We start from the raw sequence: 112,226 nt of genomic DNA, 5'->3' as shown, positions 1-112,226 counted from the left end.
CCGACGCCCTTCGGGCCGGGCGCGGGGTTGAGCCCCCGGTAGGCGGCCACGACACCGGCGACGAAGCCGAAGATCAGTGCCTTGATCTCGCTGATCCACAGGTCCGGCAACTGCGCGAGCGCCGAGAAGCTGGCGAGGTAGGCGCCCGGCGTGCCGTCCTGCATCACCACGTTGAAGAAGTAGCCGCCGAGAACGCCGACGACGCTCACCATGCCGTTGAGGAACACCGCGACCGCCATCGCCGCGAGCACCCTGGGCACGATGAGCCGCTGGACGGGGGAGACGCCGAGCACCTCCATCGCGTCGATCTCCTCGCGGATCGTGCGCGAGCCGAGATCCGCGCACATCGCCGAGCCGCCTGCGCCGGCGATCAGCAGTGCGGTGACGATCGGGCTGGCCTGCTGGATGATCGCGAGCACGCTCGCCGCACCGGTGAACGACTGCGCGCCGATCTGCGTCGTCAGCGAGCCGACGTGCAGCGCGATCACGCCGCCGAACGGGATCGACACGAGTGCGGTCGGCAGGATCGAGACGCTGGCGACGAACCAGAACTGCTGCACGAACTCACGGAACTGGAACGGCCGTTTGAACATGCAGCGCGCGACGTCCAGTCCCAGCGCGTACAGCCGGCCGGTCTGCCGGACCGCCGCGGCGCCGGGAAAGGACGTCGTTCGCAGGTTCACCACTGATTACTCCAGCTGGCGCAAGAACTGTGGATAAATTGCACGCCAAAGGCTTCCTCTGCGGTTGGCGGTGCCTTCGCAGAGGTGTATTACTCGCCGGTACGCTAACTTCATGGATGATCGATGACAAGATCTATCCGTCTATCCGTTGGTCACGGCCACGCAACCGGCCCTACGTTGTGCGATTATGATAATTTTCGTTTCCAGCGATTGTGCGAACATGAGCATGACGGTCCTGCCCGGGGGAAACCGGTGGCCCCACGGCCGCTTCCTTCGTGCGCGCAAAGCGTTGTCGTGCTTCTTGTTGCTTCCTGACAAATGCTCGGCCGAATGGGCGACCGGCGCTGGGAATGTCGACCGGAGCCGCTTGTGACGGCCCGGCCGACGCGCTAACGTACTCGCCGGTAGGTATCGCGGGATCCTGGGTACGACTACCGGTGCCATATCGGCCGATGATTCAGCGGGCGCGATTACTCGCGTGGCCGCGCAGATCGAATTCGCCTTCGGGCAGTAGTATGTGAAAATGGGAGGAAAAGAATCCTGATGCGTAAACGTGCAGCAAGCATTCTCACCGCCGGTGCGGCCATGGGTGCGGCCGTCGCGATCGCCGCGGCTCCGGCCGCCGCCGCACAGCAGTCCATCTCCGTCGACAACCCCAACGCCGACGGCTCGTTCGAGGCGAGCACCAACCTGGTCGTCCTCACCGATGTCACCACCGGCGTGAGCTTCGACTGCTCCTCGTCGACCTCGTCCGGCCAGATCCCCAGCGGGTCCTACACCACGCCCGCCGACGTCGGCGACATCAACGTGGCGTTCAGCGGGTGCAACGGGCCGGTCGGCTCGGTCACCGCCACGCCCGCCGACGAGCCGTACGACCTGGTGATCGAGAACTTCGACGCGGCGACCGGTCAGTCCACCGGCTACGTCAGGGACGTCAACGTCCACGTCTCGATGTTCGGCTGCAGCTTCGACGTCACCGGCAACGCGCCCGGCGTGTACGACAACGCGGCAGGCACGCTGACGATGACCTCGGGCGGGACGCTGACGCCGAGCAACGTCAGTGGCTGCTTCGGCCTGGTGAACAACGGCGACGAGTTGTCCTACGAGGCGGTCTACGACGTCACCGACCCGGCGACGCCGATCACCGTCAGCAGCCCGTAGCACATGGTCCCCGGTGGTCGCCGTGCTGTCGCGACGCGGCGGCCACCGGGGAACCGCCGTGACCGCAGGTGATTCTCCATGGAAGGTCGTCCATGTTGGAGCTTCGACGTCGTGGCCGCCTTGTGGTGGCCCTTCCGCTCGCTCTCGGTGCGGCTCTGCTGACCGGGATCGCGGGCAGCGGGGTGGCGGCCGAACGGGCGGAGAACGGCGCGGAACTGGTCTACACCTGCGGGTTTCCCGCCGGGGAGCAGCGGACCGGTGCCCGGATCAGCGCGAGTTTCCCGGCCGGCGTGGCGGCGGGGGAGCCGATCCGGCCGGAGGACGTCGCGGTGGCGCTGACCGTCCCGGCCGCCGCGCTGGCCGATCTCGGAGCCGCGTCCGTCGAGGGCCGGGCACGGCTCACCGTCGCGGTCGGCCAGGGGGAGACGGTGGCCGACGCGGTCTGGTCCGACCTGTCGATACCCACCACGCCGGTACCGGAGGCGGCGGAGCTGGCGCTGACCGCATCCGGCGCCGTGCCGCCGGTGACGGCGGACGAGTCCGGCGAGGTCACGTTCGCGGCAGCGGGCCTGGAACTGTCGCTCGTGCCACGCGGGGCCGACGGCGCCGCCATCGAGGCGGATCCGCTGCCGGTCGCCTGCGCCCCCGGCCCGGACGGGGACACGCGTTTCGGTGCCGTGCCGGTGTCCGGGGCCCCGGCCACGTCCGCACCCGGCGGCGCAGGGTCTTCAGTGCCTTCTGTGCCCTCGTCGTCTTCATCGTCGTCGCCGGACGACGCCGGTGGCGGCCTCGATGTCGGATCGGGCGCGGCCGGGGACTCCCGGGCGCGGCCCCTCGCGGTCGAGGACGCGCCGCCCGGCTGCTTCGACATGCCGACCGAGATCGCGAATCCCACGCTCGGCTGTGCCTACCTGACCGGCTACTCGAACGTCGAGAAGCTGAACGGTGCGGTTCGTTTCGGCGTTCCGGAGCCGGGGTTCCTGCCGCTGGTCTACAGCGAGCAGGTGCGCCTCATGCCGTGTGAGCAGCAGGGCGAGGGCTACATCTGCCAGTATGTCATCGCCAGCACCTCCCGCGCGCAGCTCGACCTGCCCGCCGCGGACTCCTCGCTGGTGGCCTTCGACTTCGTGCCCGTCGCGGCGAAGGTGAAGCTCACCCTCGCCCAGCCGGACATCGTGATCGACAGCCGGGTCGAGTTCCACCGCTACCCGAATCCGGCCGACAACAAGTTCCCGGTCAGCGTGGTCGCGCCGGTGTCGATGTGGATGCAGCTCTCCGAGGCCACGGTCAACGGTGTTGCGCTCGACGTGGGACCGGACTGCCGGACCGCCGAGCCCGTGGACGTCGAGCTGACCGGCGGCGCGGCCAACAACACGCCGCAGACCCCGGACGAGTACACGGTGGCCGACGGCGGCGTGCTCACCGGGATCGCCGAGATTCCCGGGTTCTCCGGATGCGGTGTCTCCGAGGACCTGGATCCCCTGCTCACCGGAACGATCTCCGGGCCGGGTAACTACGTGAAGATGACTCAGGGCGAGCCCTGCATGCGGTCCGGAACCGGCGGGGAGTGCCCGCCGGAGGTCCGGGAACCGCGCCGCTGACGCGGTTTCGTCGCGGAACCGCCGGAACGAGAAGAGGTAACGATGTTCGGGTCGAGAGGGCGGCGGCTTCTCGCCGTCGCCGGAGTCGGTGTCGCGCTCGCCGCGGCGGGCGCCGGGGTGGCTCCGGCGGCGGTCGCGGAGACCGCCGGAGCCACGCCGACCACGCCGACGCTCAAGGGTGCGTGGGCGCCGCTGAACCGCTGTCCGGTCGACGATCCGGCGATGCTGGCGGCGGACGGCGTCCGGACGGTGGCGCAGTGCCTGGCCTCGCGTTCGGCGAGCGGCACGATGACGATCGGTGCGACGACCGTGCCCACCGGGGCGACCGATCTCCAGTTCGGCGTGGTGCGGACCGGTTCCACCTACACGGTCGTGCCGCCCGCGGAAGGTGCCATCGTCGCGGATCCGGTGCGGGTGCCGGGCGGCCTGCTCGGCCTGATGTGCCCGAGCGACATCCCGCTGATCTCCGGAATCTGCCGGCAGGTCGAGAACAGCACGCTCAACGCCGTCACCGCCACGGTGCTGCCTGCGGGCGATCCGTCCGACTTCGACTTCTTCGCCGGGCTCGCCGCGGGCAGGCCCATCCTGAGCCTGCCGGTGAAGATCCACCTGGAGAACCCGTTCCTGGGCCGGAACTGCCATCTCGGCTCGGACGCGGAGCCGATCGTGCTGCGGCCGCAGAACCTGACCGCACCGGCCGCGGAACCGGTGCGGTTCGACCCGGAGGGAAGCATCGACCCGGACGGCGCGATGGGTTACTTCGCGCTCACCGGCGCCGACCAGGGCGACGACGGGTTCGCCATCCCGAGGGCCACCGGCTGTGGCGCCTTCGGCCTGCTCAACGGTGCGGTCAACCTCAAGATGGGGCTGCCGTCGCCTGCCGGCGCCAACAGCCTCGTGCTGGACGGCGCGCAGACCTACTTCGGCGGCTTCTACACACCCGGCGAGTTCGCTCCCGAGCAGGGGCGGGCGCTGGCGGAGCACTGGCACGCGGCGGTCGCCGGGTGACCCGCCCCGCGAGTCCCCCATTCAGACCCGCGCGTTGATCAGCACCTCGATGCCGTCGAGGATGCGCTCCAGCCCGAAGTCGAAGTCCTCGTCGATGTCGTCGGCAGGCTCGTCGAAGGTCCCGCTGTCGATGACCGCGTGCAGCGCCGGGAACCGGGCCCTGTCGGCGACCGCCGCCAGCTGCCTCCCGTAGCCGGTGAGCTCGGCGCCGGGGGGCTGCCCCGCCGACTCGAGAGCGGCCGCGATCTGTGTCTCGATCAGCATATGGCTGCGCACATAGCCGGTGACCAGCAGCAGCGTCGCCATCCGCTCACCCGCATCCAGCCCGGTCTTTTCGAGGCAGCGCAGCGCGCGTTCCATCCAGGCCACGGCGTTGGGGGTCGTCGGCGGGCCGCTGATCGGGACCTGGAGGACCCACGGCCGCGCGCGCAGGGTGTCCCGCTCGGCGCGAGCCCACCGGGCGAGCGCAGGCCGCCAGTCCTCCCCCGCAGCGGGCACGTCGGGTGGCGGGCTGTACGCCGCGTCCGCCGCGAGGGTGACCAGCTCGTCCTTGGTGCCGACGTAGCGATAGAGCGACATCGGTGCGGCGCCCAGCTCGGCCGCCACCCTGCCCATCGAGACCGCCCGTAGCCCCTCGGCGTCGGCGACGCCGATCGCCGCCTCGATGATCCGGTTCAGGCTGAGCCCGCGCTTCGGGCCCTTGTTCGGGTGCTCCCGCACGCCCCAGGCGAGCTCGAAGCTGGTGGGCAGCCCGGTATCGGTGCCGTCGTTCATGGGCTGTGCGGCCTCCGCTCTCCCGTCGGTTTGGCAGCCCATCCTACTTCTGCGTATAACTTACGCAATACGACTGCGTAAGCCTTACGCAGAGGATGTGGACAAGTCGGATGGGAGCCCGTACATGGCGGTGGACCTGGCCATCGAGGTGGCCGGACTGGAGAAGTCCTTCGGCGCGGTGAGCGTGCTCTCCGGCGTCGACCTCACGGTGCGGCGCGGCAGTGTGTTCGCGCTGCTCGGCCCGAACGGTTCGGGCAAGACGACGACCGTGCGGATCCTGGCCACGCTCAGCCGGGCCGACGCGGGCGTCGCGAGGGTGGCCGGCCTCGACGTCGTGCACGACCGGCACCGGGTGCGCAGGCGGATCAGCCTGACCGGCCAGTACGCCGCCATCGACGGCCTGCAGACCGGCGAGGAGAACCTGCGCATGATGGCGTGGCTGTGCGGGCTGCGCGGGCGGCAGGCCAGCGAACGGGCGGGCGAACTGCTCGACCGGTTCGGCCTCGCCGATGCCGGACGGCGGCGGGTGAAGACGTACTCGGGCGGTATGCGCCGCAGGCTCGACCTCGCCGCGAGCCTCGTCGGCAGGCCGTCGGTGATCTTCCTCGACGAGCCGACCACCGGGCTCGACGTGCGGAGCAGGCAGGCCATGTGGGAGGTCGTCACGGACCTGGCCGGGTCGGGGGTGACCGTCTTCCTCACCACCCAGTACCTGGAGGAGGCCGACCGGCTGGCCGATCGCGTCGCCGTGCTCGACGGCGGCCGGGTCATCGCCGAGGGCACCTCGGCCGAGCTGAAGGCCCGCGTCGCCGGGTACCTGCTCGATCTGACGGCGGTGGACGCCACCGCGTTTGGCGAGCTCGTGCGTGCCGCGGGCGGGCGGGCGGCGAGCACCGATCCGGCTGCGCTGAACCTCGGCGTGACCACCGACGGCACCGCGCCGGACGTCCGCGCGCTGCTCGGCGAGCTCGACCCGGCGGGGGAGCGGATCGGGCACTTCACGATCCGCACCGCCACTCTCGACGACGTGTTCATCACCCTGACCGGCCACGCGGCCGAGCCGGGGCACACCAGGCCCACGGAGGAGACCGTCCATGTCTGAACCCGCCCTCGCCGAGCGCGACCGGCCGAGGTCGCCGACCGGCGACACGCTGACGATGGTGCGCCGCTCGGTGCGCCTGAGCTCGCGCAACCTCGAGGCGATGCTGACGTCGGTGATGCTGCCGGCGATGATCATGCTGCTGTTCGTCTACCTGTTCGGCGGCGCGATCGAGACCGGCACCGCCTACCTCACCTACGTCCTGCCCGGCGTGCTCATCCTGTGCATGGGGTTCGTCTCGGCGCAGACCGCGGTCAGCGTCACGCAGGACATGGAGGAGGGCATCATCGACCGCTTCCGGTCGATGGACGTCAGCGGCGCGGCCGTCCTCGGCGGGCATGTCGCGGCCAGTGCCGTCCGCAACACCGTGGCCACGGTGATCCTGCTCCTCATCGCGGTGCTCATCGGCTTCCGGCCCACGGCGGGACCGGTGGAATGGCTCGGCGCGATCGGCACGCTGCTGCTGTTCGTGCTGGCGATGTCGTGGCTGGCCGCGGCGTTCGGGCTGCTGGCCCGGACACCCGAAGGCGCGAACGGCTTCGCGTTCTTCGTGATGTTCCTGCCCTACCCCAGCAGTGCGTTCGTGCCCATCGAGACCATGCCGGGCTGGCTGCACGGCTTCGCGCGGAACCAGCCCGTGACGCCGGTGATCGAGACGCTGCGTGGCCTGCTCACCGGTACCCCGATCGGTAACAGCGCGTGGCTGGCCGCCGGCTGGTGTGCGGGGCTGGTGCTGGTGTCGACGGTGCTTGCGGCCGTGCTGTTCCGCCGCCGGACGGCCTGAGCCGCCGCGGTCAGGCGGCGTGGCCGGCCGCGAAGAGCATGGTGGGGATCTCGGTCTCGGGCAGGCCCAGCAGCCCGCTCAGCGCGGTGTCGTCGAAGCCGGCCACGGCGCAGCAGGCCATCCCGAGCGCGGTGCCGACGAGGTAGAGGTTCTGCACGGCGACACCGGAGTCGACGTGCAGCGTACGGTAGTGGCGCAGCGGGTACCGGTCGAACGCCTCGTCCAGGCGCGCGGTGAGGGCCAGCGAGACGGCCGCCCGCGGTACGAACTCCGGTTGCAGGTACACGTGGCGAAGCGCGTGCACCGGGTCCACGGTGCTCAGTTCGACGAGCTCGTGCGAGACCGCCTCGTAGCGGTACACGCCGGGCACGAGCGCCTCGGCCGTGCGCACCGCCAGGTAGGCGCGCAGGCTATCCAGCCCGCCCGCCGTCGGCGCCATGCTCAGTGGATGCTCGGTGACCCCGTAGGCGGGCACGAACCGCTGCACGCCGACGGAGAACCGCAGCCAGGCGCTGAGCGTCGTCAGGTCCAGCGGCCGGTCGGCGTAGTCCTCGGCCGAACGGCGCAGGGCCAGGGTGGCGACCAGGTCGGCGCGGGGCGGGTGGATGTCGGGCAGCGGGATCCGCCTGCCGTCGGTCAGCGGCGCGGTGCCGATCCGGCTCTGCGAGTTGAGCAGCCGGTGCACCGCCAGAGCACGCTGGGTGGTGCGAGCGCCGTCCAGCGAAACCTCTCTGGATACCTCATCTCCGTCGGTCTCTCGACCGCCGCGCGCGAGCATGGCCGAATCGTAACCCGTTCGGGCGATCATTGGGACCTCCGACAGTCCTGCCGGACACGGCCGGTCAGCGGGTGAGGCCGGCCACCAGCTCGTAGGAGCGAAGCCGGTCGCCCTGCCCGTGGACCATTGTGGTGACCATGAGCTCGTCCGCGTCGGTGTCGGCCAGCAGCCGGTCCAGGCCCTTGCGGACGGTCTCCGGGGAGCCGACGACGTTGCTCGCCATGCGCTCCTCGATGAACAGCCGGTCGAGGTCGGTGTACGGATGGTCGGCGGCCTCCTGCGGCGTCGGCAGGGGGATCGGCCTGCCCTTGCGCAGGCTGAGGAAGGTGAGCGCACTGGGCCCGGCGAGCCACCTGGCCTGCTCGTCGGTGTCCGCGCAGATCACCGAGGTGCCGAGCATGACGTACGGCTCGTCGAGCACGTCCGAGGGCCGGAAGGACTCGCGGTAGAGCCGCACGGCGGGGATGGTGTTCTCCGCGCTGAAGTGGTGGGCGAAGGAGAACGGCAGGCCGAGCATTCCGGCGAGCTGGGCGCTGAAGCCGCTGGACCCGAGCAGCCAGACCGGTGGCCGGTGGCCCTGCGCCGGGTAGGCGTTGACGGCGCGGTTCTCGTCCGGCTCGAAGTAGGCCATCAGCTCGCTCAACCGCTGCGGGAAGTCCTCCGCGCCCAGCCCCGCCGCGCCGCGGAGGGCGAGTGCCGTGCGCTGGTCGGTGCCCGGCGCGCGGCCGATGCCCAGGTCGATCCGGCCGGGATGGAACGCCTCCAGGGTGCCGAACTGCTCCGCGACCACGAGTGGCGCGTGGTTGGGCAGCATCACGCCACCCGAGCCGACCCTGATCCGCTCGGTCGCGGTGGCGACGTGGCCGATCAGCACGGCCGTCGCCGAGCTGGCGATGCCCGGCATGTTGTGGTGCTCGGCCAGCCAGTAGCGGTGGTACCCGAGCCGCTCGGTGTGCCGGGCCAGCTCGACGGTGTTGCGCAGTGCGGTCGCGGAGTCCGATCCGCTCGTGATGGGCGCCAGGTCGAGCACCGAGAGCGGGATGTCAGGCAGGGAGGTCACATCCGCGGTCAACGCACCGCGCCCCGCGAACCTTCCCGCCCGCCCTCGTGAGTGCGTAACAGTGTTCTAACTCGCGTGGCCACTCACGAGGCAGGCAGCCAGCCGTCGTCCGATGCCAGCACGATCAGCTGCTGCGTGGCCCTGGTCAGCGCCACGTACAGCACCCGCCTGCCGGTCAGCGACTCGGTGACCAGCTCGGTGGGCTCCAGCAGGGCGACCGCGTCGTACTCGAGCCCCTTGGAGTCCAGGCTGCCGACCACCTTGAGCCGCTCGTCGGCCTGCGCGGACAGCCAGCGCTCGACCTCGGGCACGCGGTCCATGGCACAGATCACGCCGACCGTGCCCTCGACGGAGCCGAGCAGCTCCTTGGCGGCCGCCTGCACCGCGCCTTCCCGGGTGCCCGGCTCGACCGTGCGGATCTGCGGCGCGACGCCGGTGGCCCGCACCGCCTCCGGCAGCGCATCCCGCTCGGCGTGCCCGCCGACGACCTGCGCCGCGAGCGCGAAGATCTCCGCCGAGTTCCGGTAGTTGGTGCGCAGCGTGTAACGCCGCCGCGGGGTACGGGGTCCGAAAGCCTGGTCCCGCGCCTGAGCCGCCTCGTCCGGGTCCGGCCACGAGCTCTGTACGGGGTCGCCGACCACGGTCCAGCTCGCGTACCGGCCGCGCCTGCCGACCATCCGCCACTGCATGGGGGAGAGGTCCTGCGACTCGTCCACCACGATGTGCGAGTACTCGTCGTAGTGCTCGGGCCGCTGCGGGCCGCGCGGGGTCGTGCTGTCGCGCTCCTGCTCGGCGTCCAGCTCGAGCCGCGAACGCCGCCGCCGTTTCGGCGGCGGGCCGGTCAGCACCCGCAGCTCGTCGAGCAGTGAGATGTCGGCGACCGACCAGCCCCCGGCCGGATCGGCCAGCGCACCGGCGAGCAACGAGATCTCCTCACGGTTGAGCAGCTGCCTGCCCGCGCGGGCGAGCCTGCGCTCGTCGCCGAGCCAGCGCAGGACCTGCGCCGGGTAGAGCACCGGCCACCAGACGACCAGGAAACGGTGGAAGTCGATCCGCTCGCCGAGCGCGGTGATCAGCTCCTCCCGGTCCACGGAGCGGCCGTCGTCGCGCGCGTACTCCTCAGCCTTGTCGGCCAGGGCGGCGAGCAGGGTCTCGGCCGCGCGGATCCGCGACCGGTTCGGCGGCCCGCCCTGGCTGTGCACCTTGCGCCGGAGCCGGTCGAGCTCCTTGGCCGTCAGCTTCAGCACCTCGCCGTGGTAGACGATCCGCATCTCGGTGGGTGCGTCCGGCGGGGTGTCCCGCAACGCTCTGAGCAGCACCTTGCGCATCCGCAGCGAGCCCTTGAGCGCGGCCAGCCGGGCCGGGTCCTGCCGGGTGGCCTCGATGCCGTCGAGCACCTGGCCGAGCGAGCGCAGCTCCACGTTCGTCTCGCCCATCGAAGGCAGCACGCGCGAGATGTAGGTCGTGAACACGCCGGAAGGGCCGATCACGAGCACACCGGCGCCGCCGAGCTGCCGCCGGTGGCGGTAGAGCAGGTATGCCGCCCGGTGCAGGGCGACGGCCGTCTTCCCGGTCCCCGGCCCGCCGGTGATCTCGGTCACGCCCCGCCACGGAGCGCGGATGACCTCGTCCTGCTCCTTCTGGATGGTCGCCACGATGTCGCGCATCTTCTCGCCGCGCGAACGGCCCAGCGCGGCCATCAGCGCACCCTCGCCGACGACGTTCATGTCCTCGGGCACGGCCTCGGGAATGAGCACGTCGTCGTCGACGTCCTGCACCGTCTGGCCGGTGCAGCGGATCACCCTGCGGCGCACCACGTCCATCGGATCCTCGGCGGTGGCCTGGTAGAACGGCGCCGCGGCCGGGGCGCGCCAGTCGGTGACGAGGTTCTCGAACTCGGCGTCGCGGATCCCGAGCCTGCCGACGTAGACGGCCTCCGAGTCGGCGTGGTCCAGCCTGCCGAACACCAGGCCCTCGTACTCGGCGTCGAGCGACTGCAGGGTCTGGTTGGCGTGGTAGACCATCATGTCCCGCTCGAACAGCATCGACGCCTGCTCGAAGACCGCCTCCCGCTGGGCGCCGTGGCCGAGTTCGTAACCCTTGGTGCGCATCGCTTCCGCCTGGCTGCGCAGCTCCGCGAGACGGGCGTAGACGCGGTCGACGTGGGACTGCTCGATGGCGATCTCGGCCCGTCTGACCCGAGGTTCCGTCACTCAGCGCTCCCGTGTTCGTGGCGACCCTTCCCGCGATCGTGTCGCGGGTAAGGGGAAGAACGACAATACGCGTTCCGGCGGGTGGCTTCACCAGGTGCCGACCATCCCCGGCCGGCACCGCCCGGCACCGCGCTCCTGCGAGGATGGCGGTGTGACGAGGATCGTGGCCGGGAAGGCGGGCGGGCGAAGGCTGCGCGTGCCGCCGCGCGGAACGCGGCCGACCTCGGAAAAGGTGCGCGAGGCACTGTTCAACGCGCTCGAGGTCGCCGGGGAGCTCACCGGCGCGCGCGTGCTCGACCTGTACGCCGGATCGGGTGCGCTCGGGCTGGAGGCCCTGTCCCGGGGGGCGGCCGAGGCGCTGTTCGTGGAGGCGGACCGGCGCGCCGCCGAGATCCTGCGGAGCAACGTCGGCGCGCTGGGGCTGGGCGGATCCGTCCGGCACGGCAAGGCCGAGACGGTGCTCGCCGAGCCCGCCGCCGAACCGTTCGATCTCGTCGTCGCCGACCCGCCGTACGCGGCCGGGGACGACCGGCTGGCGGCGGTGCTGGCCGCGCTCGCCGGTGGCGGCTGGATTGCCGACGGCGGGCTGGTGGTCGTCGAGCGGGCCTGGCGGGACGGCGAACCCGCGTGGCCGCCGGGGTTCGCGCCGCTGCGCGCGAAGCGCTACGGCGACACCGGCCTCTTCCGCGCCGGATATCACGCGCACGGCGACAGTGCGTAACGAAAGCTGCGTCACATCTCGCGCGCGGCCGGGTGCCCCTTGGTAGCGTCCGCGCCATGCGGCGAGCGGTCTGTCCCGGTTCCTACGACCCTGCGACCAATGGGCATCTCGACATCATCGAGAGAGCATCGCAGCTCTTCGACGAGGTCGTCGTTGCCGTGCTTGTCAACAAGAAGAAGCAGGGCCTCTTCTCCATCGACGAGCGCCTGGAGATGCTGCGGGAGGTCACCGCGAAGCTGCCCAACGTACGGGTGGACTCCTGGCACGGCCTGCTCGTCGACTACTGCCGCCAGAACGGCATCGTCGCGATCGCCAAGGGCCTGCGCTCCGTCAGCGACTTCGACTACGAGCTGCAGATGGCACAGATGAACCGGGAGCTCTCCGGCGTGGAGACGCTGCTGATGTCGAACAACCCCGCGTACAGCTTCCTGTCCAGCTCGCTGGTCAAGGAGGTCGCCACCTACGGCGGCGACGTCGCGCAGATGGTCCCCCCGCTCGTGCACAAGCGGCTGATGGAACGCCTTCCCGGCACCGAGTAGCCGCGGGCGGGCGCACTTGACACGCCGTACGGCGTTCCTTCGCGGCAAACCGCCGCGGACCGGGCAGACTGGGTCCGAGCCGATGGGGATCGATGGCCGAGGGAGTGTGCCGTGTACCGCGTGTTCGAGGCTCTCGACGAGCTGGTCACGATCGTGGAGGAGTCGCGCAGCGTCCCGATGACCTCCAGCTGCGTGGTGCCGCGGGGCGATGTCCTGGAACTGCTCGACGACGTCCGCGACGCGCTGCCCGGCGAGGTCGACGACGCGCAGGACGTCCTCGACCGGCGGGACGAGCTGATCCAGCAGGCCCGCACCGAGGCCGAGAACACCACCAGCTCCGCGAAGGCCGAGGCCGAGCAGACCGTCGCCGACGCACACGCCGAGGCGCAGCGCCTGCTGGCCGACGCGCACGCCAGGGCGGAACAGCTCGTCGCCGACGCGAACGCGGAGGCCGACCGGGCGGTGGCCGCCGGGCAGGCCGAGTACCAGAACCTCACCGAGCGCTCCCGCATGGAGTCCGAGCGGATGATCCAGGCCGGCCGCGACGCCTACGACCGTGCCGTCGAGGAGGGCAGGCACGAGCAGGCCAGGCTGGTCGCCCAGACCGAGGTCGTGCAGGCCGCGCACGCGGAGGCGGCGCGCATCGTGGACGAGGCGCATGCCGAGGCCGACCGGCAGCGCGGCGAGTGCGACGCCTATGTGGACGGCAAGCTCGCGGAGTTCTCGGAGCTGCTCGCGACGACCCTGCGCACGGTCGATTCCGGGCGGAACCACCTGCGCGGGACCGCGGCCATGCCCGGCCGGTCCGGCGTGTACGACTACCAGGCACATTAGCCGGGCGCACTCGCGTACCCTGGGTGGAGGCCCGCGCCGGGCAGACCGGGCGGCGGCCGACCCGATCACCTGCGATCCTGTGAAAGTTCATGCCTGAGAAGAGTTCCAGCCCGATGCGCTCGGACGCGCGCAATCCGTGGCTGATCGACACCCGCGAACTCGGCCGTCGTGCCGGTTCCAGCCGGCCCGTCAACCGCGAGCTGCCCCTCGACACCGCGCTGGGCGTGCCCGACGTGATCATCGTGCCGGAAGGCGCGACGATCACGCTGGACCTCCTGCTGGAGTCGGTCGTCGAAGGAGTCCTGGTCACCGGTACGGCGTCGGCCTCGACACAGGAGCACTGCTCGCGCTGTCTCGACCCGGGCACCGGCGATGTGGAGGTCGAGTTCACCGAGCTGTTCGCCTACCCGGAGTCGACCACGGAGGAGACCACCGAGGAGGACGAGGTCTCCCGGCTGGTGGACGACAAGATCGATCTTCAGCCGATCGTCCGGGACGCTATCGTGCTCGCCCTTCCGCTGGTGCCGTTGTGCAGCGAGGACTGCGCAGGCCTGTGTGCCGGATGCGGCGTGAAGTGGGCCGATCTCGAGCCCGGACACGGGCATGAGACGATAGATCCTCGGTGGGCCGCGCTGGTCGAGCGCCTGGAGGACACTTCGGGTGAGCCGGCGGACGGCTCGGACCGGTAGACCCCGCGAGCGCCAGCTCGACCCAGACCGACAGACGTGCTCGCGCCCGTGAGCAGATCGTGATGAGGAGAACCAGCCGTGGCCGTCCCGAAGCGGAAGATGTCGCGTTCCAACACCCGCTCGCGCCGCGCCCAGTGGAAGGCGGGCCCGGTGCAGCTGGTGCCCTGCCAGAACCGTGCGTGTAAGCAGCTCAAGCCGCAGCACATCGCCTGCCCGAACTGCGGTCAGTACGACGGACGCCAGGTTGTCGAGCCCGCCTGAGGCTGACCGTTATGGGGGGTAAGTCACCAACGGGTCCGGCGGCAGATCCCACACCGCTTCTCGAAGCGCTCGGCATCGAGTTCGATGACGAGCTGCTCACGCTCGCCCTCACGCACCGTTCCTACGCCTACGAGAACGGCGGGCTGCTGCCCAACGAGCGGCTGGAGTTCCTGGGGGACGCCGTGCTGGGGCTCGTGGTGACCGACCACCTGTACCGCAGGCATCCCGAGCTGCCGGAGGGCCAGCTCGCGAAGCTGCGGGCCAGCGTGGTGAACATGCACGCGCTCGCGGGTGTCGCCCGCGGGCTCGGCGAGGGCGGGCTCGGCGCCCACCTGCTGCTCGGCAAGGGCGAGGAGCTCACCGGCGGCCGCGACAAGGCGAGCATCCTGGCCGACGGGCTCGAGGCCGTCATCGGCGCGACCTACCTGGCCCACGGCATCGACACCGCGCGTGATCTCGTGCACCGCCTCTTCGGTGACCTGCTCGCCGAGGCCCCGCTGCGCGGCGCGGGCCTGGACTGGAAGACCAGCCTGCAGGAGCTGACCGCGTCGGCCGGCCTCGGTGTGCCGGAGTACAAGGTCGAGGACACCGGGCCCGACCATCGCAAGGAGTTCAGCGCGATCGTCCTCGTCGGCGGCCGCGACCTCGGCCACGGCGACGGCACCACCAAGAAGGAAGCCGAGCAGAAGGCGGCCGAGTCCGCCTGGCGCGCGCTGACCGCGGAGCTGAGCCCCGCACAGGACCGCTGAGCACACCGCCGCCTCGTGAGTGCGTAGACGAGTTAGAACGCCGGTAGCCACTCACGAGCCACGGCGACCGGTAGGCTTTTCCGGTGCCAGAGCTTCCCGAGGTCGAGGTGGTGCGCGCCGGCCTGCAGGCGCACGTGGCGGGCCGCGTCGTCGCTACCGCCGAGATTCTGCATCCCCGCGCCATCCGCAGGCACGTCGCCGGTGCCGCGGACTTCACGGGGCGGCTCGCCGGAGTGAAGATCGACGCCGCGCGGCGCCGTGGCAAGTACCTCTGGCTCGACCTGGCCGACGGTGCGGCCGTACTGGCCCACCTGGGCATGAGCGGCCAGCTGCGGGTGCAGCCGCCGGGTGCGCCCGACGAGAAGCACCTGCGGGCGCGCTTCACCTTCGCCGACGGCGGGCCTGAGCTGCGGTTCGTGGACCAGCGCACGTTCGGCGGCCTCGCACTCGCGGAACTGGTCGAGGCGGACGGCTCGCTCGTGCCGGAGACCATCGCGCACATCGCCAGGGACCCGATGGACCCCGCTTTCGACCTCATGCTCGCCACCCGGGCGCTGCGGTCGCGGCGCACCGAGGTCAAGCGTGCGCTGCTCGACCAGACGCTCGTCTCCGGGGTCGGCAACATCTACGCCGACGAGGCGCTGTGGCGGTCCCGGCTGCACTGGGCGCGGCCGGCCGACCGGCTCACCGCCACCCAGGCGCGGACGGTGCTCGGCGCGGCGGCCGAGGTGATGGCCGAGGCACTGGCCGCGGGCGGCACGTCGTTCGACGCGCTCTACGTCAACGTCAACGGGCAGTCCGGCTACTTCGACCGGGCGCTGAGCGCCTACGGCCGGGAAGGGTGTCCGTGCCGGCGCTGCGGCACGCCGATCCGGCGGGACCCGTTCATGAACCGTTCGTCGTTCTCCTGCCCGCGCTGCCAGCCGAGGCCGCGCCGGACCCGCTGAGTCCGCCCCGCCGGAGCCACTCCTTCGCGTGGCCGCGGCGTGCTTCGCACACTACTGCGCATAGCGTGCTAGTCTCGCTGCCGCGAGACTGGAGGACACCGGTGGAGATCAGCCAACTGCTCAAGGGCGTACTCGATCTCGCGGTGCTGGCCGTGCTCCGCAACCACGACGGGTACGGCTACGACGTGCTCCGCAGGCTGCGGCAGGCGGGGCTGGACGAGGTGGGTGACGCGTCGGTGTACGGCACGCTGCGGCGGCTGTACAAGGCCGGGCTGCTGACGTCCTACGTCGTGCCCAGCGAGGAAGGGCCGCACCGCAAGTACTACAGCATGAACGAGCTGGGCCGTCAGCGTCTCGCCGAGTCGGCGAGGACCTGGCAGACCTTCGCGAAGACGATGGACGGCCTGTTGGGAGAGGCAGCATGACGACGAACAGCCCACCGGCGGTGCGGAGCTACCTGGCGCGAGTGCGGACCGCACTGGCCGACCTGCCCGCCGCGGAGGTCGACGAGATCCTCGACGACGTGCGGCCGCATCTGCTGGAGATCGCCGGGGAACTGGGTGAGGACGCCGGTGTCGAGTCGATGAGCGAGCGGATCGGTACCCCGGAGAGCTACGCTGCCGAGCTGCGCGCGGCGGGCGACTACCCGGCACCGCCGCCTCCGGGCGAGGCCGGACCGGCACGGCGGGGCGGTGCGCGGCTCGCGCTGTGGACGCTGGTCGCCGCGGTGGGGGCACTGGGGTTGACCGGCCTCGCGGTGGGACTCTCCATGTCCGAGGAAGCACTGATCGGTCTCGTGCTCGTCGTGCCCTTCGTGGCCGCGAGCGCCTGGTACGTCTGGCAACGCGGCACGGACCGGGTGGCGGAGCTGCCGGAGGTGCGGCGGTTGCGCGCGGCCCTGCGCCCGGGCGAGTCCGGCAGGGCCACCGGGGTGCTCGGCTACCTCCGGTCGCTGCGACCGGCCTGGTGGCTGGTGTGCGCGGTGTTCCTGGTGGTGCTCGGGCTGCTGTTCGTGGTCTCCAGCAGCGGCGGGTTCCTCGTCCTCCTCCTGCTGCTGGGACTGGCCGCACTGGTGATCTGGGCCGGGCCGAGGTCCGGGGCCGACCGCAGGCTGCTGTGGTTGAGCCTGCCGGTGTCCGCGTTCGTCGCGGGTGGCGCGCTGGGACTCACCGGCTACCTGGGCGAGGTGGTCGACGACCGGCACTCCTACCCCGCCGAGCAGTACCCGTACCACGCGAACACAGTGGACGGGGAGCCCGCGCTGTACTACGGGGAGGAGCACGTGGAGAACGTGTACGCGTTCGACTCCGACGGCGAGGCGCTGACCGACGTGTACCTCTACGGCCAGGACGGACGGCCGCTCGTCCTGCCGCGCTACACCTGCGAGGAGGGCACCGGCGCGAAGGCCAGGATCGGGGCGGATAACCGCTTCCCGCGCCCGCACATCTGGCAGGGCGCCTACGACGACCTGGGCCGCTACAACGGCTACAACGCCTACCGGCCGGAATGCCGGGAGTCGGCGGAGGTGCCGTTCACGGTGGCGATCCCGAAGACCAGCTCCCCGAAGCCGACCGGCTGACGGGAGCGTCCAGGAGTGGGGAGTGGTCGTCGGGGGTCACTCCCCACTCCGCCGATCAGCCGGCGAACGAGCTGCGCATGGAGAGCCTCGCGAGCAGTTCCCGGCCGTTCTCGGCGTTGCGTGGCTGGCAGAGCACGTCGTAGCGGCGCGCGACGAGCTGGCTGTGCGACACGAAGTCGCGCTTGCCCCGGGTGGCGGCGTAGCCGGCAGCGGCGAATGCCATGCCGAACCCGATACCGGAGACGAGGCCGATGACGATCGGCAGCAGTCCCGCGCCCGGGGTGAACAGGCTCAGCAGCAGGCCGACGAACAGACCGAACCAGGCGCCGGACATCGCGCCGCTGCCGAGTACCTTGCGCCACGTCAGCCGGGCCGAGACCCGCTCGACGAGCAGTGGATCGATGCCGACGATCGTGACGTCCTGGACGGGGAAGTCGCTGTCGGCCAGGTGGTCGACGGCACGCTGTGCTTCCTCGTAGGTGTCGTAGGAGCCGATGGGCCAGCCGGTGGGCATGGTCGGCAACTGTGGTGCCCGCGGCGTGGTGGTGAACGCGGTCTGCGAAAACGCTGTGGTCATGTGTGTCTCACCTCATGGGCGATGGTGTTTTCCTCTACCCATGTCAACGCGCGGCCGGTGCATTTCCGTGCCCGGCGCGCGAAGTTCACAGACAGCTCTCAGGTAGCAGCGGCCCGCCCGTTCGGTGAGTGCATCCACGACATTCCCGCGGGTGAGCCCGAGGGCAGCCACTGTCCGAAGTGACGCACCGAGAACAGCTCGTCGAGCACCATGAAGGCCGCGCCGACCAGGCCACCCTCCTCGCCGAGCCGCGCCCGCTCGATACGCAGCTCCCGTGTGGACAGTGGCAGTGAGCGGCGGTAGATGGTCTCCCGGATCGTGGCGAGGAACAGGTCGCCGGCACCGGCGACCTTGCCGCCGATCAGGATGATCGACGGGTTGTAGAAGTTCACCATCGTGGCCAGCATGGCGCCGATCCGCCGCCCCGCCTGCACGAGCAGCTGCACCGCCTGGTGGTCGCCGGCGGCCGCGGCGGCGGTGACGTCCTCGCCGGTCACCGTTCCGCGTTCGGCGAACACGGCGGCGAGTGCGGGGCTCCGTCCCGCGCGGGCCAGCTCCTCGCCGTCCCTGGCGAGCGCCGCCCCACCGGCAAGCGCTTCCAGGCAGCCGGTCTTGCCACAGCGGCAGACGACGGAGCTGTCGTCGGAGACGGCCGCGTGCCCGATGTCGCCCGCGCAACCCTGCGCGCCGCGGTGCAGCCGTCCGTTGTTGCTGATGCCCGCGCCGATCCCGGTGCCGATCTTGACGTAGAGCATGTCACCGTCGCCGATCGGGATTCCGGGGGTGCGCAGTTCGCCGAGGCACAGCAGGTTCACCTCGTTGTCCACCCAGACCGGCGCGTCGTATCGCACGGCGAGCCGGTCGCGGACCGCGTAGTTGTTCCAGCCGGGCATGATCGGCGGCTCGGACGGGCGTGCGGTCGCGAACTCGACCGGCCCCGGCAGGCCGAGTCCGACGCCCCAGACCTCGCTCGGCGCGGCGCCGACGTCGGCGATCAGTTCGTCGAGCTTCGCCTCGACCTCGGCGAGCACCGGGTCGGGGCCCAGTGCGATGTCACAGTCGCCGTACCGGGTGGCCAGCACCGTGCCCATCAGGTCGGTGATGCCTGCGATGAAGCCGGTGGCGCCCAGTTCGGCGGTCAGGATTCGGCCGCCGTCCTTGCGGAAGCGCAGTGTCCGCGCCTGCCGGCCGCCGGTGGAGGGGTTGAGCCTGCCCTCCTCCAGCAGCCCGGCCTCCAGCAGCGTGGTGGTGCGCTGAGTGATGGCGGTCCTGCCGAGGCCGGTGCGCTGGCTGAGCTCGGGTCTCGTCTCCGCTCCGCCGGTGCGCACGAGTTCGAGAAGCCGCGTATAACTTTCCAGCAGCTCGATATTCGGCGCCTCCGCGCCCGGCCGGTCTTCCACACGTGCCCCCTTATGCGTAGTGGCCGCTATCATATACCTCCAAACGCAAAACTTCTGTACGTCGACAGCAATAGATGTGAGAGCCGGAACCGAAGTAAAACCGCTGTGAAGGGGAGCGAGGGAGCTTTACCCGCGCCTCGCGGTAGTAAGGCTCCCTTGCTCAGGCGGCGCTCGGTGGTGGAGCAGACTGGGGCGCGTGGACGGAGAGCGGGAAACCGGCCCGCCGCGCCGGGGAGAGCTGCGGATCTACCTCGGCGCGGCACCGGGGGTCGGCAAGACCTACGCGATGCTCAGCGAGGCGCACCGCAGGCGTGAGCGCGGTACCGACCTCGTGGTCGGCTTCGCCGAGACCCACGGCAGGGTGAGGACCGCGGAGTTGCTCGACGGGCTGGAGATCGTTCGCCCTGCCCAGGTCCCCGGGCACACCGAGATGGACGTGGACGCGGTGCTCGCCAGGGCACCCGAGGTGGCGGTCGTCGACGACCTCGCCCACACCAACGCGCCCGGTTCCCGCAACGAGAAGCGCTGGCAGGACGTCGAGGCGCTGCTCGAGGCCGGGATCAACGTCCTGACCACGGTGAACGTGCAGCACCTGCAGAGCCTCGGCGACGTGGTCGAGGCCATCACCGGCGTCCGGCAGCGGGAGACCGTGCCGGACGAGATGGTGCGCCGGGCCGAGCAGGTGGAGCTCGTCGACATCACGCCCGAGGCACTGCGGCGCAGGCTCGCACACGGCAACGTGTACCCGGCCGACCGGATCGACGCGGCGCTGAGCAACTACTTCCGGCCGGGCAACCTCACGGCGTTGCGCGAGCTCGCCCTGCTGTGGGTGGCTGACCAGGCGGATCTGGCGCTGCAGCGCTACCGCGCCGAACAGGACATCACCGACACCTGGGAGGCGCGCGAACGTGTCGTCGTGGCGATCACCGGCGGCCCGGAGAGCGAGACGCTGATCCGCCGCGCGCGCCGGATCGCCACCCGCTCGGGCGCGGAGCTGCTTGTGCTGCACGTCCTGCGCGGTGACGGCCGGGCCGGGTTCGGCCCGGCGCCCGCGGGCGGGTACCGGGAGCTCGCCGAGGGCGTCGGCGCCACCTTCCACACGGTCGTCGGCGACGACGTGCCCACGGCACTGCTCGACTTCGCCCGCGGCGTCAACGCGACCCAGCTCGTGCTGGGGACCTCGCGCCGGTCGCGGCTGGCCCGGCTGTTCGACGAGGGGATCGGCGCGACCGTGGTGCAGCGGTCCGGGCCGATCGACGTGCACATGGTCACGCACGAGGAGGCGGGCGGGCGGCTGCGTGCCAAGCTCGGCCGTGGCCCGTTCACCTCGTTCCGGCACGCCGCGGGCTGGGCGCTGGCGCTCGCGCTGCCCGCACTGGTGACCGCCGTGGGAACCGCACTGCGGGCACAGCTCGACTTCTCGACGCACGTCGTGGCGTCGATCCTCGCGGCGGTCGTCGTGGCGCTGGTCGGCGGCGTCGGCCCGGCACTGCTCGCCGCCGTGTTCTCCGCCGTGCTGCTGGAGTTCTTCCTCGCCGAGCCCTACAACTCGCTGGCGGTGTCCTCGCCACGCCTCGTGGTGACCCTGGTGGAGATGCTCGCGGTCGCCGTCGTGATCGCGCTCGTCGTGGCCTCCGCCGCGGCCCGCGCGACGCTCGCCGCACGGGCACGTGCGGAGGCCTCCCTGCTCGCCTCCTACGCGCGCACGGTACTGACCAGCCCCGCGCCGCTGGAACGTCTGCTCGACAAGGTGCGGGAGAACTTCGGGCAGGCGTCGGTGGCCCTGCTGGAGAAGCGGGACGGGCAGTGGCGGCGCGTCGCGGCGGCGGGCAGTGAGCCGTGCGCGGAACCGGACCGGGCGGACGTCGACATTCCCGTGACGACGGACGTGCACCTCACCCTGCGCGGCCGCTCGCTGCCCGCCGCCGACCGCGGTGTGCTCGAAACCGCCGCGGGACAGGCGCTACTCGCGCTACGCCAGCAACGGATGGCGGTGGCCGCCGCGGAGGCCGAGCGCAAGGCCGAGGCGACGGAGCTGCGCACCGCGCTCCTCTCGGCCGTCGGGCACGACCTGCGTACCCCGCTGACCTCCATCAAGGCGTCGATCGGCAGCCTGCGGGCGAGCGACCTGGAACTGTCCGGAGAGGACACCGAAGAGCTGCTGGAGGCGATCGAGGTTTCCACCGACCGGCTGGCCGGTCTCGTGGACAACCTGCTGGACTCCTCCAGGCTGGCCACCGGAGCGGTGCGCCCGCACCTGCATCCGGTCGGTTACGACGAGGTCGTCGGCCGCGCTCTGTCCGCTGTGGACGCGACGGAGCCGGTCGTCGTGGACGTGGACGAGCGGTTGCCGCCGGTCCTGGCCGATCCAGGGCTGCTGGAGCGGGTGGTGGCCAACGTCGTCGACAACGCGCTGCGGCACGGTGCGGGCGGCGGCCCGGTGGCGGTGCGCGGCAGCGCGCACTCCGAGCACGTCGAGCTGCGGATCGTCGACCACGGACCCGGCCTGCCGAAGGGCACCGCCGAGTCGGCGTTCGCACCGTTCCAGCGATTGACGAGCACGGCCACCGCAAGCACGACCATGGCGGGTGGCGGCAGGAGTGGTGCGGGTGACCGTGCCGCCACCCCGGGCGTCGGGCTCGGGCTGTCCGTCGCGAAAGGGTTCACCGAGGCGATGGGCGGCTCCATCCGGGCCGAGGACACTCCCGGAGGCGGGCTCACCGTGGTGATCTCGCTGCCGACCGAACGTGGAGCGAACCGATGAGCGAATGCACGGTACTCGTGGTCGACGACGAGCCGCAAATCGTGCGCGCACTGCGCATCAACCTGACCGCCCGCGGCTACCGGGTGCTGACCGCCCACGACGGCACGGCGGCGCTGCGTGCGGTGGCCGAGGGCAAGCCGGACGTGGTGGTGCTCGATCTCGGCCTGCCCGACATGGACGGCATCGCGGTGATCGAGCACCTCCGGGGCTGGACGCGGGTGCCGGTCATCGTGCTCTCCGCCCGCGACGGATCGACGGACAAGGTGCACGCGCTGGACGCCGGTGCGGACGACTACGTGACGAAACCGTTCGGGATGGACGAGTTGCTCGCCCGGCTGCGGGCGGCGGTGCGCCGCTCGGCGGTGTCCGCTTCGGACACCGACGTGGTGGTGGAGACGCCTGCGTTCACCATCGACCTCGCCGCGAAGAAGGTGCGCCGGGACGGCACGGACGTGCACCTGACCAGGACCGAGTGGGGTGTGCTCGAACTGCTGGTGCGCAACCGGGGGCGGCTGGTGGCGCAGAAGCAGCTGCTGCACGAGGTGTGGGGGCCCGCCTACGACACCGAGTCCAACTACCTGCGCGTGTACGTCGCGCAGTTGCGCCGCAAGCTCGAACCGGAGCCCTCACGGCCCCGGTACCTGCTCACCGAACCGGGAATGGGCTACCGCTTCGAACCATGAGGCCAGGCATGCCCGCGCGCCGCATTCGAGCTGGTCCGGCCTCGTGAGTGCGGAGACGAGTTAGAACTCGCCTGCGCACTCACGAGCGGTGACCAGGCGAAATGGCTCCGGAGGTCATTCCGGGGGCGACGTCGGCGTTGTTGGCGTGGTCTCGGTGCTCGTCGGAGTGGACTCGTCGCTGCTCGACGAGGTCGTGCTGCTGGAGCTGCTGGTCGACGACGTCGTGCTGCTAGAGCTCGAGGTGGTGCCGGGCAGCTGCGTTCCCGGTGAGCCGGGGTGCCCCGGGCCGCCCGGACGGGTGCCCGGGCCGGTGCTCCGGCCGGGGTTGTTGTTCGTGGTTTCGCTCGGAGTGAGCACCGTGGTGGTCCGCTGGCCGTCCGGGCCGGTGCTCACCACGGTGGTGGGGGCGGTCGTCGTGGTCGGCAGCGTGCCGGTGACCGCGACGCCGTCGATCATGATGGTCGTCTCGCCCGGTATCGCCTGGCCCGGCACGAGCTGCGGTCCGCCGTTCGGGCCCGCGTTGCCCGCGTGCTGGGTGGGGACCCGGCCTTCGTTCTCGGGGTCGCCGGGGCCCGCGACCTGCGCGATCGCACCGAACGCCGTGGCGAGCAGCAGGCCGCTCGCCGCGAGCGCGATGTAGCCGACGCGCTGGAACCTGGCGGCGGACTCGCGGGGCGGCGCGACCTCGGCGCGCGGGCGTGACCCGGGGGAGGGGGTCATGCATTACTCCTTGGAGTTGCTGACTTCACGGTGAGTTCTCGCTCCGATCCACCCGGATGGTGTTCGCCCGGGTGGCGTACCCAGGCGGGAAACCTACCACCGCTGAGTGGCCACCCGTGAAGGCGCTTCTGTCAGCGGTTCACTGTCTGCGACGAACGGCGTGCGGCACGATGGGGACGTGGTTGACGAAACGAAAGAGACCCGCCTGACCGCGTGGGTGCACGGTTCCGTGCAGGGTGTCGGTTTCCGCTGGTGGACGCGCAGCCGGGCGCTGGAACTCGGCCTCACCGGCAGTGCGGCCAACCTCGCAGACGGCCGGGTCGAGGTGATCGCCGAGGGCCCGCAGGAACACTGTGAGCGCTTGCTCGCGGCACTGAGGTCTTCGGAACCACCCGGTCGAGTGCACCACGTCATCGAACGGTGGTCACCCGCCCGTGGCGACCTGGACGGCTTCGTCGAACGCTGACACCCGGCACGGCACCGCCGGGCACCAGGTCCCACGGTGGCGGAGGGCTCCCGGGTAGCATCTGTCGGTTGGAAACGGGAGTCGGTAGGGGAAAGGTCAGCCCGCGTGCACCTGAAAAGCTTGACGCTCAAAGGCTTCAAGTCGTTCGCGTCGGCGACCACCCTGCGGTTCGAACCCGGAATCACCTGCGTCGTCGGCCCGAACGGCTCCGGTAAGTCGAACGTGCTCGACGCCCTACGCTGGGTGATGGGCACGCAGGGGGTCAAGGACCTGCGCGGCGGCAAGATGGAGGACGTCATCTTCGCCGGGACCTCCGGCCGCGCGCCGCTCGGCCGCGCCGAGGTGACCCTGACGATCGACAACGCCGACGGCGCGCTGCCCATCGACTACAGCGAGGTGTCGATCAGCCGCCGGATGTTCCGCGACGGCGCGAGCGAGTACGAGATCAACGGCAGCTCCTGCCGGCTGCTCGACATCCAGGAGCTGCTGTCCGACTCCGGCATCGGCCGCGAGATGCACGTGATCGTCGGGCAGGGCCAGCTCTCCGAGATCCTGCAGGCCAAGCCCGAGGACCGGCGCGCCTTCATCGAGGAGGCGGCGGGCGTGCTCAAGCACCGCAAGCGCAAGGAGAAGGCGCTGCGCAAGCTCACCGCGATGCAGGGCAACCTCGACCGCCTCACCGACCTCACCACCGAGCTGCGCCGCCAGCTCAAGCCGCTGGGCAAGCAGGCGGAGATCGCGCGCAAGGCGCAGGCCGTGCAGTCCGAGCTGCGCGACGCGCGGCTGCGGCTGCTCGCCGACGAGCTGGTCACCCAGCGGCAGCAGATCGCCAGGGAAGAGGCCGACGAGAATGCCGCCCGCGCCCGCCGCGCCGAGGTGGAGCAGGCACTGGAGGTGGCGACCTCCGAGCAGACCGAACTGGAGGAGTCGCTCGCCGAGGACGCGCCACGGCTGGCCGCGGCCCAGGACACCTGGTACAAGCTCTCCGCGCTGGCGGAGCGGCTGCGCGGCACGGTGCGCCTGGCCGTCGAGCGGCAGCGGCACCTTACCGCCGAGGTGGAGACCGGCGGCACCGGCCGCGACCCGGAGGAGCTGCTTGCCGAGGCGGAACACGCCGCCGAGCGTGAGCAGGAGCTCGCCGAGGAGGTCGCCGAGGCCAGGGCACTGCTCTCCGGCACGGTCGAGCGCCGCGAGCACCTGGAGCGCGTCGTGCAGTCCGCCGAGCGGGCGCACATGGCGGCGGTGCGCGCGATCGCCGACCGGCGCGAGGGCATCGCGAAGCTCTCCGGCCAGGTCGACGCCCTGCGCAGCAAGTACAACGCCACGGCGGAGGAGATCGAACGGCTCACCGTGGGCATCGAGGAGTCCGGTGCCCGCGCAGAGGCCGCCGCCGAGGAGCTGGAGCAGGCCCGTGCCGAGGGCGGGGTCGAGGAGTCCGACGACGCGGACCTGCAGGACCGGCACGATCGCGCGGTGGAGGCCAACGACGCCGCCAAGGCCCGGGTCGAGGAGCTGGTCAAGGCCGAGCGCGCGGCCGAGCGCGACATCGCCTCCGAGAAGGCCAGGGTGGACGCGCTGTCCATGGGCCTCAAGCGCAAGGACGGTGCGGGCGCCCTGCTCGGGGCCGGCGACGAGCTGCCCGGCCTGCTCGGCTCGGTCGCGGCGCTGCTGACCGTGGACGCCGGCTACGAGGTGGCGCTCGCAGCGGCGCTGGGTCCCGTCGCCGACGCGGTCGCCTTCGCCGCGGGCGGGGACGCGCTCGCCGCGCTGCGCTATCTCAAGGAGAACGAGTCCGGCCGCGCGGGCCTGCTGCTCGGCGGCAGCGTCTCGGACACGGTCGACCCCGCGAGCTGGCCCGCACTGCCGGCGGGCGCGCGCTGGGCGCGCGAGGTGGTCAAGGCGCCGGAACCGTTGCGGCCCGCGGTCGAGCGCGCGCTCGACCGGATGGCCATTGTGGACGGTCTCGACACGGCCCGCGAGCTCGTGGCCGCGCACCCGGACGTCCGGGCGGTCACGGGGGACGGCGACGTGTTCGGGGCCCACTGGGCGGCGGGCGGCTCGGCGCGCGACGAGAGCGTGATCGAGATCCAGGCCGCCGTCGACGAGGCGCAGGACCGGCTCGCCGCGGCCGAGCGGACGTTGCAGCGCACCGCCGCGGAGCTGGAGGGCGCCCGCGCCGAGCAGCAGGACCGCCGCGACGAGGTCGGCCGGGCCAAGGAGGCGCTCAACGAGGCCAAGGTGCGCAAGGCCCGCTCGTCCGAGCGGCTCAGCAGGATGGAGCAGGCGGCCCGTTCCGCCGAGGCCGAGGTCGAGCGTCTGCGCAACCAGCGGGTGAAGGTGGAGCAGAGCCGGGAGGACGTGCTCGCGCAGCTCGGCGAGCTGGAGGAACGGCTCGCCGCGGTGGCCGAGCAGCCGGTGGACGAGGACCCCGACACCACCGAGCGCGACGAGGCCGCGGACTCGCTCTCCGTGGTGCGCCAGGAGGAGGTCGACGCCCGGCTCGCGTTGCGCACGGCCGAGGAGCGGGCCAGGGGCATCGCGGGCAAGGCCGACTCGCTGCGCCGGGCCGCGCAGGCGGAGCGCGAGGCCCGTGAGCGCGCGGAACAGGCACGGATCGCCAGGGCGCGGGGTGCCGAGATCGCGGCGGCCGTGGTCAGTGGCGGCGAGGTGGCGCTCGAACGGATCGAGCACTCGCTGCAGCGGGCGGCGTCCGAGCGCGACGCCGCCGAGCAGCGGCGGCAGCGGCGGGAGGAGGCGCTCGGCCAGATCCGCAACCGCGTCCGCGAGCTCACCGGTGAGCTGGAGAAGCTGACCGACGCCGTGCACCGGGACGAGGTGCTGCGCGCCGAGCAGCGGCTCCGGCTCGAGCAGCTGGAGACCAAGATCGTCGAGGACTTCGGTATCGGCCTCGACGACCTGGTCGCCGAGTACGGCCCGGACGTGCCGGTGCCGCCTGGCGCGGGGGAGATGGCCGAGTACGAGGCGGCCAAGGAGCGCGGCGAGACGGTCATGGCACCGCAGCCGATCCCGTACGAGCGGGACACGCAGTCCCGCAGGGCAAAGCGCGCCGAGAAGGACCTGGCCCTGCTCGGCAAGGTCAACCCGCTCGCGCTGGAGGAGTTCGCCGCGCTGGAGGAGCGCTACAAGTTCCTCTCCACGCAGCTGGAGGACCTGAAGGCGACCCGCAAGGACCTGCTCACGGTCATCAAGGAGGTCGACGACAAGATCCTCGAGGTGTTCTCCGGCGCCTACCACGATGTGGCGCGCGAGTTCGAGATCGTGTTCTCGGTGCTGTTCCCCGGCGGCGAGGGCCGCATGGTGCTCACCGAGCCCGACGACCTGCTCGCCACCGGCGTGGACGTCGAGGCCCGGCCGCCCGGCAAGAAGGTGAAGCGCCTCTCGCTGCTCTCCGGCGGGGAGAAGTCACTGGTCGCGGTCGCGATGCTGGTCGCGATCTTCCGCGCCCGGCCGTCGCCGTTCTACGTGATGGACGAGGTCGAGGCCGCGCTGGACGACACCAACATGCGCCGCCTGATCGGGCTGATGGAGCAGCTGCGCGCGGCCTCGCAGCTCATCATCATCACGCACCAGAAGGCGACGATGGAGATCGCCGACGCGCTGTACGGCGTCAGCATGCAGGGCGACGGCATCACGCAGGTGATCTCCCAGCGACTGCGCAAGGACACCGACGAGGTGGAGCAGCCTGCCACGGCCTGACCTCGAGTCCCCCGCCCAGGCCCGCGGAACGGCGAGCCCTCCGCGGGTCAGCGGGTCCAGCCCTCGGAACGGGAGGCGCGGAGATAGTCCTCGATCGGTGGTTCGACCGGGCGGCCGTCGTACTGGGTCGACAGCACCACCGACGAGCGCAGCTCGCCGTGCTTGCCGATCCGTTCCAGCAGCCCCTCGAAATGCTCCAGCGAAGCCGTGCGCACCTTCAGCATCGTGCAGAAGTCGCCGCTGAGCCGGTGCACCTCGGCGACCTCCGGGTAGTCCTCGGCCGTGCTGGTCTTGAGCAGGCAGCTGCTGAGCGCACAGCGCAGCTGGATGAACGCGAGGAAGGGATAGCCTGCCCGCCGCGGGTCCACCTGCGCCTGGTACCCGCTGATCACCCCGGTTTCCTCCAGCCGCCGGACCCGCTCCGCCACCGCGGGCGCGGACAGCCGCACCCTGCGGCCCAGCTCCTTGTACGAGAGCCTGCCGTCCAGCTGTAGCTGCTCGATCAGCTGCCAGTCCAGCTCGTCCAGCGGCTTCTCCGATCGGAAAGTCAACGCGACGACATCCTTTCCGCGTGGATGGCGGGTGGTGGCGAAGTCCTTCGCTCGTGCATTCGTTTCGCCGTAACACTTCCATAGCATCATTCCTGTGACAGCACCAGTGATCGGCACCGTCGCGGCGGTCGGGCGCGGACGGTCGATGGGCGCCCTGTTCGCCGGCGTCGCCCTGATGAACACGGCCATGGTCGGCGCGAGCACGGCGGGAACGCTCGTCGCGGCGGAGATCAACGGGCCCGCGTGGAGCGGGCTGCCGAGCGCGGCCGGGGTGCTCGGCACCGCGCTCGGCGCGCTAGGAGCGGGCACGCTGCTCGCCCGCAGGGGCAGGCGCTTCGCGTTGCTCGGCCTGTACGGCCTCGGGGCAGGCGGAGCGACAGTGGCGGTGGCCGGTGCGCTCGCGTCGTCGTTGCTGCTGCTGGTCACCGGCATGGTGCTGCTCGGACTCGGCAACGGCGCCGCGCAGCTGTCCCGGTATCTCGCCGCCGAGCTGTACCCGGCGGAGCGCAGGGCCACCGGCCTCTCCACGATCGTCTGGGCGGGCACGGTCGGCGCGGTCGCGGGTCCCGCGCTGATCGCGCCGGCGGCCGGTGTGGCCGAACGGCTGAACCTGCCCGGACCGTCCGGACTTTCCGGCCCGATCGCCGCCGCCGCGCTGGTGACGGTGGGCGCGGCGCTGGCGGTCACCGCGCTGCCGCGTCCCGCCGCCACGCAGGCCGCCCCGGCGGCCACCGGCCTGACGCCGCGAACGGCGCTCGCCGCCCTGCGCCGCCCGGTCGTGCTGACCCCGCTCTGCGCCATGGTGGCCGCCCAGGTCGCGATGGTGGCGGTGATGTCGATGACGCCGCTGCAGCTTCACCAGCACGGGCACGGGCTCGACGTGGTGAGCTGGGTGCTCGCCCTGCACATGGTCGGAATGTTCGCGCTGGCGCCGGTATCGGGCCGGATCGCCGACCGCTGGGGCGGGCTGCGGACGATCGGTGGCGGTATCGGCCTGCTGGTGGTCGCGGCCGCGACCGTCGTCCTCGCGCCGACCGCGCACACCTCCGGGTTGCCGATCGCGCTGTTCCTGCTCGGCTACGGCTGGAACCTCGTCTTCGTCGGCGGCAGTGGCCTGCTGAGCCGGGACCTGCCCGCCGAGCAGCGCTCGCAGCAGCAGGGCGCGGTCGACGCGCTCGTCTGGGGAGCGTCGGCGGTGGCCAGCCTGCTCGCCGGTCAGCTGTTCAACGGTGGCGGTTACGTGCTCGTCGCCGTGACGGCCGGGTTGCTCGCGATGGCGCCGCTGGTACTGCTCGCCCGGCACGGCGCCCGGTAGCCCGGCCGCCGATTCGTCGCGGACATCCGAGCGGCGCGGCGGGGACATCTGCCAAGATGCGCGGCATGAATGAGGACGGCTGGCCGGCAGGCGATCCGCGGCGGTTCTTCGACGCCCCGATCGACCAGGAGCATCTGCGCGAAAGCAGCCCGAACATCTACCGCCGCGCAGTCTGGATCGCGGCCGGGCTGGTGCTCGGCTGCGGCCTCGTCGCGCTCGGTGCGTGGGCGATCGTGGACGGGCGCTGGTGGTCGATGCTGACCGGGGTCGTCGGCGTACTGACCGGTGTGGGCCTGCTGATCGGCGGCGTGCTGTCGGGTAACGCCGTCAGGCCCTACCGCGGCGGCCAGCTCATTCCCGGGCTGGTCGTGGAGCAGGCCGACGCGACGGTGCAGATACTCGTGCTGGGTGACACCTCGCGCGATCCGGCCGCCGCACCGGCGTTCGCCTACCGGCTTATCACGTTCCGGGCGCGCGAGCGGACGACGTTCGTGCCGGGGCAGTGGGTTCCCTGTGTCATGCACGGGTTCATCGCGCCGGGCCGTAGCGCGCGCTGGTGGAGCTTCGAAGCATCGCCGATCACGTGGGCGACTGCGGACCCGGACGTCATCGAACGGGCCAGGGCGGCGATCCCCGCGGTCGAGTGGCAGCAGCTGCTCGCCGGCGCGGAGCGGGCTGCCGAGGTACGGCGCAGGTGGACCCGGCTGCTGCGGATTCCCTATGCGGAACTGCCCGAGTCACTGCGCAGGCCCCCGAGCAGGCTCGGGGTCCCGGTCGAGTGGCAGGCGGACGGAAGGGCGAAGTTCGTGGGCTCGGTGGCGGACAGCCCAGACAATACCGACAAAATGGAACTACCGGACATAGCGGACACACACGCGTAGCCGGCAGCGCCCCCAATGCGGCATCGGTAGCGCTCAACGCAACCGGTGCCGCATTGGGGCGCGTCTACCTGGCTCCGTCCGGTGCGGAACCGTCCCATTCGGACAGTGGCGCGCAGTGCCAGCGCCAGCCGGTAAGCCGTGGCCGTCCGGGCAGCGCGGTACGCCCGTTGGCCCACAGCAGTGTCCGCCACGGCTCGGCCTCCGCCGGTGCCCACGGGAACAGCCGCCGCAGCGTCGCCGAGGCCGGCTCGGGCGACGGCGTGAACGCCACCCCGAGTCCCCGGGCCGCGTCACCGGTGTGCACGAGCAGCTCGTCACAGCCCATGGCAGCGAATCCGGAAGCGTCGGCGATGCCCCACGGATGCCACCCCCGCGCGTCCGGTCCACCGGCGTCCACCACGGCGGCGAGCACGGTCACGCTCGCCGACACGGTGCGGGCCAGGTCCACCGGCGAGGAGTCCGGCCGCACCCTGATGTCCTTCGTGGACAGCTCGGTGGCACCGGCGGCGAGGTCGTTCGCGTACCAGCTCAGGGTGTCGCCGATGTGCGCCGCCACCTCGCGCACGCTCCACTTCAGCTCCGGCACCGGTGCCGACCAGTCACCTTCGGTGTGCGCGAGCAGGAATGCGGTGCATTCCGCGCCGGTGGCGCGCAGGGTGGCGGCGTCCACGATCAGGCGGCCTCCTGCCGGGTCGGTTCGTCCTCGGTCGGCCCATGCGCCGGGTGGCGCAGCGACAGCAGCCCGCCGACGAGCAGCGTCACCACCACGCCCAGCGGGACGTACCACGGGAACGCGAGCGTGCTCGTCTCGCCGTCCACGGTGAACTCTATGCCGAGCGCGAAGACGGCCGCGACCACGATCGTGCAGACGAAGGCCACGATGGCGTCGGCCTGCCGGGCGCGCTTGATGAAGATGCCGAGGAAGAAGGCGCCGAGCAGCGCGCCGTAGCTGTAGCTCGCGATGCTCAGACCGAGCTCGACCACCGGCTGGTCGGTGCTGGTGAACATCGAGGCGAACACCACGAACACCACCGCCCAGACCAGCGTCCACAGCTTCGCACTCCTGAGCACGGCCGCGTCGGGGAGCGGGCGCTTGGTGATCCGCTGGTACAGATCGCTCACCGTCGAGGTCGACAGCGAGTTGAGCGAGGACGAGATCGTGCTCATGGCGGCGGCGAGGATGCCCGCCACCAGCAGGCCCGACAGTCCCGCGGGCAACTGCTCGACGATGAACTTCGAGAACAGCTCGTCGTTGCTGTCCAGGCCCAGCTGCTCCGACGTGGCACCGCCGTAGAACGACCAGAGCATCGCGCCGACGAGCAGGAACAGGGCGAACTGCAGGAAGACCACGCCACCGCTGGCGATCACGGCCTTCTGGCTGTCGCGGACGGTGCGGCAGGCCAGCAGGCGCTGCACCATCAGCTGGTCGGCGCCGTGCGAGGCCATCGCGAACAGCGCACCGCCGACGACCGCGGTGATGAACGCGTACTGGCTGGTCACGATGTTCGAGGAGAAGTCGAAGAGCTGGAACTTGCCCGCGTCGACCGCCGCGGAGAACCAGCCGTCCGGGAGCTTCCCGGCGAGGATGAGTACGGCGAAGACCGCGCCGAGCACGTAGATGGCCATCTGGATGACGTCGATCCAGACCACCGCCCGGATCCCGCCGAGATAGGTGTAGGCGACGGCGAACAGCGCGATGACCGCGATGATCGTCCAGTACGGCACGTCCACGCCGAACGACCCGAGAATGACCTTCACCGGGATGGCGGTGGCGAACAGCCGGACGCCGTCGGCGAGCAGCCGGGTGACGAGGAAGGTCACCGACGCGGTGCCCTGCAGCCCGCTGCCGAAGCGCTTCCCGAGGAACCCGTAGGCACTGACCAGGTTCCCGGCGTAGTACTTGGGCAGCAGCATGAACGCGACCAGCACCCGCCCGATGAGGTAGCCGATGGCGAGCTGCAGGTAGGTGACGTTGCCGAGGTAGGCGACCGTCGGGACGCTGATGACGGTCAGCGTGGACGTCTCCGTGGCCACGACCGAGAACGTCACCGCCCACCAGGGGATCCGCCTGCTGCCGACGAAGTAGTCGTTCGACGATTTCTGCTTGCCCCCGATGGCGATGCCGAGTAGCGGCGTTCCCACCAGGAAGACCGCGATGATCGCGAGGTCCAGTGCACGCATTGGTATCTCCTACCGTGTATCGGGGGTGTTCGCTACCCGCAAGCGGGAAATCGCCGTGCGTGACGGCGGAGGCAGGCTGAGCACGCCCGCGCCCGGGGTGATGCTGCCGAGCAGCCGGTGGCCGTTGGCGCCGGTCGCGGTGGGCATGTTCGCCGGCAGCCCGTGCCAGGTCAGCCAGCCGAGGACGGCGGCGAGGTAGGCCTCCTTGGCCTCGGCGGGCAGCCCGAGCTCGTCACTCGGCCGCACGGCGACGCGCCGGGCGAGCGCCCGGATCAGGGCCGGGTTGCGCACGCCGCCGCCGGAGGCGAGCACCGTGCGCACGCCGTGCCGCTCGCATTCCCCGGCCACGGTGACCGCCGTCAGCTCGGTGAGCGTGGCGAGCAGGTCGGGACCGTCGACGGGCGGCAGGCCCGCGGTCGCGGCGTCCAGGTGAGCGGCGTGGAAATGCTCCTTGCCGGTCGACTTCGGCGGCGGCGCCGCGTAGTAGGGGTCGGCGAGCAGCCGCCGCAGCAGGTCCTCGCGCACGGTGCCGCGGGCGGCGAGCGCGCCGTCGAGGTCACTGTGCCGGGCACCCTCGGTGACCCGCGCGGCCGCCAGGTCGAGCAGCGCGTTGCCGGGGCCGGTGTCGTAGGCGAGCACGGCGCCGTCCGGCGGGACGACGGTGAGGTTCGCGATGCCGCCGATGTTCAGTGCCGCCGCGGGACCGCCCGTTTCGGCTGCGAGCCCCCGCAGCCACAGCGCGTCCAGCGTGCTCGCGAGCGGTGCGCCGTGCCCGCCCGCGGCGACGTCGCGGGCACGCAGGTCGGCCACCACGGGCAGGCCGGTGCGCTCGGCGATCCATGCAGGCTGGCCGAGCTGGAGGGTGCCCTCGGCGTGGCCGTTCTCGACCCAGTGGAACACCGTCTGGCCGAGCGAGGCGATCAGGTCGGCACGGCCGCCGGCGAGCCGGTCGATGCCGGTCCGCGCGGCCTCGGCGAACGCCTGCCCGACGCGGGTGTCGAGTTTCGTGAGCTGTTCCGCGCTGCACGGGCCGGGCGGCAGCGCGGCGAGCAGGTCGGCGCGCAGCGGTCCGGGATACGGCAGTTCGAGGTGCCCGAGCGGGATCAGGGTGAGCTCCTCGCCTGCCGAGCGCAGTTCGGTGACGGCGACGTCGATGCCGTCGATCGACGTGCCCGAGATGAGCCCGGCCACCCGCAGGACCGGATGAGATAACGCCACGGCAGTGGTCTAGTCCACGACTGTGCTGTAAGGCAAGTAATCTGGTTCAATTTTCTCGAAAAAGATGCACAACAGGTTGAAGATTGACATCACCCCGCCGGGGGCGACCCGGTCGCCCGGTGACCGGGTGGGAGGATGGCGCCGTGTCGAGCAACGTCTGGTTCTGGGTCATCGTCGTCGCGGCCGTCGTACTGGTGGTCGCACTCGTCGCCGGACTGACCATCGCGCGCAGGCGCAAGATCAGGCTGGAGCGGCGTGCGGCCGAGGCGCCCAAGGGGGGCGGATACCAGGCCGGTGGCGGGATCTCCCTGGCACCCGGTGGCACGGAGACCGAGCGGGCGGAGCCGGCCCCGCCGCATCCCGTCGAGGAGCGCACCGAGACCGACGGCGAGCCCGGGGTCGGCGACGACGCGTCGGTGCCGAGGGACGTGGCCCGGCGCCCGATCGTCGACGTCGGTCTCCCCGACGAGCAGCGGACCGAGGCGCCACCCGCAGTCGAGCCGGAGCCGGAGCCACAACCGGTCGAGGAGGTGCCGCCCGCCGCGGGCCGGATCGAGCGGCTGCGGGGCAGGCTGACGAAGTCCCGCTCCGCGCTCGGGCAGAGCCTGCTCGGCCTGCTCGGCGCCGGTGACCTCGACGAGGACTCGTGGCAGGACATCGAGGACACCCTGCTCGTCGCCGACCTCGGCGCGGCGACCACCACGGAGATCGTCGAGAAGCTGCGCGAGACGCTGTCCACTCGCGGCGTGCGTACCGAGGAGGAGGCCAGGGCCGCGCTGCGGGACGTGCTGACCGGCGCACTGTGGCCGGACGCCGACCGGTCCGTGCGCGCGCTGCCGCACACCGTCGACGGGACCAAGCAGCCCGCGGTGGTGCTGATCGCCGGGGTGAACGGCACCGGCAAGACCACCACGACGGGCAAGCTCGCCCGTGTCCTCGTCGCGCAGGGACGGCAGGTGCTGCTCGGCGCCGCCGACACGTTCCGCGCCGCCGCCGCCGACCAGTTGCAGACCTGGTCCGAGCGGGTGGGCGCCGAGGTGGTGCGCGGCAAGGAAGGCGCAGACCCCGCGTCGGTGGCGTTCGACGCGGTCAAGCGGGGGATCGACGCCGGGGTGGACGCCGTACTGGTGGACACAGCGGGCAGGCTGCACACCAAGACCGGGCTGATGGACGAGCTCGGCAAGGTCAAGCGCGTGGTGGAGAAGCAGGCCGAGGTCGACGAGGTGCTGCTCGTGCTGGACGCCACCACCGGCCAGAACGGTCTCGCGCAGGCGCGGGTGTTCTCCGAGGTGGTCGATGTCACCGGGATCGTGCTGACCAAGCTGGACGGCACCGCGAAGGGCGGCATCGTCTTCCAGGTACAGCGTGAGCTGGGCGTGCCGGTGAAGCTCGTCGGCCTCGGAGAGGGGCCGGACGACCTGGCGCCGTTCGAGCCCGCCGCGTTCGTCGACGCGCTGCTCGGCTGAGCCGGAAGTGCCTCGGTCGTGAGTGCGTAACAGTGTTCTAACTCGCGTAGGCGCTCACGAGAGGTGACCAGGCTCTCGGACCCGCCAGGTGCCTTTCAGGCCGTGAGCCCGCGGGCGGCGAGCTGCTCGGAGAGCTCACCGGCGATGCGCTGCACCACCGGCGCGATGCGGGTCACCGCCTCCTTGGTCAGCCTGCCCTCCGGGCCGGAGACGGACACCGCGGCCGGGGTCGGCGCGCCCGCCACCGGCACCGCGACGCAGCGCACTCCCAGTTCCTGCTCGCTCTCGTCGATCGCGTAGCCCTCCTTCGCGATGTCGGCGAGGTGGCGAAGGAACTCGCCGGGGTCGGTGTAGGTGTGCTCGGTGTAGGCCGGCATCCCGGTCCGCCCGAGCAGCGCGCGCACCTCGCCCTCGGGCAGGTGGGCGAGCATCGCCTTGCCGACGCCGGTGCCGTGCGGCAGCAGCCGCCTGCCCACCTCGGTGAACATGCGCATCGAGTGCCGCGAGGGCACCTGCGACACGTAGACGACCTCGTCCCGTTCCAGCACGGCGAGGTTCGCGGTCTCCTCGACCTCGTCCACCAGCTGTGTGAGCAGTGGCCGCGCCCACGTGCCGAACTGCATGCTGGCGTTCTCGCCGAGCCGGATCAGCCGCGCGCCCAGCGCGTAGCGGCGGTTCGAGTTCTGCCGGACGTAGCCGAGCGCGACGAGGGTGCGGATGAGCCGGTGGATCGTCGGCATCGGCAGGCCGGAGGTGGTCGCGAGCTCCGAAAGGCTCGCCTCGCCACCGGTGTCCGCGAGCAGTTCGAGCAGGTCGAACGCCCGCTGTAGCGACTGCACGCCGCCGCCTGCTGATCTCTCGACCGCCACACCGGCTCCTCTCACGTTGAGCTTCCGCAATGTAGAAACTATAGTCCGAGATGTAAAACAAGATGATCGTCATGCTAAGAAGGGTGAAAGTGGGTGACCGGCGCAGGCCGCGGTCGATCAGGTCACTTTCGGCCGGAATTGGCATCTACCCGCGCTTTTTGAGGTGTTCGCATGTCTGATGTTCGTGTGCTCGGCGATCCGGTCGAGCGCGGCGACGAGGTTCTGACTCCTGCTGCCCTGGAGTTCCTCGGCGGCCTGCACGACGCCTTCGCGGCGACGCGCGACAAGCTGCTGGAGGCGCGCGCACACCGCCGCGAGGAGGCCAAGCGCACCGGCAGGCTCGACTTCCTGCCGGAGACGCGCGCCATCCGGGAGTCGCAGTGGCAGGTGGCGGAGGCGCCGCCCGCGCTGCGCGACCGCCGCGTCGAGATCACCGGCCCCACCGACCGCAAGATGACGATCAACGCGCTGAACTCCGGTGCCAAGGTCTGGCTCGCCGACTTCGAGGACGCCAACACCCCGCACTGGGCCAACGTGGTCGCCGGGCAGGTCAACCTGTCCGACGCGATCCGCAAGAACATCGAGCTGGACAGCGGTGGCAAGCATTACGCCCTGCGCGACGACGTGGAGCACGCGACGATCGTCGTCCGGCCGCGTGGCTGGCACCTCGACGAGCGCGGCATCGAGATCGACGGTCGCAAGGCCGTCGGCGCGCTCGTGGACTTCGGCCTCTACTTCTTCCACAACGCGAAGGAGCTGCTGAACCGGGGCAGCGGGCCCTACTTCTACCTGCCGAAGATCGAGAGCCACCTCGAGGCGCGGCTGTGGAACGACGTGTTCACCCACGCCGAGCGGGAGCTGGGCGTCGAGCACGGCACGATCCGCGCGACCGTGCTCATCGAGACCATCCCGGCCGCGTTCGAGATGGAGGAGATCCTCTACGAGCTGCGTGAGCACGCCTCCGGGCTGAACGCGGGCCGCTGGGACTACCTGTTCAGCATCATCAAGTACTTCCGGGACGCGGGCGAGAAGTTCGTGCTGCCTGACCGCAACAGCGTCACCATGACGGCACCGTTCATGCGCGCCTACACCGAACTGCTCGTGCGCACCTGCCACAAGCGGGGCGCCTTCGCGATCGGCGGGATGGCCGCGTTCATCCCGAGCAAGGACCCCGAGGTCAACGAGAAGGCGATGGCCAAGACGCACGACGACAAGGCGCGCGAGGCCCGCGACGGCTTCGACGGCTCGTGGGTCGCGCATCCGGGCATGGTCGAGCTCTGCCGTGAGGAGTTCGACAAGGTGCTCGGCGACAAGCCGAACCAGCTCGACCGCACCCGCGAGGACGTCGACGTCACGGCCGACGAGCTGCTCGACATCGCCGCCACCGAGGGCAGGGCCACCATGGCGGGCCTGCGCGGCGCGGTGGACGTCGGCGTGCGCTACATCGCGTCGTGGCTCGGCGGCAACGGCGCGGCGGCGATCCACAACCTCATGGAGGACGCGGCGACCGCGGAGATCTCCCGTTCGCAGGTGTGGCAGTGGGTGCGCAACGGCGTCGAGCTGGACACCGGCGACAAGGTCACCGAGCAGCTCGTGCGCTCGGTGCTCGACGAGGTCCGCGGCGAGCTCGCCGACGTCATCCCGGCCGAGCAGCTCGCGGAGGCGGTCGAGCTGTTCGAGGAGGTCGCACTCGCCGAGAACTTCGCCGACTTCCTCACGCTGCCCGCCTACGAGCGGATCCGGTAGTGGCGCAGGCCGGCCGGCTCCCCGACGACGTCTACGCGAGCGTCGACGCCCGGCTCGCCGAGGCGGACGCGCGGGTCGCCGCGCGTTACCCGGGCGAGCCGGCCGGCAGGCAGCCGGTGCACACCGTCTACGTCCCGGCGAACCACTACCGGGCCGGGCTGGCCGCCGAGTGGGGGGAGCGGGCCGGCGCGGTGCTCGCCGAGCACGGCTCCGGCCTCGCCGCCTCGCCGGAGGTGCGTGAACGGGTGCGCCGCAAGCTGGCGGAACAGCCGATCGAGGACCTGCGCATCGACTTCGAGGACGGCTATGGCGCCCCCGGCGACGAGGCCGAGGACACCGAGGCGCTGCGGTGCGGCGCCGAGCTTGCGGCGAGCAGCCCGCCGCCGTTCTGCGGTATCCGGTTCAAGAGCTTCGAGGCCGCGACCCGCCGGCGCGGCATCCGCACGCTGGACCTCTTCCTCGGCGCGCTCGGGCAGCCGCCGTCCGGTTTCGTGGTCACGCTGCCGAAGGTGACCGCGATCGAGCAGGTCGAGGCCGCCGTGGTGGTGCTGGCCGAGCTGGAGAAGGCACACGGCCTGGCGGCCGGCTCACTGCGGTTCGAGGTACAGGTGGAGACGCCGCAGTCGATCCTCGCCGCCGACGGGACGGTCGCGATCACCCGCATCGTGCACGCCGCGGACGGCCGCTGCTCGGGCCTGCACTTCGGCACCTACGACTACAGCGCCGGGCTCGGCGTCAGCGGCGCCTACCAGAGCATGGAGCATCCCGCGGCCGACTTCGCCAAGCAGTTCATGCAGGTGGCCGCCGCCGGTACCGGGGTGCGGCTGTCCGACGGCTCCACCAACCGGCTGCCGGTCGGTGCCGCGGCGACGGTGCACGCCGCGTGGGAGGAGCACGCCCGCCTCGTGCGCCGCTCGCTCGAACACGGCTTCTACCAGGGCTGGGACCTGCACCCGCACCAGCTGCCGAGCCGCTTCGCCGCGACCTACACGTTCTTCCGCGAGGGGGTGCCGGACGCGGCGGCGCGGCTGCGGGACTACGTGCGCGCCACCGAGGGCGGGGTGCTGGACGAGCCCGCCACCGCGCAGGCGCTGGCCGCCTACCTCATCAGGGGCCTCGACTGCGGCGCCGTGGACGAGGCCGAGATCGGCGACCGCACCACGCTCGACCGCGCCGCCCTGCGAAACCTGGTGGACCGCGCCGCCAGCCCCGCCTCGTGAGTGGCTACGCGAGTTAGAACACTGTTACGCACTCACGAGGTGGTTAGGGTGGCGGGGTGACGGACGTGGTGATCGATCTCAACAGCGACCTCGGGGAAGGGTTCGGCGCCTGGTCCCTCGGCGACGACGACGCGCTGCTGGACATCGTCTCCAGCGCCAACGTCGCCTGCGGGTTCCACGCAGGCGATCCTTCGGTGCTGCGCCGCGTCACCGAGCGGGCCGCCGAGCGCGGCGTCGTGGTCGGTGCGCAGGTGGGCTACCGCGACCTCGCGGGCTTCGGGCGCCGGTTCATCGACATGGACCCGCACGAGTTGGTGAACGACCTCATCTACCAGATCGCGGCGCTCGACGGCTTCGCCCGCATCGCCGGGACCAGGGTCGCCTACGTCAAGCCGCACGGGGCGCTCTACAACGCCGTGGCGACGCACGTCGAGCAGGCCGCGGCCGTGGTCGACGCGGTGCACCGCTACGACAGGACGCTGCCGCTGCTCGGCCTGCCGAACTCGGAGCTGCTGCGGCAGGGGGCCGACGCCGGCCTGAGCACGGTGGCGGAGGCCTTCGCCGACCGCGCCTACACGCCGGAGGGGCGGCTGGTGTCGCGGCGCGAGCCCGGCGCGGTGGTGCACGAGCCCGACGAGGTGGTCGAGCGCAGCGTCCTGATGGCCACCGAAGGGCGGGTGACCGCCGCCGACGGCGGGGTCGTCACCGTCCGGCCCCGCTCGCTCTGCGTGCACGGCGACACGGCAGGCTCGGTCGAGATCGCCCGCCGCGTGCGGGAGGGGCTGCGGGCGGCCGGGGTCGAGGTACGCCCGTTCGCCTGACAGCGGTTCACGGGCGTGCCGCCACGGCCAGGAACATCGGGACGGCGAGGAGGAACCGGTCGCTCTCGGCACGGCGCCGCTGCTCGGTGATCCAGGTGTCGGCCTGCTCGCGGGTGATGGCCCCGGCGGCGTGCGCCGCCTCCGCGAACCCGGTCGCCACGGGCAGCATCAGCCGGTCGGTGAGGACGCCGAGACCCGCCTCGACGGTGACCCCGATGAAGCCGCCGTCGAGTAGCAGGTTGCGGTAGCGGCGGGCCGCGCGCGGGTTGGGCAGCGTGTCGGCACGGGCGCGCAGGATCGCCCGGGTGAGTTCGGCGTCGTCGGCATCGACGGCGATCGCGTCCCAGTCCTGGCCGACGAGGACGATGTGGCCGCCGGGAGCGAGCACCCGCCGGGCCTCCGCCACGGCGGCCGGGGCGTCGGACAGCTGGTGGAAGACCTTCTCCGCCCGGTAGCCGGCGAGGGTGCCCTCGGCGAACGGCAGCGCGCAGGCGTCGCCGGTCCGAAAGTCGGCCTCGGGCCAGCGGCCGCGCGCCGTGGCGATCATGTGCTCGTCGGCGTCGACGCCGACCGCGGCGGTGCCCCGCTCGGTCAGCTCGGCGACGGCCCGGCCCGGTCCGCATCCGACGTCTGCCACGAGTGCGCCGGGCGCGAGGCAGAGCAGGTCGTAGGAGCGGTTTCGCAGCGCGACGGCGGTCGGCAGGGCGTCGGCGACGTCGAGCATCGCGATGAGCGTGTCGGTCTCGGTGTGCTCTGTGGTGGACATGCCGCTCAATCTCCTGCTTAATGCCGACATGAAGTCAAGCGAGCCTGAGCGCACTCTCGGCATCGGGCAGGTCGCGGAGCGGTTCGGCCTCGCGACGCACGTGCTGCGGCACTGGGAGTCGATGGGCCTGCTCTCACCGGTTCGGGCGGAGGCGGGGCGCCGCCGCTACGGGCGGGCCGAGGTGTACCGGGTCGCGGTGGTGCTGCGGGCCAAGCAGGCGGGGTTCGCGCTCGACGACATCAGGCGGATGTTCGCCGACGCCGATCCGCGGGCGCGGCAGGCGGTGCTCAGGCGGCACCGGGCCGACCTGGCCCGCCGGATCGCGCAGGCGCAGGAGTCGCTGGAACTGGTGGACCGTGCGCTGGAGTGCGAACACGACGACATCGTGACGTGCCCGCGCTTCCAGGCGGTGATCGAGGACCTCGCCGGCCAGGGTGAACCCGGAACGCGGATCAGCCCTCGATGAGCAGCGCCAGGTAGACGTCGACCTGGTCGCGGAAGTCGGTCAGGTCGACGCCGAGGAGGTCGCTCGCCCGGGCGATCCGGTAGCGCAGCGTGTTGACGTGCACGTGCAGCGCCTTCGCCGCCTTGGCGGGAGAGGCCGAGCATTCCAGGTACACCCGCACGGTGTGCACCAGATCCGTGTGCTGGCCGTCGTCGTAGTCGAGCAGCCTGCCGAGCACGCGCTCGCGCAGGGCCGTCCGCAGTGCGTCCGGCGCGCCGCCGACCAGCAACCGGTGCACGCCGATCTCCTCACCGGACACCACGGCGACCCGCCGCTGCCGCCGCGCGGCCGCGAGCACGGCCTGGCGCGCCTCCTCGGCGGCGCCGCGCAGGCCCGACACCGTCGCCGGGCCGCCGACGCCGATGAGGACGGGCCCCGCCGGGCGCGGCGGGCCGAGTCCGGACAGCGTCTCGGTGGCGGTCGCCGCCCAGTCCTCCGGCCAGCTGCCGCTGGTCTCCACGAGCGCGTAAGCGTCGCCGTCCGCCTCCCCGACGAACACCGCGCCGGGGTGCTCCGCGAGCAGCTCACCCAGCAGTTCGGCACCGACGTGCGGGTCGGGCGTGCGGGCGAGCAGCACCCGCAGCTGCGCGTCGGTGCCGAGGCCGGTCGAGGAGAAGGCGGTGGCCGGATCCGCGCTGCCGCTGGCGAGCAGCCGGATCAGCGGCGCGGCGACCCGCATACCCGCCGCCCGCACGTCGTCCTCGCGGGAGCGCGCCAGCCCGGCCAGCCCGGCCAGCTCCTCGGCGACCTCCAGCGCACCGGGTGACGGCTCGCCGTCCACGGCCAGCACCCACGGCACCGCGTGCCTGCCGCCGATCGAGAGCACCGTGCCCGGCCGGGGCGGCCCGGGAGCGCTGCCCGCGACGACCCGGCCGGTCGCCGAGACCACCCAGCAGTCCGTGCCGAGCTCGGTGGCTCCGTGCGCGAGCAGCGCGGGCAGCGAGGCGCCCTCGGCCGCGGCCGAGAGCAAGCGTTTGCGGGCGCCCTCCGACTCGGCGGCCAGCGCGAGCACCACCCGTTCGGTGATCACCGCGAACGAGAGGTCGGGTGGCACCTCGAGCAGCGGGACGCGGTGGTGCACGCAGGCCGCCACCAGGTCGTCCGGGATGCCGCCGGAGTCCGCGCCCGATGCCGCCAGCGCTGCGCAACCCGCCCGGGCGAGCGCGGCCACGAACTGTTCGGCGTCTCCCGGCTCGCGCCACCAGAGCAGTCCGCTGAGCACCAGCTCCCCGGCCGAGAGATAGCGGCTCGGGTCCGGCAGTTCGGTGACGTAGATCCGGCTGACCTCACGGTCGAGCAGGTCCTCGCCGCTCCGGAGGCGTAGCCGGAGCTCCGGGATACCGAGCAGCGTCCGCACGAGCGTCATGGGTTTGTAGGAAAGCACAAACACCCTCGTCCGCGCTGCCCCTTGTTTCATGTCCCGCCGCCGTTGCCGGGGCAGCGCCCGGGTTGTGTACTGGAACACACCCGATCTCAGGAGATTCCGTTGGACTTCCTCCGCCCCGCCACTCTCGACGAGGCCCTCGCCGTCAAGGCCGAGCGGCCCGGCGCGGTCCCGCTCGCGGGCGGTACCGATGTCATGGTCGAGCTCAACTTCGACCACCGCCGTCCCGAGGCGCTGCTCGACCTCACCGGTATCGGCGCGCTCGCCGAATGGTCCATAACGGACGGTCAGGTCGTGCTCGGCGCCGGTGTGCCGTACACCAGGATCATCGCCGAGCTCGGGGACACGCTGCCCGGGCTCGCGATGGCCGCGCGCACCGTCGGCTCGCCGCAGATCCGCAACCGCGGCACGGTCGGTGGCAACCTCGGCGCGGCGTCGCCCGCGGGCGACACCCACCCGGTGCTGCTCGCGGCCGGTGCCCGGATCGAGGTCGCCTCCGTGCGCGGCACCCGGCTCGTTCCCGCCGAGGAGTTCTACACCGGCGTCAAGCGCAACGCCCTCGACCCGGACGAGCTGATCACCGCTGTGCGCCTGCCCGCGGCGCGTGGCCTCGAGCAGTTCGCCAAGGTGGGCACCCGCAACGCGATGGTCATCGCCGTCTGCGCGTTCGCGCTGGTGCTGCATCCCGAACGGGCCGGTGTGGGGGCCGCCATCGGCTCGGCCGCGCCGACGCCGCGCCGCGCGTCCGAGGCGGAACGGTTCCTGGCCGCGGAGCTGCCGTGGGACACGCCCGGCGCGCTGCCGGACTCGCTCAAGCGGCGCTTCGGCGAACTCGTCGCCGGGGCGACCGAACCCATCGACGACGTCCGCGGCAGCGCCGCGTACCGCAGGCACGCCCTCGCCGTGCTCGCGCGGCGCACGCTGACCTGGGCGTGGAACGACCACCAGGAGAGGGGCAAGTCGTGCGCCTGAACGTGACGGTGAACGGGGAGAGCAAGCAGGCCGACGACGTCTGGGCGGGGGAGAGCCTGCTCTACGTGCTGCGCGAGCGACTCGGCCTCCCCGGTTCCAAGAACGCCTGCGAGCAGGGCGAATGCGGCTCGTGCACGGTGTATCTCGACGACGTGCCGGTGTGCTCGTGCCTGGTCGCGGCCGGGCAGACCGAGGGCAGGCGGGTGCGCACCGTCGAGGGGCTCGCCGATGGCGACCGGCTCGACCCGGTACAACAGTCCTTTGTGGACAACGGTGCGGTGCAGTGCGGCTTCTGCACGCCGGGCCTCGTGGTCGCCGCGCACGACCTGCTCGGCCGCGTGCCGGACCCGAGCGACGAGGAGATCAGGGAGGCCCTCGCCGGCAACCTGTGCCGCTGCACCGGCTACGAGAAGATCCTGGACGCGGTGCGCTCGGCGGCGCTCGCCACGGAGGGCTCATGAGCATCGTCATCGACAACGCCGCCATCGCCACGGTGGACGCGGCGGGCATCGAGTACCGCAGCGGTCACGTGGTGGTCGACGGCGAGTGGATCACCGCTGTTGGCGAGGGCCCGGCACCCGCTGGTGCGCACACCCGCGTCGACGGCACCGGCTGCCTGGTGACGCCCGGGCTCGTCAACACCCATCACCACCTCTACCAGTGGGCGAGCAGGGGGCTCGCCGCCGACTCCACGCTGTTCGAGTGGCTGGTGGAGCTCTACCCGATCTGGGGCAGGCTGGACGCCGGGATCACGCACGCCGCGGCCACCGCGGGCCTGGCCCGGCTGGCGCTGACCGGCTGCACCACCGTGGCCGACCACCACTACGTGTTCCCGCGCGACGCGGGCGACCAGGTCGACGCGCTCGTCTCGGCGTTCGGCCGGATCGGCCTGCGCGGGCACATCGTGCGCGGATCGATGGACCGCGGGGTTTCCGAGGGCGGGCTGCCGCCGGACAACCTCGTGGAGGACGTCGAGTCCGCGCTGCTGGGCACCGAGCACGCGATCGACACCCACCACGATCCGGCGCCGAACGCGCGCATCCGGATCGCGGCCGGGCCGTGCTCGCCGTTCACGGTCACCGAGCGGCTGATGAAGGAGGCCGCCGAACTGGCCCGCCGCAAGGGTGTCCGGCTGCACACCCACCTCGCCGAGACGATCGACGAAGAGCGGCAGTGCCTTGCCGAGGTGGGCTGCACCCCCGCCGAGTACGCCGAGCGGCTCGGCTGGCTCGGCGACGACGTGTGGCTCGCGCACACCGTGCACCTCGCGCCCGGCGCGATCCGCGTGCTCGGCGCGACCGGCACCGGCTCCGCGCACTGCCCGACCTCCAACGGGCGGCTGGGCACCGGCATCGCGCCGGTGCGCGAGCTGATCGAAGCCGGTGCGCCGGTGGGCCTCGGCGTGGACGGCGCGGCGTCGAACGAGTCCGGCGGGCTCGGTGAGGAACTGCACCAGGCGCTGCTGCAGGCCCGCCAGCGCGGCGGCCCGCAGGCGCTGACGGTCCGTGAGGCGCTGTGGCTCGCCACGATGGGCGGCGCACGCTGCCTCGGCAGGCAGGACGAGATCGGCTCGCTGGAGCCGGGCAAGCTCGCGGACATCGCCGTGTGGCGGATGGACGGGCTCGCCCATGCCGGGATCGCCGATCCGGTGGCCGCGCTCGTGCTCGGTGCCACGCCGCCGTTGCGGGCACTGCTCGCCGGTGGTCGCACCGTGGTCGCCGACGGGGAGCTGCGCACCGCCGACGAGGCGGCCATCACCAGGGAACTGCGTGCGGCGAGCGGGAGGCTGTAGATGAGCACTTCGACCGAGAACCGCGTGAGCCAGGCCGGAGTCGGCACGAGCCCGCAGCGCCCGGACGGCTCGATGAAGGTGCGCGGCGAGTTCGCCTACTCCTCGGACCTGTGGCACGAGGACATGCTGTGGGGCGCCACGCTGCGCAGCCCGCACCCCTACGCCCGCATCACCGGCATCGACATCGGCGCCGCGCTGGCGCTGCCCGGGGTGTACGCGGTGCTGACCCACGCCGACGTGCCCGGCGTCAACCGCTACGGCCTCGAACACGCCGACCAGCCCGTGCTGGCCGAGGACGTCGTGCGCTACCAGGGAGAACCGGTCGCCGTCGTCGCCGCCGACCATCCCGAGACGGCGCGCCGCGCGCTGGAGCGGATCACGGTCGGCTACACCGTGCTCGAACCGGTGACCGACTCGGAGGCCGCGGTGGCGGGCGAGGGCGCGCAACTGCACCCGGGCGGCAACGTCGTGCGGCACGTGCCGATCCGCAAGGGCGACCCGGCGGCGGCCGCGGAGGGTGCCGAGGTCGTCGTGACCGGCACCTACGAGGTCGGGATGCAGGACCAGGCGTTCCTAGGCCCGGAGTCCGGGCTCGCCGTGCCCGCCGAGGACGGCGGCGTCGACCTCTACGTCGCAACGCAGTGGCTGCACGTCGACCAGCGGCAGATCGTGGCGGCGCTCGGCCTGCCGGAGGACAAGGTGCGGCTGACCCTCGGCGGGGTCGGCGGCGCCTTCGGCGGCCGGGAGGACCTGTCGATCCAGGTGCACGCGTGCCTGCTCGCGCTGCACACCGGCAAGCCGGTGAAGATGGTCTACAACCGCGAGGAGTCCTTCTACGGGCACGTGCACCGGCACCCTGCGGTGCTGCACTACGAGCACGGCGCCGACCGCGACGGCAGGCTCCGCTACGTCAGGGCGCGGATCTTCCTGGACGGCGGCGCCTACGCCTCCTCGACGGGCGCGGTGGTGGCCAACGCCGCCACGCTCGGCGTCGGGCCGTACGACGTGCCGCACGCCGCCGTGGACTGCTGGGGCGTCTACACGAACAACCCGCCGTGCGGCGCGATGCGCGGGTTCGGCGCGGTGCAGGCCGCGTTCGCATACGAGTCGCAGATGGACAAGCTCGCGGACGCGTGCGGGCTCGACCCGGTGGAGGTCCGCACGCGCAACGCGATGGCCGAGGGCACGAGCATGCCGACCGGGCAGGTGGTGGACTCGCCGGCACCGGTCGCCGAACTGCTGCGCCGCCTTCGCGCCATGCCGCTGCCGACGGAGCCCGGCGGCGAGCTGGACCTGCGGCGGCTGCCCGGCGGGGTCTCCAACACCACACACGGCGAGGGTGTCGTGCGCGGCGTCGGCTACGCCGTGGGGATCAAGAACATCTGCTTCTCCGAGGCGTTCGACGACTACTCGACCGCGCGGGTGCGGCTGCAGGTGGTCGGCGGCGAGCCCGCGGCGACCGTGCACACGGCGGCGTGCGAGGTCGGGCAGGGCCTGGTCACGGTGCTGCAGCAGATCGTGCGCACCGAGCTGGGCGTCGAGCGGGTCACCATCGAGCCGACCGACACCACCATCGGCAACGCGGGATCGACGTCCGCGTCCCGGCAGACCTATGTCACCGGGGGAGCGGTGCGCGCCGCGTGCCTCAAGGTCCGTGACGCGCTGGGTGCGCTTTCCCCGAGCGACCTCGGCGACAAGGTGCTCGACGAGACGGTCGAGTGGCGGCACCGGCCCACCGAGGAGCTCGACCCGGTGACCGGGCAGGGCAACGCCCACGTGCAGTACGGCTTCGCGGCGCACCGCGCGGTCGTCGACGTGGACACCGAACTGGGGCTGGTCAAGGTCGTCGCGCTCGACTGCGCCCAGGACGTCGGAAAGGCGATGAACCCGCAAGCCGTGCTCGGCCAGATCCAGGGCGGCTCCGCTCAGGGCCTCGGGCTGGCCGTGATGGAGGAGATCCAGATCGCGGGCGGCGTGATCCGCAACCCGTCGTTCACCGACTACCTCATCCCGACCGTGCTCGACATGCCGCCGATGAACATCGACGTGCTCGAACTGGCCGACCCGCACGCGCCCTACGGACTGCGCGGCGTCGGGGAACCCCCGACGATCTCGTCCACGCCCGCCGTCGTCGCCGCGATCCGCGCGGCCACCGGCCGGGCTCTCGACCGGGTGCCCGTGCGCCCGGAGCACATCACCGGCACCTGAGCCGCACCCCACGCTCGTGAGTGCGTAGGCGAGTTGCCGTGTCCTGCGGGACACCCGCAACCGGGTCGCGTACGCACTCACGACGGTGGCGCGCGCCCGCTGCCGCCCATGACGAGGAGTCCACTGTGTCCACTGTGTCCATGACGAGGTGGAGGCCGGCATGACCCAGTTGCGTACGGACCGTCCCCCGCAGCATCCCGAACCCGAGTCCGGCGCGTCCGCGCTGGACCGGATGTTCCGGATCTCGCCGCGGGGCAGCACGATCGGCCGCGAGGTCCGCGGTGGCGTCACCACGTTCGTCGCGATGTGCTACATCGTGCTGCTCAACCCGCTCATCCTCGGCGCGTCGACCGACATCACCGGCGTGCGGCTGACCACCGAGCAGGTCACCACGGCGACCGCGCTCGCCGCAGGCGTGACCACCGTCCTGATGGGACTGATCGGCAACGCCCCGCTCGCGCTGGCGGCCGGGCTCGGCGTGAACGGCATCGTGGCCTTCCAGATGGCGCCGACCATGACCTGGGGCCAGGCGTTCGGGCTGGTGGTCGTCGAGGGGTTCTGCATCGTGCTGATGGCGGTGTCGGGAATCCGGGAACGCATCATCAACTCGATCCCGCTGGCGCTGAAGACGGCGATCACCGTGGGAATCGGCCTCTACATCGCACTCGTCGGCCTGGTCAGCGCCGGTTTCGTCACCAGGACGCCCGACGCCGCGAACTCGACGGTGCCGGTGCGGATGGGCGTGGACGGGCACCTGACCGGCTGGCCGATCGCGATCTTCTGCGTCGGCCTGCTGCTGATGATCATCCTGGTCAGCCGGGCCGTTCCGGGCGCGGTGCTGATCAGCATCCTCGGGGCGACGGTGCTGGCGGTGGTCGTCAACTCCGCGTTCGAGGTCGGGGGCTGGGGACTGGTCGAGCCGAACGTGCCGGAGCGGGTGGTGGCGAGCCCCGACTTCGGGCTGCTTGGCCAGATCGACCTGCTCGGCGGCTTCGCCTCGGCAGGCGCGGTGACCGCGTGCGTGTTCCTGTTCACCCTCGTGCTGTCCGGGTTCTTCGACGCGATGGGCACCATCACGAGTGTCTCGCAGGAGGCCGGGCTGGTGAAGGACGGCAAGGTCGAGGGCATGGGGCGCATCCTGTTCGCCGACGGGCTCGGCGCGGTGGCCGGCGGGTTCACCGGCTCCTCGCCGAACACCGTGTTCCTGGAGTCGGCGGCCGGGGTCGGCGAGGGCGCCAGGACCGGGCTGGCGAGCGTGGTCACCGGCGGGCTGTTCACCGCGACCCTGTTCCTCACCCCGCTCGCGGCGGTGGTGCCCGCGCAGGCGGCCGCACCGGCGCTGGTGGTGATCGGCGGGATGATGATGGCCCAGTGCCGCCGCATTCCCTGGGACGACATCGACTTCACGATTCCCGCGTTCCTGACGATCGCGCTCATCCCGTTCACCTACTCGATCACCAACGGCATCGGTGCCGGGCTGATCGCGTTCGTCGTGATCAAGCTGTGCAAGGGAAAGCCGGGCGAGGTCGGCTGGCTGCTCGGCTTTCTGGCGGCGGTGTTCGGACTCTACTTCGCGATCGAAGGGATCACGGCATGGCTCTGATGTTCCTCAACGGCAGCGCCATGCGCGGCGGCCCGCTGCACGACCTGCTCCGGGACGCGCCGCTGGTGGGTGCCGCGCGCTCGGCGCCCCGGTACCGCTACTTCTCGGTGGCCGACCGCTTCCCCGCGATGTACGAGGTCGGCGCGGGCGGCGGCAGCGTGCACGGCGAGGTCTACGACCTCCCGCTGGCCGTCCTGCGCGAGCACCTGCTGCCCGCCGAACCGGCGGAGCTGGAGCTCGGCGTGATCGAGCTGGCCGACGGCGCCGCGTGCCTCGCCACGGTGCTGCGGGCGTCCGCTGTGGACGATCCCGGGCTGGTGGACATCACCGCGCACGGCGACTGGCGGGCCTACCTCGCGTCGCGCCGCTGACCCGGCCCCGCAGGCGGCGTCGCGCGACTGCTCACTCCCCGCGGGCGAGGGCCTCGCGTGCGGCGGCGACCGCGGCGGCACCGGCGACCGCCAGCGGCTCGGTGCTGCGCAGCGCGCGGCTGAGCACGAAGGCACCTTCGAGTCCGGTGACCACGGCGATCGTGAGGTCGCGGGCGGCCTGCTCGCCGAGCCCGAACCGCGCGAAGCCCTCGGTGCCGGCTTCGATCCACGCGGTGAAGACATCCGCGGTGGCCTGCCGCAGCGTCTCGTTGGTGCTCGCGACCTCCAGCGCCACGGTGGCGATGGGGCAGGCGTCGGCGTAGTCGGTCTCCTCCAGCGTGTCGGCCGCGGCGGCGAAGAACGCCTCGATTCCGCTGACCAGGTCCGGAGCGGGCTTGATGAGGAGGTCGAACAGGCCGATATAGGCCATGCCGGAGGTGCGCAGGACCTCCTCGCCGAGCTGTTCCTTGCCGCCGGGGAAGAAGTGGTAGAGCGAGCCGAAGGGAGCGTTCGCCGCCGAGACGATCTGTTTGAGGCCGGTTCCCGTGTAGCCGTTGCGGCGGAACAGCTCCGCGCTCGCCGTCATGATCCGCTCTTTCGTGCTCGCCATGTGCACGATTCTACGTTACTCTCACGCTAGAGCGATCTATCAAATCAGGAGCTGAACATGCCCCAGATCGAACTGAGCGCCGGGACCATCGACTACTCCGACACGGGCGGTCCCGGCCCGGTGCTGGTGTTCCTGCACGGCGTCACCATGGACGCGACCGTGTGGCGCAAGGTCGTGCCGGAACTACCCGGCGAGTACCGCTGTGTGCTGCCGACGTGGCCGCTGGGCAGCCACCGCACGCCGATGCGGCCGGATGCCGACCTCTCCCTGCGCGGTCTCGGGTTGCTGGTGGGCGAGTTCCTCGAGGCGCTCGACCTGCGCGACGTGACGCTGGTGCTGAACGACTGGGGTGGCGGCCAGGTCCTGGTGTCCGAGGGGCGGGCCGAGCGGGTGGGCCGCCTCGTGCTCACCTCCTGCGAGGCCTTCGACAACTACCCGCCCGGGCTCCCCGGCCGTGCATTGACGCTGGCCGCCCGGCTACCCGGCGGGCTCCGGCTCACCATGCGGATGGCGGGGTGGCAGTGGTTCCGGCGGGCACCCGGCGGCTGGGGATGGATGAGCAAGCGGCCGGTGCCGCGCGAGGTGATGGACGGCTGGTTCGAACCGGCCACCGACCGCCCGGAGATCCGGCGCGACCTCGCCAGGTACGGCGCCTCCGTGCCGCCGAGGCGGACGCTGCTGGAATGGGCCGAGCGGATGCGCTCGTTCGACCGGCCGGTGCTCGTCGCCTGGGCGGCCGAGGACAGGATCATGCCGCCCGAGCACGGCCGCCGCCTCGCCGTGTTGTTCCCCGACGCCACGCTCGTCGAGATCGACGACAGCTACACCCTCATCCCGGAGGACCAGCCCCGCGTGCTCGCCGAGACGATCGAGAAGTTCGTCGCCACCTCGTGAGTGGCTACGCGAGTTCTAACTTGGCTGCGCACTCACGACGTCGTCGTCCGGCTCCTCCACCGGGGTCTTGGTCCGGGTGCGGTCGCCGAAGATCAGGTTGAGCACCACGGCCGCGACGCAGCCCGCGCTGATGCCGGAGTCCAGCACGGTCTGCACGGCGGAGGGGAACTGCTCGTAGAAGCCCGGCGCCGCGATGGGGATCACGCCGATGCCCAGCGCCGCCGCGACGATCGTGACGTTGGCGGGCCGCTCGAACGACGCCTTCGCCAGCGTCCGCACCCCGGCGACCGCGACGCTGCCGAACAGCACCAGCCCGGCGCCACCCAGCACGGGCTGCGGCACCAGCGCGATGATGCCGCCGGTGACCGGGAACATGCCGAGCAGTACCAGGATCGCGCCGCTCGCCGCGACGACGTAGCGGCTGACCATCCTGGTGAGCGCCACCAGGCCGACGTTCTGCGCGAACGCCGTGCACGCGAAGCCACCGAACACGGTGGCGAGCGAGGTGGCCAGCCCGTCGGCGCGCAGCCCGTCGGCCAGCGTGCGCTCGGTCGTCGGCCGCTCCACGACCTCGCCGAGCGCGAGCATGTCGGCCGTGCTCTCCGCCATCACCACGAGCATCACGATCGCCATCGACACGATCGCGGCGATGTCCAGCGCGGGCGTTCCGAAATGGAAGGGCGTGGCGATGCCGAAGGCCGGCGCCTCGGTGAGTGTCGACGTGTCGACCTCGCCGAGCGGCCACGCCACCAGCGTTCCCACGACGAGCCCGAGCAGCAGCGCGATCCGGCTCCAGAAGCCGGAGAGGAACCGGTTGAACGCGAGCACCGCGAACAGCGTGATGCCGGCCAGCGCCAGCCCGGACGGCTCGACCGCTTCCTGCTGGTTCGAGATCCAGCTGACCGCCACCGGCAGCAGCGAGACACCGATCAGGGTGATCACCGTGCCGGTCACCACGGGCGGGAAGAACCGGGTCAGCCGGGAGAAGAAGGGCGCGGCGAGCACCACGAGCGCACCGCCGACGAGCGTGGCGCCGTAGACGACGCCGAGAGCGTTCTCCGACCCGTGCTGGTCGACGATCGCGAGCACGGGCGCCACGGTCGCGAACGTCACGCCGTTCACGAGCGGCAGGCGGGCGCCGAAGCGCCACACGCCGAGCGTCTGCAGCAGGGTCGCCAGGCCCGCGGTGAACAGGCTCGCGCTGATCAGCAGGCTGAGCTGGCCCGGCGCCAGGCCCACCGCCGCGCCGATGATGAGCGGGGGAGCGACGACTCCGGCGTACATCGCGGCGACGTGTTGCAGGCCGCCCGCGATCAGTTGCAGGGCAGGGGGTTTCCGGTCGACCGGGTGTGACATGGGGGCTCCAGGGAGTCAGAACTCGGGTAGCGTGTACCAGGCTTCGCCGGCTTCGTCTGCGTCCTCACCGGTGCGCAGCACCGTGCCCTCGATCAGCCCGTATGGGCGGTCGGCGGCGTAGAAGACCTCGTTGTCGTTGCTCAGCCCGAACGGGCTCAGGTCCACCAGGAAGTGGTGCTTGTTCGGCAGCGAAAGGCGGATCTCCGCGATCTCCGGTCTCGCCCGCAGCACGGCCTCGCCCATCGCGTACAGGGTCTGCTGCAGCGAGAGGCTGTGCTTCGTCGCGAAGGTCTCCAGCAGGATCCGCCGGACCTCCGCGAAGTTCTCGGCCCAGTCGTGCGTGCCCGCGGCGTAACGCCAGCGGGCCGTGACGGCGGTCGCCAGGATGCGGTCGTCCGTCTCGGCGAGGGTGGTGTAGCGGTCGCGCGGGAACCCGTGGAACTCCGAGCCGGTCGACTTGAGCACGACCAGCCCGGTCAGCCCGGACACCACCCACGCCCGGTCCTCCCGCACGGTCACGGCGGTGGTGCGCTGCTCGTCACCGGCGCGGGAGAACGCGTGCTCGTGCGGCTGCCCGCCGACCGTGATGCGGTCCCAGCCGTGCTCGGAGATCAGCACCCGCGCACCGGTGATCTGCCCGAACTCGCCGACGAAGTGCCGCCCGAGGCGCAGCGCGAAGTCCTCGATCTCGCCGACCGGACTCTCCTTGGCGAAGGCGAAGACGGTGTTCTTCTGCGTGTCGGTGGCCACGACGTCGGAGTTGTCGCCGGTGAGGTGGGTGGCGGCGAGGTTGCCGCGCAGCGCCGTTGACACGGTGAGGTCCTTGATCCGGTGCACCGGCCGCCGCCGGTCGATCGTGACGAGCCGGACCTCGGCCTTGCCGTACTGGTTGGGTCCCAGGGTGATGGCGGTGCCGGACATGGCGGGATCAGCTCCCTCGGTAGGTGGAGTAGGCGAACGGGCTGAGCAGGACCGGGACGTGGTGATGTCGCGGCGGGTCGCCGATCCGGAAGCACACGGTGATCTCCGGGAAGAACGCGTCCGGCCCGAGGTAGGACCCGGTGTCGAACACCAGGCGGTACACCCCCGAGAGCAGCTCCTCCGGGCCGAGGTTGCGCACGCGCCCGTCGTCGTCGGTGCGGCCCTCGGCGAGCGTGGTCCAGCCCGCCTCCCGCGCCTCCAGCCGCACCGGCACCCCGGCCGCGGGCCTGCCCGACGCGTTGTCCAGCACGTGCGTGGTCACCATGCTCATGCGGGCACCGCCCTTTCCAGACGTAGTTTCGCGATCCGCACCAGCTCCCGTCCGGCCACGGCCAGCTCGGTATCGGGGTCGTTGCCGAGCCGCTCGCGCAGGTTCGCCAACAGCTCCTCGCCGCTACGGCCGCTGGCGCACACCAGGTAGACGTGACCGAAGCGCCGCTCGTACTCGGCGTTGGCGGCCCGGAACCGCGCCGCCGCTTCTTCGTCCACACCGGACTGTTCGGAGCGGGCCCAGCCGCCGCCCGGCCGCTCGCCGATACGGGGATGTACCCGCATCGCCGCGCGGATCTCGCCGGGCCGCAGCTCCGTCTCCGCGGCGGCCAGCAGCGCGTCGCGCTCGGCGTAGGGACGGCCCGCGAGCACGTTCTCCACCCACCTCGGCACGTCCAGGCATTCGGTGAGCAGCCCGCGGATCCGGTCGGGATCGGCGGAATTGAACTCGGCCAGCCGGAGTTCGGTCATTCACGAGAAACTAAGGCGACGGAATCGGCTAGTCAACATTTTGTTGAAGTCGATCATTGGCGATTCAGGTAGTTGTAGACGGTGAACCGCGTGACGCCGAGCGCCTCGGCGATCGCGGCCACCGACTTGCGCAGCTGGAAGGCGCCCCGTTCCTCCAGCAGCCGGACGGCCCGTTGCTTTCCGGGCCGGTCCAGCTCCGCGAGCGGGCTGCCCACTTCGGCCTCGACCTCCCGGACCAGCCGGTCGAGCACGCTGCCCGGCGCGGTGCCGGAACGGGGGTGCTCGCCGGGTCGCTGCATCCGCAGGGTCAGCCGCGTCGCCCCGGCGTCGAGCGCTGCGCGCGCGATCGCGGGCAGCGCATCCAGCAGCGCGTCGGCCTCGCCGCGCGCCGAGGTGCCCAGCGGGCCGAACTCGGTGGTCAGCCCGGCGTCCTCCGCCGCCTTCCTGGCCCGTACGGCGTGCGCGGGCGGCTCGCCCTCGCCGCGGAAGGGCTCGCTCGTGAACTCGGCTTCCAGCTCCACGGGTGCAACGTATCGCCCGCTCGCACCCGTTGACGAGGCCCACATCACATCGCTACTGTCATAGTACGAAAATAAACTTCCGCGATACGAAAGTAATAGGGCGAGGCTTCATGGCTGAGCAATCCGGCGCACGGCACGGCCTGCGCTACGACGTCAACCTGTCCATGCTGTTCACCGAGCTGCCGCTGCTGCGGCGGCCCGAGGCCGCGCGGGCGGCGGGCTTCGACGCGATCGAGTTCTGGTGGCCGTTCGACGTGGCCGTTCCGCGCGACGCCGACGTGGACGCGTTCCTGCGTGCGGTCACCGACGCCGGGGTCGCGCTCGTCGGGCTCAACTTCTTCGCAGGCGACATGCCGGGCGGCGACCGGGGACTGGTCTCGTGGGTCGGCAGGGAGGCGGAGTTCCGCGACAGCGCCGACGTGGCGGTGGGCATCGCCGAGCGGCTCGGCTGCCGGGCGTTCAACGCCCTGTACGGCAACCGGCTGGACGGGGTGGAACCCGCCGAGCAGGACGAGCTCGCGCTGTCCACTCTGGACTCGCTCGCCGCGGCGGCCGGGGAGATCGGCGCACGGGTGCTGGTGGAGCCACTGGCGGGCGCGCCGAAGTACCCGCTGCTCACCGCGGCCGACGCGCTGGCGGTGATCGACAAGGTGGGCCGCGACAACGTGACGCTGCTGGCCGACCTCTACCACCTCGCCGCCAACGGCGACGACCTCGGCGCCGTGATCGCCGAGCACACCGGACGGATCGGGCACGTACAGGTGGCCGACGTCCCCGGTCGCGGCGAGCCCGGCAGCGGTGAGCTCGACATCGACGGGTACCTCGCCGACCTGGAGGCCGCCGGATACAGCGGCTTCGTGGGCCTGGAGTACAAGCCGACCAACGGCAGCGAACGGTCCCTGGACTGGCTGCCACGTGAACGGAGGGCATAGCGATGACAGCGCCGGACGCGAAGACGATCGGATTCATCGGCCTCGGCATCATGGGCACGCCGATGGCCGCGCACCTTGTCACCGCGGGGCACCGGGTGAGCGGCTACGACGTGAACCCCGAGGCGGTCGAGAAGCTCGTGGCCGCCGGGGGCCGTGCCGCCTCCTCGGCCGCCGACGCCGTGCAGGGCGCGGACGTCGTGATCATGATGCTGCCGGATCACCCGCACGTCGAGAGCGTGGTGTTCGGCGCGGGCGGCGTGCTGGAGGCGGCCAAGCCCGGCACGCTGCTCGTCGACATGAGCACGATCCGCCCGGAGACCTCCATCGAGATAGCGAAGGCCGCCCAGGACAGGGAGATCGGCGTGCTGGACGCGCCCGTCTCCGGCGGCGAGGCAGGTGCGAAGCAGGCGGCACTGTCCATCATGGTCGGCGGGGACGAGGCCGACTTCGCCGCGGCCAAGCCGCTGTTCGAGGTGGTCGGCAAGACGATCGTGCACGTCGGCCCGCACGGTGCCGGCCAGGTGGTCAAGGCCGCGAACCAGCTCGTGGTCGGTGGCATCTACGGCCTGGTCGGCGAGGCGATCGTGCTGATGGAGGGCTGCGGTGTGGACGCGAGGACGGGCCTCGACGTGCTGGCCGGCGGCCTCGCCGCCAACCGCATCCTCGACCTCAAGCGCGAGTCGATGGTGGCCAGGCAGTTCGAACCCGGCTTCCGCATCGACCTGCACCACAAGGACATGGGCATCGCGCTGGCCGCCGCGCGGCAGGCGGACGTGTCGCTGCCGATGACCGGGCTCGTGGCCCAGCTCGTCGCGGCCACGCGCGCGATGGGGCACGGCTCGCTCGATCACTCGGCGCTGCTCAAGGTCACCGAGCAGCTCTCCGGCCGCGCGTAGCGGCCGTTTCCCCAGCAGGTCACGGGCGGCCGGATCACGCCGGCAAGCAGAGAAACCGGCCGCCCGCTCCCCGGAAGAGGTGTCTACACCATGCCCAAGGTCCCTGTCATGCAGGCCGTCGTCGACGTGCTCGCCTCGGAGGGCGTCGACACCGCGTTCGGCTGTCCCGGCGCGGCGATCCTCCCGTTCTACCAAGCGCTTCTCCAGCACGGCGGCATCGAGCACCTCATCGTGCGGCACGAGGAGGGCGCCACCCACATGGCCGACGGGTGGGCCCGTACCACCGGCAACGTCGGCGTCGCCGTCGGCACGTCCGGCCCCGCCGGAACGAACATGATCACCGGCCTCTACACCGCGCAGGCCGACTCGATCCCGATCCTGTGCATCACCGGGCAGGCGGTGTCCAGCAAGCTGCACCAGGAGGCGTTCCAGGCGGTCGACATCGTGGAGATCGCCAAGCCCGTCACGAAGTGGGCGGTGCAGGTGAAGGAGGCCGCGCAGGCTCCTTGGATCTTCCGCGAGGCGTTCCGGATCGCCCGCTCGGGCCGCCCGGGGCCGGTGCTCATCGACCTGCCGCTGGACGTGCAGAAGCAGGAGATCGAGTGGGACTCCGCGATCGACGCGCCGTTCCCGGTGATCGCCCCGGCTCCGGCGCAGGCGCGCGTCGAGCGGGCGCTGGACATGCTGCTGGCCGCCGAGCGGCCGCTGATCCTGGCGGGCGGCGGCGTGGTGCTGGGGGAGGCGAGCGAGCGGCTGCGCACGGTCGCCGAGCGGCTCGGCGTGCCGGTGCAGGTGACGCTGATGGGCAAGGGCAGCTTCCCCGAGGACCACCCGTTGTTCGCCGGCATGGCGGGCATCCAGACGTCGCAGCGCTGGGCGAACGCGGCGTTGCTCGAATCGGATCTTGTCCTCGCGCTCGGCGCGCGCTTCGGCGACCGGCACACCGGCGCGCTCGACGTGTACCGGGGTGAGCGCAAGTTCATCCACGTCGACATCGAGCCGACGCAGCTCGGCAGGGTCTTCGGGCCCGACCTCGGCGTGGTGTCCGACACCGGCGCGTTCCTCGACGCGCTGCTGGCCGCGGCGGAGCGCCGTGCCGCGCCGCTGGATCCGGCGGTGTGGGTGAACCGGATCGCCGAGCTGAAGCGGGACCTGCCCCGCCGCGAGGACTTCGACGCGATCCCGATCAAGGCGCCGCGGGTGTTCAAGGAGATCAACGACTGCTACGGCGAGGACACCTACTTCGTCACCGCGATCGGGCTCTACCAGATCTGGTCCGGCCAGTTCCAGCGCGCGCACAAGCCGCGGCACTACCAGGTGTGCGGCCAGGCGGGGCCGCTCGGCTGGGAGATCCCGGCGGCGATCGGGGTGAAGAAGGCACGGCCGGGGGCCGAGGTCGTCGGCGTCGTCGGCGACTACTCGTTCCAGTTCCTCGTGGAGGAGCTGGCGGTGGCCGCGCAGTACGACGTGCCGTTCGTGCTGATCATGCTGAACAACGAGTACCTCGGCCTGATCCGGCAGGCCGAGACCGGCTACGACATGAACTACGAGGTCAACCTGCACTACGACGACCACGGCACGGACAACGTGAAGATCATGGAGGCCTACGGCTGCTCCGGCACGCGCGTGGCGGACCCGGGGGAGATCCGGCAGTCGCTGGACTGGGCGCGCAAGGAGGCCGAGCGCACCAGCCGCCCGGTGCTCGTGGAGATCATGATCGAGCGCGAGGCGAACGCCTCGATGGGCACCGCCCTGGACAACGTCAAGGAGTTCGAACCCGCCCCCTGAGCCCGTTCCGTCATGTCCCCAATGCGGCATTTGTTGCGTTCAACGCATCCGATGCCGCATTGGGGGCGCTTCGGTGGTGGCGGGGGTGGCTAGGGGAGGTTGACCCAGATGGCGACGGCGGGTTCGGCGCCGGGGTTGTGGATGCGGTGCGGGGTGGTGGAGGGGAAGCGGATCGAGTCGCCGGGCCCCAGTTCGAAGTGGTCGAAGCCGATCTCCAGGTGCAGCCTGCCCGACTGGACGCTGCCCAGCTCGTGCCCGCCGTGCCGGAGCAGCTCGCCGTCCTGGTGCGAGCTCGAACCGGGCGGGTACGTCGACTCGTAGATCTCGACGCCCGGAACCGGCGCCGGGCTCAGCCTCCGGTATCGCACCCCGTCGCCAAGGGACAGGGTCGGCAGCTCGTCCGCCCTGGCCAGTACGACCTCGTCGGCCCCGGCGGCGGGCTCCGGCTCGGCCGCACCCTCGCCGAACGCGGCGGCCAGCGGCACGTCGAGCAGCGAGACGATCTGGAACAGCCGCGTCACCGAGGGACGCATCTTCCCGCGTTCCATCTGCGACAGCGCGCTCGGGCTGATGCCCAGTGAGCCGGCCAGCGCGCGCAGCGACATCCCGCGCTCGGTGCGCAGCGCCCGCAGGCGTGCCCCGAGCTCCTTGTCGTCGGGCGGTGCGCCGGGAACCATGCGCGGAGTCTACGGCCCCGGCCGGGAAGCGATCACTTCACAGGTGTTCAGTTATGGCTTCACAATGGCTAGGGTGGGGGCATGGATCTGGTGCTGCGTGCCGAGCGGATCGTCACGCCCGACGGCGAGACGTCCGGGTACGTCGCGGTCCGCGGCGGCACGATCGCCGCGGTCGGCCCGGCCGGCGCGGCGCCCTCGGCGGACCGCGTGGTGGAGCTCGGCCCCGGCGAGGTGCTCCTGCCCGGCCTGGTCGACACCCACGTGCACGTCAACGACCCCGGCCGCAGCGAGTGGGAGGGCTTCGAGACCGCGACCCGCGCGGCCGCGGCCGGCGGCGTCACCACGATCGTCGACATGCCGCTGAACAGCCTGCCGCCGACCGTCGACGTGGCCTCGCTCGAGGTGAAGCGCAAGGCCGCCGAGGGACGGGTGCACGTCGACGTCGGCTTCTGGGGCGGTGCGGTGCCCGGCAACACCGGCGAGCTGCGTGCCCTGCACGAGGCCGGGGTCTTCGGCTTCAAGTGCTTCCTGCTGCACTCCGGAGTCGACGAGTTCCCTCCGCTCGATCCCGGTGAGCTGGAAACGGACCTGCGTGAGCTGCACGGCTTCGGCGGGCTGATGATCGTGCACGCCGAGGACCCGGACACCATCGAGCACGCCCCGCCCGCACGTGGCCGCGGCTACGCGGGCTTCCTCGGCTCCCGCCCGCGCGCGGCGGAGAACGTCGCGATCGCGGGCCTCGTCGACCTCGCGCGTCGCACCGGCGCCCGGCTGCACGTCCTGCACCTGGCCTCGGCCGAGGCGCTGCCGCTGCTCGCCGCCGCCCGCAGGGACGGCGTGCCGGTCACCGTCGAGACCTGCCCGCACTACCTGAGTTTCACCGCGGAGGAGATCGGTGCCGGCGCCACGCAGTTCAAGTGCTGCCCGCCGATCCGGGAGGCCGCCAACCGGGAGCTGCTCTGGCAGGGCCTCGCCGACGGCGTCATCGACTGCGTGGTCAGCGACCACTCGCCGTGCACCCCGGAGCTCAAACACCTCGACACGGGGGACTTCGGCACCGCGTGGGGCGGGATCGCCGGGCTCCAGGTCGGCCTGCCCGCCGTGTGGACGCAGGCGCGGCAGCGCGGCTTCGCGCTCACCGACGTCGTGCGGTGGATGGCGGAGCGTCCCGCCGCGCAGGCGGGCCTGCACCGCAAGGGCGGCATCGCCGTGGGCAACGACGCCGACTTCTGTGTGTTCGCCCCCGACGAGGCGTTCGTGGTGGACGCGGCCGCGCTCGCCCACCGCAACCCGGTCAGCGCGTACCACGGCAGGCCGCTCGCCGGGGTGGTGCGGTCGGCCTGGCTGCGCGGCGAGCAGATCACCGGTGAGCGGCCGCGCGGGCGGCTGCTCGGCAGGGAGGAACAGTGAACGACCGTCCGGAGTGGACGAACCAGACCGAGCTGGCCTCGCGCCGGTTCGGTGGCACCGTGATGTGGGCGAGCGACGAGCTGTTCGCCGAGAAGGAGAACCTGCTCAACCCGTGGCGGCCCCGGCACCAGCCGGAGACGTTCGGCCCCAAGGGCCAGCTCTACGACGGCTGGGAGACCCGGCGGCGCCGCGAACCGGGCGACGACCAGGCGATCCTGCGGCTCGGCCTGCCCGGCGTGCTCGGCGGCGTGGTGGTGGACACCGCCTTCTTCAAGGGCAACTACCCGCCGTTCGTCTCCGTCGAGGCCTGCGACGTGGACGGCTATCCGGGTGTGGCCGAGCTGTCCGAAACGGACTGGGAGACGATCGTGCCCCGCTCGCCGGTCGCGGGGGACGCGGAGAACTTCTTCGCGGTGCACTCGCCTCGGCGCTCCACGCACGTCCGGCTGACCATGCATCCCGACGGCGGCGTGGCCCGGCTGCGCGTGCACGGCGCGGTCGTTTCCGACCCGCGCCTGCTCGATCTCGACGCGCTGGACCTGGCCGCGCTGGAGAACGGCGCGGTGTGCACCGACTGCAGCGACATGTTCTACTCCTCGCCGAGCAACATGCTCGCGCCAGGGCTGGCGGCCCACCAGGCGGAGGGCTGGGAGACGGCCCGCAGGCGTGACGACGGCAACGACTGGGCCGTCGTCCGGCTCGCCGGAGCCGGGATCGTCCGCTTCGCCGAGCTGGACACGAGCAACCTGCGCGGCAACGCGCCCGGCTGGGCGGCGCTGAGCGGCTCCGCAGACGGCGGGGAGTGGTTCGAGCTGCTGCCGAAGACCCGGCTGCAACCCGACACCCGGCACCGCTTCGCCGTGCCGGTGCGGCAGGAGGCCACGCACGTGCGGCTGGACATCTTCCCGGACGGCGGGCTGGCGCGGCTGCGGCTGTTCGGCGGCCTCACCGGGGAAGGCCGCGAGTCACTGCGGGCGCGTTTCGCCGCGACCCGCTCGTGAGTGTGAAACCGCGTTACCAATCGGAGCGGAAGTAGCCCGACAGATACAGCCTTCAGACCTGCGAGTTCGGCTTCTTTCGCTTCGGGTTGGTAACCATCGCTCAGTAGAACGATGTTTCTCACTCACGAGGGGCCGAGCAGCTGGTGCAGGCGGTGCTCGCGTTCGGCTGGGGTCTGGCGCGGGCAGCTCGCGCACTTCTCGCCGCCGGTCGCCTCGTAGATGAGACAGCACGACGCGCGGCGCACCACCGGCTTGCGGCCCACGTGGACGAACCGGGGCCGGGGCAGCCGGGGGCCGATCGCCTCGGCGATCTCCGCCGCCAGCCGCATCGCGCGCCCGGGGTCGCCCACGGCCGATCCGGCCCACAGCAGCCGGTTCGCGACCGAGTCCCCGGCGACTGCCCACAGTGCGCGAGACGGCGCGCCGGTCACGGTCGCGATCGCCTCGACGGCGGCCTCCAGCGCGGTGCCGAGCGCCGCCCCCAGCGCCGCCACGTCGCCGTCGAGCGCCCGCCGCGAGCGGGCATCGACATAGCGCCCGTCGGGGTACATGTCGAAGGTGATCGCGCCGAGCGCCGGATCGAGCGCCACGCCGGTGTGCACGAGCGATTCGAGTGGGGGCGCGACGAGCACCGAGGACGCCGAGTACCACCGGATCGTGCCGAGCACCCGGGGCGAGGCCCGCCCGTAGAGCCGGGTGGCGCGGTCGAGGTCCTCGCGCAGCCACGCGTGGTCAGCGAGCACGGTCGCCGGTACCGCCCGCGTCACGGCAGCCGCCGGTAGGCCGACACCTGGAACGACGTGGTCACGGTGACCTGCTCGCGCAGCGCGGCGAGCCGGTCACCGAGCCCGTCCCGGTGCAGGTGGCGCGCGTTCGGCCCCATCAGCACCACCTGGCGTGCCTCGGCGGGCGACAGCGTCACCGCGCCGCCGCACTCCTCCCGCGCCTCGAGGTCGAACCGGCCGCCGAACGCGGCGTCCAGGCGCTGCTCCTTGTCCTCGTCCACGTCGAGCAGCCCCAGCGGCCCGGCGAGCTCGCGGAGATGCCCGGCGGCCGGGGAGGCGACGAGCACCGCGCCGCCGGGCCGCAGCACCCGGTGGAACTCGGCGGCGCTGCGCGGCGCGAACACGTTGAGCACCAGGTCGGCCACCCCGGAGCCCACCGGCCAGGGCCGCCACAGGTTCCACACCGCGGCACCGATCCGCGGATGCGCCCTGGCCGCGCGGCGCAGCGCGGGCGCGGAGACGTCCAGTGCCAGTCCCGCAGCCTCGGGGCAGGCGTCCAGTACGTGCGCCAGGTAGTGGCCGGTGCCCGCGCCCGCGTCGACGACCAGCCCGGGACCGGGCCGCGTGGTCTCGGCGGCGCGTCTCGCCAGCAGCCGTGCCAGCGGCGCGTAGTGGCCCGAGCCGAGGAACGCGGCCCTGGCCGCGACCATCTCGGCCGTGTCGGCGGTGCCAGCCGGAACCTTCGCGTGCAGCAGGTTCACGTAGCCCTGCCGCGCGAGGTCGAACGAGTGCCGCCGCTCGCAGCGCAGGCTGTGCCCGGTGAGCGCGAGCGGCTCCCCGCAGACGGAGCAGCGAAGGGCCGCCAGCACCGCGCGCGGTATCGGCTCCGCGGCCGTCCGGGGCGAGGTCATGACCTTATTCGACCACGAGGTTTCGGGAACGGACGAATCGGCACCATCGCCCGGAAACGCAGCCGTAACAAGTCCGGTGAATTGGTTCACAGTGCCGAAACGTCCAGCGCCATTCCGTGCAACACGGCTTTCCCATGCTGTGCCCCATGCAAATGAGCGTTATGCACGCTTGCTGGTTCGCCAGCCGTCCGCCTTGTCGCCTGCATCCAGCCGCCACGAGCCGCTCTCCGCAGGCTCCGAGCGGCCCCCGTCGACTGGATTGTGCATAACCCTCACCGTGCCCCAATCGCGAGTTCAGCGACTGGCTCCCGAAGGAGGATAAGCGTGGAAGGGAATACGGCCTGGCTGCTCACCAGCGCCGCTCTGGTGCTGCTGATGACACCGGGGTTGGCGTTCTTCTACGGTGGCATGGTCCGCTCGAAGAGCGTGCTGAACATGCTCATGATGTGTTTCGGCGCGATCGGCCTGATCGGTGTGCTGTGGGTCGTCTACGGCTACTCGATGGCCTACGGCACCGACATCGGCGGCCTTTTCGGCAACCCGTTCGACTATCTCGGCGCCAGCGGCCTGATGACCGCGGCGGGCGACCCCACGGCGGGGACCGTCGACATCGCCTTCCAGGGCATGTTCGCGATCATCACCGTAGCGCTCATCGCCGGTGCGGTCGCCGACCGGATGCGGTTCGGCTCCTGGCTCGTCTTCGGCGGCCTGTGGGGGACGCTGGTTTACTTCCCGGTCGCGCACTGGGTCTGGGGTGACGGCGGCTGGATCGGTGAGATGGGCGCGCTCGACTTCGCCGGTGGCACCGCGGTCCACATCAACGCCGGTGCCGCGGCGCTCGGCCTTGTGCTCGTGCTCGGCAGGCGCGTCGGCTGGCCGAGGGAGCCGATGAAGCCGCACAACCTGCCGTACGTGATGCTCGGCGCGGGCCTGCTGTGGTTCGGCTGGTTCGGCTTCAACGCCGGTTCGGCCTACGCCGCCGACGGCGTCGCGGGCATCGCGTTCCTGAACACCGTCACCGCCACCTGTGCCGCGATGCTCGGCTGGCTGCTGCTGGAGCGCATCCGGGACGGCAAGGCGACCAGCCTCGGTGCCGCGTCCGGTGTCGTGGCCGGCCTGGTGGCCATCACGCCCGCCTGCGCCTACGTCGACACCTGGGGCGCGCTGGCGATCGGCGCCATCGCGGGCATCCTGTGCGCGCTGGCCGTCGGGCTGAAGTACCGGCTCGGCTACGACGACTCGCTCGACGTGGTCGGCGTGCACCTCGTCGGCGGCCTCGTCGGCACCGTGCTGCTCGGCTTCGTCGCCACCACCAACGTGGGCACGGACGGCGCCGACGGCCTGTTCTACGGCGGTGGCGCCGGTCAGCTCGGCACGCAGGTGATCAGCGCGGTCGCCGTGATGCTGTACTCGATCGTCATCGCCGCGCTCCTCGGTCTCCTGCTCAAGGTGACGACGGGCGCGCGGGTCACCGCCGAGGAGGAGGTGGCCGGCATCGACGAGGCCGAGCACGCCGAGTCGGCCTACGACTTCGCCGGTGGCCGTGGCGGACGGCCCGCTTCCGTGGACACCTCGGTGGTGTCCGGTGGCTCCAAGAAGCTGGAGGAGAGCAAGCCATGAAGCTGATCACGGCTATCGTCAAGCCGTTCACGCTCGACGACATCCGCGCCGCACTCGAACAGCTGGGCGTGCTGGGCATGACGGTCAGTGAGGTGCAGGGCTACGGCAGGCAGAAGGGCCACACCGAGGTCTACCGCGGCGCCGAGTACGCCGTCGACTTCGTGGCCAAGCTGCGGGTCGAGGTCGTGACCGACGACGCGAACGTGGAGAAGGTCATCGACGCGATCGTCGGCTCCGCGCACACCGGCAAGATCGGCGACGGCAAGGTCTGGGTGACGCCGGTGGACACCGTGATCCGGGTCCGCACCGGCGAACGCGGCGCCGACGCTCTTTAGGCGCGGGCACGTGGTCGTCGGGGGGCTCGTCGAGGCGGCGAACAGACTGCTGGAAGGCCGGCACGGCAGGCTCGGTGCCTCGGCACTGCGGACCGCGCTGGTCGACCTGTACGAGTTCTGGCTGGGCAGGGCCGCCACGGCGGCCGGCGTGGGCACCGGTGCACCCGGTGTCGCGCTGGCCGCCGTCGGCGGCCTCGGCCGCCGGGAGCTCGTGCCGTTCTCCGATCTCGACCTGGTACTGGTGCACGACGGAGATCCGGGCATCGGCGCGGTGGCCGACGCGCTCTGGTACCCCCTGTGGGACGCCGGGGTCGGCCTGGATCACTCGGTCCGGACGCCCGCAGAGGCGCTCCAGGTCGCCGCGGGCGATCTGCGTACCGCGATGGGGTTGCTGGACGTGCGGCACCTCTCCGGTGAGCAGGCACTCACCGCCCGGCTTGCCTCGGCGGCGCGGGAGCAGTGGCGGCGCACCGCGCGCAAGCGGCTGCCCGAGCTGGCGGACTCGGCCCGTGCCCGCTGGCGGCGCAGCGGGGAGGTCGCGCAGTCGGCTGAGCCGGACCTGAAGTACGGCCGCGGCGGGTTGCGGGACCTCGGCCTGCTGGACGCCTTCGCGGCGGCGCAGCTGACCGACCGGCCCGGCGAGGAGCTGCGCGCGGCGCGTGAACTACTGCTCGACGTGCGCACGGAGCTGCGCCGGGAGCTGCGCCGCGACCGCGACGTGCTCGGTGCGGCGGACGCCGACGCGGTCGCCGCCGAGCTCGGCCTCGGCGACCGGTTCACGCTGGCGCGCCGGCTGTCCGGTGCAGGCCGGGCGGTCGCCTACGCGGTCGACGTCGCTTTGAGGTCCACAGTGTCCACGGTGTCCACAGTGTCCATAGCGGACGGCCCGAGGGGGATGTTCGGCAGGCGCCCCACCCGGACGCCGCTGGACGACGGGGTGGTGCTGCACGGCGACGAGGTCGCGCTGGCCCGCGACGCCGTGCCGGCCCGCGATCCCGGCCTGCTGCTGCGGGTGGCCGCCGCTTCGGCCCGATCGGGCAGGCCCATCTCGCCAGGCACGCTGCGCACGCTCACCGACTCGGCGCCCGAGCTGCGGGCTCCGTGGCCCGGCCCGGCGCGGCGCGCGCTGACGGAGCTGCTCGGCGCGGGGGAGGGACTCGTCGACGCGGTGGAGGCGCTCGACCGCGCGGGACTGTGGGCCAGGCTGTTCCCGGAATGGGGTGCCGTGCGGGACCTGCCGCCACGGGAGCCGGTGCACACCTGGACCGTCGACCGCCACCTCGTTCGGGCCTGCGTGGAGGCGGCCCGGCTCACCACCACCGTGTCGCGGCCGGACCTGCTGCTGCTCGGCGCGCTGCTGCACGACATCGGCAAGGGCCGCGAAGCCGACCACTCCGAGCTGGGCGCGAAGATCGCCGCACAGGTGGCCGCCCGGATCGGGCTTTCCGAGGTGGACTCCGGCCTGGTCGCCGGGATGGTCCGCCACCACCTGCTGCTGCCGCACACCGCGACTCGGCGCGACATCAGCGAGCGGGAGACCGTCGAGCGCGTGGTGCGGACGGTGGACGGGGATCCCGCGCTGCTCGACCTGCTGCGCGCGCTGGCGGAGGCCGACTCGCTGGCCACCGGCCCCGGAATGTGGAGCGACTGGAAGGCGGGCCTTGTCGCCGAGCTGGTGAGCCGCTGCCGCGAGGTGCTGCACGGCAACGGGCTCGCCGTCCCCGACCCGCTGAGCGAGGACCAGCGGGAGCTCGCCGCCGCCGCCGTGCGCTCCGGCAGGGGTGAGGTGCGGATCAGCGCCGAGGGCAAGCTCGCGACCGTCGTGCTCGCCGTCCCCGCCGGTGCGGAGCTGCTGGCCCCGGCGGCGGGCGTGCTCGCGCTGCACTCGCTCGAGGTGCACACGGCGGAGCTGCGCGGCCACGAAGGCGGCAGGGTGGGCGTGTTCACGGCGTCCCCGAAGTTCGGCTCGCTGCCCGATCCGGCGCTGCTGCGGGAGCAGTTCGCCAGGGCGGTCGCCGGCGGCCTCGCGCTGAGCCGGAGGCTCGCGGAGAAGGAGCGCGCCTACGCACATCCCCGGGCCGAGCGGGTGGCGCCGAGGGTGCTGTGGTTCGACGGGGAGACCAGCGGGCCCAGCACGGTCGTGCTGGAACTGCGGGCACCCGACCGGATCGGCCTGCTCTACCGGGTGGCCGGGGCGCTGCGAAGCTGCGACGCGCGGGTGCGCTGGGCCAAGGTGGCGACCCTGGGCACGGCGGTCGTCGACTCGTTCGCCGTCTCACCTGGGCACGGGAGCCTCGACGCCGAGTGGCGGGGGAGGGTCGAGCGGGAGGTGCTTGCCGCGGCGCGAGGTGAGTAGTTCTGCGTAGCACCACTGGGTGTCCTCACGCTGCCGCCGGGCTCCGCGGCCCGGCAGGCTGAGTGTCGTCGCGGTGCGGTGCCCGGTCCGGGGCGGGGATCGCCCGGTACTGGGGGTCGGGCGGGCCCGCGGGTCCACGGGGGCGCCGTGCGGGGGCAACGGTCGCCCGGCCGGTCTGTCGGAGGGAGCAGACCGGCCGGGCGGGCCGGTTCCGCCGGAGGATCAGTACCCTGGGGTGATGCCGGCCGGTGAGCCGGCCGAGTAACGACGACCCGCTGGAGCGTGCACACCCGTGTTCGACACCCTCTCCGATCGGCTCACGTCGGTCCTATCGAACCTGCGCGGCAAGGGGAAGCTCTCCGACGCCGACATCGACGCGACCGCGCGCGAGATCCGTGTCGCGCTGCTGGAGGCCGATGTCGCGCTGCCCGTGGTGCGGGCCTTCATCGCGCGGATCAAGGAACGTGCGAAGGGCGCCGAGGTCTCCCAGGCCCTCAACCCCGCGCAGCAGGTCGTCAAGATCGTCAACGAGGAGCTCGTCGGGATCCTCGGCGGTGAGACCCGCAGGCTGCGCCTGGCGAAGAACCCGCCGACCGTCATCATGCTCGCGGGCCTGCAGGGCTCCGGTAAGACCACACTCGCGGGCAAGCTCGCGATGTGGCTCAAGAAGCAGGGGCACGCGCCGATGCTGGTGGCGTGCGACCTGCAGCGGCCGAACGCCGTCACCCAGCTTCAGGTGGTCGGTGAGCGGGCCGCCGTGCCGACGTTCGCGCCTGAGCCCGGCAACGGGGTCGGCGACCCGGTGGACGTCGCCCGGCGCAGCATCGACGAGGCCAAGCGCGCGCAGCACGACATCGTCATCGTCGACACCGCGGGCAGGCTGGGTGTCGACGAGGAGCTGATGCGGCAGGCCGCCGACATCCGCGACGCCGTCAGCCCGGACGAGACGCTGTTCGTCGTCGACGCGATGATCGGCCAGGACGCGGTGACCACCGCGGAGGCGTTCCGCGACGGCGTCGGCTTCTCCGGCGTGGTGCTCACCAAGCTCGACGGTGACGCGCGCGGCGGTGCGGCGCTGTCCGTGCGGCACGTCACCGGCGAGCCGATCCTGTTCGCCTCCAACGGCGAGAAGCTCGAGGACTTCGACACCTTCCACCCGGACCGCATGGCCAGCCGGATCCTCGGCATGGGCGACGTGCTCACCCTGATCGAGCAGGCCGAGCAGGCCTTCGACCAGGACAAGGCCGAGGAGGCGGCGGCCAAGCTCGGCACCGGCGACATGACCCTCGAGGACTTCCTCGAACAGATGCTCGCCGTGCGCAAGATGGGGCCGATCGGCAACCTGCTCGGCATGCTGCCCGGCGCCGGTCAGATGAAGGACCAGCTCGCCGGGGTCGACGACAAGCACCTGGACCGGTTGCAGGCCATCATCCGCGGGATGACCCCGGCCGAGCGGGCCGACCCGAAGATCATCAACGCGTCCCGCAGGCAGCGCATCGCGCGCGGGTCCGGTGTCGCCGTGCGCGAGATCAACGACCTGGTGAACCGCTTCTACGAGGCGCGCAAGATGATGCAGCAGATGGCCGGCCGGTTCGGCTTCGGCGGCGCGCCGGGTGGTGGCGGCAAGAAGAACCGCAAGGGCAAGAAGGGGAAGAAGGGCAAGGGGCGCGGCCCCACGCAGCCCAAGGTGCGCGGCGGCTTCCCCGGCGGGATGCCCGGCCTGCCGCCGGGTGCCTTCCCCGGTGCCGGTGGCGGCACGGGCGGGAGCGCGCCGTCCGAGCCCTCGCAGCTCGGTGGCGGGCTGAACGACCTGCCACCCGGGTTCGACCCCTCGAAGATCAAGCTGCCGAAGAAGAAGTAGCGCGGTATGTCCGTGCTCCATCTGCGTGGTGTCGTGCTGCCCGGCGACGCCGAGCGCGACGTGTGGATCAGTGACGGCCGCATCTCGTTCGAGCCGGTCGAGGGCGCCCGGATGCTGGAAGGCGGCTTTCTGGTGCCGGGGCTGGTGGACGCGCACTGCCATCCCGGCATCGGCATCGGCGGGCCGACGACGCTGGCGGAGGCGACCGAGCAGGCGCTGGCCGACCGCGACGCCGGCACGCTGCTGATCCGCGACTGCGGCGTGCCGATCGACATCCGCCCCCTGCAACGCCGGGCCGACCTCCCGCGCATCATCCGCGGCGGCAGACATCTCTCGCTGCCCAAGCGCTATATCCCGGGGCTGGGCATCGACCTCGACAACCCGGACGACCTGCCCGGCGCCGTGGCCGAGCAGGCCGCCGACGGCGACGGCTGGGTCAAGCTCGTCGGCGACTGGATCGACCGCTCCGTCGGTGACCTGGCCCCGCTGTGGCCGGAGGACGTGCTCGCCGAGGCCGTCAAGGTGGCCCACGAGGCGGGGGCGCGGGTGACCGCGCACGTGTTCGGCGAGCAGGCGCTGCCCGGCCTCGTGCACGCCGGCATCGACTGCATCGAGCACGGCACCGGACTGAGCGGCGACCTGCTGCGCGAGATGGCCCGCCAGGGCACCGCGCTGGTGCCGACACTGATCAACATCGAGAACTTCCCGGCGATCGCGGACCAGGCGGCGAAGTACCCGGTCTACGCCGCGCACATGCGGGCCCTGCACGCGGGCGTCACCGACATGGTCGGTGCGGCTCTCGACGCCGGGGTCGCGGTGTACGCGGGCAGCGACGCGGGCGGGCAGGTGGAGCACGGCAGGCTCGTCGACGAGATCGAGGCGCTGCACCGCGCGGGCATGACCGCCGAGCAGGCGCTGGGCGTGGCCTCCTGGGCGGCGCGGGACTGGCTCGGTGAGCCCGGCATCACGCAGGGCGCTTCGGCGGACCTGCTGGTTCTCGACGAGGACCCGCGCACGGATCTCGGCGCCCTGCGCCGTCCCCGGCACATCATCCTGCGTGGCGCACTGGTTCCCTGACGGCCGGTCACGGGCCGGCGTGGCGCGAATGCGCTGTGCCACATAGCGTGGAGAGGCGGGCAGCGGCGACTCGGGAGGTGCGGTGGAGCAGGAGGACGGTCCACCGCCGGTTCGTGAGGGGCTGGTCCTCGGCGCGCACTGGGGGTTTCTGACCTTCTTCGCCGGTCTCGGCGGCTACTACCTGCTGTCACTGGTGCTGGCCGCGTTCGCCTCGGGAGCCTCGACCGGGGCCGAGCCGCTCGACCTGCCCGATCTGGGGCCGGTGGTGCTGCTGGCGTTCGTCCCGAACCTGCTTCTCGGGCTCGCCCCCGCGATCGGCTCCCGGCGGTGGGGGCGCGGGCTGCGTGCCGACTTCGGGCTGCTGCCGAACGGCCGGGACGTCAAGGTGGGTCTTGCCTGCGGCGGGTTCGCCCTGCTCGCCGGTTACCTGCTGAACCTGCTGCTGCTCGGGATCTACGGCCCCGAGCGGATGAGTACCCCGCTCACGGAGATCTTCGAGGGCATCTCGGCCAGCACGCTCTGGCTCGTCGTCGCGGCGCTCATGGTGGTGCTGGCCGCGCCGCTGACCGAGGAGCTGCTCGTGCGCGGCGCGCTGTGGAACGCGCTGCGACACTACCGGGTCCCCGGCTGGGGGGTGCTGCTGCTGACCTCGCTGGTTTTCGCGCAACTGCACGGCGAGCCGGAGCGGCTGATCGGCCTGCTCGGGCAGGGCATCGCGATCGGCTCGGCCCGCCTGATCACCGACCGGGTGGGGGCCAGCCTCGTCGCGCACGGCGCGAACAACCTGCCGCCCGCATTGCTGCTGTTCGCCGCGTCGTGAGGTGGGTGACCAGCCCGCTAGGCTCGGCCGCCGGCAACGAACCAACTGGAGGATCGGCGTGACGCCACCGCAACCCCGCGAGCCGGTGCCGGAGACCGACAGCACGGTCGCGGGTTCGCCCGCCGCGGACGAGGTGGCCGCGCCGGCGGGTCCGCTCCCGCACAGATGGGGCTTCGGGGCGTTCCTCTTCGTCGAGGCGGTGCTGCTGGCTTCCGCCGCGTTCGTCGGCGTGCTGCTCGGGCGGCCCGCCGACGGCGGTCCGATCCCGGTGCGCGACGTGCTCATCGGCACGATGGCGCCCACGATGATCGCCGCGTTCGTGGCGCTGGTGATCACCAAGGTGCGGGGCAACGGCCCGTTCGCCGACCTGAGGCTGTCCTGGCGCTGGGACGACGTCAAGATCGGCCTGAAGTTCGGTGTGCTCGGGCTGGTGTGCACGAGCATCGGCGCGTTCGTGTGGACCAGGTTGGTCGGCGAGCAGCGGGCCACCTCGGCGATCAGCGCGCTGATCGAGGACCAGCCGATGTCGGTGTCGGCCGCGGTCACGATGTTCCTCTACCTGTGGCTGCTCGGTCCGATCTGCGAGGAGATCATCTATCGCGGCCTGCTGTGGGGCGCGACCGAACGGCTGCAGTGGGGCAAGGAGAAGTGGGGCAGGGTCGCGGCGTTCGTGCTGTCGACGGCGGTGTTCGCGGTGAGCCACCTCGAGCCGCTGCGTACCACGCTGCTGCTCGTGATCGCCGTGCCGATCGGCCTCGCGCGACTGGTCACCGGCCGCCTCCTGGGCAGCATCGTCGCCCACCAGATGAACAACTTCCTCCCGGCGCTCGCCATCCTGCTCACCGCGCTGGGCCTGGTCACCTACTAGCTTCGTGAGTGGCTACGCGAGTTAGAACTCGCGTAGCCACTCACGAGACAGACAGCCACAGGTGCACGGCCAGGCCGAGACCGCCGAGCGCGACCGCGAGCCGCAGCGGCCGTTCCGGCAGCCGCCGCACGACGGCCGGGCCGGTCCAGCTGCCGAGCAGGCACCCGATCGCGAGCACTCCCGCGGCGGCCCAGTCGACCGGCGCGAGGAACGCGTAGGTGACCGCGGCGGTGACGTTGGCGGCGCCGGTGACGACGTTCTTCACCGCGTTCGTCACCGGCAGCGGCTCGGTCGCGGAGACCGAAAGGACGGCGAGCATCAGCACCCCGGCCGCCGCGCCGAAGTAGCCGCCGTACACACCCACGAGCACGACCGCGCAGGCCAGCGGCAGCATCGAAGGCGGCGCGCCGGCCCGGGCCCTGGCCCGGTCGTCGGCGGCGCCGCGCAGCCGCTCGCGGGCCAGCAGCAGCACCGATCCGAGCGCGATCAGCCACGGCACGATCAGCTCGAACGCCTCGGCCGGCGTGGTCAGCAGCAGGACCGCGCCCACCGAACCACCCAGCACGGCCAGCGCGACCAGCCTGATCAGTCGCCGCCGCTGGTCCCGCAGCTCCCGCCGGGAGCCGGCCGCCGCGCCCACGGTCGTGGAGAACATCGCGACGGTGTTGGTGACGTTCGCGGCGATCGGCGGCAGCCCGGCCGCGAGCAGCGCGGGATAACTGAACAGCGAGGCGAGTCCGGCGATCGATCCGGCGAGGCCCGCGGCGACACCGGCGAGGACGAGCAGCGCGACCGAGCCGGGGTCCACCTACGTTCCGGACGGGGGCTCGGCGGTCACCACGAGGTTCACCGGCGCCATCCGCTCGATGGCGAGCCGGGTCCGCTCCATCGCTTCGATGATCTCCGCGCGCCTGCCCTCGTGGAGGTTTCCGAGCGGGACGGAGCAGCTGATCGCGTCGGTGGCCGGGCTCGCGTACCGCAGCGCGAAGCCGAAGCAGGTCACGCCCGCGTAGTTCTCCTCGTCGTCGATCGCGTACCCCCGCTCCCTGGTCAGCTCCAGGTCCCGGACGAGCGCGTCGTAGTCGACGATCGTGTTCGGGGTCAACGGCGTGAACTCGCGCGGAAGGTGGGCGTCGAGGCCCTGGCCGAGCCGCTCGGCCAGCAGCGACTTGCCCATCGCCGTGCTGAACGCGGGCAGCCTCCGGCCGACCCGGCTGAACGGCCGCAGATACTGGCTCGACTCCTTGGTGGCGAGGTAGACGATGTCGCCCCGGTCGAGCCTGCCGAAGTGGATGGTCTCGTCCAGCTTGACGCTCAGGTCGTTGATGTGCGGCTGAACGATGCGCAGGTACGGATCGGTGTCCAGGTACGTCGTCCCGGCCAGCAGTGCGCGGATGCCGATGCTGTAGAGCGTCCCGGTCTCGTCGGTGCGGACCCAGCCGCGCTCGCTGAGCGTCCGGATCAGGGCATAGATGCTGCTGCGCGGTGCGTCGAGTGCCTCGCTCAGCTCGCGCAGCCGGGCCGGCCGGTTCTGCCGGGTGGCGAGGAGTTCGAGAAGTTCGACGGTGCGGGCCGCCGACTTCACGTCACGCACGCCGGGACCTGGAACTCGGTCACTGTCCACGGTCGGCAGCCTAGCAACTCGCGAGCGAGACTTCTCCACATACAACCATTAGCTTCATATGTAGACAGATCCACGGTCGTATATACCGGGACGAGGCCACGCTTCCGCCGAAGCTCCCGGGCGGCCCGGTGGCGATTCCCGCCGCTCGACGGCGTCCCGATGCTCCCCGCGACCGCCCGATCCGGGGCATCTGGCAGAATAGGCGATTGCCTGCTCCGGACCGGACCCTCTCACCGAGCCGGGGCTGCCACTTACCTGCACCTGACTGCGGGCACTCGCATCCGGCTCCCCACTCGGATCGTGCCCCGGCCCGAGCACCGAGAGAACTGAGGAGTACCCACACCCGTGGCCGTCAAGATCAAGCTGCAGCGCCTCGGCAAGATCCGTGCGCCGTACTACCGCATCATCGTCGCCGACGCGCGTAACCGCCGCGATGGCAAGGTCATCGAGACCATCGGCAAGTACCACCCCAAGGTCGAGCCGAGCCTCATCGAGGTGGACTCCGAGCGCGCCCAGCACTGGCTGAAGGTCGGCGCGCAGCCCACCGAGCCGGTGCAGCGCCTCCTGGAGATCACCGGCGACTGGCAGAAGCACAAGGGCCTGCCCGGTGCCGAGGGGCGGCTCAAGGCCCCCGAGCCGAAGCCGTCGAAGCAGGACCTGTTCAACGCCGCGCTCGCGCAGGCCGGCGACCAGCCCGCCACCGAGGCGACCACGCCGAAGAAGCGGGGCGGCGGCAAGAAGGCCGAGGGTGAGAAGGCCGAAGGCGAGAAGAAGGCCGAAGGCGGCAAGGCCGAGGGCGAGAAGGCCGAGAGCGAGAAGAAGGCCGAGGCGTGAGCTTCCTGGCCGACTCGCTCGAGCATCTGGTGCGCGGCATCGTCGACAACCCGGACGACGTCCGGGTCGAGCTGGTCACCACCCGCCGGGGCCGCACCCTCGAGGTGCACGTCCACCCGGACGACCTCGGCAAGGTGATCGGGCGCGGCGGCCGCACGGCGACCGCGCTGCGCACCGTGATGGGTGGCATCGGTGGACGGGGCGTCCGGGTCGACGTCATCGACACCGACCGCTGACACGAACACGGATGCAGGTCGCGGTCGGCCGGGTGGCCAAGGCGCACGGTATCCGCGGTGAACTCGCCGTGGACGTGCGCACGGACTCCCCGGAGGAGCGCTTCGCCGAGGGTGCCGTGCTGACCGGAAGGGCCCGGGACGGCAGCACCTGCGAACTCACCGTGGCAGCCGCCCGCGAACACAGCGGGCGGCTGCTGGTGCGTTTCGCCGAGGTTCCCGACCGCGACACCGCGGACACGCTGCGCGGTGTGCTGCTGCTCGCCGACACCGCGGACCTGCCGCCGACCGGTGATCCGGACGAGTTCTACGACCACGAGCTGGAGGGCCTGCGCGCCGAGCTGCGCGACGGGACGACGGTCGGCACCGTGCGCGAGGTCCTGCACTCGCCCGGCGGAGAACTGCTCGCGCTCGACCGTGAGGGCGGCGAGGTGCTGGTCCCGTTCGTGCGCGCGATCGTGCCGGAGGTGGACGTCGCGGGCGGCCGGGTCGTGCTCGACCCACCCGACGGGCTGCTGTAGGCGCCCATGCGCATCGACGTCGTCACGATCTTCCCCGAGTACCTCGACCCGCTGCGCGCGGCGTTGCTCGGCCGCGCGATCGACCGCGGCCTGATCGAGATCGGCGTGCACGACCTGCGCGACTGGACCCACGACGTGCACAGGGCGGTCGATGACGCGCCCTACGGCGGCGGGCCCGGCATGGTGATGAAACCGCAGGTCTGGGGCGACGCGCTGGACGATGTCTGTGGCGAGAGGACCCGGCTCGTCGTGCCCACCCCGGCCGGCAGGCCGTTCACCCAGCGGCTCGCGCACTCCTACGCCGCCGAGGAGCACCTGGTCTTCGCCTGCGGCCGGTACGAGGGCATCGACCAGCGGGTGATCACCGACGCGGCCCGGCGGATGCCGGTCGACGAGGTGTCCATCGGCGACTACGTGCTCGTCGGCGGCGAGGCGGCGGTGCTGGTGATCGCCGAGGCCGTGGTGCGGCTGCTGCCGGGCGTGCTCGGCAACCCCGTCTCGGCCGAGCAGGACTCGTTCTCCGACGGGCTGCTGGAGGGACCGAGCTACACGCGGCCGGAGGTGTGGCGGGACCTCGCGGTGCCCGAGGTGCTGCGTTCCGGCAACCACGCGCTGATCGAGCGCTGGCGCCGCGACCAGGCGCTGGAGCGAACCTATCGACGCCGCCCGGACCTGCTCGACCGCCTGCCGGAAGGTAGCCTGGACCAGCACGATGCCGAGGTGCTCCGGCGGCTGCGGGACCGCGGGGAGCAGGCCCGATAACCCGGCGCGTCGCGGCGTCTGCCATACTTGACCGGTTGGCGCGACGATCACGCGCCTGCCGAACCCCCTGGGCCCCCCGCTGTCAGGCAGGTGCGCGCCCGGATGTACGTGAAGCCATACCGAGGACGAGGACGGACCACCGATGAACACCCTGGACGCCCTGGACGCTCAGTCGCTGCGTTCCGACATCCCCAGCTTCCGGCCGGGTGACACGCTGAAGGTGCACGTCCGCGTCATCGAAGGCAACCGCGAGCGGAACCAGGTCTTCCAGGGCGTGGTCATCCGCAGGCAGGGTGGTGGCATCCGCGAGACCTTCACCGTGCGCAAGGTTTCCTTCGGTGTCGGCGTCGAGCGCACCTTCCCGGTGCACTCGCCGAACATCGCGAAGATCGAGGTGCACAAGAAGGGTGACGTCCGCAGGGCGAAGCTCTACTACCTGCGCGACCTGCGCGGCAAGGCCGCCAAGATCCGCGAGCGCCGCGAAACGCCCTCTGCCTCCTGAGTGCCCGGCCGGTTACCGTAACCTGGCGACGTGGTCGAACCCGTGCCCTCTCACGCCGCGGAAGATGAGCCGGAGCGCCCGGAGGACGGCGACCCGTCCCAGAACTCGGAGCCGGAATCCGGCCGCGCCGCGGGACGTGCTCGTCGGCAGCGCAGGCCCAAGAAGCAGCGTCCGTTCTGGAAAGAGCTGCCGATCCTCATCGTCGTGGCGCTCGTCCTGGCGTTCCTGATCCAGCAGTTCCTGGCGCGGGTCTACATGATCCCGTCCGGTTCGATGGAGGAGACGCTGCACGGCTGCCCGGGCTGCACACCCGACCGCATCCTGGTCGACAAGGTCACCTACGACTTCACCGATCCGGGACCGGGCGACGTCGTGGTGTTCCGTGGCCCGGACGCGTGGCTGGAGGGCGAGCCGCCCGCGCAGACGTCCAGCAACGGCGTCGCGCAGTTCTTCCAGAGCATCGGTTCGGCGTTCGGCCTCGCGCCGCCGGACGAGCGGGACTTCGTGAAGCGCATCATCGCGACCGGCGGCCAGACCGTCGAGTGCTGTGACGACAAGAACCGGGTGCTGGTGGACGGCCAGCCGCTCGACGAGCCCTACATCCACTGGGAGGGCGCCCCGGTGCAGCGGGACTTCGAACCGGTGACGGTGCCCGAGGGCACGGTCTGGGTGATGGGGGACAACCGCAACAACTCGTCCGACTCCCGTTACCAGGGTGGCGGCGGAGAGAACGGCGCGGTGCCGGTGGCCAACATCATCGGCAAGGCGCGGTTCATCGTACTCCCGCCGACCCGGTGGGGCACGGTGAGCGATCACAACCCGCAGGAATCCGCGGCGGCCACGGCGATGGGCGCTCCCGCGTGGCAGCAGGGCATGCCGCTTGGCGCCGGACTGATCGCGGCATGGCCTGTCGTGCTGGCCGGGCGCCGGACCGGCTCGGCGGTGCGCGGGGCGGTAGACCGGAGGCGGTAGCGGCCGTGAGTGCTGGACCCGCAGGTGCGCGAAGAGGCCGGGAGCTGGTGTCCTTGCTGCGCCCACCCCGGGCGGTGATCCGCGGCGAGACGTCCTGGGCGCTGCAGACGGCGCTGGACCGGCGCGGGCTCGGCCCGGTCGCGGGCGTCGACGAGGCGGGCCGTGGTGCGTGCGCGGGGCCGCTCGTGGTCGCGGCGTGCGTGCTGCGTCCCGGTGACGGCGCCCGGCTCACCGAGCTGACCGACTCGAAGCTGCTGGCCCCCGTGGCTCGGGAGCGCGTCTACGACCGGGTGCTGGCGCGGGCGGTGGACTACTCGGTCGTCGTGATCCCGCCCGAGGAGGTCGATGCGCTCGGCGTCCACGTGACGAACGTGGAGGGCATGCGGCGTGCGGTGGCGACTCTCGACGTGCGCCCCGGCTATGTGCTGACCGACGGCTTCCGGGTACCCGGCCTGCCTGCGCCGAGCGTTCCCGTGATCAAGGGGGACCGGGCGGTGGCCTGTGTGGCGGCGGCGTCGGTACTGGCGAAGGTCACCAGGGACCGCATCATGGCGGGGCTGCACGAGGAGCACCCGGTGTACGGCTTCGACGTGCACAAGGGCTACACCACGACCGAGCACGGCGAGGCGCTCACCGAGCACGGTCCCAGCGAGGTGCACCGCTGGTCGTTCGCCAACGTCGCGCATGCGGCGGTCGCGCACGGCAGGCTGCCCCCGCGCCGGGTCATGTTGAGTGCGGCGGCGCTACAGGCCAGCGCGCCGTCGCGTGCCGTGGGCGGCGACGTGAGTCAGAATGAACCTTCCGCCGACGACGGTGTGCGAGGCTTGCGAGGAGGGGCGCGGATTTCATGAGCGCAGAGGATCTCGAGAAGTACGAGACCGAGATGGAGTTGTCGCTGTACCGCGAGTACCGCGACATCGTCAGTCAGTTCTCGTACGTCGTGGAGACCGAACGGCGGTTCTACCTGGCCAACGCGGTGGACGTCCAGGTGCGCGACAGCGGCGGCGAGGTGTACTTCGAGGTGCGCATGTCCGACGCGTGGGTCTGGGACATGTACCGCCCGGCCCGGTTCGTGAAGAACGTCCGGGTCATCACGTTCAAGGACGTCAACGTCGAGGAACTCGACAAGCCGGACCTGCGGCTGCCCGAGGACGGGCCGTTCGGCGGCTGAGCCCGCCCGCCGTGCCTGGTCACCTCTCGTGAGTGCGCACGCGAGTTAGAACACTGCTACGCACTCACGACCGGTGACCTGCGGAAACAGTTCGCACTGGGCCGTTCCAGCAGGTTCGAAGGCAGGCTCTTAGCACGGCCCGCCGACGGTTCCGGCCGCTCCGCGGCTCCGGATGCACGGGTTGTCCACATAGGCCCGGTTGTCCACAGGTCCGGTCCACGGCCCTGGTCCGTCCCTGCCCGTCCCTGGCAACGTCGGGATCCGACGACGGTGAACAGGGAGATCCGGGGGTAGGGCATGAGCACCGCTGTGTGCGCCACGCGCGGAACGGGCCGGAGATCGCATCTGGCGCTCGCCCGCAGGGGAGAGGACGTCGCGGCCGCGTACCTGCGCGGCAAGGGCCTCACCGTGCTGTGCCGCAACTGGCGCTGCCGCGAGGGTGAACTCGATCTCGTCGCCACCGACGGCAGCGTGCTTGTCGTGTGCGAGGTGAAGACCCGCTCCGGCCCCGGGTTCGGTGCGCCGGCCGAGGCGGTCACCCCGGAGAAGATCGCGCGGATCCGGCGGCTGACGACGCGGTGGCTCACCGAGTTCCGCGTGGCGTGGTGCCCGATCCGGTTCGACGTCATCGCGATCGAGCACCGGCCGGGCGTTCGTCCCCGGATCCGGCACATCGTGGGGGCGTTCTGATGTCGCTCGCCCGTACCTGGTCGGTCGCGCTGCTGGGTCTCGACGGCCGCGTCATCGAGATCGAGGCGGACATCGGTGCAGGGATGCCGGGAACGAAGCTGGTCGGCCTGCCCGACCCGGGCCTGCGGGAGGCCAAGGACCGGGTCCGTGCCGCGGTGCGCAACAGCGGCGAGAAGTGGCCGGAGACCAACGTGACGCTGGGGCTGTCGCCGGCCAACCTGCCGAAGGTCGGCTCGGGCTACGACCTCGGTATCGCGGTCGCCGTGCTGGCCGCGTCCGGCTCGGTGCCGGCGACCGGCCTGGTCGGCACGGTGCTGCTCGGTGAGCTCGCCCTCGACGGGCGGGTCCGGCCCGTGCGCGGCGTGCTGCCCGCGCTGCTGGCGGCCCGCCGCGCCGGCTACCGGCGGGCCGTCGTACCCACCGAGTCGCTGCTCGAGGGCGCCCTCGTCGACGGGCTGGACGTGGCGGGAGCGGGCCGCCTCGTCGACGTCCTCGGCTGGCTGCGCGCCGAGCGCTCGCTCACTCCACCGGAGCCACCGCCGCCCGCCGAGCCCGCGGCCGGGCCCGATCTCGCCGATGTCGTGGGCCAGCCCGAGGCGCGCTGGGCGCTGGAGGTCGCCGCCGCCGGGGGCCACCACCTGCTGATGATCGGCCCGCCGGGCGTCGGCAAGACCATGCTCGCCAAGCGGCTGCCGGGTCTGCTTCCCGCGCTGTCGAGGGAGGAGTCCCTCGAGGTCACCGCCATCCAGTCGGTCGACGGTTCCCTCTCGCCGTCCGCGCCACTGGTGACGGTGGCTCCGTTCGTGGCGCCGCACCACTCCATCTCGGTGGCGGCGCTGATCGGCGGCGGCAGCGGCCTCGCGCTGCCGGGGGCGATCAGCCGCGCCCACCGGGGTGTGCTGCTGCTGGACGACTCCAGTAACTTGAATTCACACCATAGCCCTACAGAGGCGGGCTAGGCAACTGAGCGCGGCTATTCAGGCCGCTTCATCTCCCTGAGCTGCTGTTTCAGCCGCTCGACGTCCCAGCGGTGGTGACCGCCAGCCGTCGTCAGGTCCGGAGTCACGCGGCCCTCGCTGACCCAGCGTTGAAGCGTGCGCCGATCTACGCCGATCGCCTTCGCGGCGTCGGCGGTCGGAACAAGATCACCAGGCACGTTGCCTACGTTCGCGTACGTCCGGCGTGATCTCTACCTGGAAGCCGCGTATATCGCGAGTACGGCTGAACGAGTACGCTCGTCGCGTATGTCGCGATTAAGGCAGGTTGAGGCAGTGGACATGACGTTCGAGGACCGGCAAGGGGTCAATCACAAGCCGCGAACCGGGACTTTCAACGTGTCCCCTGAGCACGGCTGGGAGGCCATCGCGGAGTGCGGCCGGGTCGTCCGGCCGATGCTGTCGGAGGCCGAACAAGAGCCGGACAACTGTGGAGTGTGCTTCCCGGACACCGTAACGGCGGCTGGCAGTAGTACGACTGGGTACTCATGACTCCTGTGTATGAAGCCACGCCGCACGGTTGCCCTTTCGAGGGCTGTACAGAGCCCGTCACGAAGGTAACGGACGTATCGCGGTCACATGGGTCGTCTGACCCGTCACGCGTCGATGTCCGGTACATCTGCAACGTGGAGGACTACCACGTACCGGCTGGCTGGACCCCATACACCACCTAGGCCGACGGGCTGGCCGGTAACCTCCATGCCTGTCGGCCCGGAGGCTTGACGAGCCCCGCGGGCGCGGGGTCTAGGCACTCCTTGCCGTCCGGGTCGCTGAAATGCGCTCTGAGAGCCGCGACGTCCGCGAACGTCTGGTGACACCGGCGATGGTGGATTGCGCCGCGAGCGATGACACGGGCGCCCACAGGAGCCCCGTCCCAAGGGCGCCGGTACAGGCTGCACTCGGCGCAGACGCAGATACGGAAGTTAGCCACCGTTGGTCTCCCGCCACGCCTTCGCGTCGGCCCGTAGCCGCCGCTGTCTCTCTCGGTTGACGTCCCGGCGGCACTGCATACACAGCTTGAGTCCACGCCAGTGATAGATGTTCTCGCCGGTCTTCTCGTGGCCGTTCGGGCACAGCTCCACGGTAGGCACCTTCCTTACGAATTCGTTTTGGTAGGCAAAAAGAAATCCCCGGGCCCGAAGGCCCGGGGATCTCAGGGGATTAGCTAGCGCCGCCCGCGAAGTGCTTGATAGCGCCGGTCTGGTCGACCAGGAGGCCGTCCGCACGCTGGAGCGCGCGGAAGGTCACGAGGTCGTCATCAAACGCGAAGTCGTCCGACCGCTCGAAGCGGACACCGCCCGCAAGGCGGACGTAGACCTTCGACCAGTCACCGAAGAGCACCGACTTGGCACCAAGGCCAACGTTCGGGACGTTGGGGTCCACGAACACCGGACGCCCGAGCAGGGAGCCCGAAGCACCGGAACCGGCCGGAACGTTCACGTCGAACAGATACCGATCCTGGGTGTCCTTCAGCTTGCGGATCGCCGCAAGGGTCGTGTTGTTGACCATCCACGCCGCGGAGCTCGAACGCGCATACGGGGCGCTGACCGAGTGGTACAGGTCGATCAGGTCATCCGCGGCGAACGAACCCGTCACACCGGTACCGCCGGTCTTACCAGCGGTGGTGAGCCCGAGCACGCCCAGCGGCTCGGTGGTGCCCGCACCGGTCAGGAGGTCGGCACCGATCGCGGTGCCGAGCGCCCGGCCGGACTGCTCAGCCAGCCAGGCCAGCAGGTCAAACTCGGCATCAGTGGCGAGCTCGGTCGTGACCTGGACGAGATGCCCGTATTTGAAGGCGTTGAGGGCACGGGGCGTGGTGGTCGGCGCCGACTCCGGGATGGTCGTCCCCTCAGGGACGATCGCGGACGTCGAGTCCGCCGTACTGACCGGCACCTTGTACTCGCTGCCGGTCTCGGTCCGCACGACGGTTGCGCCGGCCAGAAGCACGGCACCGCCTTCGACCATGTGACGGACAAGCTGCCGAGCAAACGACGGGCTGGTGTTGCCCGTCCCGGTCGCCAGCGCGGCCCGGAGCTCCATCGCGGGCTGAGAGCCGCTACGGACGTCGAGGTCCGCGTGGATCGGGGTCCGGTCGTTCCGCAGCACAGCCGAGCGGAAAGCCTCGGCCGTAGCCCGGTCCCGGTCGCTGTAGCGCTGAGAGTTGCCGCCAATCCCGAGGGCAGTAAGCGCCTGCGAGCCAACGGCCCGACGCTCGGCGTCGGCCTCCAGCTCGCGCATACGCTCATCCAGGCCGTCCAGGTCCGCGGAGAGCGCCTGGTACTGCGACTCTTCGGTCCCGGTCAGGTCGCGCTTTTCAGCCTCGGCCCGGTCGAGAATCGAGCGCATCTGGTTCCAGGCACGCTCGCGCTTTTCTTTGATTTCTTTGGTGAGATAAGACATTTGAGTGTTCTCCAACAATCGAATTTCCCGCCGCCGGATAGCGGCAGATCGGATTGCCGGATTGATGAGCACAACGGGCTAGCTAAGCCCTCCCGGTGCCGCTACCTGCCGGGTTAAGTGCTGCCATCGTTCTAGCGGTTTTCGGGATGGGTTTCGCCCTGTCCCGGGCCCTAAAAGGGCATGAAAAAAGGCGCTCCCTCGAAAGGGAACGCCTGGAACGACTCGCCTGGAGTGGTCCGGTGGATTTCGTCCTGCCGGAACTTGGCGAGTTGGTCGTGACGGCCGTGAGGCCGTCAGTGGACCGGGGACCGACGCCCGCCTTAGACGTCGTCCCGGACTTCGAGGAGGTCGTGCTCCATGTCGAGCAGGGTTCGCTTCTCGTTGGCGTAGGTCTCGGCTACGTCCGCCAGGACGGTAGCCCAGAAATCCTGATGCGGGCCGCGTCGCTCGCGTAAGGCCGTCAGGTAGGCCAGCAGGCCGAACCGGTCGGTATCGCGTAGCGCGGCAAGCTGAACCTCGTTCATCTTCTTTTCTCCAATTCGGCTACGCGAAAGCGATCCACGGGTATTGCTGGGACTTAGTCCAGCCGCCCGCGGTGGTGAAGTCGATCGAACCGGGCGCCGTGTAGTCGCCCGTCCGGAACATCGTCGTGTACGCGTTGCTGGTGTCCGGGTTAATCAGGTTGGACGTACCCGAACCGAGGTTTCGGGACATTAGCTGCTGCCGCGTGGTCGTGCCTGTGGAGTAGATCGCGACGACGACGTGTTCCCCGGCCATGAAAGTAAGAGGAGTCGGAAGCGTGGTTTCGCCAACCGTGCTCGGGAGTGCGTTACCCATAGGGAAAGTGGACGTCTTCCACAGCGAAGACTGAGACCAGCCTCGATAAATCGAGACTGTCCTAGACCCCCCGACAGCCGCTGTCGTGGGGTAATACCGCAACTTGGAGACGGTCTGCTCCCGAAGCGGGACCATGCGGAAGCCGCGGGTCTGGCTGTTCTCCAGGGTCGTACTCGTGGACCCGTCAAGGTCCACGCGTCGAACAGTCGACAGTTTGTCGTGGAACAGCGCGTAGTCGTCCGAAACCGTGGGGGTCGGGTTGCCGCCGTTGGCGATGTTGAGCCACTTAACGTCGTCTGGAAAGAGGGTGACCACGCCAGCGCCGACGTATACGAGCCCGATCGGCACCTCGAACATGGAGGTATTCCGGGGCGGGTCGGGCGGTTGGGGCAACGATGCCGCGGTGCCCGCGACGACGTCGAGCTCCAGGCGGTTCGCCGCGTAGTCGGCCCGCACGACGACCAAGTCAACTCGGGGCAAGCTGCCGTGCGCGGTCGAGATCGGCAGGGTCGTGACGGACTCCCGCATCCCCCAGTGCCCCTCGATCCACGCTTCCAGCGGGTCGACCTTGACGTTCATGCCGGTGCTGTCGGCCCAAACGCGGCCTTCGCTGAGCGTGTTACGGACGATGCCGGGCGACCCCAGGCGCCGCATGATGCGGCGCCAGGTGTCTTCGGTGGCGTTAGCGCCGGACCCGTCATCGAACGGGGCGTAGAGGTCTAGTGCTGTGGCCATGGGGGTTCCTCCATTTTGTGTGCGTTACGCGTAACGGCCCTTGACCTGCGGTTTGTCACGGGCGTAACGGTTTGCGGTCTGTATCAAGCCTTGTATCAGGCAATATGTGGTCAGCGGCTCTGTAGGTTTTCTCAGCGGGGGGAGATCCCGGGATGGGTGGGCGCGGGTCCTCGGCTCGGCTACCTCAAAAACCCGGTAACCCGAATTACTACCGATACCGTCGATACCCAACCAACCCGGTTATCGGGGTACGGGAATGGCAGGCTCCCGTAGCCCCTCACGATGTGATCGGCACATGAGCCGCCCAGGCATCGGGGTATCGTTACACCAGAAGCACCCGAATCGAGCAGGGTCGGCGGAAGCGAAGAGCTCGTGTACCGTGTGGTCGTTAGCGACCACCGGAACCCCGTAATGTTTCCGCAGTTCCATTACGGTATCGAGCGATGTTCTCATCGGAACATAGATTCGAGTTATCTCTAGGCATTGCCAACGGTTGAACAAGTGATGGTCGCTGCCATCTCCGGGCAGCGAACGACCAGACACCCGCACCTGAGCGATAGGCTCGTACAGCGTGCTCTCGTCGTACTGCCAACGGTCTGCCCAACCATCCCCGTGTGCGACGGTCATACGTGCTGAGACGTGGTCGACTGCGTCTCTCAGCTCAGGAGCTACCCGAAAGCCGCACGTACAGTCCTCGTGCGGTGCCTCGTGGTACGCGCCAAGAGCGACGCCGTTACCCGGGCATTCGCCGGCAGACACGAGGCCGGGTGGGAATATGGCGCCTGTGTACGGGCCACACAGTCTATTCGATGCCAGGGCAAAGCATCGGTATCCGATAGTCATGAACGCTCACCACCGAGATTTACCGGGAGTGACAACCGCGCCCATCGGGCGCGGGTTAGAACATCGCTGTCCGTCCCGGTGCTTCTCGCAAGTCAGAGTGCCTTCCTCCGTCGGCTCGGCGCAGAGCACGCAACCCCACCGACCCGGATCGGTCTCCCGGAACAAATCCAGGACGGTCGAGTCGTTGACCGATACCGACCCGTAGTAGTTCCGGAGTGCAATCACGTTCTCCATCGGCGTACGTCTCGGCAGGTAGACCTTTGTAATCTCCAGGTATTCCCACCGATCGAAGACGAAGTGATCGCCAGCCTCGCCGGGAAGGCACCTCCCCGACAGCTTTACCTGTGCGATCGGCTCCCAGATCGTGTTCTCGTCAAACTCCCAGTCCTCGATACGCCCGCCCGCTTGAGTTCGGATGCACCGAGCCGCCATGTGGTCTACGGCGTCGCGCAGCTCGGGAGCTGCGCGGAAGCCACAGGTACAGTTTTCGTGCGGTGCGATGTGCCCCCCGGTCCACGCGACCGCGGCCGGGATGACCTGCTTGCCCGGACACCTCCCGGCCGGTATGCGGCCTGACGGAAAAACGGCCCCGGTATACGGGCCGCGTAGTCGGCCGTCCGACGCCCACTCAAACACCCGGTATCCGATGGAGCTGGTAGTCATGCTGTTCCCTTATGTTCGACGGTCGGGCCCCGGTTGGCGGAGACCTGGAGGAAGTACGCCAACCGGAGCCGACCGGAGCGCAGGGTGAGGACTGCCCCGCGCTCGGACCACCGCCCACCTGCGGTGGTGTCTTGGGGTCACGCGGCCTGTTGCTCGCGTTGTGCACGGACACGAGCTCGCCGCTCTCGCTGCCAGCGCCTGTGGTGGTCTCGCTTACAGGTGCGGCAACGGGCGTAGAGGCACGAATCGCGGTAAGTGTTGAGCTCGGTGCGCGGGTGTCCGCAGGGATATCGTTCGGGTTCGGTTGTCATATTTCTCCTAAAGCACTTTCCAGCGCGCCCACCGGAACAAGGTCTCGTGCCACGCCAAGCGAAAGTCCGGATGAAGCGCCAAGGCCCCAACGTCATCAAAGTGCGTCCACCGAAGCTTTCGGCTCTCGCTATTCGGCCGCGGTGTAACAGCCCTTACGGGCTGTGCCAAGACGGTCCAGTACGTCCACGCCACGTGCTCACACGTGGCCCGTGTACCGACCACGGAGACCGCGGACGGCGCGATACCGGTCTCTTCCCTGAGCTCGCGTAGCGCGGCGTCTACGGGCATCTCACCGGGGTCAAGGGCACCGCCCGGGATGGCCCAGCTACCGGCGTGGTCGCTGTGGCCTCGGTGTTGAAGCAGCACCCGGCCGTTGTCATCGGCTAGCAGCACGCCGGCCGCGCCGAACCGCCCCCAGTGACGGGCGCCGCACGCGCAGTCCAACCACATCGTCTCGGCCCCTGTTCTCTTACCCCCTCTACTCTTTATTAGGTGCGACTAGTCTGGTTCTGTCGCACCTCAGTCCCGGGGTGTGACCAGCGTCATAGCTCGTGCAGCATGGGTGTCGGTGTTGGACCGGGTTTCGCGGTACGTCTGCTGATAGCCGGATCGGGTCGCGTCCATGCGGAGTCGCTTACCTATCTGGTGTGCCTCGCGGTGACGGTCGTGCTTGTCCCTCTGCAGGGACAACCAACCGACGGTTCCGTACTCGGCTGCGATCTCGTCTAGCCGTTCTTCGGACACCTCGGTCACCTTGAACACGGCAGGTCGGCCCTCGCCTTTTGAGGCGAGGCCGACGGCGACCAGAGCATCCAGGTAACGTCGAGCCGTCCTCGCCGCTAGGCCGTACCGGTCAGCTACCTCAGCGGCCGTCAAGGGTTCATTCATGGTGAACCAGATTCGCCCGGCGAGTACGCCGAGCGACTTGCCTACGAAGGCATCATGTTGAGGAACTGAGGCTTGGTGAACGGTCAGACTGGTACAAGTAGACCGCAAAAGACTACTTGTACCGTTGTGACCGTTCGGGCGGAGACCCCAGCGGAGCACTAGCCTGTACTGGCTGTTCCATTGCTCCGTTTTACCGCGGTACCGGATCAGTCCTAGCGTGGTCAGCCGCTTCAAAGAGCGGCTGACCGTCGTATGCCCTAGCGATGTCTTCTCGGCCAGATACCGGGCGGACAGTACGGGGCTGTACGTCCCCCGCTCATGGCAGACGTCGAGGATCGCGGTAGCGACCTGCCGGTCGCTGATACCCGCCCTGCCCTTCCATCGGTAGGCCGCCACTCGGGCGGCCAGCCCTGCGATAAGGGCCCGCAGCTCGTACTTGTCGACGGGCTCGGTCCAGTTGTCCTCGGCGTGTTCCCACGCGTCCTGGCATTGCTTCTCCCGCTTGCCGACCGCGAGCAGCGAGGTTGACCCCGCGAACTCCGACTCAAGCACCAGATAGCGAAACTCGTCGTATACGAACCTCGCGGTCAGGCAGTAGGTAGCGATAGCTACGAGCGTCGCCCACGCGCCGTTCTCGTGTCGGCCGTTGCCGTCGAGGTATTCAAGCGCCTGCTTGGGCAGCTCAGCCCGCAGCCTACGTGCTTCTCTGTCAGCAATCGGGGTCATGGTCGGTGCACTCCGAAGAGGTGGCACGACGCTTGGTCGTGCGGTGGACAACGGGCATGTGCAGGCGCCGCCTGCGGTTGTACATGTCGCGGCAGGCCGTACAGATACGGCGGCCGTCCGGCCGGACCTCTGTCCGGTCCGGGTCGTGGTTATTCGCGCACATCGTTCCGTCCGTAGGTTTTGGAAGGGTGGCGGTCTTAACGAGCAGTAAGGACCCGTAGACCGCAGGTACCGACAGAAAAAGGGCCCTGAGACGCTTAGACGGCGTCTCAGGGCCCTTGCTCGGGTGTCTCTCTACCGGATTCGGCTCAGCACGGCACCGCGTCGCCGTACCACTCGTCCAGTGTTTCGACCGAGCACGTGTGCGAGTAGTCGGGGCACTGTTCGTGGATCTCGTGCAGGACCGTCCGGGCCTCACCGAACATCATGTTTTCGTCCTTGACTGAGTCGCCGGTCATGCGTGAATAGCATTTACCGGCGAGGTATTCACGGACAGGTCTGTACGAGTCGTCGGATTCCTTGACGCACGGACTCGCGTAAACGGTCAGGTAGCGACCATCCTCGGTAGCGGTCGCGCTTATCCAGGGAAGCTCAGCGCTGATGGTCGTGGACTCTGTCATTTCAGTTCCTCTCCGACAAGCCGTGCCGAGATACGCTCGGCGTGCTCTGGGTTGATTGCCTGGACCATTTCCAGGAGTTCGCCAAAGGTGAGGTGCAGCTCAAGACCGGACACGTTGCGGTAATCGAGCCTCACGCCATGATCGCGCAAGTACAGGTTCCGGCCGTGTAGGTCGAGCTCTTCCCAGTGCTGCCGGAACGTCTTACCGGTCGGCTCGTACCGGTACCCTGCTGGCCGGTACTGGCTCGCTTCTAGCGCGGTTCTCCGTGCATCTAGGGCGTCCGCGCGGGCCTCTAGCTTGGCCCGTGCTGGCCCGGAGCGGTACGGGCCGGTGCCGATGAGGCCGGCGACGTCGACTAGCTCTGCCTCGATCTCGGCCAGCTCGGCCGCGTTGTCCTCACCCGGGTCGTAGACCCGGCGGGTCATTTCAACGTCGCCAAGGTCGTGCATGAGCAGTTCGGTTACAAACTCGTCGGCGGTGTCAACCCGAATGCCTGGGTTGCCGCACGAGGTCTGGTAGCTCGCGGACGAACACCGGTAGTACATCAATGTACGGCCCCGGTTGTAATACATCGGCCGTTCGCAGACCCCGCAGTGAATCACACGGAGCAACAGGGCTTGTGACTTCTTATACGGCGTGCGTTTCCCGTTCATCTCTTCGAGCGCTTTTTGCAGCCGCTCGAAAGTGTCACGGTCGAGAATAGGAGTAGACCGAACGATCGGGGCGCCGTCGTCGCCCCGCAGTACTGCGGGCTCGCTGTACTCTTTCCTGCCGTTCTTCCTCGTCGATTCCGAGACCACGACCTGACCGAGCAAGGTAGGGGACTGGAGCGCCCGAACGAGGTTGCCTGTACGCCATTTCGCCCCGGTGCACGGCTTGCCCTGCTGCGCTCGGAAGTGGTCTTGAGGAGTCGGCACGCCACGGTTGTTCAAGTCGCGGCATATCGCCGTCGGGCGCTCGCCGTCGAGCACGCGGGCCACGATGTCGCGGGCGAGCTTGCTCGTCACCGGGTCGGGTGCGTATCGCCATTCACCACCAGTGTCGACGGGCTGGTATCCGAACGGCGGGTATCCGCCGCGATACTTCCCGGCCTTGATGTTGTGAGCGAACGTCTGGGACGTTCGCTCGCTGGTCGCGTCCGACTCCATCTGCGCGAACACGCCCACGAAGATGGCGAGCGCTTGTCCGATCGAGGTTGAGAGGTCGAAGTGGGCTTCTGTAGCCGAGATCAGGTTGACGTCGTGCTGTTCTGACCACTCGATCATCCGGGCAAGGTGGGTCACTCGTCGTACCAGCCGGTCAACGCGCCAGAACACGATGACGTCGTACTCTTCTGGGCGGTTGAGCCACTTCCGTAGCTGTGGCCGGTCGAACGGCGATGTAGTGCTCGCGGACACGTCCAGGTCTTCGGCCGTGCCGACGACGGTCCAGCCACGGTCGGCACAGAACCGCTCGCAGACCTCCCGCTGACGCTCGGGGGACGTTGTCTCTTCGGTCAGGTTCGACAGCCTGACCACGATCAGCGCGCGCTTACTCACTACTCGGCTCCCACCGTTTTCCGCAGAACAGGCAGGACGCCGAGATTCCGCCCGGGTCAGTGGTCACCTCATGCCAGCCGAGCGAGAAGCCCTTAGGGCAACGCTGGTCCGGAGAGCAGGGAGGAACTGTGCCGCGGCGGATGACGACCGGCGTAGCCTTGACCGTGCGGCACGAAGTGCACGGCAGGAGCCCGGTCGCCCCCTCGTCCCACGTGTGATTGTTGCTGGTCACAGCGTACCTCCTGCGGGTGTAAATTCATATCCCTGGACGAGGTCTGCGAGTTCGGTCCCGAGCGGCTGGAGTCGCTGCGCACGGCTCTGGAGGAAGGGGAGATCCGGATCGCCCGTGCGCGCGGCGTGGTCTGCTATCCAGCACGTTTCCAGCTGGTGCTCGCCTCCAACCCGTGCCCGTGCGCGCCGCCCCGGGAGACCGACTGCGTCTGCGCGCCCTCCGCCCGGCGGCGCTACCTCGGGCGGTTGTCGGGGCCGCTGCTCGACCGCGTGGACCTGCGGGTGCGGATGCGGCCGATCACCGCGATGAGCGCGCACGAAGTCGCCGAGCCGGAGCCGACCGAGACGGTACGGGGACGTGTGCACCGGGCCAGGGAGCGGGCCGCGCGGCGGTGGGCCGGCCACGGCTGGCGGACGAACTCCGAGGTGCCCGGGCCGGCGCTGCGGCGGGACTTCGCGTTACCGGGCACGGTGACGGCACTGCTCGACCGCAGCCTCGACCGGGGCGCGGTCACCGCGCGGGGAGCCGATCGCTGCCTGCGAATCGCCTGGACGCTGGCCGACCTCGCCGGTGCCGAGCGGCCGGACGCCGACCACGTGGCCACGGCGCTGGAGTTCCGCGACCGGAGGGCGGCGGCATGACCGCGTCCCGCGGGGCGGCGCTCGAGGAGCAGCGTCTTGCCCGGGCGTACCTGCTGCGGGCCGCCGAGCCGCCCGCGCCCGCACTGGTCGCGTTCGTCGCCGAGCACGGGCCGGTCGCGGCGGCGGAGCTGGTGCGCCGCGCCGAGGCCCCGGACGCCGTCGTGCAGGAGACGAGCGCCCGCCGGGAGCTGGCGCTCGGGGAACGGGACCTCGCCGAGGCAGCCGGGCAGGGGGCGCGCCTGGTGATCCCGGAGGACGACGAGTGGCCCGCGTGGCCGCTGCTCTCGCTCGACGTCGCGACCGGCCGCGGTGCCGGCGGTGTCGCCGCGCCGATCGCGCTCTGGGTGCGCGGCGGGGCCCGGCTGGACCAGGCCGCGAACGAGGCCGTCGCGATAGTCGGCGCCCGCGCGGCGACGGCATACGGGGAGCACACCGCCGCGGAGCTGGCGTACACGCTGGCCGGTGGCGACGTGACGGTGTTCTCCGGTGCCGCGTACGGCATCGACGGCGCGGCGCACCGTGGGGTGCTCGCCGCGGGCGGGGTCACGGCGGCGCTACTCGGGTGCGGTCTCGATGCCGGGTACCCGGCCGGGCACGTCGGTCTGCTCAACCGGATCGCCGAGCACGGCCTGGTGGTGAGCGAGTACCCACCGGGAACGCCACCCGCCCGGCACCGCTTCCTCGTCCGCAACCGGCTGATCGCCGCGCTCACCGCGGGAACGGTGGTCGTCGAGGCCGGTCTCCGCAGCGGCGCGCGGAACACGGCGGCGACGGCCGGGACACTGGGCAAGGTGGTGATGGCCGTTCCCGGTCCGGTCGGTTCGGCCATGTCGGTCGGCTGCCACCAGTTGATCCGCGACGCCGACGCCACGCTCGTCGCCTCCGCCTCCGACGTACTCGACACGGTCGGCAGGCTCGGTGCCGCTGGTGCCGCACCGGCCTCGGCGCGCCGCCGCACCGACGGCCTCGGTCCGCAGGCCCTCCGCGTGCACGAGGCGCTCGATCGCCGTCACGGCAAGTCGGCCGAGGGGATCGCCACCGAGTCCGGGGTGCCGCTGGCGCGGGTACGGGCACTGCTGCCCGCGCTCGAACTGGACGGGCTGAGCGAGCGCTGCGACACCGGCTGGCGCGGCACCAGGCTGCCGGCGAATCCGGTTGCCCGGCGGGTGGGAGGCGGCGGGCCGAACGGCGACGGCGGCTCCGCCCCGGGCGTCGGCGGTGGCTCCGTGCCGGCCGAGCCCCGGCCTCCGTAGCAGCATCACCGCGGCTCGCCCTCGGGCGGCGGGCCGTGGACCTCGCCGGGCGCGTTTGCGGGTGCGCGGCGCGGGCAGTCGCGTCACCCGAGCCGTGCTGGGCCGCGGCTGCCGGGACCCGGCCGCTCAACCACCCATGACGCTGTCCGGCGGCTGCCACGGCCGGGAGCACGGCTTCCGTAGGTTGCGGGTTGATCAGGCAGGCGTGGCGATGCTTGACCATCGGGGCCGCGTCCCTCAGCTTCGATGCATGGCGTCCTCTGCTGCTCACGGCCTGCCCACCCGGCGGTCGCGGTCTGCGCCGAAGCGGATCGATCTCGCCTGGGTGCGTGCCGGGTTGCCGCCCGCGGCGGACGCGCTGGTCGGCGACTACGAACGGCACCTGCGGATGGAGCGCGGGCTTTCGGAGCACACGGTCCGCGCCTACGTCGGCGACGTGGTTTCGCTGCTCGGGTTCCTCCACGGCGTGCCCGGCCGGGAAGGCCGGGAAGCCGCGCGGACCGCCGCCGGGGGGCAGAGACCGGACGAGACCACCCCGGCGCGGGAGCAGGCTGCCGGCGACGCGCGGGCGGCCTCGCAGGACGGTGGCGCCGGCCTCGCCGGGCTGGACGTCGGCGTGCTGCGGGCGTGGCTGGCCGCGCAGCGTTCCGAGGGGCGCAGCCGCACCACGCTGCAACGCAGGGCGGCGGCGGCCCGCACGTTCACCGCGTGGGCGCAGCGCCGGGGCGCGCTGGCCGCCGATCCCGGTGCAAGGCTGGTCGCGCCGCGGTCGCACCGGCATCTCCCCGGTGTGCTGCGCACCGAGCAGGCGGCCGAGCTGATGCGAGCGTCCGGCTCGGGTGCCGCGGAACGCGACCCGGTGGCGCTGCGTGACCACGCGCTGCTGGAGCTGCTGTACGCGACGGGGATCCGGGTGGCCGAGCTGTGCGGCCTCGACGTCGACGATCTCGACTTCGGCCGCAGGGTCGTGCGGGTGCTGGGAAAGGGAGGCAAGGAACGGGTGGTGCCGTTCGGGCAACCTGCCGACCGCGCGCTGCGTACCTGGATCGAGGAGGGTCGTCCCGGCCTGGCCACGGCATCGTCGGGGGCGGCCCTGTTTCTCGGTGTCAGAGGCGGGCGGGTCGACCCCAGGTCGGTGCGCCGGATCGTGCACGACGCCGTAGAGTCGGTGCCCGGCGCCGTGGACATGGGCCCCCACGGGCTGCGTCACTCCGCGGCAACACATCTGCTCGAAGGGGGCGCGGACCTTCGCAGCGTTCAGGAATTGCTCGGTCACGCTACGCTTGCCACGACGCAGCTCTACACTCACGTGACCGTCGAGCGGCTGAAGGCGATCCATGACCGAACCCACCCCCGTGCCCAATGACGCCGGTGGAGATTTGGCCGACCCCGGGCGCACGGACCGCCACACCAGAAACGGCAGCAGCGTGACGGCACAGCTAGAGAGCGGTGGTGACGCCGAGACCGCCATCCAGGCGCTGTGGAAGGAGTTCGCCTGCGCTCCGGATCAGCGCATCCGCGACCGCCTGGTGCTGCACTACGCGCCCCTCGTGAAATACGTCGCAGGCCGTGTCGGCACCGGCCTGCCCACCCACGTCGACATCGGCGATCTGATCCAGTCCGGGATCTTCGGCCTGGTCGACGCGATCGAGAAGTTCGACCCGGAGCGTGGCCTGCGTTTCGAGACCTACGCGATGCAGCGGATCCGGGGCGCCATCCTGGACGATCTGCGCTCGCAGGACTGGGTGCCCAGGGTGGTGCGGAGCAGGGCCCGCGAGGTCGAACGCGCGCTCGACCGCCTCGGCGCTCGGCTGCACCGCACCCCGAGCGACGCGGAGCTGGCGGCCGAGCTCGGGATCACGCTCGATGAGCTCCGTGACCTCTACGGTCAGCTGAGGCTGACCAGCGTCGTCGCCCTCGAAGACCTCGTCAGCGCGGGCAAGGACAGCGGCTCGCTCGTCGACACGCTGCCCGACGACGACGCGGTGGACCCGGCCGCCGTGCTCGTGGACCGGGACAACCGGCGGCAGCTCGCCGAGGCCATCGCCCAGCTCACCGAGCGCGACCGCGTGGTCGTGAGCCTCTACTACTTCGAGAGCCTCACCCTGGCCGAGATCGGCAAGGTGCTCGGGGTCACCGAGTCGCGGGTCAGCCAGCTGCACACTCGCGCGGTGCTGCGGCTGCGCGCGAAGCTCGTCGAGCAGGCCACCGTGTGAGGGGCTGTCTGAGGGCGCGGGTCTGAGGGGGTCTGAGGGCGCGATCTATGAGGGCTGTCCTTGATGTCAGGCGGCGCGGCGTCGTGGTTGGTCGGCTCTCCTGAGTGCGCAAACGAGTGAGAACGCGGTTCCTCACTCGCGAGCGTTGACCTGCGGAAACAGTGCACCCCGGCTATACCGGGTCCTGCGGCGGTAGCCCCTCCCACGGTTTGAGCCGCAGCGTGCCCGCGCGCACCAGGCGCAACGGGTCGAGGTACTCCTCGCTCCGGCGCACACCCCAGTGCAGGCACGCCTCGGCCGCGCACCGCGGGTGCCCGTCCTCGACCCGGCCGATGACCTGGCCCTGGTGGACCTGGTCGCCTGCCGTCACCTCCGGGGCCAGCGGCTCGTAGGTGGTCCGGAGACCGCCGTCGTGGTCGATCGACACCACGCCGCGGCCGGCCAGCGTGCCCGCGAACACGACGAAGCCCGCGTCGGCCGCCAGTACCTCCTGTGCGGGCGCGGCCGCGAGATCGACGCCGCGGTGACCGGGCCCGTAAGGGCTCTCGGGTGCGGCGAACGGACGGGTCACCGCCGGCGCCGGGGCCAGCGGCCACCCGAACCGCGGCTCGGTGTCCGCGGAGCCGGCCCGCGCCCCGGCGGCTGGCGACAGTGCCGGGAACACCACCAGTGCCGAGAACACCACCAGTGCCGAGAACACCAGCACCAGGGAGACGGCCGCTCCGGCGAGCCGGGCTCCGCGCGCGGGCACCACCGCGGGTGACGCAGGGAATGGGGTCATGTATCCAGCGTGACGGGAAGGCCGGGCGGTGTGGGAACGGATCGGGCGAGCTGTGGATAACCGGGGGGTTGTGGACAACTGGCTGCCGGAGCGCCTCCGGTTCGAGCCTTGCCGTGGTGGCGGCGTACACTATTGGACGCGGTCTGTGTCCGCACAGGCTGACTTCGCGTGCACGTGCGTGGCTCCGGCCTCCAGGGGCTCCGGAGGGTTCATCCCTCTGGGCACGGTCCCGGTGAGCGGAACCAGCGGTGCCCGGCGGTCTTCGTGGTGAAGGACCAACCACGGAGTCCGGGCGCCGGCACTGCACCAGGGCGGCTGACCACCCGGTCAGCGGCGACAACCGACCAGCATGCCGAGTTTCCCACCCGGTGTGCACGAGACAGAAGAGGTGCGAATCCGGCTATGGCCGTCGTCACCATGAAGCAGCTGCTCGATTCCGGCGTGCACTTCGGGCACCAGACCCGCCGCTGGAACCCGAAGATGAAGCGCTACATCTTCACCGAGCGCAACGGCATCTACATCATCGACCTGCAGCAGACGCTGAGCTACATCGACCGGGCCTTCGAGTTCATCAAGGAGACGGTCGCGCACGGCGGCAGCATCCTGTTCGTCGGCACGAAGAAGCAGGCGCAGGAAGCGATCGCGAACGAGGCGCTGCGCGTGGGCATGCCCTACGTCAACCAGCGCTGGCTCGGCGGCATGCTCACCAACTTCCAGACGGTGCACAAGCGCCTGCTGCGCCTCAAGGAGCTGGAGGCCCAGGAGCAGACCGGCGGCTTCCAGGGGCTGACCAAGCGCGAGATCCTCACGCTGACCCGCGAGAAGGACAAGCTGGAGAAGACCCTCGGCGGTATCCGCGACATGGCTCGCGTGCCGAGCGCGGTGTGGATCGTGGACACCAAGAAGGAGCACATCGCCGTCGGCGAGGCCCGCAAGCTCAACATCCCGGTGGTCGCGATCCTGGACACCAACTGCGACCCGGACGAGGTCGACTTCCCGATCCCGGGCAACGACGACGCGATCCGGTCGGCCGCGCTGCTGACCAAGGTCGTCGCCGAGGCCGCCGCCGCCGGGCTGATGGCACGGTCGGGCCGCAACGGCTCCGCCGCGGAGGGGCAGGACAAGCCCGAGGCCGGCGTGGCCTCCGGCGAGCCGCTGGCCGAGTGGGAGAAGGAGCTGCTGGCCGGTTCGGACGCCGGTGCCGCCGAGCAGCAGCCCGCCGAGGAGCAGCCGGCAGAGCAGCAGCAGGAGCAGACCACCGCCTCCTGATCCATCCCGCGGGGGGCGGCCGGCCACCCGGCCGGCCGCCCCCCGGGCACAGCCACTGAACACACCTGCGCGTACCGAAAAAAGGAACGGACAACGCACGATGGCGAACTACACCGCGGCAGACGTCAAGCGCCTCCGCGACCTCACCGGCGCCGGCATGATGAACTGCAAGAAGGCGCTCGAGGAGAGCGACGGCGACTTTGACAAGGCCGTTGAGTTCCTCCGCATCAAGGGTGCCAAGGACGTCGGCAAGCGTGCCGAGCGCGCCGCGGCCGAAGGTCTGGTGGCCGGGGACGGCGGCGTGCTCATCGAGCTGAACTCGGAGACCGACTTCGTCGCCAAGAACGACGAGTTCCAGCAGCTCGCCGACACGATCGTCGACGCGGCCAAGACGCTGCGCAGCAACGACGTCGAGCAGCTCAAGCAGGCACAGGGCGACGGCAAGAGCGTCAACGACCTGATCCAGGAGCTCTCCGCCAAGATCGGCGAGAAGATCGAGCTGCGCCGGGTCGCCGCTTTCGAGGGCCAGGTCTCCACCTACCTGCACCGTCGTGGCGCGGGCCTGCCGCCCGCCGTCGGTGTGCTCGTCGAGTACACCGGTGACGACGCCGATGCGGCCCGCAACGCCGCGTTGCAGGTCGCCGCGCTCAAGCCGAAGTTCCTCAGCCGGGACGAGGTGCCGGCGGAGACCGTCGAGAACGAGCGGCGCATCGCCGAGCAGACCGCCCGCGAGGAGGGCAAGCCGGAGCAGGCGCTGCCCAAGATCATCGAGGGCAAGGTGAACTCCTTCTTCAAGGACCTAGTGCTGCTCGAGCAGCCCTCCGTGACCGACAGCAAGAAGAACGTCAAGGCCCTCCTGGACGAGGCAGGCGTGACCGTGACCCGATTCGTCCGCTTCGAGGTCGGTCAGCCTTAGGTCCGGACCAGCCAGCCGGACCAGCGCTGTGCCCCGCCTCCCGCCGGTTTCCGGGGGCGGGGCACAGTTGTGAAACACCCACAGCGGCACTAGCGCGCGGAGGCGGACATGAACCCAGAGCGGGGCGGGCAGGGTTATCGACGGGTTCTGCTCAAGCTGGGTGGTGAGATGTTCGGTGGCGGTGCCGTTGGCCTCGACCCGGACGTCGTGCACTCGGTCGCCGTCCAGATCGCCGACGTCGTGCGCGGTGGCGTGCAGATGGCCGTCGTGATCGGCGGCGGCAACTACTTCCGCGGTGCGGAGCTGTCGCAGCGTGGCATGGACCGCGACCGGGCCGACTACATGGCCATGCTGGGCACGGTGATGAACTGCCTGGCCCTGCAGGACTTCCTGGAGAAGGAGGGCCTGCCTACCCGGGTGCAGAGCGCGATCACCATGGGCCAGGTCGCCGAGCCCTACATTCCCCGCCGCGCCGAGCGGCACCTCGAGAAGGGACGCGTGGTGATCTTCGCGGCTGGCGTGGGCATGCCGTACTTCTCCACCGACACCGCGGCCGCGCAGCGCGCACTGGAGATCGGCTGTGACGTCGTGCTCATGGCGAAGGCGGTGGACGGCGTCTACACGGCCGACCCCAAGAGCGACCCGGGCGCCAAGATGTTCGACGAGATCACCCATCGCGAGGTGCTGGAGCAGGGGCTCAAGGTCGCGGACGCCACCGCCTTCAGCTTGTGCATGGACAACTACATGCCCATCCTCGTTTTCAACCTGCTCACCGAGGGGAACATCGCTCGTGCGGTGAGTGGTGAGAGGATCGGCACATTGGTCAGTACCCCCACCGGTCGCCGGCTCGCCTGAGCGTGCTGGGATCGCGGGGACCGCAAACACACACCTGGAGTAGCCGTGATCGACGAGACCCTCCTTGATGCCGAGGAGAAGATGGAAAAAGCGGTGTCCGTCGCCAAAGAGGACCTGTCGTCGGTGCGCACCGGCCGGGCCACCGCGGCGATGTTCTCCCGCATCGTCGTCGAGTACTACGGCGCGCCGACCCCGCTGAACCAGATGGCCAGCGTGAACATCCCGGAGGCGCGGATGGCCGTGGTCAAGCCCTACGACGCCTCTCAGCTCAACTCGATCGAGAAGGCGATCCGCGACTCCGACCTCGGCGTGAACCCGAGTAACGACGGTTCGGTCATCCGCATCGTCATCCCGCAGCTCACCGAGGAGCGCCGCCGGGAGATGGTGAAGGTCGCCAAGAGCAAGGGTGAGGACGCGAAGATCTCGATCCGCAGCGTCCGGCGCAAGGCCAAGGAGGAGCTCGACCGCATCGTCAAGGACGGCGAGGCCGGTGAGGACGAGGTCGCTCGTGCGGAGAAGGAACTGCAGAACCTGACCGACACCTACGTCCATCAGGTCGAGGAACTCGTCAAACACAAGGAAGCCGAACTCCTCGAGGTCTGATGACGAAGGTGAGCAACGACCGGGACGAACGCGAAGGCGCGTCCGGGCCGGGAGAACCGGCCGAACCGGCGAGAAAACCCTCCCGGGCCGGCCGGGACCTGCCCGCGGCGATCGCCGTCGGTGTCGTGCTCGGCGCGGCGATCCTGGTGTCGCTGTTCACCGTCCGGTACCTGTTCATCGCGATCGTCGCGGCGGCGATCGCGATCGGCACGATCGAGTTCGCGACCGCTGTGCGCAAAGCCGCGAACATCCGGGTGGCGCTGGTCCCCGTGCTGGTCGGCGGCCAGGCGATGATCTGGCTCGCGTGGCCGTTCGGCCGGGAGGGCGCGGTCACGGCATTCGTGCTGACCGTGCTCGCCTGCCTGCTCTGGCGGCTGCGCGGCGGCGCCGACGGGTATCTGCGTGATGTCGGTGCCTCCGTCTTCGCCGCCGCCTATCTGCCGCTCTTCGCGTCGTTCGCGGCCATGCTCGTGCCGCCGGAGGACGGCGTCGGCCGGGTGCTCGCGTTCATGATCGTCGTGGTCGCCTCCGATACCGGCGGCTACATCGCGGGTGTGCTCGGTGGCAGGCACAAGATGGCGCCGTCGATCAGTCCGAAGAAGACCTGGGAGGGCTTCGGCGGTTCGCTCACCGCCGGAATCGCCGCCGGGGCACTTTGCCTGGCGTTCGTGCTGGATGGCCAGGCGTGGCAGGGAGTGCTCTTCGGTGCCGCGATCGTGCTCACGGCCACCCTTGGCGACCTGATGGAGTCGCTGATCAAGCGGGACCTGGGGATCAAGGACATGGGGAACCTGCTGCCGGGGCACGGCGGGCTGATGGACCGGCTGGACTCGCTGCTGCCCTCCGCCGTCGTCTCGTGGCTGTTGCTGAGCGCCTTCCTGCCGTCGTGAGCGGGCGGCTCAGTCCCCGTGGGGGTCGTCCACCTCGGCCCGGCCCGCGCCGTTGTCCACCGCCTGCTCGTGGTCGATGATCGAGAACACCGAACCGTCCGGGTCGGTGATCACCGCGGTGCGGCCGAACGGCGTGTCGAACGGCGGGGTCACGACCGAGCCCCCGAGCATCAGCGCGTGGCCGGCGACCGCGTCCGCCCCGCGCGCCGGGTCCACGCCGAAGTAGGTCATCCAGTGCGGCGGCATGCTCCGCCGGAGCTCCTCGTCCATCTGGTAGCGGTAGATGACCGGCTGGTGGTCGAGCCGCCATTCCGCGTAGTCGATGGTGTCGGTGCCGATCTGCTCACTGGTGAGGTTGAACAACCGGCAGTAGAAGTTGTCCGCCGTCGGGCCGTCGTGGGTGTTGAGGTCGGCGCCGCTGAAGGTCCCCGGCAGGCCGGCGCCGAAGCTCCACGTCTCGGTCGGCTGCCAGAACGCCACCGGGGCACCGCTGGCGTCCCTCGCGTGCAGGATGCTGCCGCGGTCGGGGATGTCCACCGGGCCGAGGGTCACGGAGCCGCCGAGGTGCTCGACCCACTCGGCGGTGCTCGCCGTGTTGGCCACCGCGAGATGCACCGTCCAGCCGGTAGGCTGGTTCCGCGCCGCCTGGTACAGCCCGGCGACCTGGTAGCCGCCGAGCGAGGCGATCGTGTAGCGCCGTGTCGCGGTGGCCGGGTCACGCTTGACGTGGCAGTCCCAGCCGAACAGGCCCTCGTAGAACGCCCGGACGGCGGGTTCGTCGGCGGCGGCCAGCTCGACCCAGCACGGCATCCCGGCGGGGACGACGGACTGGGACGTCGGCGAACCGACCGCCATGATCAACTCCCTTTGTTTCCGGTCTGTGATCGCACTTCGTATCGCGCCGGTGATCTTACGTGACAGTGGTGCTCGATAGGCTGGTTCGCGTGAAAAGGTTCGTACGCAGGGTGGAAGTCGTCCCCAGTCCGAACATCTGGTATCACCCTGACGCGTACGAGCTGGAGAACCAGGCGCAGGACGCGGACGCCGTGCTCTGGCGAAACCTGGCGGAGTGGGTGCCGTGGGCGGGGCGGGAGGTCGTCGACGTCGGCTGCGGGGACGGCTTTCACCTCCCGCGCTTCGCCGGGACGGCGCGTTCGGTGGTCGGGGTCGAGCCGCACCCTCCGCTCGTGCGCCGCGCCCAGCGCCGGACCGCGGGCCACGCCAACGTCGAGGTGCGGCGCGGGGCCGCGCAGCGGCTTCCCGTGCAGGCGGCGAGCGCCGACCTGGTCCACGCCCGCACGGCGTACTTCTTCGGGCCGGGCTGCGAACCGGGGCTGCGGGAGGCCGATCGGGTGCTCCGGCCGGGCGGTGCCCTGGTGATCGTCGACCTCGACACCCGGCACCGCCCCTACGGCGACTGGATGCTGGAGGACCTGCCGCACTACGACCCCGGCGCGGTCGACGGCTTCTTCGCCGATGCCGGGTTCACCTGTCACCGGGTGGAGACCCGGTGGCGCTTCGCGGACCGGGCGGGCCTGGAGGCGGTACTGCGCATCGAGTTCAGCGCACGGGTGGCCGAGCGCGCGATCTCGGAGACCCTGCGGCGCAACACGGGTGGGAACGGCGCCGAGCTGGTGCTGCCCGTCGGTTACCGGGTGCTGGTCCGGGAGAAGCCCGCCGGACTGGTTCAGTCCGGCGGCGAGGCGTCGCCCAGAATGCCGTAGAGCGCGCGCCGCGCCTCGTTGAGCACCTCGACCGCCTTCGCCTTCTGCGCGCTGGAACCGACCTGGGACATCTGTCGCGCGGCGCCGATGAGCGTGCCTGTGGCGTCCCGCAGCTCGATCTCGCGGGGGTCGGCGTCCTGGGTGAAGTGCTCCCACGGCGGGGTCCCGTCGTGCCTGTGCGCGGCGGCACGGCCCTCTTCGGTCAGTTCGTACAGCCTCTTCCCGCTGTCCTCGCTGCTGCGCACGAGCCCCTCGTCGGCCAGCAGCTGCAGTGTGGGATAGATCGAGCCAGGGCTGGGCCGCCAGAGACCACCGCTGCGCTCGCCGATCTCGCCGATGATCTCGTAGCCGTGCCGGGGCTGCTCGGCCAGCAGTACGAGGATCGCCGCCCGGATGTCACCGCGTCGGCCACGCCTGCCGCGCCCGGGGCCGCCATGCCGCCCGCCGTGTGGTCCGCGGCCGGGTGGGAACCCGCCCCATCCGGCGGGGCCGAAGCCACCGAAGCCACCGTGCCTGCCCGGGCCGAAGCCCTGTCGCTGAAATTCGTGGTCGAAGGGAGGTCGCATGACCATGCTCCTTTGCTCATTGTATCTCGACACGCTCACGATATATCGTAAACAGTCGCGTTGCAAGGAGTGCGGGCGTGGGACAATGGACTGGTTATGACTGCCCTCCCCCTTGTTTTCGACGCCCCACGCCGCGGCCTGCCGCCGCGGCACCTCGCCGACCTGACCGCGGCCGAGCGAGCGGAGGCGGTCGCCGAGCTCGGCGAGAAACCCTTTCGCGCCAAGCAACTCTCGAACCACTACTTCGCGCGGCTGACCGCCGACCCGGCCGCGATGACCGACATCCCCGCCGCGTCCCGGCAGCGGCTGGCCGAGCAGCTCATGCCCGCGCTGCTGACCGAGATCCGGGCCCTGGACTGTGACGAGGGCAGCACGCGCAAGACTCTGTGGCGCGCGCACGACGGGACGCTGCTGGAAAGCGTGCTGATGCGCTATCCGGACCGGGCGACGCTGTGCATCTCCAGCCAGGCCGGGTGCGGGATGGCGTGCCCGTTCTGCGCCACCGGGCAGGGCGGCCTCGACCGGAACCTGTCCACCGCCGAGATCGTCGACCAGGTGCGCTCCGCCGCGGCGGTCATGCGCGACGGGCTGCTGCCCGGGCCGGATGGTGTCCCCGCTCCCGGCAGGTTGTCGAACATCGTCTTCATGGGCATGGGTGAGCCGCTGGCGAACTACAAGCGGGTGGTGGCGGCGGTGCGTCGGATCACCGATCCGACGCCGGACGGGCTCGGCATCTCGCAGCGGTCCGTGACGGTGTCGACGGTGGGGCTCGCGCCGGCGATCCGCAAGCTGGCGGACGAGAAGATGCAGGTGCGGCTGGCGCTGTCGTTGCACGCGCCGGACGACGAGCTGCGGGACGAGCTGGTGCCGGTGAACAACCGGTGGTCGATCGACGAGGTGCTCAGGGCCGCGCGGTACTACCTGGACGTGTCCGGCCGCCGGGTGTCGATCGAGTACGCGCTGATCCGGGACATGAACGACCAGCCGTGGCGGGCGGATCTGCTGGCGAAGGTGCTGCGAAGGCACCTCGGCCATCTGGTGCACGTGAACGTGATCCCGCTGAACCCGACTCCGGGCAGCAAGTGGGACGCGTCGCCGAAGCCGGTGGAGCGGGAGTTCGTGCGGCGGGTCAACGCCGGGGGAGTGGCGTGCACGGTGCGCGACACCCGGGGCCAGGAGATCGCCGCCGCCTGCGGCCAGCTCGCCGCCGAGGAGTGAGCCTCGGCACGTTCAGCCGGCCGCCTCGCGGCCGGGGGCGTCGACCCCGAAGCTGATGACGCGGCCGGGGTGGATCCGGATGAGCGCCCCATCGGTCCCGCCCGAGCCGGCCGGATCGGTGATCGCCTCGGCGCTGCCGCGGATCTCGACGCACCGGACGTGCCAGGGCTGGACAGAGGCGATGTCGTCGACCACGAAGGCGACCCGGCCGTTCTCGGCGACGTTGCGGAACTTGCGGCTGGCCGCCATGTTGTGCCCGCCGATGTCGATCGTCCTGGTGGCGCCGTTGTAGCGGAACCCGACCGGGCTGACCTGAAGCGTCCCGTCGGGCTGCATGGTCGCCAGCCTGCCGAGACGCTGGGTGGCGAGGTAGTCGAGCTCGGCATCGGTGAACGACATGTGCTGCTCCTTCTTCAGTCCCGTCGGGCCGCCTCCAACCTGCGACCTCTACCTGGCTCCAGGTCAAGTGTTTCGCGCCGGCTACCCGCGTGTTCCTCCTCGGCGTCGAGCATGGTCAGGCCGCCGTCCGCGCTCGGCGCAGCGGGGCCCCTCGCCGTTGGGCCGTGGCGAGGTCTTCGAGGACGTGGCTGTCGGCCCGCGGGAGTAGTGCGCGCACCGCTGAGCGTGCTTCCCCGGGAAGGTCGCCGAGCCCGGGGCGCGCGGCGAGGTCGAGAACGGTCTGCTCGATGGTCGTGACCCAGTGGTGGCCGAGCTCGCCGGTCCGGCGCTGGACGTCCAGTGTCTCCACCGCGCCGGACACAGCCACAGCCACGTCGTGCCGGTCCCAGCTCGGCAGGTCCGTGTCCGGAGAAACCGGAACCTGGATCGCGGTCGAGGTCAACCGCTAGCGGCGCCAGGCGGTGCGGCGGCGGCGCATGTCCCACAGCAGCGCGATGACGATGCTGCCGCCGAGGCCGATCAGCCAGATGTCCTCGGTCCGGCTCTCGTGGTTGCCGATCAGCATGGCGAACAGCACGAGGGCGACCAGCCAGCCACCCGCCCGGGTGATCTTCGGGAAGCTGCCGTGCCAACCCCACTCCGCCGACGGCTCGTCACGGGGATCCACGTCGGCACCGGTGCGCTTCTCGACCGCCTTGCTCGCCACCGTCACTCCTTACCGCGCCATCCTGCGAAGCGATTCGCCTCCTGCGATGCGATGATCCCATACCCGAAAGGCGGACCGGCGATGACCCGCGCGCGGGGTCCGCGACAATGGTCGGCGATGACAACTCCGCGAAGCGTGCTCGTCCTGGGGTCAACGGGATCGATCGGCACCCAGGCGCTGGATATCGCCCGGCGCAACCAGGATCTCTTCCGCGTCACAGGCATCGCCGCGGGCGGCTCCGATCCGCAGGCACTGGCGGCGCAGGTCCTGGCGCACGGCGTCGAGGCGGTCGCCGTCGTCAAGCCGACCGTGGTGGAGGACCTGCAGCTCGCGCTCTACACCGAGGCGCAGCGGCGCGGCTACTCCCAGGGCGAGTTCCGGCTCCCGCGGATCTTCGCCGGAGCCGGTGCGGTGGCCGAACTGATCGACGCCGTGCCCGCCGACGTCGTGCTCAACGGCATGCCGGGCTCGCAGGGCCTGGTGCCGACGCTGCGGGCGCTGCGCACCGGCGCCACCCTCGCCCTCGCCAACAAGGAGTCGCTTATCGCGGGCGGGCCGCTCGTGCTCGCCGAGGCCGCGCCGGGGCAGCTCGTGCCGGTCGACTCGGAGCACTCCGCACTGGCACAGGCGCTGCGCGGCGGCCGCGCAGGCGAGGTCGACCGGCTGGTGCTCACGGCGTCCGGCGGACCGTTCCGCGGCCGCACCCGCGAGGAGATGGCCGAGGTCACCGTGGACGCCGCCCTGGCGCACCCGACCTGGGCGATGGGCCCGCTGGTCACCATCAACTCGGCCACGCTGGTCAACAAGGGCCTCGAGCTCATCGAGGCCAGGCTGCTGTTCGACATCCCGTGCGACCGGATCGACGTCGTCGTGCACCCGCAGTCGATCGTGCACTCGATGGTGACCTTCGCCGACGGCTCCACGCTGGCGCAGGCGAGCCCGCCGGACATGCGGCTGCCGATCGCGCTCGCGCTGAACTGGCCCGACCGGGTGCCCGGCGCCGCCCCGGCCTGCCGCTGGGACGAGGCGTCGGCGTGGACGTTCGAGCCGCTGGACGGCACCGCGTTCCCCGCGGTCGAGCTGGCCCGGCACGTGGGTACCGTCGGTGGTTGTCTCCCCGCGGTCTTCAACGCGGCGAACGAGCAGCTCGTGGCCGCTTTCCTGGCGCAGAACACCGGCTTCACCTCCATCGTGGACACTGTGAGTGAAGTGGTGGAGTCCGCCGACGAATGGCACCGGGAGCCCCGCGACGTCGAGGACGTCTTCGCCGCGGAACAGTGGGCGCGCGAGCGTGCCCTCACGATCAGCACTGGAGGGAAGTAGAGCGTGCTCGCCTACATCTTCGGAGTCGTGCTCTTCGCGCTCGGCATCTGCGTGTCGGTGGCGCTGCACGAGGCCGGGCACATGCTCACGGCCAAGGCCTTCGGCATGAAGGTCCGGCGCTACTTCGTCGGCTTCGGCCCGAAGGTCTTCTCCTTCCGCCGCGGCGAGACCGAGTACGGGCTCAAGTGGATCCCGCTCGGCGGGTTCTGCGACATCGCCGGCATGACCGCGCTCGACGAGGTCACCCCGGACGAGGCGCCGCGCGCCATGTGGCGGTACAAGACCTGGAAGCGCACGGTGGTGCTTTCCGCCGGGTCGTTCACCCACTTCGTCCTCGGCTTCATCGTGCTGTACCTGATGGCCGCCACGATGGGCCTGCCGAACATCATGGGCACCCCCCAGATCGCGGGGGTGTCCGACTGTGTCCAGGACGCCCGCACCAACCAGGAGTACCGCAACCCGACGTGCCAACCCGGCGCGCCCGCCCCGGCGAAGGAGGGCGGCATCCAGTCGGGTGACGTGATCGTCTCGGTCGAGGGCACGCCCACCGAGACCTACGAGGACGTCGTCACCGAGGTGCAGCCGCTGTCCGGTCCCACCCGGATCACGGTGGAACGCGACGGCGAGACCGTGCCGCTCACCGTGGACGTGACCCAGGTCGAGCGGCCGGTGCTCGATCCCGAGACCGGGGAGCGGAAGATCGTCGAGGTCGGCTCCATCGGCGTGACGTTCCCGCGGGAGTTCGAGTACACCGCGGTGGGCGCCGTCGGCGGCGCCGCGACCTTCACCGGGGACATGCTGGTGGAGACCTGGCACCGGCTGCTGGAGTTCCCCGAGCGCATCCCCGCGGTGGTCGAGGCCATCTTCGGGGCCGAGCGCGATCCGAACACCCCGGTCAGCGTGATCGGGGCAAGCCGGATCGGCGGTGAGGCCGTCGAGCAGGGCATCTGGTGGCTGTTCCTGTTCCTGCTCGCCAGCCTGAACTTCTTCGTCGGCATCTTCAACCTGTTGCCGCTGCTCCCGCTCGACGGCGGGCATATCGCCGTGACCTGGTACGAGCGCGTCAGAGACTGGTTGCGCAGGCTCCGCGGCAAGGCCGCAGGCGGCCCCGTGGACTACTCGAAGCTGTCCGCGGTGACGATGGTGTTCATCCTCGTCGGAGGTGCCGTGTTCCTGCTCACGATCACGGCGGACATCGTCAACCCCATCAGGCTGCCGTCGTGACGTATCGTGAGGATGTCGCGTCGTAGACCGCTAGCAGAGGATTCGATGACCGTCGACCTGGGTTTGCCAGTCACCCCGCCACCTGTTCTCTCCGAGCGCCGTCAGACCCGTCAGCTGCAGCTGGGCCCGGTCGGCGTGGGCAGCGACCACCCGATCTCCGTGCAGTCGATGACGACCACCGTCACCGCCGACGTCAACGCCACACTGCAGCAGATCGCCGAGCTCACCGCCGCGGGTTGCGACATCGTGCGCGTCGCCTGTCCGAGCGCCGACGACGCCGAGGCGCTGCCCGCGATCGCCAGGAAGTCGCAGATCCCGGTGGTCGCCGACATCCACTTCCAGCCGCGCTACGTATTCGCGGCGATCGAGGCCGGCTGCGCCGCCGTGCGCGTCAACCCCGGCAACATCAAGAAGTTCGACGACCGGGTCGGCGAGATCGCGCGGGCGGCCAAGGACCACGGCACGCCGATCCGCATCGGCGTCAACGCGGGGTCGCTGGACAAGCGCCTGCTGGAGAAGCACGGCAAGGCCACCCCGGAGGCGCTCGCGGAGTCGGCGCTGTGGGAGGCGTCCCTTTTCGCCGAGCACGACTTCCACGACATCAAGATCTCGGTGAAGCACAACGACCCGGTGGTCATGGTGCGGGCCTACGAGCTGCTCGCCGAGCAGTGTGACTACCCGCTGCACCTCGGTGTGACCGAGGCCGGGCCTGCGTTCCAGGGCACGATCAAGTCGGCCGTCGCGTTCGGCGCGCTGCTGCGGCAGGGCATCGGTGACACCATCCGCGTGTCGCTCTCCGCGCCGCCGGTCGAGGAGGTCAAGGTCGGCGCGCAGATCCTGCAGTCGCTGAACCTGCGCCCGCGGAAGCTGGAGATCGTCTCGTGCCCCTCCTGCGGCAGGGCCCAGGTGGACGTCTACAAGCTCGCCGACGAGGTCACCGCGGGCCTGCAGGGCATGGAGGTGCCGCTGCGCGTCGCCGTCATGGGCTGTGTGGTCAACGGCCCCGGCGAGGCGCGGGAGGCCGACCTCGGCGTGGCCTCCGGCAACGGCAAGGGGCAGATCTTCGTCAAGGGCGAGGTGATCAAGACGGTGCCCGAGCACCAGATCGTCGAGACCCTCATCGAGGAGGCCATGCGTATCGCCGAGGAGTCCGGCGAGACCGGCGCGCCCGAGGTCACGGTCGGCTGAGGGTGGCCCGGTGACCTTCGAGCTCGGGATCTACTCGTTCGGCGAGATCACCACCGACCCGCACACCGGTGCGCTGCCCACGGCACGGCAGCGTCTCCACGACTACGCGGAGCAGGCCGTCGTGGCCGACCAGGTCGGCCTGGACGTCTTCGCGCTCGGTGAGCACCACCGGTCCGACTTCGCCGTCTCGGCGACGTCGGTCGCGCTCGCGGCGATCGCCGCCCGGACCAACGGCATCCGGCTCTCCAGCGCCGTCACCGTCCTCAGCTCGGAGGATCCGGTGCGCGTGTTCCAGCAGTACGCCACCCTCGACCTGATCTCGAACGGCCGGGCGGAGATCATCACCGGCCGCGGCTCCTACACCGAGTCGTTCCCGCTGTTCGGCTACGACCTCAGCCAGTACTCCGAGCTGTTCGCCGAGAAGCTCGAACTGCTGCTGGCCATCCGGGAGCGCAACCCCATCACCTGGTCCGGCAGGCACCGGCCACCGCTGCGGGAGGCGGACATCGCCCCGCGCCCGCTGCAGGAGAAGCTGCCGATCTGGGTGGCGGTGGGCGGCACCCCCGAGTCGGTGGTGCGGGCAGGGCGGCTGGGGCTGCCGCTCGCGCTGGCGATCATCGGCGGCGCGCTGGCCCGGTTCACACCGTTCGCGCAGCTCTACCGGGAGTCGGCGGCCGAGGCGGGGCTCGATCCCGACACGTTGCCGCTGAGCATCAACTCGCCGGGTTTCGTCGCCCCGACCAGCCAGGCCGCCAGGGACCTGTCGTACCCGTACTTCAACCGCGGCATGCTGGAGAACTTCCACGAACGCGGGCGCGGCTTCCACACCCCGCGCGACGCCTACGACGCGCAGTCGGCCAAGCCGGGCGCGCTCGTGGTGGGCAGCCCGCAGGAGCTCATCGACAAGATCATGTACCAGCACGAGCTGTTCGGGCACCAGCGCCTGCTCATCCAGCTGGCTTTCGGCGGCGTGCCGCAGAAGGAGACGCTGAAGGCGATCGAGCTGCTCGGTACCGAGGTGGCGCCGGTGGTTCGCCGCGAGATCGCCGCGAGGGAACGTCCGCCAAGCGGGGAGTGAGGCCGGTGAACGCCGACGAGTGGGCGGTCCGCGAGCCGCACCCCGCGTTGCGGTACCTCGTCACGCGCTACACCGGCTATACCCGGCACGGGGTCGCGCCCGGTGTGCACCGGGGCCTGCCCGGCCCGCATGTGACGCTCGTCATCAGCCTCGCCCGGCCAATCCGGATCGTCAGGATGCCCCGGCCCGGTGCGGCCGCCACTGCCCTCCAGGCGCTGGCCGGCGGCCTGCACACCGGCCCCGTGCTGATCGGGCAGGACGAGTTCCAGTCCGGCATCCAGCTCGACCTGAACCCGCTCGGCACGCGTGCGCTGCTCGGCCTGCCCGCGGCCGAGCTGAGCGGCCACGTCACCGACCTCGCGAACCTCGGCTCGCCCGCACTGGCCGCGCTGCCCGAGCGGCTCGCGGCCGCGAGCGACTGGCCCCGCCGCTTCGCCCTGCTGGACGAGACTCTGCGTGCCGCCGGGGCCGGTGCGCGCGCGAGCGTGGCACCGGAGGTGGAGTATGCCTGGGACCGGCTGCTCGCCGCGGGCGGCAGGCTTCGCGTCGAGACGCTGGCGGGCGAGCTCGGCTGGAGCCGCCGCCATCTCGGTGAGCGTTTCCGCCGCGAGCTGGGCGTGTCCCCGAAGCAGGCCGCCCGGGTGCTGCGGTTCGAGCGGACGGCGCGGTCGCTGCGCCGCCGGGCGGAGGTCGACCTGGCCGGGCTGGCGCTCGACTGCGGGTACTACGACCAGGCGCACCTGACCAACGAGTGGCGCGCGCTCGCGGGCTGTCCGCCGGGCCGGTGGATCGCCGAGGAGCTCCGGTCCCTGCCTCCGGGCGAGAGCCGGTCCGGGTGACCGGCCTTATCTTTTCCGTTACCGGAGATTATCTGGCAGGCTGGACCTCGTGTTGCGGCTTGCTGGTGCGCGGCTGCTCGATGACAGGGACTATCCGGCGGTTCGGGCCGCACTCGCTGCCGACCCGGTGGGCAGCTGCATGGTGGCCGCGCGCGTCGAGGTTGCGGGGCTGGACCCGTGGCGGCTCGGGGGTGAGCTGTGGGCGGCCGACGGCCGTACCGCGAGGGTCGGCCGGTTCACCGGGCTGTGCTTCTCCGGCCCCAACATGATCCCGCTGCGGGGCAACACCGCGGCGCTGCGCTCGTTCGCCGACCGGGCGCTACGCAGGCAGCGGACCTGCTCCTCGATCGTCGGCCCGGCCGCGGAGGTCCTCGGCCTCTGGGACGAGCTCAGTGGCGACTGGGGCCCGGCGCGTGAGGTGCGTCACGACCAGCCGCTGATGGCGCTCGACAGCGCGCCCGCCGTGCCGGCCGACCCGCTGGTGCGGCCGGTACGCACGGACGAGCTGGAGCGGTATCTCCCGGCGGCGATCTCGATGTTCATCGAGGAGGTCGGCGTCGACCCGCGCTCCGGTGACGGGGGTGCGAGCTACCGCGCCCGGGTGTCCGAGCTGATCGCCGGAGGCCGCGCGTTCGCCCGGTTCGAGGGCGGCGAGGTCGTGTTCAAGGCCGAGATCGGCGCGCTGTCCTCGAGCGTCGGGCAGATCCAGGGCGTGTGGGTGCACCCGGACCGGCGAGGGCAGGGCCTCGGTGCCGCCGGGACGGCCGCTGTCGTCACCCGGCTGCTGCGGGGCATGGGGCGTACCGCGAGCCTGTACGTCAACTCGTTCAACCAGCCCGCGCTCGCCGTCTACCGCAGGATCGGTTTCCGCCAGGTGGGCCGCTACGCCACCGTGCTCTTCTGACTCGTGAGTGCGCACACGAGTCAGGACTCGTGTGCGCACTCACGAGGCGTGGGCCGGGCCGGGGTCCTTGGGCGCGTCGTAGGCTGGGGGACATGCCCGTTCGTTCTCCGTTGAAGCCCGGCGTGCAGACGCCGCGCCGCCAGGTTCCCGCAGCCATCGAGCGCCCCGAGTACGTCGGCAAGCCGGCGCCGAAGCGCGACTCCGGCAACGGCGTACGGACCCCCGAGGTGATCGAGGCGATGCGTGTCGCGAGCCGGATCGCCGCGCAGGCCCTCGAGGAGGGCGGCAAGGCGGTGAAGCCGGGCAACACCACCGACGACATCGACAAGGTGGTGCACGAGTTCCTCCTCGACCACGGCGCCTACCCTTCGACGCTCGGCTACCGCGACTTCCCCAAGTCGTGCTGCACCTCGCTGAACGAGGTCATCTGCCACGGCATCCCGGACTCGACGGTCATCGAGGACGGTGACATCTGCAACATCGACGTCACCGCCTACATCGGTGGGGTGCACGGCGACACCAACGCGACCTTCCTCGCCGGGGACGTCTCCGAGGAGGCGCGGCTGCTCGTCGAGCGCACTCACGAGGCGACGATGCGCGCGATCAAGGCGGTGCGGCCCGGCCGCAGGCTCAACGTCATCGGCCGGGTGATCGAGTCCTACGCGAAGCGGTTCGGCTACGGCGTGGTGCGCGACTTCACCGGGCACGGTGTCGGCCCCGCGTTCCACACGGCGCCGACGGTGCTCCACTACGAGGAGCCCTCGGTCACCACCGTGATCGAGCAGGGTATGACCTTCACCATCGAGCCGATGATCACGCTCGGCACGATCGACTACGACATCTGGGACGACGACTGGACGGTGACCACCAGGGACAAGAAGTGGACCGCCCAGTTCGAGCACACCCTGCTGGTGAAGGAGAACGGCGCGGAGATCCTCACCCTGCCCTGATGTATGGCCCCACCACACCTGCTGACCTGACTCTGTAGCCGCGACACACATGGTGGCGGCGGTTCGGTGGTTCTACCGTCGGCTGCCATGACCAGCAGCACACTGCACGGCCGCACCGCCCTCGTCACGGGCGGTGCGAGCGGTATCGGGCGGGCCTGCGTGTCCGCGCTCGGCGCCGCCGGAGCGAAGGTGCACCTGGTGGACGTCGACCGCGGGGGCGCCACCGCCGCTGCCGCGGACACGGGCGCGGTCGCGCACATCGCCGACCTCGGTGACCCGGCCGCGCTCGCCGACCTGCCCTCCGACGTCGACATCCTCGTCAACAACGCGGGCGTCCAGCACGTCGCGCCGATCCAGGACTTCCCGCCCGAGCGGTTCGCCGCCATGCAGCAGCTCATGGTCACCACGCCCTTCCTGCTCATGCGGCGCTGCCTGCCCGCCATGTACGAGCGCGGCTGGGGCAGGCTGATCAACATCTCCAGCGTGCACGGCCTGCGGGCGAGCCCGCACAAGGCCGCTTACGTCGCCG

Annotated in this window: 113 protein-coding genes and 2 pseudogenes (2 of these 115 running past the window's edge); 73 read left to right on the top strand and 42 right to left on the bottom strand. The window is 71.0% G+C overall.

The window, feature by feature from the left end; all coding sequences use genetic code 11:
* A protein-coding gene (locus JAP66_RS05125) for an MlaE family ABC transporter permease (RefSeq protein WP_199430378.1) crosses the window boundary here: on the bottom strand, positions 1 to 686 show its 5' portion. It extends 106 nt beyond the left edge of the window; only the first 686 of its 792 coding nucleotides appear in the window; it begins with the start codon at positions 684 to 686; its stop codon lies off the left edge, out of view.
* Positions 687 to 1,226: 540 nt separating this feature from the next.
* On the opposite strand from JAP66_RS05125, the gene JAP66_RS05120 reads away from it, so the two are divergent.
* The 3 genes from JAP66_RS05120 to JAP66_RS05110 all read left to right on the top strand — a co-directional run bounded on the left by JAP66_RS05120 (position 1,227) and on the right by JAP66_RS05110 (position 4,453).
* Positions 1,227 to 1,844, top strand: a complete 618-nt coding sequence (locus tag JAP66_RS05120; RefSeq protein WP_199430377.1) for a hypothetical protein — start codon at positions 1,227 to 1,229, stop codon at positions 1,842 to 1,844.
* Positions 1,845 to 1,936: 92 nt separating this feature from the next.
* Positions 1,937 to 3,445: a DUF6801 domain-containing protein gene (locus JAP66_RS05115; protein WP_199430376.1), complete on the top strand. Its 1,509-nt coding sequence runs from the start codon at positions 1,937 to 1,939 to the stop codon at positions 3,443 to 3,445.
* Positions 3,446 to 3,487: 42 nt separating this feature from the next.
* Positions 3,488 to 4,453, top strand: coding sequence for a hypothetical protein (locus tag JAP66_RS05110; protein ID WP_210769672.1), 966 nt, complete (start codon positions 3,488 to 3,490; stop codon positions 4,451 to 4,453).
* A 21-nt stretch (positions 4,454 to 4,474) separates the two neighbouring features.
* Here JAP66_RS05110 and JAP66_RS05105 read toward each other — a convergent pair whose 3' ends face one another.
* Entirely contained in the window at positions 4,475 to 5,227 is a 753-nt protein-coding gene (locus JAP66_RS05105; protein ID WP_199430375.1) for a TetR/AcrR family transcriptional regulator, read from the bottom strand.
* A 124-nt stretch (positions 5,228 to 5,351) separates the two neighbouring features.
* Between JAP66_RS05105 and JAP66_RS05100 the strand changes: the two genes are divergently transcribed.
* Both JAP66_RS05100 and JAP66_RS05095 read left to right on the top strand, forming a co-directional pair.
* Positions 5,352 to 6,329 (top strand): ATP-binding cassette domain-containing protein, encoded by a 978-nt coding sequence (locus JAP66_RS05100; protein ID WP_199430374.1) that lies wholly within the window; start codon positions 5,352 to 5,354, stop codon positions 6,327 to 6,329.
* On the top strand, positions 6,322 to 7,110 hold the full coding sequence (locus JAP66_RS05095) for an ABC transporter permease (protein ID WP_235998758.1): 789 nt from the start codon (positions 6,322 to 6,324) through the stop codon (positions 7,108 to 7,110). Before JAP66_RS05100 ends, JAP66_RS05095 begins: the two co-directional genes overlap by 8 nt.
* A gap of 10 nt (positions 7,111 to 7,120) precedes the next feature.
* Here the strand turns inward: JAP66_RS05095 and JAP66_RS05090 are convergent, their stop codons facing one another.
* The 3 genes from JAP66_RS05090 to JAP66_RS05080 all read right to left on the bottom strand — a co-directional run bounded on the left by JAP66_RS05090 (position 7,121) and on the right by JAP66_RS05080 (position 11,161).
* The gene (locus JAP66_RS05090; RefSeq protein ID WP_235998807.1) at positions 7,121 to 7,831 is read right to left on the bottom strand and encodes a SagB/ThcOx family dehydrogenase; all 711 of its coding nucleotides are present in this window, start codon (positions 7,829 to 7,831) and stop codon (positions 7,121 to 7,123) included.
* Between the two features lie 121 nt (positions 7,832 to 7,952).
* Entirely contained in the window at positions 7,953 to 8,948 is a 996-nt protein-coding gene (locus tag JAP66_RS05085) for an LLM class flavin-dependent oxidoreductase (RefSeq protein WP_199430372.1), read from the bottom strand.
* 83 nt (positions 8,949 to 9,031) lie between these two features.
* The gene (locus JAP66_RS05080) at positions 9,032 to 11,161 is read right to left on the bottom strand and encodes a HelD family protein (protein ID WP_199430371.1); all 2,130 of its coding nucleotides are present in this window, start codon (positions 11,159 to 11,161) and stop codon (positions 9,032 to 9,034) included.
* 151 nt (positions 11,162 to 11,312) lie between these two features.
* Here JAP66_RS05080 and rsmD point away from each other — a divergent pair, with 151 nt between their 5' ends.
* The 9 genes from rsmD (at position 11,313) to JAP66_RS05035 (ending at position 17,480) form a co-directional block, all read left to right on the top strand.
* Complete coding sequence (gene rsmD, locus JAP66_RS05075) at positions 11,313 to 11,882, top strand: 16S rRNA (guanine(966)-N(2))-methyltransferase RsmD (protein ID WP_199430370.1); 570 nt, start codon at positions 11,313 to 11,315, stop codon at positions 11,880 to 11,882.
* Positions 11,883 to 11,938: 56 nt separating this feature from the next.
* Complete coding sequence (coaD, locus tag JAP66_RS05070; RefSeq protein WP_199430369.1) at positions 11,939 to 12,421, top strand: pantetheine-phosphate adenylyltransferase; 483 nt, start codon at positions 11,939 to 11,941, stop codon at positions 12,419 to 12,421.
* Positions 12,422 to 12,532: 111 nt separating this feature from the next.
* Positions 12,533 to 13,255, top strand: coding sequence for a flotillin family protein (locus JAP66_RS05065; RefSeq protein WP_199430368.1), 723 nt, complete (start codon positions 12,533 to 12,535; stop codon positions 13,253 to 13,255).
* An 89-nt stretch (positions 13,256 to 13,344) separates the two neighbouring features.
* Positions 13,345 to 13,944 (top strand): YceD family protein, encoded by a 600-nt coding sequence (locus JAP66_RS05060; RefSeq protein WP_199430367.1) that lies wholly within the window; start codon positions 13,345 to 13,347, stop codon positions 13,942 to 13,944.
* Between the two features lie 78 nt (positions 13,945 to 14,022).
* Positions 14,023 to 14,205 (top strand): 50S ribosomal protein L32, encoded by a 183-nt coding sequence (gene rpmF / locus JAP66_RS05055; protein WP_199430366.1) that lies wholly within the window; start codon positions 14,023 to 14,025, stop codon positions 14,203 to 14,205.
* Between the two features lie 11 nt (positions 14,206 to 14,216).
* On the top strand, positions 14,217 to 14,954 hold the full coding sequence (rnc, locus tag JAP66_RS05050; RefSeq protein ID WP_199430365.1) for a ribonuclease III: 738 nt from the start codon (positions 14,217 to 14,219) through the stop codon (positions 14,952 to 14,954).
* An 83-nt stretch (positions 14,955 to 15,037) separates the two neighbouring features.
* Entirely contained in the window at positions 15,038 to 15,901 is an 864-nt protein-coding gene (gene mutM, locus JAP66_RS05045) for a bifunctional DNA-formamidopyrimidine glycosylase/DNA-(apurinic or apyrimidinic site) lyase (RefSeq protein WP_199430364.1), read from the top strand.
* A gap of 101 nt (positions 15,902 to 16,002) precedes the next feature.
* Positions 16,003 to 16,326, top strand: coding sequence for a PadR family transcriptional regulator (locus JAP66_RS05040; RefSeq protein ID WP_199430363.1), 324 nt, complete (start codon positions 16,003 to 16,005; stop codon positions 16,324 to 16,326).
* A complete protein-coding gene (locus JAP66_RS05035; protein ID WP_199430362.1) occupies positions 16,323 to 17,480 on the top strand; it encodes an HAAS signaling domain-containing protein in 1,158 nt (385 codons plus the stop codon). The genes JAP66_RS05040 and JAP66_RS05035 overlap by 4 nt, the downstream gene beginning before the upstream one ends.
* Before the next feature lie 55 nt (positions 17,481 to 17,535).
* Here JAP66_RS05035 and JAP66_RS05030 read toward each other — a convergent pair whose 3' ends face one another.
* Together JAP66_RS05030 and JAP66_RS05025 are read right to left on the bottom strand one after the other, a co-directional pair.
* Positions 17,536 to 18,057 carry a YflT domain-containing protein gene (locus JAP66_RS05030; RefSeq protein ID WP_199430361.1) on the bottom strand — a complete coding sequence of 174 codons (522 nt, stop codon included), beginning with the start codon at positions 18,055 to 18,057 and terminating at the stop codon, positions 17,536 to 17,538.
* Between the two features lie 98 nt (positions 18,058 to 18,155).
* Positions 18,156 to 19,457: an ROK family transcriptional regulator gene (locus JAP66_RS05025; RefSeq protein ID WP_307849442.1), complete on the bottom strand. Its 1,302-nt coding sequence runs from the start codon at positions 19,455 to 19,457 to the stop codon at positions 18,156 to 18,158.
* Between the two features lie 196 nt (positions 19,458 to 19,653).
* On the opposite strand from JAP66_RS05025, the gene JAP66_RS05020 reads away from it, so the two are divergent.
* Positions 19,654 to 22,221 carry a sensor histidine kinase gene (locus JAP66_RS05020; RefSeq protein ID WP_199430359.1) on the top strand — a complete coding sequence of 856 codons (2,568 nt, stop codon included), beginning with the start codon at positions 19,654 to 19,656 and terminating at the stop codon, positions 22,219 to 22,221.
* Positions 22,218 to 22,904: a response regulator gene (locus JAP66_RS05015; protein ID WP_199430358.1), complete on the top strand. Its 687-nt coding sequence runs from the start codon at positions 22,218 to 22,220 to the stop codon at positions 22,902 to 22,904. Before JAP66_RS05020 ends, JAP66_RS05015 begins: the two co-directional genes overlap by 4 nt.
* A 114-nt stretch (positions 22,905 to 23,018) precedes the next feature.
* Here JAP66_RS05015 and JAP66_RS05010 read toward each other — a convergent pair whose 3' ends face one another.
* Positions 23,019 to 23,624, bottom strand: coding sequence for a hypothetical protein (locus JAP66_RS05010; protein ID WP_199430357.1), 606 nt, complete (start codon positions 23,622 to 23,624; stop codon positions 23,019 to 23,021).
* Between the two features lie 178 nt (positions 23,625 to 23,802).
* On the opposite strand from JAP66_RS05010, the gene JAP66_RS05005 reads away from it, so the two are divergent.
* On the top strand, positions 23,803 to 24,090 hold the full coding sequence (locus tag JAP66_RS05005) for an acylphosphatase (RefSeq protein ID WP_307849441.1): 288 nt from the start codon (positions 23,803 to 23,805) through the stop codon (positions 24,088 to 24,090).
* Positions 24,091 to 24,195: 105 nt separating this feature from the next.
* A complete protein-coding gene (gene smc / locus JAP66_RS05000) occupies positions 24,196 to 27,807 on the top strand; it encodes a chromosome segregation protein SMC (protein WP_199430356.1) in 3,612 nt (1,203 codons plus the stop codon).
* A 47-nt stretch (positions 27,808 to 27,854) separates the two neighbouring features.
* Here the strand turns inward: smc and JAP66_RS04995 are convergent, their stop codons facing one another.
* Positions 27,855 to 28,358, bottom strand: coding sequence for an Lrp/AsnC family transcriptional regulator (locus tag JAP66_RS04995; RefSeq protein ID WP_199430355.1), 504 nt, complete (start codon positions 28,356 to 28,358; stop codon positions 27,855 to 27,857).
* Between the two features lie 94 nt (positions 28,359 to 28,452).
* Between JAP66_RS04995 and JAP66_RS04990 the strand changes: the two genes are divergently transcribed.
* On the top strand, positions 28,453 to 29,673 hold the full coding sequence (locus JAP66_RS04990; protein ID WP_307849440.1) for an MFS transporter: 1,221 nt from the start codon (positions 28,453 to 28,455) through the stop codon (positions 29,671 to 29,673).
* 65 nt (positions 29,674 to 29,738) lie between these two features.
* Entirely contained in the window at positions 29,739 to 30,554 is an 816-nt protein-coding gene (locus JAP66_RS04985) for a DUF3239 domain-containing protein (RefSeq protein ID WP_307849439.1), read from the top strand.
* Between the two features lie 64 nt (positions 30,555 to 30,618).
* Here the strand turns inward: JAP66_RS04985 and JAP66_RS04980 are convergent, their stop codons facing one another.
* The 3 genes from JAP66_RS04980 to JAP66_RS04970 are packed head-to-tail and all read right to left on the bottom strand — an operon-like array spanning position 30,619 to position 33,953.
* Positions 30,619 to 31,224 (bottom strand): maleylpyruvate isomerase family mycothiol-dependent enzyme, encoded by a 606-nt coding sequence (locus JAP66_RS04980; protein WP_199430353.1) that lies wholly within the window; start codon positions 31,222 to 31,224, stop codon positions 30,619 to 30,621.
* A 2-nt stretch (positions 31,225 to 31,226) separates the two neighbouring features.
* Entirely contained in the window at positions 31,227 to 32,735 is a 1,509-nt protein-coding gene (locus JAP66_RS04975; RefSeq protein ID WP_199430352.1) for a sodium:solute symporter, read from the bottom strand.
* Between the two features lie 9 nt (positions 32,736 to 32,744).
* Positions 32,745 to 33,953: an anhydro-N-acetylmuramic acid kinase gene (locus JAP66_RS04970; protein ID WP_307849438.1), complete on the bottom strand. Its 1,209-nt coding sequence runs from the start codon at positions 33,951 to 33,953 to the stop codon at positions 32,745 to 32,747.
* A 143-nt stretch (positions 33,954 to 34,096) separates the two neighbouring features.
* Here JAP66_RS04970 and ftsY point away from each other — a divergent pair, with 143 nt between their 5' ends.
* The gene (gene ftsY / locus JAP66_RS04965; RefSeq protein ID WP_199430351.1) at positions 34,097 to 35,419 is read left to right on the top strand and encodes a signal recognition particle-docking protein FtsY; all 1,323 of its coding nucleotides are present in this window, start codon (positions 34,097 to 34,099) and stop codon (positions 35,417 to 35,419) included.
* Positions 35,420 to 35,514: 95 nt separating this feature from the next.
* Here the strand turns inward: ftsY and JAP66_RS04960 are convergent, their stop codons facing one another.
* Positions 35,515 to 36,288, bottom strand: coding sequence for an IclR family transcriptional regulator (locus JAP66_RS04960; protein WP_199430350.1), 774 nt, complete (start codon positions 36,286 to 36,288; stop codon positions 35,515 to 35,517).
* 171 nt (positions 36,289 to 36,459) lie between these two features.
* Here JAP66_RS04960 and aceB point away from each other — a divergent pair, with 171 nt between their 5' ends.
* The 3 genes from aceB (at position 36,460) to JAP66_RS04945 (ending at position 40,075) form a co-directional block, all read left to right on the top strand.
* Positions 36,460 to 38,034 (top strand): malate synthase A, encoded by a 1,575-nt coding sequence (gene aceB / locus JAP66_RS04955; protein ID WP_199430349.1) that lies wholly within the window; start codon positions 36,460 to 36,462, stop codon positions 38,032 to 38,034.
* The gene (locus tag JAP66_RS04950; RefSeq protein ID WP_199430348.1) at positions 38,034 to 39,254 is read left to right on the top strand and encodes a DUF6986 family protein; all 1,221 of its coding nucleotides are present in this window, start codon (positions 38,034 to 38,036) and stop codon (positions 39,252 to 39,254) included. Before aceB ends, JAP66_RS04950 begins: the two co-directional genes overlap by 1 nt.
* Positions 39,255 to 39,319: 65 nt before the next feature.
* Positions 39,320 to 40,075, top strand: a complete 756-nt coding sequence (locus tag JAP66_RS04945) for a LamB/YcsF family protein (protein ID WP_199430620.1) — start codon at positions 39,320 to 39,322, stop codon at positions 40,073 to 40,075.
* A gap of 7 nt (positions 40,076 to 40,082) precedes the next feature.
* Here the strand turns inward: JAP66_RS04945 and JAP66_RS04940 are convergent, their stop codons facing one another.
* Positions 40,083 to 40,841 carry a methyltransferase domain-containing protein gene (locus JAP66_RS04940; protein ID WP_199430347.1) on the bottom strand — a complete coding sequence of 253 codons (759 nt, stop codon included), beginning with the start codon at positions 40,839 to 40,841 and terminating at the stop codon, positions 40,083 to 40,085.
* Between the two features lie 28 nt (positions 40,842 to 40,869).
* On the opposite strand from JAP66_RS04940, the gene JAP66_RS04935 reads away from it, so the two are divergent.
* Positions 40,870 to 41,307, top strand: a complete 438-nt coding sequence (locus JAP66_RS04935; RefSeq protein ID WP_199430346.1) for a helix-turn-helix domain-containing protein — start codon at positions 40,870 to 40,872, stop codon at positions 41,305 to 41,307.
* Here JAP66_RS04935 and JAP66_RS04930 read toward each other — a convergent pair.
* Positions 41,294 to 42,712 carry a PucR family transcriptional regulator gene (locus tag JAP66_RS04930; RefSeq protein WP_199430345.1) on the bottom strand — a complete coding sequence of 473 codons (1,419 nt, stop codon included), beginning with the start codon at positions 42,710 to 42,712 and terminating at the stop codon, positions 41,294 to 41,296. The genes JAP66_RS04935 and JAP66_RS04930 overlap by 14 nt on opposite strands.
* Positions 42,713 to 42,832: 120 nt before the next feature.
* Between JAP66_RS04930 and JAP66_RS04925 the strand changes: the two genes are divergently transcribed.
* The 6 genes from JAP66_RS04925 to JAP66_RS04900 all read left to right on the top strand — a co-directional run bounded on the left by JAP66_RS04925 (position 42,833) and on the right by JAP66_RS04900 (position 49,676).
* Complete coding sequence (locus tag JAP66_RS04925) at positions 42,833 to 43,702, top strand: FAD binding domain-containing protein (protein WP_199430344.1); 870 nt, start codon at positions 42,833 to 42,835, stop codon at positions 43,700 to 43,702.
* Complete coding sequence (locus tag JAP66_RS04920) at positions 43,693 to 44,163, top strand: (2Fe-2S)-binding protein (RefSeq protein ID WP_199430343.1); 471 nt, start codon at positions 43,693 to 43,695, stop codon at positions 44,161 to 44,163. The genes JAP66_RS04925 and JAP66_RS04920 overlap by 10 nt, the downstream gene beginning before the upstream one ends.
* Positions 44,160 to 45,494, top strand: a complete 1,335-nt coding sequence (locus JAP66_RS04915) for an 8-oxoguanine deaminase (RefSeq protein ID WP_199430342.1) — start codon at positions 44,160 to 44,162, stop codon at positions 45,492 to 45,494. Before JAP66_RS04920 ends, JAP66_RS04915 begins: the two co-directional genes overlap by 4 nt.
* A complete protein-coding gene (locus JAP66_RS04910; RefSeq protein WP_199430341.1) occupies positions 45,495 to 47,702 on the top strand; it encodes a xanthine dehydrogenase family protein molybdopterin-binding subunit in 2,208 nt (735 codons plus the stop codon).
* A 160-nt stretch (positions 47,703 to 47,862) separates the two neighbouring features.
* A complete protein-coding gene (locus tag JAP66_RS04905; RefSeq protein WP_199430340.1) occupies positions 47,863 to 49,305 on the top strand; it encodes an NCS2 family permease in 1,443 nt (480 codons plus the stop codon).
* A complete protein-coding gene (locus tag JAP66_RS04900; RefSeq protein ID WP_199430339.1) occupies positions 49,296 to 49,676 on the top strand; it encodes an allophanate hydrolase-related protein in 381 nt (126 codons plus the stop codon). The genes JAP66_RS04905 and JAP66_RS04900 overlap by 10 nt, the downstream gene beginning before the upstream one ends.
* A 31-nt stretch (positions 49,677 to 49,707) precedes the next feature.
* Here JAP66_RS04900 and JAP66_RS04895 read toward each other — a convergent pair whose 3' ends face one another.
* Entirely contained in the window at positions 49,708 to 50,286 is a 579-nt protein-coding gene (locus JAP66_RS04895) for a TetR/AcrR family transcriptional regulator (protein WP_235998757.1), read from the bottom strand.
* Positions 50,287 to 50,343: 57 nt separating this feature from the next.
* Here JAP66_RS04895 and JAP66_RS04890 point away from each other — a divergent pair, with 57 nt between their 5' ends.
* Positions 50,344 to 51,180 (top strand): alpha/beta fold hydrolase, encoded by an 837-nt coding sequence (locus tag JAP66_RS04890; protein WP_199430338.1) that lies wholly within the window; start codon positions 50,344 to 50,346, stop codon positions 51,178 to 51,180.
* Between the two features lie 15 nt (positions 51,181 to 51,195).
* Here JAP66_RS04890 and JAP66_RS04885 read toward each other — a convergent pair whose 3' ends face one another.
* The 5 genes from JAP66_RS04885 to JAP66_RS04865 are packed head-to-tail and all read right to left on the bottom strand — an operon-like array spanning position 51,196 to position 54,779.
* Positions 51,196 to 52,536 carry a nucleobase:cation symporter-2 family protein gene (locus tag JAP66_RS04885; RefSeq protein ID WP_199430337.1) on the bottom strand — a complete coding sequence of 447 codons (1,341 nt, stop codon included), beginning with the start codon at positions 52,534 to 52,536 and terminating at the stop codon, positions 51,196 to 51,198.
* Positions 52,537 to 52,551: 15 nt separating this feature from the next.
* Positions 52,552 to 53,457 (bottom strand): factor-independent urate hydroxylase, encoded by a 906-nt coding sequence (gene pucL, locus JAP66_RS04880; protein WP_199430336.1) that lies wholly within the window; start codon positions 53,455 to 53,457, stop codon positions 52,552 to 52,554.
* Between the two features lie 7 nt (positions 53,458 to 53,464).
* Positions 53,465 to 53,788, bottom strand: a complete 324-nt coding sequence (gene uraH, locus JAP66_RS04875) for a hydroxyisourate hydrolase (protein WP_199430335.1) — start codon at positions 53,786 to 53,788, stop codon at positions 53,465 to 53,467.
* Positions 53,785 to 54,258 (bottom strand): 2-oxo-4-hydroxy-4-carboxy-5-ureidoimidazoline decarboxylase, encoded by a 474-nt coding sequence (gene uraD, locus JAP66_RS04870; protein ID WP_199430334.1) that lies wholly within the window; start codon positions 54,256 to 54,258, stop codon positions 53,785 to 53,787. The genes uraH and uraD overlap by 4 nt, the downstream gene beginning before the upstream one ends.
* Positions 54,259 to 54,311: 53 nt before the next feature.
* On the bottom strand, positions 54,312 to 54,779 hold the full coding sequence (locus tag JAP66_RS04865; protein ID WP_199430333.1) for a helix-turn-helix domain-containing protein: 468 nt from the start codon (positions 54,777 to 54,779) through the stop codon (positions 54,312 to 54,314).
* 110 nt (positions 54,780 to 54,889) lie between these two features.
* Here JAP66_RS04865 and JAP66_RS04860 point away from each other — a divergent pair, with 110 nt between their 5' ends.
* From JAP66_RS04860 to gcl, 3 genes are all read left to right on the top strand, one after another.
* Positions 54,890 to 55,711, top strand: a complete 822-nt coding sequence (locus JAP66_RS04860) for a hydroxypyruvate isomerase family protein (protein ID WP_199430332.1) — start codon at positions 54,890 to 54,892, stop codon at positions 55,709 to 55,711.
* A 2-nt stretch (positions 55,712 to 55,713) separates the two neighbouring features.
* A complete protein-coding gene (locus JAP66_RS04855; RefSeq protein ID WP_199430331.1) occupies positions 55,714 to 56,607 on the top strand; it encodes a 2-hydroxy-3-oxopropionate reductase in 894 nt (297 codons plus the stop codon).
* 90 nt (positions 56,608 to 56,697) lie between these two features.
* Positions 56,698 to 58,395, top strand: coding sequence for a glyoxylate carboligase (gene gcl, locus JAP66_RS04850; RefSeq protein WP_199430330.1), 1,698 nt, complete (start codon positions 56,698 to 56,700; stop codon positions 58,393 to 58,395).
* Positions 58,396 to 58,484: 89 nt separating this feature from the next.
* Here gcl and JAP66_RS04845 read toward each other — a convergent pair whose 3' ends face one another.
* The gene (locus JAP66_RS04845; RefSeq protein ID WP_199430329.1) at positions 58,485 to 59,072 is read right to left on the bottom strand and encodes a helix-turn-helix domain-containing protein; all 588 of its coding nucleotides are present in this window, start codon (positions 59,070 to 59,072) and stop codon (positions 58,485 to 58,487) included.
* Between the two features lie 81 nt (positions 59,073 to 59,153).
* Here JAP66_RS04845 and allB point away from each other — a divergent pair, with 81 nt between their 5' ends.
* Both allB and alc read left to right on the top strand, forming a co-directional pair.
* A complete protein-coding gene (gene allB / locus JAP66_RS04840) occupies positions 59,154 to 60,482 on the top strand; it encodes an allantoinase AllB (protein WP_199430328.1) in 1,329 nt (442 codons plus the stop codon).
* Positions 60,479 to 61,483, top strand: a complete 1,005-nt coding sequence (gene alc, locus JAP66_RS04835) for an allantoicase (protein ID WP_199430327.1) — start codon at positions 60,479 to 60,481, stop codon at positions 61,481 to 61,483. The genes allB and alc overlap by 4 nt, the downstream gene beginning before the upstream one ends.
* Before the next feature lie 122 nt (positions 61,484 to 61,605).
* Here alc and JAP66_RS04830 read toward each other — a convergent pair whose 3' ends face one another.
* Positions 61,606 to 62,250 carry a (2Fe-2S)-binding protein gene (locus tag JAP66_RS04830; RefSeq protein WP_199430326.1) on the bottom strand — a complete coding sequence of 215 codons (645 nt, stop codon included), beginning with the start codon at positions 62,248 to 62,250 and terminating at the stop codon, positions 61,606 to 61,608.
* Positions 62,247 to 63,119 (bottom strand): putative RNA methyltransferase, encoded by an 873-nt coding sequence (locus JAP66_RS04825; RefSeq protein ID WP_199430325.1) that lies wholly within the window; start codon positions 63,117 to 63,119, stop codon positions 62,247 to 62,249. Before JAP66_RS04825 ends, JAP66_RS04830 begins: the two co-directional genes overlap by 4 nt.
* 324 nt (positions 63,120 to 63,443) lie before the next feature.
* Here JAP66_RS04825 and JAP66_RS04820 point away from each other — a divergent pair, with 324 nt between their 5' ends.
* The 7 genes from JAP66_RS04820 (at position 63,444) to JAP66_RS04790 (ending at position 72,056) form a co-directional block, all read left to right on the top strand.
* Positions 63,444 to 64,739 (top strand): ammonium transporter, encoded by a 1,296-nt coding sequence (locus tag JAP66_RS04820; protein WP_199430324.1) that lies wholly within the window; start codon positions 63,444 to 63,446, stop codon positions 64,737 to 64,739.
* Complete coding sequence (locus JAP66_RS04815; RefSeq protein ID WP_199430323.1) at positions 64,736 to 65,074, top strand: P-II family nitrogen regulator; 339 nt, start codon at positions 64,736 to 64,738, stop codon at positions 65,072 to 65,074. Before JAP66_RS04820 ends, JAP66_RS04815 begins: the two co-directional genes overlap by 4 nt.
* Before the next feature lie 10 nt (positions 65,075 to 65,084).
* Positions 65,085 to 67,430 (top strand): [protein-PII] uridylyltransferase, encoded by a 2,346-nt coding sequence (locus tag JAP66_RS04810; protein WP_199430322.1) that lies wholly within the window; start codon positions 65,085 to 65,087, stop codon positions 67,428 to 67,430.
* 292 nt (positions 67,431 to 67,722) lie between these two features.
* A complete protein-coding gene (ffh, locus tag JAP66_RS04805) occupies positions 67,723 to 69,291 on the top strand; it encodes a signal recognition particle protein (RefSeq protein WP_199430321.1) in 1,569 nt (522 codons plus the stop codon).
* A gap of 6 nt (positions 69,292 to 69,297) precedes the next feature.
* The gene (locus JAP66_RS04800; RefSeq protein WP_199430320.1) at positions 69,298 to 70,368 is read left to right on the top strand and encodes an amidohydrolase family protein; all 1,071 of its coding nucleotides are present in this window, start codon (positions 69,298 to 69,300) and stop codon (positions 70,366 to 70,368) included.
* 82 nt (positions 70,369 to 70,450) lie between these two features.
* On the top strand, positions 70,451 to 71,188 hold the full coding sequence (locus JAP66_RS04795) for a CPBP family intramembrane glutamic endopeptidase (RefSeq protein WP_199430319.1): 738 nt from the start codon (positions 70,451 to 70,453) through the stop codon (positions 71,186 to 71,188).
* A 58-nt stretch (positions 71,189 to 71,246) separates the two neighbouring features.
* Positions 71,247 to 72,056, top strand: a complete 810-nt coding sequence (locus tag JAP66_RS04790; protein ID WP_199430318.1) for a CPBP family intramembrane glutamic endopeptidase — start codon at positions 71,247 to 71,249, stop codon at positions 72,054 to 72,056.
* A 40-nt stretch (positions 72,057 to 72,096) separates the two neighbouring features.
* On the opposite strand, the gene JAP66_RS04785 is transcribed toward JAP66_RS04790, so the two are convergent.
* Both JAP66_RS04785 and JAP66_RS04780 read right to left on the bottom strand, forming a co-directional pair.
* Positions 72,097 to 72,864: a sulfite exporter TauE/SafE family protein gene (locus JAP66_RS04785; protein ID WP_199430317.1), complete on the bottom strand. Its 768-nt coding sequence runs from the start codon at positions 72,862 to 72,864 to the stop codon at positions 72,097 to 72,099.
* Positions 72,865 to 73,680, bottom strand: coding sequence for an IclR family transcriptional regulator (locus tag JAP66_RS04780; RefSeq protein ID WP_307849437.1), 816 nt, complete (start codon positions 73,678 to 73,680; stop codon positions 72,865 to 72,867).
* A 345-nt stretch (positions 73,681 to 74,025) separates the two neighbouring features.
* Here JAP66_RS04780 and rpsP point away from each other — a divergent pair, with 345 nt between their 5' ends.
* The 10 genes and pseudogenes from rpsP to JAP66_RS04730 all read left to right on the top strand — a co-directional run.
* Positions 74,026 to 74,514, top strand: a complete 489-nt coding sequence (rpsP, locus tag JAP66_RS04775) for a 30S ribosomal protein S16 (protein WP_199430316.1) — start codon at positions 74,026 to 74,028, stop codon at positions 74,512 to 74,514.
* A complete protein-coding gene (locus tag JAP66_RS04770; protein WP_199430315.1) occupies positions 74,511 to 74,750 on the top strand; it encodes an RNA-binding protein in 240 nt (79 codons plus the stop codon). Before rpsP ends, JAP66_RS04770 begins: the two co-directional genes overlap by 4 nt.
* Positions 74,751 to 74,761: 11 nt before the next feature.
* Entirely contained in the window at positions 74,762 to 75,268 is a 507-nt protein-coding gene (rimM, locus tag JAP66_RS04765; RefSeq protein ID WP_199430314.1) for a ribosome maturation factor RimM, read from the top strand.
* A 6-nt stretch (positions 75,269 to 75,274) separates the two neighbouring features.
* Complete coding sequence (trmD, locus tag JAP66_RS04760) at positions 75,275 to 76,030, top strand: tRNA (guanosine(37)-N1)-methyltransferase TrmD (RefSeq protein ID WP_199430313.1); 756 nt, start codon at positions 75,275 to 75,277, stop codon at positions 76,028 to 76,030.
* Positions 76,031 to 76,172: 142 nt separating this feature from the next.
* Positions 76,173 to 76,532, top strand: a complete 360-nt coding sequence (gene rplS, locus JAP66_RS04755; RefSeq protein WP_199430312.1) for a 50S ribosomal protein L19 — start codon at positions 76,173 to 76,175, stop codon at positions 76,530 to 76,532.
* A gap of 30 nt (positions 76,533 to 76,562) precedes the next feature.
* Complete coding sequence (lepB, locus tag JAP66_RS04750) at positions 76,563 to 77,504, top strand: signal peptidase I (protein WP_307849435.1); 942 nt, start codon at positions 76,563 to 76,565, stop codon at positions 77,502 to 77,504.
* Positions 77,505 to 77,578: 74 nt separating this feature from the next.
* Positions 77,579 to 78,355, top strand: a complete 777-nt coding sequence (locus JAP66_RS04745; protein ID WP_307849457.1) for a ribonuclease HII — start codon at positions 77,579 to 77,581, stop codon at positions 78,353 to 78,355.
* On the top strand, positions 78,352 to 78,675 hold the full coding sequence (locus JAP66_RS04740; protein ID WP_199430310.1) for a DUF2469 domain-containing protein: 324 nt from the start codon (positions 78,352 to 78,354) through the stop codon (positions 78,673 to 78,675). The genes JAP66_RS04745 and JAP66_RS04740 overlap by 4 nt, the downstream gene beginning before the upstream one ends.
* A 297-nt stretch (positions 78,676 to 78,972) precedes the next feature.
* Complete coding sequence (locus tag JAP66_RS04735) at positions 78,973 to 79,365, top strand: YraN family protein (RefSeq protein WP_199430309.1); 393 nt, start codon at positions 78,973 to 78,975, stop codon at positions 79,363 to 79,365.
* Positions 79,365 to 80,285, top strand: a pseudogene (locus JAP66_RS04730) (YifB family Mg chelatase-like AAA ATPase); the annotation flags it as partial. The gene JAP66_RS04735 and the pseudogene JAP66_RS04730, both read left to right, overlap by 1 nt.
* A gap of 53 nt (positions 80,286 to 80,338) precedes the next feature.
* Here JAP66_RS04730 and JAP66_RS31995 read toward each other — a convergent pair.
* From JAP66_RS31995 to JAP66_RS04680, 10 genes are all read right to left on the bottom strand, one after another.
* Positions 80,339 to 80,521 carry a MerR family transcriptional regulator gene (locus JAP66_RS31995; RefSeq protein ID WP_199430308.1) on the bottom strand — a complete coding sequence of 61 codons (183 nt, stop codon included), beginning with the start codon at positions 80,519 to 80,521 and terminating at the stop codon, positions 80,339 to 80,341.
* Between the two features lie 762 nt (positions 80,522 to 81,283).
* Positions 81,284 to 81,442, bottom strand: coding sequence for a hypothetical protein (locus JAP66_RS04720; RefSeq protein WP_199430307.1), 159 nt, complete (start codon positions 81,440 to 81,442; stop codon positions 81,284 to 81,286).
* Between the two features lie 79 nt (positions 81,443 to 81,521).
* Positions 81,522 to 82,832 (bottom strand): phage major capsid protein, encoded by a 1,311-nt coding sequence (locus JAP66_RS04715; protein WP_199430306.1) that lies wholly within the window; start codon positions 82,830 to 82,832, stop codon positions 81,522 to 81,524.
* Positions 82,833 to 83,080: 248 nt separating this feature from the next.
* Positions 83,081 to 83,284 carry a hypothetical protein gene (locus tag JAP66_RS04710; RefSeq protein ID WP_199430305.1) on the bottom strand — a complete coding sequence of 68 codons (204 nt, stop codon included), beginning with the start codon at positions 83,282 to 83,284 and terminating at the stop codon, positions 83,081 to 83,083.
* 19 nt (positions 83,285 to 83,303) lie between these two features.
* Positions 83,304 to 84,332 carry a hypothetical protein gene (locus JAP66_RS04705; protein WP_199430304.1) on the bottom strand — a complete coding sequence of 343 codons (1,029 nt, stop codon included), beginning with the start codon at positions 84,330 to 84,332 and terminating at the stop codon, positions 83,304 to 83,306.
* Positions 84,333 to 85,181: 849 nt separating this feature from the next.
* On the bottom strand, positions 85,182 to 85,838 hold the full coding sequence (locus JAP66_RS04700; protein WP_199430303.1) for a hypothetical protein: 657 nt from the start codon (positions 85,836 to 85,838) through the stop codon (positions 85,182 to 85,184).
* A 318-nt stretch (positions 85,839 to 86,156) separates the two neighbouring features.
* The gene (locus JAP66_RS04695) at positions 86,157 to 86,600 is read right to left on the bottom strand and encodes an NUDIX domain-containing protein (RefSeq protein ID WP_199430302.1); all 444 of its coding nucleotides are present in this window, start codon (positions 86,598 to 86,600) and stop codon (positions 86,157 to 86,159) included.
* A gap of 69 nt (positions 86,601 to 86,669) precedes the next feature.
* A complete protein-coding gene (locus tag JAP66_RS04690) occupies positions 86,670 to 87,764 on the bottom strand; it encodes a helix-turn-helix domain-containing protein (RefSeq protein WP_199430301.1) in 1,095 nt (364 codons plus the stop codon).
* 308 nt (positions 87,765 to 88,072) lie between these two features.
* Positions 88,073 to 88,384: a hypothetical protein gene (locus JAP66_RS32675; protein WP_199430300.1), complete on the bottom strand. Its 312-nt coding sequence runs from the start codon at positions 88,382 to 88,384 to the stop codon at positions 88,073 to 88,075.
* A complete protein-coding gene (locus JAP66_RS04680) occupies positions 88,381 to 89,922 on the bottom strand; it encodes a recombinase family protein (protein WP_199430299.1) in 1,542 nt (513 codons plus the stop codon). The genes JAP66_RS32675 and JAP66_RS04680 overlap by 4 nt, the downstream gene beginning before the upstream one ends.
* 264 nt (positions 89,923 to 90,186) lie before the next feature.
* On the opposite strand from JAP66_RS04680, the pseudogene JAP66_RS04675 reads away from it, so the two are divergent.
* The 4 genes and pseudogenes from JAP66_RS04675 to JAP66_RS04660 form a co-directional block, all read left to right on the top strand.
* Positions 90,187 to 90,795: pseudogene (locus JAP66_RS04675) on the top strand (ATP-binding protein); the annotation flags it as partial.
* Positions 90,792 to 92,048: a DNA-processing protein DprA gene (dprA, locus tag JAP66_RS04670; RefSeq protein WP_199430298.1), complete on the top strand. Its 1,257-nt coding sequence runs from the start codon at positions 90,792 to 90,794 to the stop codon at positions 92,046 to 92,048. The pseudogene JAP66_RS04675 and the gene dprA, both read left to right, overlap by 4 nt.
* 274 nt (positions 92,049 to 92,322) lie before the next feature.
* A complete protein-coding gene (locus JAP66_RS04665; protein ID WP_372448941.1) occupies positions 92,323 to 93,414 on the top strand; it encodes a tyrosine recombinase XerC in 1,092 nt (363 codons plus the stop codon).
* Positions 93,386 to 94,264, top strand: a complete 879-nt coding sequence (locus tag JAP66_RS04660) for a FliA/WhiG family RNA polymerase sigma factor (protein ID WP_199430296.1) — start codon at positions 93,386 to 93,388, stop codon at positions 94,262 to 94,264. Before JAP66_RS04665 ends, JAP66_RS04660 begins: the two co-directional genes overlap by 29 nt.
* A 172-nt stretch (positions 94,265 to 94,436) precedes the next feature.
* Here JAP66_RS04660 and JAP66_RS04655 read toward each other — a convergent pair whose 3' ends face one another.
* Positions 94,437 to 95,045, bottom strand: coding sequence for a M23 family metallopeptidase (locus JAP66_RS04655; RefSeq protein WP_199430295.1), 609 nt, complete (start codon positions 95,043 to 95,045; stop codon positions 94,437 to 94,439).
* Between the two features lie 402 nt (positions 95,046 to 95,447).
* Here JAP66_RS04655 and rpsB point away from each other — a divergent pair, with 402 nt between their 5' ends.
* The 5 genes from rpsB (at position 95,448) to JAP66_RS04630 (ending at position 99,578) form a co-directional block, all read left to right on the top strand.
* Positions 95,448 to 96,314 (top strand): 30S ribosomal protein S2, encoded by an 867-nt coding sequence (gene rpsB, locus JAP66_RS04650; protein ID WP_199430294.1) that lies wholly within the window; start codon positions 95,448 to 95,450, stop codon positions 96,312 to 96,314.
* Between the two features lie 100 nt (positions 96,315 to 96,414).
* Positions 96,415 to 97,230 (top strand): translation elongation factor Ts, encoded by an 816-nt coding sequence (gene tsf / locus JAP66_RS04645; protein ID WP_199430293.1) that lies wholly within the window; start codon positions 96,415 to 96,417, stop codon positions 97,228 to 97,230.
* Positions 97,231 to 97,338: 108 nt separating this feature from the next.
* Positions 97,339 to 98,085, top strand: a complete 747-nt coding sequence (gene pyrH / locus JAP66_RS04640) for a UMP kinase (protein WP_199430292.1) — start codon at positions 97,339 to 97,341, stop codon at positions 98,083 to 98,085.
* Between the two features lie 45 nt (positions 98,086 to 98,130).
* Entirely contained in the window at positions 98,131 to 98,688 is a 558-nt protein-coding gene (gene frr / locus JAP66_RS04635; RefSeq protein WP_199430291.1) for a ribosome recycling factor, read from the top strand.
* Positions 98,688 to 99,578: a phosphatidate cytidylyltransferase gene (locus JAP66_RS04630; protein WP_199430290.1), complete on the top strand. Its 891-nt coding sequence runs from the start codon at positions 98,688 to 98,690 to the stop codon at positions 99,576 to 99,578. Before frr ends, JAP66_RS04630 begins: the two co-directional genes overlap by 1 nt.
* A 9-nt stretch (positions 99,579 to 99,587) precedes the next feature.
* On the opposite strand, the gene JAP66_RS04625 is transcribed toward JAP66_RS04630, so the two are convergent.
* Complete coding sequence (locus tag JAP66_RS04625; protein WP_199430289.1) at positions 99,588 to 100,433, bottom strand: VOC family protein; 846 nt, start codon at positions 100,431 to 100,433, stop codon at positions 99,588 to 99,590.
* 89 nt (positions 100,434 to 100,522) lie between these two features.
* On the opposite strand from JAP66_RS04625, the gene JAP66_RS04620 reads away from it, so the two are divergent.
* Positions 100,523 to 101,302, top strand: a complete 780-nt coding sequence (locus JAP66_RS04620; protein ID WP_199430288.1) for a class I SAM-dependent methyltransferase — start codon at positions 100,523 to 100,525, stop codon at positions 101,300 to 101,302.
* Here JAP66_RS04620 and JAP66_RS04615 read toward each other — a convergent pair.
* A complete protein-coding gene (locus tag JAP66_RS04615; protein WP_199430287.1) occupies positions 101,266 to 101,868 on the bottom strand; it encodes a PadR family transcriptional regulator in 603 nt (200 codons plus the stop codon). The genes JAP66_RS04620 and JAP66_RS04615 overlap by 37 nt on opposite strands.
* Before the next feature lie 96 nt (positions 101,869 to 101,964).
* On the opposite strand from JAP66_RS04615, the gene rlmN reads away from it, so the two are divergent.
* Positions 101,965 to 103,086, top strand: coding sequence for a dual-specificity RNA methyltransferase RlmN (gene rlmN, locus JAP66_RS04610; RefSeq protein ID WP_199430286.1), 1,122 nt, complete (start codon positions 101,965 to 101,967; stop codon positions 103,084 to 103,086).
* Positions 103,087 to 103,098: 12 nt separating this feature from the next.
* On the opposite strand, the gene JAP66_RS04605 is transcribed toward rlmN, so the two are convergent.
* The 3 genes from JAP66_RS04605 to JAP66_RS04595 all read right to left on the bottom strand — a co-directional run bounded on the left by JAP66_RS04605 (position 103,099) and on the right by JAP66_RS04595 (position 104,191).
* Positions 103,099 to 103,485 carry a PPOX class F420-dependent oxidoreductase gene (locus JAP66_RS04605; protein WP_199430285.1) on the bottom strand — a complete coding sequence of 129 codons (387 nt, stop codon included), beginning with the start codon at positions 103,483 to 103,485 and terminating at the stop codon, positions 103,099 to 103,101.
* A 115-nt stretch (positions 103,486 to 103,600) separates the two neighbouring features.
* Positions 103,601 to 103,858, bottom strand: a complete 258-nt coding sequence (locus JAP66_RS04600; protein WP_199430284.1) for a hypothetical protein — start codon at positions 103,856 to 103,858, stop codon at positions 103,601 to 103,603.
* Positions 103,859 to 103,930: 72 nt separating this feature from the next.
* On the bottom strand, positions 103,931 to 104,191 hold the full coding sequence (locus tag JAP66_RS04595; RefSeq protein WP_199430283.1) for a DUF2631 domain-containing protein: 261 nt from the start codon (positions 104,189 to 104,191) through the stop codon (positions 103,931 to 103,933).
* A gap of 117 nt (positions 104,192 to 104,308) precedes the next feature.
* On the opposite strand from JAP66_RS04595, the gene dxr reads away from it, so the two are divergent.
* The 8 genes from dxr to JAP66_RS04555 all read left to right on the top strand — a co-directional run.
* Entirely contained in the window at positions 104,309 to 105,514 is a 1,206-nt protein-coding gene (gene dxr / locus JAP66_RS04590) for a 1-deoxy-D-xylulose-5-phosphate reductoisomerase (RefSeq protein ID WP_199430282.1), read from the top strand.
* A 3-nt stretch (positions 105,515 to 105,517) separates the two neighbouring features.
* Positions 105,518 to 106,738 (top strand): M50 family metallopeptidase, encoded by a 1,221-nt coding sequence (locus tag JAP66_RS04585; RefSeq protein WP_199430281.1) that lies wholly within the window; start codon positions 105,518 to 105,520, stop codon positions 106,736 to 106,738.
* A 45-nt stretch (positions 106,739 to 106,783) separates the two neighbouring features.
* Positions 106,784 to 107,926 (top strand): flavodoxin-dependent (E)-4-hydroxy-3-methylbut-2-enyl-diphosphate synthase, encoded by a 1,143-nt coding sequence (gene ispG, locus JAP66_RS04580; protein WP_199430280.1) that lies wholly within the window; start codon positions 106,784 to 106,786, stop codon positions 107,924 to 107,926.
* Between the two features lie 10 nt (positions 107,927 to 107,936).
* The gene (locus JAP66_RS04575; protein ID WP_199430279.1) at positions 107,937 to 109,004 is read left to right on the top strand and encodes an LLM class flavin-dependent oxidoreductase; all 1,068 of its coding nucleotides are present in this window, start codon (positions 107,937 to 107,939) and stop codon (positions 109,002 to 109,004) included.
* Between the two features lie 5 nt (positions 109,005 to 109,009).
* A complete protein-coding gene (locus JAP66_RS04570) occupies positions 109,010 to 109,843 on the top strand; it encodes an AraC family transcriptional regulator (RefSeq protein WP_199430278.1) in 834 nt (277 codons plus the stop codon).
* A 49-nt stretch (positions 109,844 to 109,892) separates the two neighbouring features.
* Positions 109,893 to 110,747, top strand: coding sequence for a GNAT family N-acetyltransferase (locus JAP66_RS04565; RefSeq protein ID WP_199430277.1), 855 nt, complete (start codon positions 109,893 to 109,895; stop codon positions 110,745 to 110,747).
* A 92-nt stretch (positions 110,748 to 110,839) separates the two neighbouring features.
* The gene (map, locus tag JAP66_RS04560) at positions 110,840 to 111,697 is read left to right on the top strand and encodes a type I methionyl aminopeptidase (RefSeq protein WP_199430276.1); all 858 of its coding nucleotides are present in this window, start codon (positions 110,840 to 110,842) and stop codon (positions 111,695 to 111,697) included.
* An 87-nt stretch (positions 111,698 to 111,784) separates the two neighbouring features.
* Positions 111,785 to 112,226: the 5' portion of a 3-hydroxybutyrate dehydrogenase gene (locus JAP66_RS04555; protein ID WP_199430275.1), read on the top strand. Its footprint extends 311 nt past the window's final position; only the first 442 of its 753 coding nucleotides appear in the window; it begins with the start codon at positions 111,785 to 111,787; its stop codon lies off the right edge, out of view.

The organism is Qaidamihabitans albus, assembly GCF_016464705.1.
Lineage (GTDB): Bacteria > Actinomycetota > Actinomycetes > Mycobacteriales > Pseudonocardiaceae > Qaidamihabitans > Qaidamihabitans albus.
Note: the sequence above shows the minus strand (reverse complement) of the source record. Positions and strands in the feature narration are given on the sequence as shown.

Excerpts from the sequence above, each read along its gene's own strand:
- JAP66_RS05120 (WP_199430377.1), top strand. The coding sequence starts at position 1,227 with ATGCGTAAACGTGCAGCAAGCATTCTCACCGCCGGTGCGGCCATGGGT.
- JAP66_RS05115 (WP_199430376.1), top strand. The coding sequence starts at position 1,937 with ATGTTGGAGCTTCGACGTCGTGGCCGCCTTGTGGTGGCCCTTCCGCTC.
- JAP66_RS05110 (WP_210769672.1), top strand. The coding sequence starts at position 3,488 with ATGTTCGGGTCGAGAGGGCGGCGGCTTCTCGCCGTCGCCGGAGTCGGT.
- JAP66_RS05105 (WP_199430375.1), bottom strand. The coding sequence starts at position 5,227 with ATGAACGACGGCACCGATACCGGGCTGCCCACCAGCTTCGAGCTCGCC.
- JAP66_RS05100 (WP_199430374.1), top strand. The coding sequence starts at position 5,352 with ATGGCGGTGGACCTGGCCATCGAGGTGGCCGGACTGGAGAAGTCCTTC.
- JAP66_RS05095 (WP_235998758.1), top strand. The coding sequence starts at position 6,322 with ATGTCTGAACCCGCCCTCGCCGAGCGCGACCGGCCGAGGTCGCCGACC.
- coaD (WP_199430369.1), top strand. The coding sequence starts at position 11,939 with ATGCGGCGAGCGGTCTGTCCCGGTTCCTACGACCCTGCGACCAATGGG.
- JAP66_RS05060 (WP_199430367.1), top strand. The coding sequence starts at position 13,345 with ATGCCTGAGAAGAGTTCCAGCCCGATGCGCTCGGACGCGCGCAATCCG.
- rnc (WP_199430365.1), top strand. The coding sequence starts at position 14,217 with ATGGGGGGTAAGTCACCAACGGGTCCGGCGGCAGATCCCACACCGCTT.
- JAP66_RS05035 (WP_199430362.1), top strand. The coding sequence starts at position 16,323 with ATGACGACGAACAGCCCACCGGCGGTGCGGAGCTACCTGGCGCGAGTG.
- JAP66_RS05030 (WP_199430361.1), bottom strand. The coding sequence starts at position 18,057 with ATGACCACAGCGTTTTCGCAGACCGCGTTCACCACCACGCCGCGGGCA.
- JAP66_RS05015 (WP_199430358.1), top strand. The coding sequence starts at position 22,218 with ATGAGCGAATGCACGGTACTCGTGGTCGACGACGAGCCGCAAATCGTG.
- JAP66_RS05010 (WP_199430357.1), bottom strand. The coding sequence starts at position 23,624 with ATGACCCCCTCCCCCGGGTCACGCCCGCGCGCCGAGGTCGCGCCGCCC.
- JAP66_RS04985 (WP_307849439.1), top strand. The coding sequence starts at position 29,739 with ATGAATGAGGACGGCTGGCCGGCAGGCGATCCGCGGCGGTTCTTCGAC.
- JAP66_RS04975 (WP_199430352.1), bottom strand. The coding sequence starts at position 32,735 with ATGCGTGCACTGGACCTCGCGATCATCGCGGTCTTCCTGGTGGGAACG.
- aceB (WP_199430349.1), top strand. The coding sequence starts at position 36,460 with ATGTCTGATGTTCGTGTGCTCGGCGATCCGGTCGAGCGCGGCGACGAG.
- JAP66_RS04940 (WP_199430347.1), bottom strand. The coding sequence starts at position 40,841 with ATGTCCACCACAGAGCACACCGAGACCGACACGCTCATCGCGATGCTC.
- JAP66_RS04935 (WP_199430346.1), top strand. The coding sequence starts at position 40,870 with ATGAAGTCAAGCGAGCCTGAGCGCACTCTCGGCATCGGGCAGGTCGCG.
- JAP66_RS04930 (WP_199430345.1), bottom strand. The coding sequence starts at position 42,712 with ATGACGCTCGTGCGGACGCTGCTCGGTATCCCGGAGCTCCGGCTACGC.
- JAP66_RS04915 (WP_199430342.1), top strand. The coding sequence starts at position 44,160 with ATGAGCATCGTCATCGACAACGCCGCCATCGCCACGGTGGACGCGGCG.
- JAP66_RS04910 (WP_199430341.1), top strand. The coding sequence starts at position 45,495 with ATGAGCACTTCGACCGAGAACCGCGTGAGCCAGGCCGGAGTCGGCACG.
- JAP66_RS04905 (WP_199430340.1), top strand. The coding sequence starts at position 47,863 with ATGACCCAGTTGCGTACGGACCGTCCCCCGCAGCATCCCGAACCCGAG.
- JAP66_RS04900 (WP_199430339.1), top strand. The coding sequence starts at position 49,296 with ATGGCTCTGATGTTCCTCAACGGCAGCGCCATGCGCGGCGGCCCGCTG.
- JAP66_RS04895 (WP_235998757.1), bottom strand. The coding sequence starts at position 50,286 with ATGGCGAGCACGAAAGAGCGGATCATGACGGCGAGCGCGGAGCTGTTC.
- JAP66_RS04890 (WP_199430338.1), top strand. The coding sequence starts at position 50,344 with ATGCCCCAGATCGAACTGAGCGCCGGGACCATCGACTACTCCGACACG.
- JAP66_RS04885 (WP_199430337.1), bottom strand. The coding sequence starts at position 52,536 with ATGTCACACCCGGTCGACCGGAAACCCCCTGCCCTGCAACTGATCGCG.
- pucL (WP_199430336.1), bottom strand. The coding sequence starts at position 53,457 with ATGTCCGGCACCGCCATCACCCTGGGACCCAACCAGTACGGCAAGGCC.
- uraH (WP_199430335.1), bottom strand. The coding sequence starts at position 53,788 with ATGAGCATGGTGACCACGCACGTGCTGGACAACGCGTCGGGCAGGCCC.
- uraD (WP_199430334.1), bottom strand. The coding sequence starts at position 54,258 with ATGACCGAACTCCGGCTGGCCGAGTTCAATTCCGCCGATCCCGACCGG.
- JAP66_RS04860 (WP_199430332.1), top strand. The coding sequence starts at position 54,890 with ATGGCTGAGCAATCCGGCGCACGGCACGGCCTGCGCTACGACGTCAAC.
- JAP66_RS04855 (WP_199430331.1), top strand. The coding sequence starts at position 55,714 with ATGACAGCGCCGGACGCGAAGACGATCGGATTCATCGGCCTCGGCATC.
- gcl (WP_199430330.1), top strand. The coding sequence starts at position 56,698 with ATGCCCAAGGTCCCTGTCATGCAGGCCGTCGTCGACGTGCTCGCCTCG.
- JAP66_RS04845 (WP_199430329.1), bottom strand. The coding sequence starts at position 59,072 with ATGGTTCCCGGCGCACCGCCCGACGACAAGGAGCTCGGGGCACGCCTG.
- allB (WP_199430328.1), top strand. The coding sequence starts at position 59,154 with ATGGATCTGGTGCTGCGTGCCGAGCGGATCGTCACGCCCGACGGCGAG.
- JAP66_RS04825 (WP_199430325.1), bottom strand. The coding sequence starts at position 63,119 with ATGACCTCGCCCCGGACGGCCGCGGAGCCGATACCGCGCGCGGTGCTG.
- JAP66_RS04815 (WP_199430323.1), top strand. The coding sequence starts at position 64,736 with ATGAAGCTGATCACGGCTATCGTCAAGCCGTTCACGCTCGACGACATC.
- JAP66_RS04800 (WP_199430320.1), top strand. The coding sequence starts at position 69,298 with ATGTCCGTGCTCCATCTGCGTGGTGTCGTGCTGCCCGGCGACGCCGAG.
- rimM (WP_199430314.1), top strand. The coding sequence starts at position 74,762 with ATGCAGGTCGCGGTCGGCCGGGTGGCCAAGGCGCACGGTATCCGCGGT.
- trmD (WP_199430313.1), top strand. The coding sequence starts at position 75,275 with ATGCGCATCGACGTCGTCACGATCTTCCCCGAGTACCTCGACCCGCTG.
- rplS (WP_199430312.1), top strand. The coding sequence starts at position 76,173 with ATGAACACCCTGGACGCCCTGGACGCTCAGTCGCTGCGTTCCGACATC.
- JAP66_RS04740 (WP_199430310.1), top strand. The coding sequence starts at position 78,352 with ATGAGCGCAGAGGATCTCGAGAAGTACGAGACCGAGATGGAGTTGTCG.
- JAP66_RS04735 (WP_199430309.1), top strand. The coding sequence starts at position 78,973 with ATGAGCACCGCTGTGTGCGCCACGCGCGGAACGGGCCGGAGATCGCAT.
- JAP66_RS04710 (WP_199430305.1), bottom strand. The coding sequence starts at position 83,284 with ATGAACGAGGTTCAGCTTGCCGCGCTACGCGATACCGACCGGTTCGGC.
- JAP66_RS04705 (WP_199430304.1), bottom strand. The coding sequence starts at position 84,332 with ATGGCCACAGCACTAGACCTCTACGCCCCGTTCGATGACGGGTCCGGC.
- JAP66_RS04700 (WP_199430303.1), bottom strand. The coding sequence starts at position 85,838 with ATGACTACCAGCTCCATCGGATACCGGGTGTTTGAGTGGGCGTCGGAC.
- JAP66_RS04695 (WP_199430302.1), bottom strand. The coding sequence starts at position 86,600 with ATGTGGTTGGACTGCGCGTGCGGCGCCCGTCACTGGGGGCGGTTCGGC.
- JAP66_RS04690 (WP_199430301.1), bottom strand. The coding sequence starts at position 87,764 with ATGACCCCGATTGCTGACAGAGAAGCACGTAGGCTGCGGGCTGAGCTG.
- JAP66_RS32675 (WP_199430300.1), bottom strand. The coding sequence starts at position 88,384 with ATGACAGAGTCCACGACCATCAGCGCTGAGCTTCCCTGGATAAGCGCG.
- dprA (WP_199430298.1), top strand. The coding sequence starts at position 90,792 with ATGACCGCGTCCCGCGGGGCGGCGCTCGAGGAGCAGCGTCTTGCCCGG.
- JAP66_RS04660 (WP_199430296.1), top strand. The coding sequence starts at position 93,386 with ATGACCGAACCCACCCCCGTGCCCAATGACGCCGGTGGAGATTTGGCC.
- JAP66_RS04655 (WP_199430295.1), bottom strand. The coding sequence starts at position 95,045 with ATGACCCCATTCCCTGCGTCACCCGCGGTGGTGCCCGCGCGCGGAGCC.
- rpsB (WP_199430294.1), top strand. The coding sequence starts at position 95,448 with ATGGCCGTCGTCACCATGAAGCAGCTGCTCGATTCCGGCGTGCACTTC.
- tsf (WP_199430293.1), top strand. The coding sequence starts at position 96,415 with ATGGCGAACTACACCGCGGCAGACGTCAAGCGCCTCCGCGACCTCACC.
- pyrH (WP_199430292.1), top strand. The coding sequence starts at position 97,339 with ATGAACCCAGAGCGGGGCGGGCAGGGTTATCGACGGGTTCTGCTCAAG.
- JAP66_RS04630 (WP_199430290.1), top strand. The coding sequence starts at position 98,688 with ATGACGAAGGTGAGCAACGACCGGGACGAACGCGAAGGCGCGTCCGGG.
- JAP66_RS04625 (WP_199430289.1), bottom strand. The coding sequence starts at position 100,433 with ATGGCGGTCGGTTCGCCGACGTCCCAGTCCGTCGTCCCCGCCGGGATG.
- JAP66_RS04615 (WP_199430287.1), bottom strand. The coding sequence starts at position 101,868 with ATGCGACCTCCCTTCGACCACGAATTTCAGCGACAGGGCTTCGGCCCG.
- rlmN (WP_199430286.1), top strand. The coding sequence starts at position 101,965 with ATGACTGCCCTCCCCCTTGTTTTCGACGCCCCACGCCGCGGCCTGCCG.
- JAP66_RS04605 (WP_199430285.1), bottom strand. The coding sequence starts at position 103,485 with ATGTCGTTCACCGATGCCGAGCTCGACTACCTCGCCACCCAGCGTCTC.
- dxr (WP_199430282.1), top strand. The coding sequence starts at position 104,309 with ATGACAACTCCGCGAAGCGTGCTCGTCCTGGGGTCAACGGGATCGATC.
- ispG (WP_199430280.1), top strand. The coding sequence starts at position 106,784 with ATGACCGTCGACCTGGGTTTGCCAGTCACCCCGCCACCTGTTCTCTCC.
- map (WP_199430276.1), top strand. The coding sequence starts at position 110,840 with ATGCCCGTTCGTTCTCCGTTGAAGCCCGGCGTGCAGACGCCGCGCCGC.